This window comes from Acinetobacter sp. ANC_7635 (genome assembly GCF_056779945.1).
In genome coordinates, this window is sequence record NZ_JBWYIS010000007.1 from 1 (window position 1) to 115,343 (window position 115,343).

The 115,343-nt window shown below is 38.6% G+C and carries 112 protein-coding genes, 1 tRNA gene and 1 riboswitch (1 of these 114 running past the window's edge); of the genes, 49 read left to right on the forward strand and 64 right to left on the reverse strand.

Annotated elements, in window-relative coordinates; translation table 11 throughout:
- The 7 genes from AC1M89_RS08980 to AC1M89_RS09010 form a co-directional block, all read right to left on the reverse strand.
- Positions 1-1,889 (reverse strand): GA-like domain-containing protein (locus tag AC1M89_RS08980; protein WP_481614109.1); only part of this gene is annotated, 1,889 nt, incomplete at its 3' end.
- A 653-nt stretch (positions 1,890-2,542) separates the two neighbouring features.
- The gene (lysM, locus tag AC1M89_RS08985) at positions 2,543-3,016 is read right to left on the reverse strand and encodes a peptidoglycan-binding protein LysM (protein WP_481587233.1); all 474 of its coding nucleotides are present in this window, start codon (positions 3,014-3,016) and stop codon (positions 2,543-2,545) included.
- A gap of 197 nt (positions 3,017-3,213) precedes the next feature.
- Positions 3,214-3,450 carry an acyl carrier protein gene (acpP, locus tag AC1M89_RS08990; protein WP_035269198.1) on the reverse strand — a complete coding sequence of 79 codons (237 nt, stop codon included), beginning with the start codon at positions 3,448-3,450 and terminating at the stop codon, positions 3,214-3,216.
- Positions 3,451-3,534: 84 nt separating this feature from the next.
- The gene (gene fabG, locus AC1M89_RS08995; protein WP_481587232.1) at positions 3,535-4,269 is read right to left on the reverse strand and encodes a 3-oxoacyl-ACP reductase FabG; all 735 of its coding nucleotides are present in this window, start codon (positions 4,267-4,269) and stop codon (positions 3,535-3,537) included.
- Entirely contained in the window at positions 4,266-5,252 is a 987-nt protein-coding gene (fabD, locus tag AC1M89_RS09000) for an ACP S-malonyltransferase (protein ID WP_481587231.1), read from the reverse strand. The genes fabG and fabD overlap by 4 nt, the downstream gene beginning before the upstream one ends.
- 213 nt (positions 5,253-5,465) lie before the next feature.
- Complete coding sequence (rpmF, locus tag AC1M89_RS09005; protein ID WP_035269206.1) at positions 5,466-5,651, reverse strand: 50S ribosomal protein L32; 186 nt, start codon at positions 5,649-5,651, stop codon at positions 5,466-5,468.
- Positions 5,652-5,728: 77 nt separating this feature from the next.
- Positions 5,729-6,286 carry a YceD family protein gene (locus AC1M89_RS09010; RefSeq protein WP_481587230.1) on the reverse strand — a complete coding sequence of 186 codons (558 nt, stop codon included), beginning with the start codon at positions 6,284-6,286 and terminating at the stop codon, positions 5,729-5,731.
- Positions 6,287-6,383: 97 nt separating this feature from the next.
- Between AC1M89_RS09010 and AC1M89_RS09015 the strand changes: the two genes are divergently transcribed.
- The gene (locus AC1M89_RS09015; protein ID WP_180028321.1) at positions 6,384-7,046 is read left to right on the forward strand and encodes an elongation factor P hydroxylase; all 663 of its coding nucleotides are present in this window, start codon (positions 6,384-6,386) and stop codon (positions 7,044-7,046) included.
- A gap of 81 nt (positions 7,047-7,127) precedes the next feature.
- Positions 7,128-7,745 (forward strand): L-threonylcarbamoyladenylate synthase, encoded by a 618-nt coding sequence (locus tag AC1M89_RS09020; protein ID WP_035269212.1) that lies wholly within the window; start codon positions 7,128-7,130, stop codon positions 7,743-7,745.
- A gap of 104 nt (positions 7,746-7,849) precedes the next feature.
- On the opposite strand, the gene AC1M89_RS09025 is transcribed toward AC1M89_RS09020, so the two are convergent.
- Positions 7,850-8,188, reverse strand: a complete 339-nt coding sequence (locus AC1M89_RS09025; protein ID WP_481587229.1) for a GNAT family N-acetyltransferase — start codon at positions 8,186-8,188, stop codon at positions 7,850-7,852.
- The gene (locus AC1M89_RS09030) at positions 8,170-8,508 is read right to left on the reverse strand and encodes a hypothetical protein (protein WP_481587228.1); all 339 of its coding nucleotides are present in this window, start codon (positions 8,506-8,508) and stop codon (positions 8,170-8,172) included. The genes AC1M89_RS09025 and AC1M89_RS09030 overlap by 19 nt, the downstream gene beginning before the upstream one ends.
- A gap of 281 nt (positions 8,509-8,789) precedes the next feature.
- On the opposite strand from AC1M89_RS09030, the gene AC1M89_RS09035 reads away from it, so the two are divergent.
- The 3 genes from AC1M89_RS09035 to rluB are packed head-to-tail and all read left to right on the forward strand — an operon-like array spanning position 8,790 to position 11,376.
- Positions 8,790-9,581, forward strand: coding sequence for a segregation and condensation protein A (locus AC1M89_RS09035; protein WP_035269217.1), 792 nt, complete (start codon positions 8,790-8,792; stop codon positions 9,579-9,581).
- The gene (gene scpB / locus AC1M89_RS09040; RefSeq protein WP_035269219.1) at positions 9,578-10,168 is read left to right on the forward strand and encodes an SMC-Scp complex subunit ScpB; all 591 of its coding nucleotides are present in this window, start codon (positions 9,578-9,580) and stop codon (positions 10,166-10,168) included. The genes AC1M89_RS09035 and scpB overlap by 4 nt, the downstream gene beginning before the upstream one ends.
- A gap of 41 nt (positions 10,169-10,209) precedes the next feature.
- Complete coding sequence (rluB, locus tag AC1M89_RS09045; protein WP_081403293.1) at positions 10,210-11,376, forward strand: 23S rRNA pseudouridine(2605) synthase RluB; 1,167 nt, start codon at positions 10,210-10,212, stop codon at positions 11,374-11,376.
- 47 nt (positions 11,377-11,423) lie between these two features.
- Here the strand turns inward: rluB and bioD are convergent, their stop codons facing one another.
- The 6 genes from bioD to ftn all read right to left on the reverse strand — a co-directional run bounded on the left by bioD (position 11,424) and on the right by ftn (position 16,726).
- On the reverse strand, positions 11,424-12,068 hold the full coding sequence (bioD, locus tag AC1M89_RS09050) for a dethiobiotin synthase (RefSeq protein WP_092767451.1): 645 nt from the start codon (positions 12,066-12,068) through the stop codon (positions 11,424-11,426).
- Positions 12,065-12,856 (reverse strand): malonyl-ACP O-methyltransferase BioC, encoded by a 792-nt coding sequence (bioC, locus tag AC1M89_RS09055; RefSeq protein ID WP_481597908.1) that lies wholly within the window; start codon positions 12,854-12,856, stop codon positions 12,065-12,067. Before bioC ends, bioD begins: the two co-directional genes overlap by 4 nt.
- Positions 12,853-14,010, reverse strand: a complete 1,158-nt coding sequence (locus AC1M89_RS09060) for an 8-amino-7-oxononanoate synthase (RefSeq protein WP_481614110.1) — start codon at positions 14,008-14,010, stop codon at positions 12,853-12,855. Before AC1M89_RS09060 ends, bioC begins: the two co-directional genes overlap by 4 nt.
- A complete protein-coding gene (gene bioA, locus AC1M89_RS09065; protein ID WP_481609095.1) occupies positions 14,007-15,290 on the reverse strand; it encodes an adenosylmethionine--8-amino-7-oxononanoate transaminase in 1,284 nt (427 codons plus the stop codon). The genes AC1M89_RS09060 and bioA overlap by 4 nt, the downstream gene beginning before the upstream one ends.
- Before the next feature lie 82 nt (positions 15,291-15,372).
- Positions 15,373-16,098: an alpha/beta hydrolase family protein gene (locus tag AC1M89_RS09070; protein ID WP_481597917.1), complete on the reverse strand. Its 726-nt coding sequence runs from the start codon at positions 16,096-16,098 to the stop codon at positions 15,373-15,375.
- Positions 16,099-16,261: 163 nt separating this feature from the next.
- Entirely contained in the window at positions 16,262-16,726 is a 465-nt protein-coding gene (gene ftn, locus AC1M89_RS09075) for a heteropolymeric bacterioferritin subunit Ftn (protein ID WP_481587223.1), read from the reverse strand.
- Between the two features lie 321 nt (positions 16,727-17,047).
- Between ftn and AC1M89_RS09080 the strand changes: the two genes are divergently transcribed.
- Positions 17,048-18,112: an SDR family oxidoreductase gene (locus AC1M89_RS09080; RefSeq protein ID WP_481587240.1), complete on the forward strand. Its 1,065-nt coding sequence runs from the start codon at positions 17,048-17,050 to the stop codon at positions 18,110-18,112.
- 61 nt (positions 18,113-18,173) lie between these two features.
- Here the strand turns inward: AC1M89_RS09080 and ligA are convergent, their stop codons facing one another.
- The 5 genes from ligA to AC1M89_RS09105 all read right to left on the reverse strand — a co-directional run bounded on the left by ligA (position 18,174) and on the right by AC1M89_RS09105 (position 26,542).
- Positions 18,174-20,219 (reverse strand): NAD-dependent DNA ligase LigA, encoded by a 2,046-nt coding sequence (gene ligA, locus AC1M89_RS09085; RefSeq protein ID WP_035269246.1) that lies wholly within the window; start codon positions 20,217-20,219, stop codon positions 18,174-18,176.
- A gap of 96 nt (positions 20,220-20,315) precedes the next feature.
- Positions 20,316-21,419, reverse strand: coding sequence for a cell division protein ZipA C-terminal FtsZ-binding domain-containing protein (locus AC1M89_RS09090; RefSeq protein ID WP_035269249.1), 1,104 nt, complete (start codon positions 21,417-21,419; stop codon positions 20,316-20,318).
- 1 nt (position 21,420) lies between these two features.
- Positions 21,421-24,873: a chromosome segregation protein SMC gene (smc, locus tag AC1M89_RS09095; protein ID WP_481609094.1), complete on the reverse strand. Its 3,453-nt coding sequence runs from the start codon at positions 24,871-24,873 to the stop codon at positions 21,421-21,423.
- Positions 24,874-24,883: 10 nt separating this feature from the next.
- The gene (locus AC1M89_RS09100) at positions 24,884-25,579 is read right to left on the reverse strand and encodes a GntR family transcriptional regulator (RefSeq protein WP_481587219.1); all 696 of its coding nucleotides are present in this window, start codon (positions 25,577-25,579) and stop codon (positions 24,884-24,886) included.
- A gap of 162 nt (positions 25,580-25,741) precedes the next feature.
- The gene (locus AC1M89_RS09105) at positions 25,742-26,542 is read right to left on the reverse strand and encodes a sulfite exporter TauE/SafE family protein (protein ID WP_481614111.1); all 801 of its coding nucleotides are present in this window, start codon (positions 26,540-26,542) and stop codon (positions 25,742-25,744) included.
- Between the two features lie 27 nt (positions 26,543-26,569).
- Between AC1M89_RS09105 and AC1M89_RS09110 the strand changes: the two genes are divergently transcribed.
- From AC1M89_RS09110 to AC1M89_RS09120, 3 genes are all read left to right on the forward strand, one after another.
- Positions 26,570-27,322: a biotin--[acetyl-CoA-carboxylase] ligase gene (locus AC1M89_RS09110; RefSeq protein WP_481609093.1), complete on the forward strand. Its 753-nt coding sequence runs from the start codon at positions 26,570-26,572 to the stop codon at positions 27,320-27,322.
- 26 nt (positions 27,323-27,348) lie between these two features.
- Positions 27,349-28,089 (forward strand): type III pantothenate kinase, encoded by a 741-nt coding sequence (locus AC1M89_RS09115; RefSeq protein ID WP_481609098.1) that lies wholly within the window; start codon positions 27,349-27,351, stop codon positions 28,087-28,089.
- 101 nt (positions 28,090-28,190) lie between these two features.
- Positions 28,191-28,658: a hotdog fold domain-containing protein gene (locus AC1M89_RS09120; protein ID WP_481614112.1), complete on the forward strand. Its 468-nt coding sequence runs from the start codon at positions 28,191-28,193 to the stop codon at positions 28,656-28,658.
- Between the two features lie 30 nt (positions 28,659-28,688).
- On the opposite strand, the gene AC1M89_RS09125 is transcribed toward AC1M89_RS09120, so the two are convergent.
- Entirely contained in the window at positions 28,689-29,243 is a 555-nt protein-coding gene (locus tag AC1M89_RS09125; RefSeq protein WP_179999002.1) for an RBBP9/YdeN family alpha/beta hydrolase, read from the reverse strand.
- A 123-nt stretch (positions 29,244-29,366) separates the two neighbouring features.
- Entirely contained in the window at positions 29,367-30,773 is a 1,407-nt protein-coding gene (gene ffh, locus AC1M89_RS09130) for a signal recognition particle protein (RefSeq protein WP_035269264.1), read from the reverse strand.
- Positions 30,774-30,916: 143 nt separating this feature from the next.
- Between ffh and AC1M89_RS09135 the strand changes: the two genes are divergently transcribed.
- The 7 genes from AC1M89_RS09135 (at position 30,917) to AC1M89_RS09165 (ending at position 37,966) form a co-directional block, all read left to right on the forward strand.
- On the forward strand, positions 30,917-31,726 hold the full coding sequence (locus AC1M89_RS09135; RefSeq protein WP_179999001.1) for a cytochrome C assembly family protein: 810 nt from the start codon (positions 30,917-30,919) through the stop codon (positions 31,724-31,726).
- Positions 31,727-32,085: 359 nt separating this feature from the next.
- On the forward strand, positions 32,086-32,499 hold the full coding sequence (locus tag AC1M89_RS09140; protein ID WP_143047410.1) for a type IV pilin protein: 414 nt from the start codon (positions 32,086-32,088) through the stop codon (positions 32,497-32,499).
- Between the two features lies 1 nt (position 32,500).
- Positions 32,501-33,028, forward strand: coding sequence for a pilus assembly FimT family protein (locus AC1M89_RS09145; RefSeq protein ID WP_481610129.1), 528 nt, complete (start codon positions 32,501-32,503; stop codon positions 33,026-33,028).
- Positions 33,000-33,446: a PulJ/GspJ family protein gene (locus AC1M89_RS09150; RefSeq protein ID WP_092767481.1), complete on the forward strand. Its 447-nt coding sequence runs from the start codon at positions 33,000-33,002 to the stop codon at positions 33,444-33,446. The genes AC1M89_RS09145 and AC1M89_RS09150 overlap by 29 nt, the downstream gene beginning before the upstream one ends.
- Before the next feature lie 3 nt (positions 33,447-33,449).
- Positions 33,450-34,112, forward strand: coding sequence for a PilW family protein (locus AC1M89_RS09155; protein WP_092767483.1), 663 nt, complete (start codon positions 33,450-33,452; stop codon positions 34,110-34,112).
- Positions 34,113-34,153: 41 nt separating this feature from the next.
- Positions 34,154-36,901 (forward strand): bactofilin family protein, encoded by a 2,748-nt coding sequence (locus tag AC1M89_RS09160; RefSeq protein ID WP_481613323.1) that lies wholly within the window; start codon positions 34,154-34,156, stop codon positions 36,899-36,901.
- Between the two features lie 114 nt (positions 36,902-37,015).
- On the forward strand, positions 37,016-37,966 hold the full coding sequence (locus AC1M89_RS09165) for a tRNA dihydrouridine synthase (protein ID WP_481591737.1): 951 nt from the start codon (positions 37,016-37,018) through the stop codon (positions 37,964-37,966).
- Between the two features lie 10 nt (positions 37,967-37,976).
- On the opposite strand, the gene AC1M89_RS09170 is transcribed toward AC1M89_RS09165, so the two are convergent.
- The 12 genes from AC1M89_RS09170 to acnD all read right to left on the reverse strand — a co-directional run bounded on the left by AC1M89_RS09170 (position 37,977) and on the right by acnD (position 47,390).
- Positions 37,977-38,381, reverse strand: a complete 405-nt coding sequence (locus AC1M89_RS09170; protein WP_481591736.1) for an NUDIX hydrolase — start codon at positions 38,379-38,381, stop codon at positions 37,977-37,979.
- A 72-nt stretch (positions 38,382-38,453) separates the two neighbouring features.
- Entirely contained in the window at positions 38,454-38,918 is a 465-nt protein-coding gene (locus AC1M89_RS09175) for a YybH family protein (RefSeq protein ID WP_179998993.1), read from the reverse strand.
- A gap of 237 nt (positions 38,919-39,155) precedes the next feature.
- Positions 39,156-39,494 (reverse strand): zinc ribbon domain-containing protein YjdM, encoded by a 339-nt coding sequence (locus tag AC1M89_RS09180; protein WP_035269853.1) that lies wholly within the window; start codon positions 39,492-39,494, stop codon positions 39,156-39,158.
- Between the two features lie 142 nt (positions 39,495-39,636).
- Positions 39,637-40,017, reverse strand: coding sequence for a ribonuclease E inhibitor RraB (locus AC1M89_RS09185; protein WP_035269856.1), 381 nt, complete (start codon positions 40,015-40,017; stop codon positions 39,637-39,639).
- A gap of 166 nt (positions 40,018-40,183) precedes the next feature.
- Positions 40,184-40,849, reverse strand: coding sequence for an RluA family pseudouridine synthase (locus AC1M89_RS09190; protein WP_481614113.1), 666 nt, complete (start codon positions 40,847-40,849; stop codon positions 40,184-40,186).
- 505 nt (positions 40,850-41,354) lie between these two features.
- Positions 41,355-41,609 (reverse strand): hypothetical protein, encoded by a 255-nt coding sequence (locus AC1M89_RS09195; RefSeq protein ID WP_481591759.1) that lies wholly within the window; start codon positions 41,607-41,609, stop codon positions 41,355-41,357.
- Positions 41,610-41,687: 78 nt separating this feature from the next.
- Positions 41,688-42,419, reverse strand: coding sequence for a hypothetical protein (locus tag AC1M89_RS09200; protein ID WP_481591734.1), 732 nt, complete (start codon positions 42,417-42,419; stop codon positions 41,688-41,690).
- A gap of 109 nt (positions 42,420-42,528) precedes the next feature.
- Positions 42,529-43,110: a DUF4126 domain-containing protein gene (locus AC1M89_RS09205; RefSeq protein ID WP_481591733.1), complete on the reverse strand. Its 582-nt coding sequence runs from the start codon at positions 43,108-43,110 to the stop codon at positions 42,529-42,531.
- A 118-nt stretch (positions 43,111-43,228) separates the two neighbouring features.
- Positions 43,229-43,456, reverse strand: a complete 228-nt coding sequence (locus tag AC1M89_RS09210; protein ID WP_481614114.1) for a zinc ribbon-containing protein — start codon at positions 43,454-43,456, stop codon at positions 43,229-43,231.
- A gap of 9 nt (positions 43,457-43,465) precedes the next feature.
- Entirely contained in the window at positions 43,466-44,359 is an 894-nt protein-coding gene (locus AC1M89_RS09215) for an AbiTii domain-containing protein (RefSeq protein ID WP_481614115.1), read from the reverse strand.
- 60 nt (positions 44,360-44,419) lie between these two features.
- Complete coding sequence (locus AC1M89_RS09220) at positions 44,420-44,704, reverse strand: hypothetical protein (RefSeq protein ID WP_481591731.1); 285 nt, start codon at positions 44,702-44,704, stop codon at positions 44,420-44,422.
- 67 nt (positions 44,705-44,771) lie between these two features.
- Positions 44,772-47,390 carry a Fe/S-dependent 2-methylisocitrate dehydratase AcnD gene (acnD, locus tag AC1M89_RS09225; protein WP_481614116.1) on the reverse strand — a complete coding sequence of 873 codons (2,619 nt, stop codon included), beginning with the start codon at positions 47,388-47,390 and terminating at the stop codon, positions 44,772-44,774.
- Positions 47,391-47,662: 272 nt separating this feature from the next.
- On the opposite strand from acnD, the gene ygfZ reads away from it, so the two are divergent.
- Positions 47,663-48,385 (forward strand): CAF17-like 4Fe-4S cluster assembly/insertion protein YgfZ, encoded by a 723-nt coding sequence (gene ygfZ, locus AC1M89_RS09230; RefSeq protein WP_481609080.1) that lies wholly within the window; start codon positions 47,663-47,665, stop codon positions 48,383-48,385.
- Between the two features lie 37 nt (positions 48,386-48,422).
- On the opposite strand, the gene AC1M89_RS09235 is transcribed toward ygfZ, so the two are convergent.
- The 3 genes from AC1M89_RS09235 to AC1M89_RS09245 all read right to left on the reverse strand — a co-directional run bounded on the left by AC1M89_RS09235 (position 48,423) and on the right by AC1M89_RS09245 (position 50,609).
- Positions 48,423-49,604, reverse strand: coding sequence for an MFS transporter (locus AC1M89_RS09235; RefSeq protein WP_481614117.1), 1,182 nt, complete (start codon positions 49,602-49,604; stop codon positions 48,423-48,425).
- 6 nt (positions 49,605-49,610) lie between these two features.
- On the reverse strand, positions 49,611-50,195 hold the full coding sequence (locus AC1M89_RS09240) for a TetR/AcrR family transcriptional regulator (protein ID WP_481614118.1): 585 nt from the start codon (positions 50,193-50,195) through the stop codon (positions 49,611-49,613).
- A 168-nt stretch (positions 50,196-50,363) separates the two neighbouring features.
- Entirely contained in the window at positions 50,364-50,609 is a 246-nt protein-coding gene (locus tag AC1M89_RS09245) for a hypothetical protein (RefSeq protein WP_092767507.1), read from the reverse strand.
- Positions 50,610-50,899: 290 nt separating this feature from the next.
- Between AC1M89_RS09245 and AC1M89_RS09250 the strand changes: the two genes are divergently transcribed.
- On the forward strand, positions 50,900-51,700 hold the full coding sequence (locus AC1M89_RS09250; RefSeq protein WP_481614119.1) for a tetratricopeptide repeat protein: 801 nt from the start codon (positions 50,900-50,902) through the stop codon (positions 51,698-51,700).
- Between the two features lie 108 nt (positions 51,701-51,808).
- Here the strand turns inward: AC1M89_RS09250 and AC1M89_RS09255 are convergent, their stop codons facing one another.
- Positions 51,809-52,732 carry an AEC family transporter gene (locus tag AC1M89_RS09255; protein WP_481614120.1) on the reverse strand — a complete coding sequence of 308 codons (924 nt, stop codon included), beginning with the start codon at positions 52,730-52,732 and terminating at the stop codon, positions 51,809-51,811.
- 97 nt (positions 52,733-52,829) lie between these two features.
- Complete coding sequence (locus tag AC1M89_RS09260) at positions 52,830-53,948, reverse strand: NADH:flavin oxidoreductase/NADH oxidase (protein WP_092767514.1); 1,119 nt, start codon at positions 53,946-53,948, stop codon at positions 52,830-52,832.
- A gap of 247 nt (positions 53,949-54,195) precedes the next feature.
- Between AC1M89_RS09260 and mutM the strand changes: the two genes are divergently transcribed.
- Complete coding sequence (gene mutM / locus AC1M89_RS09265; protein ID WP_481609076.1) at positions 54,196-55,050, forward strand: bifunctional DNA-formamidopyrimidine glycosylase/DNA-(apurinic or apyrimidinic site) lyase; 855 nt, start codon at positions 54,196-54,198, stop codon at positions 55,048-55,050.
- Positions 55,047-55,331, forward strand: a complete 285-nt coding sequence (locus AC1M89_RS09270) for a peptidylprolyl isomerase (RefSeq protein ID WP_180028291.1) — start codon at positions 55,047-55,049, stop codon at positions 55,329-55,331. Before mutM ends, AC1M89_RS09270 begins: the two co-directional genes overlap by 4 nt.
- Positions 55,332-55,503: 172 nt before the next feature.
- On the opposite strand, the gene mscL is transcribed toward AC1M89_RS09270, so the two are convergent.
- Both mscL and typA read right to left on the reverse strand, forming a co-directional pair.
- Complete coding sequence (mscL, locus tag AC1M89_RS09275) at positions 55,504-55,938, reverse strand: large conductance mechanosensitive channel protein MscL (protein WP_035270698.1); 435 nt, start codon at positions 55,936-55,938, stop codon at positions 55,504-55,506.
- A gap of 233 nt (positions 55,939-56,171) precedes the next feature.
- Entirely contained in the window at positions 56,172-58,004 is a 1,833-nt protein-coding gene (gene typA / locus AC1M89_RS09280) for a translational GTPase TypA (protein ID WP_035270590.1), read from the reverse strand.
- 178 nt (positions 58,005-58,182) lie between these two features.
- Between typA and AC1M89_RS09285 the strand changes: the two genes are divergently transcribed.
- The 3 genes from AC1M89_RS09285 (at position 58,183) to AC1M89_RS09295 (ending at position 62,099) form a co-directional block, all read left to right on the forward strand.
- Positions 58,183-59,547, forward strand: coding sequence for a uracil-xanthine permease family protein (locus tag AC1M89_RS09285; protein WP_035270592.1), 1,365 nt, complete (start codon positions 58,183-58,185; stop codon positions 59,545-59,547).
- Between the two features lie 61 nt (positions 59,548-59,608).
- Positions 59,609-60,634: a methyltransferase gene (locus AC1M89_RS09290; protein ID WP_481591721.1), complete on the forward strand. Its 1,026-nt coding sequence runs from the start codon at positions 59,609-59,611 to the stop codon at positions 60,632-60,634.
- A gap of 10 nt (positions 60,635-60,644) precedes the next feature.
- Positions 60,645-62,099: an amino acid permease gene (locus AC1M89_RS09295; protein WP_481614121.1), complete on the forward strand. Its 1,455-nt coding sequence runs from the start codon at positions 60,645-60,647 to the stop codon at positions 62,097-62,099.
- A gap of 54 nt (positions 62,100-62,153) precedes the next feature.
- Here the strand turns inward: AC1M89_RS09295 and AC1M89_RS09300 are convergent, their stop codons facing one another.
- Together AC1M89_RS09300 and omp38 are read right to left on the reverse strand one after the other, a co-directional pair.
- Positions 62,154-62,612: an OmpA family protein gene (locus AC1M89_RS09300; RefSeq protein WP_481614122.1), complete on the reverse strand. Its 459-nt coding sequence runs from the start codon at positions 62,610-62,612 to the stop codon at positions 62,154-62,156.
- Positions 62,613-62,721: 109 nt separating this feature from the next.
- Positions 62,722-63,771: an outer membrane protein Omp38 gene (gene omp38 / locus AC1M89_RS09305; protein ID WP_481596050.1), complete on the reverse strand. Its 1,050-nt coding sequence runs from the start codon at positions 63,769-63,771 to the stop codon at positions 62,722-62,724.
- 372 nt (positions 63,772-64,143) lie between these two features.
- Between omp38 and AC1M89_RS09310 the strand changes: the two genes are divergently transcribed.
- Positions 64,144-64,674, forward strand: coding sequence for a GspH/FimT family pseudopilin (locus AC1M89_RS09310; RefSeq protein ID WP_481609075.1), 531 nt, complete (start codon positions 64,144-64,146; stop codon positions 64,672-64,674).
- Between the two features lie 101 nt (positions 64,675-64,775).
- Positions 64,776-65,951 carry a thiolase family protein gene (locus AC1M89_RS09315; RefSeq protein ID WP_481614123.1) on the forward strand — a complete coding sequence of 392 codons (1,176 nt, stop codon included), beginning with the start codon at positions 64,776-64,778 and terminating at the stop codon, positions 65,949-65,951.
- Between the two features lie 164 nt (positions 65,952-66,115).
- Here AC1M89_RS09315 and AC1M89_RS09320 read toward each other — a convergent pair whose 3' ends face one another.
- The 7 genes from AC1M89_RS09320 to AC1M89_RS09350 form a co-directional block, all read right to left on the reverse strand.
- Positions 66,116-67,102 (reverse strand): diaminopimelate dehydrogenase, encoded by a 987-nt coding sequence (locus tag AC1M89_RS09320; RefSeq protein ID WP_481614124.1) that lies wholly within the window; start codon positions 67,100-67,102, stop codon positions 66,116-66,118.
- A gap of 401 nt (positions 67,103-67,503) precedes the next feature.
- Complete coding sequence (locus tag AC1M89_RS09325) at positions 67,504-67,989, reverse strand: DUF934 domain-containing protein (RefSeq protein WP_481587188.1); 486 nt, start codon at positions 67,987-67,989, stop codon at positions 67,504-67,506.
- Positions 67,982-69,625, reverse strand: a complete 1,644-nt coding sequence (locus tag AC1M89_RS09330) for a nitrite/sulfite reductase (protein ID WP_035265542.1) — start codon at positions 69,623-69,625, stop codon at positions 67,982-67,984. Before AC1M89_RS09330 ends, AC1M89_RS09325 begins: the two co-directional genes overlap by 8 nt.
- Positions 69,626-69,855: 230 nt before the next feature.
- On the reverse strand, positions 69,856-70,368 hold the full coding sequence (locus AC1M89_RS09335) for a DUF1543 domain-containing protein (RefSeq protein WP_481614125.1): 513 nt from the start codon (positions 70,366-70,368) through the stop codon (positions 69,856-69,858).
- Between the two features lie 126 nt (positions 70,369-70,494).
- Positions 70,495-70,626, reverse strand: coding sequence for a hypothetical protein (locus AC1M89_RS09340; RefSeq protein ID WP_481614126.1), 132 nt, complete (start codon positions 70,624-70,626; stop codon positions 70,495-70,497).
- Between the two features lie 294 nt (positions 70,627-70,920).
- Entirely contained in the window at positions 70,921-72,165 is a 1,245-nt protein-coding gene (gene trpB, locus AC1M89_RS09345) for a tryptophan synthase subunit beta (RefSeq protein WP_035265544.1), read from the reverse strand.
- The gene (locus AC1M89_RS09350) at positions 72,146-72,790 is read right to left on the reverse strand and encodes a phosphoribosylanthranilate isomerase (RefSeq protein WP_481591711.1); all 645 of its coding nucleotides are present in this window, start codon (positions 72,788-72,790) and stop codon (positions 72,146-72,148) included. Before AC1M89_RS09350 ends, trpB begins: the two co-directional genes overlap by 20 nt.
- 142 nt (positions 72,791-72,932) lie before the next feature.
- Positions 72,933-73,148: riboswitch (cobalamin riboswitch) on the forward strand.
- A 37-nt stretch (positions 73,149-73,185) separates the two neighbouring features.
- On the opposite strand from AC1M89_RS09350, the gene AC1M89_RS09355 reads away from it, so the two are divergent.
- The 8 genes from AC1M89_RS09355 (at position 73,186) to AC1M89_RS09390 (ending at position 80,794) form a co-directional block, all read left to right on the forward strand.
- Positions 73,186-75,024 (forward strand): TonB-dependent receptor plug domain-containing protein, encoded by a 1,839-nt coding sequence (locus AC1M89_RS09355; protein ID WP_481613341.1) that lies wholly within the window; start codon positions 73,186-73,188, stop codon positions 75,022-75,024.
- A 96-nt stretch (positions 75,025-75,120) separates the two neighbouring features.
- Complete coding sequence (locus AC1M89_RS09360; protein ID WP_481591709.1) at positions 75,121-75,705, forward strand: cob(I)yrinic acid a,c-diamide adenosyltransferase; 585 nt, start codon at positions 75,121-75,123, stop codon at positions 75,703-75,705.
- 139 nt (positions 75,706-75,844) lie between these two features.
- Positions 75,845-76,558, forward strand: a complete 714-nt coding sequence (locus AC1M89_RS09365; protein WP_180028285.1) for a glycerophosphodiester phosphodiesterase — start codon at positions 75,845-75,847, stop codon at positions 76,556-76,558.
- Positions 76,559-76,788: 230 nt separating this feature from the next.
- Positions 76,789-77,955: an acyl-CoA desaturase gene (locus AC1M89_RS09370; protein ID WP_035265557.1), complete on the forward strand. Its 1,167-nt coding sequence runs from the start codon at positions 76,789-76,791 to the stop codon at positions 77,953-77,955.
- A gap of 148 nt (positions 77,956-78,103) precedes the next feature.
- Positions 78,104-79,549: a protein adenylyltransferase SelO gene (locus AC1M89_RS09375; protein WP_481614127.1), complete on the forward strand. Its 1,446-nt coding sequence runs from the start codon at positions 78,104-78,106 to the stop codon at positions 79,547-79,549.
- Positions 79,550-79,618: 69 nt separating this feature from the next.
- Entirely contained in the window at positions 79,619-79,987 is a 369-nt protein-coding gene (locus AC1M89_RS09380) for an MmcQ/YjbR family DNA-binding protein (RefSeq protein ID WP_481614128.1), read from the forward strand.
- Positions 79,988-80,205: 218 nt separating this feature from the next.
- Entirely contained in the window at positions 80,206-80,493 is a 288-nt protein-coding gene (locus AC1M89_RS09385; RefSeq protein WP_481614129.1) for a DUF6988 family protein, read from the forward strand.
- A gap of 37 nt (positions 80,494-80,530) precedes the next feature.
- Entirely contained in the window at positions 80,531-80,794 is a 264-nt protein-coding gene (locus tag AC1M89_RS09390; RefSeq protein WP_481587175.1) for a hypothetical protein, read from the forward strand.
- 148 nt (positions 80,795-80,942) lie between these two features.
- Here AC1M89_RS09390 and AC1M89_RS09395 read toward each other — a convergent pair whose 3' ends face one another.
- Both AC1M89_RS09395 and baeS read right to left on the reverse strand, forming a co-directional pair.
- Positions 80,943-81,629 (reverse strand): response regulator, encoded by a 687-nt coding sequence (locus AC1M89_RS09395; protein ID WP_092767563.1) that lies wholly within the window; start codon positions 81,627-81,629, stop codon positions 80,943-80,945.
- 18 nt (positions 81,630-81,647) lie between these two features.
- Positions 81,648-83,309, reverse strand: coding sequence for a sensor histidine kinase efflux regulator BaeS (gene baeS / locus AC1M89_RS09400; RefSeq protein WP_035265564.1), 1,662 nt, complete (start codon positions 83,307-83,309; stop codon positions 81,648-81,650).
- A gap of 133 nt (positions 83,310-83,442) precedes the next feature.
- On the opposite strand from baeS, the gene AC1M89_RS09405 reads away from it, so the two are divergent.
- From AC1M89_RS09405 to AC1M89_RS09420, 4 genes are all read left to right on the forward strand, one after another.
- A complete protein-coding gene (locus tag AC1M89_RS09405) occupies positions 83,443-84,069 on the forward strand; it encodes a hypothetical protein (protein WP_481614130.1) in 627 nt (208 codons plus the stop codon).
- A gap of 310 nt (positions 84,070-84,379) precedes the next feature.
- Positions 84,380-86,182: an acyl-CoA dehydrogenase C-terminal domain-containing protein gene (locus tag AC1M89_RS09410; protein WP_180028280.1), complete on the forward strand. Its 1,803-nt coding sequence runs from the start codon at positions 84,380-84,382 to the stop codon at positions 86,180-86,182.
- A 170-nt stretch (positions 86,183-86,352) separates the two neighbouring features.
- A complete protein-coding gene (locus AC1M89_RS09415) occupies positions 86,353-88,134 on the forward strand; it encodes an acyl-CoA dehydrogenase C-terminal domain-containing protein (RefSeq protein WP_035265567.1) in 1,782 nt (593 codons plus the stop codon).
- Between the two features lie 160 nt (positions 88,135-88,294).
- Positions 88,295-88,792: a phosphate-starvation-inducible protein PsiE gene (locus AC1M89_RS09420; protein WP_035265636.1), complete on the forward strand. Its 498-nt coding sequence runs from the start codon at positions 88,295-88,297 to the stop codon at positions 88,790-88,792.
- 33 nt (positions 88,793-88,825) lie between these two features.
- Here AC1M89_RS09420 and AC1M89_RS09425 read toward each other — a convergent pair whose 3' ends face one another.
- On the reverse strand, positions 88,826-89,293 hold the full coding sequence (locus AC1M89_RS09425) for an RcnB family protein (RefSeq protein ID WP_481590554.1): 468 nt from the start codon (positions 89,291-89,293) through the stop codon (positions 88,826-88,828).
- A 199-nt stretch (positions 89,294-89,492) separates the two neighbouring features.
- On the opposite strand from AC1M89_RS09425, the gene AC1M89_RS09430 reads away from it, so the two are divergent.
- The gene (locus AC1M89_RS09430; RefSeq protein WP_092767573.1) at positions 89,493-89,939 is read left to right on the forward strand and encodes a hypothetical protein; all 447 of its coding nucleotides are present in this window, start codon (positions 89,493-89,495) and stop codon (positions 89,937-89,939) included.
- Between the two features lie 31 nt (positions 89,940-89,970).
- Here the strand turns inward: AC1M89_RS09430 and AC1M89_RS09435 are convergent, their stop codons facing one another.
- Entirely contained in the window at positions 89,971-91,434 is a 1,464-nt protein-coding gene (locus AC1M89_RS09435; RefSeq protein ID WP_481587171.1) for a phospholipase D family protein, read from the reverse strand.
- A gap of 87 nt (positions 91,435-91,521) precedes the next feature.
- A complete protein-coding gene (gene znuD, locus AC1M89_RS09440) occupies positions 91,522-93,669 on the reverse strand; it encodes a zinc piracy TonB-dependent receptor ZnuD (RefSeq protein WP_481610964.1) in 2,148 nt (715 codons plus the stop codon).
- A gap of 180 nt (positions 93,670-93,849) precedes the next feature.
- Here znuD and AC1M89_RS09445 point away from each other — a divergent pair, with 180 nt between their 5' ends.
- The 3 genes from AC1M89_RS09445 to AC1M89_RS09455 all read left to right on the forward strand — a co-directional run bounded on the left by AC1M89_RS09445 (position 93,850) and on the right by AC1M89_RS09455 (position 96,877).
- A complete protein-coding gene (locus AC1M89_RS09445) occupies positions 93,850-94,620 on the forward strand; it encodes a DUF4184 family protein (protein WP_481614131.1) in 771 nt (256 codons plus the stop codon).
- A gap of 147 nt (positions 94,621-94,767) precedes the next feature.
- Positions 94,768-96,552, forward strand: coding sequence for an aspartate--tRNA ligase (aspS, locus tag AC1M89_RS09450; protein ID WP_035265578.1), 1,785 nt, complete (start codon positions 94,768-94,770; stop codon positions 96,550-96,552).
- 106 nt (positions 96,553-96,658) lie between these two features.
- Positions 96,659-96,877, forward strand: a complete 219-nt coding sequence (locus AC1M89_RS09455) for a hypothetical protein (protein ID WP_481593534.1) — start codon at positions 96,659-96,661, stop codon at positions 96,875-96,877.
- 27 nt (positions 96,878-96,904) lie between these two features.
- Here the strand turns inward: AC1M89_RS09455 and AC1M89_RS09460 are convergent, their stop codons facing one another.
- Genes AC1M89_RS09460 through AC1M89_RS09480 form a run of 5 tightly spaced genes read right to left on the reverse strand, consistent with a single transcriptional unit; the run spans position 96,905 to position 101,303 of the window.
- Positions 96,905-97,876, reverse strand: coding sequence for a glycosyltransferase family 2 protein (locus tag AC1M89_RS09460; protein WP_481597947.1), 972 nt, complete (start codon positions 97,874-97,876; stop codon positions 96,905-96,907).
- The gene (locus tag AC1M89_RS09465) at positions 97,863-98,936 is read right to left on the reverse strand and encodes a glycosyltransferase (protein WP_481597946.1); all 1,074 of its coding nucleotides are present in this window, start codon (positions 98,934-98,936) and stop codon (positions 97,863-97,865) included. Before AC1M89_RS09465 ends, AC1M89_RS09460 begins: the two co-directional genes overlap by 14 nt.
- 19 nt (positions 98,937-98,955) lie before the next feature.
- The gene (locus tag AC1M89_RS09470) at positions 98,956-99,759 is read right to left on the reverse strand and encodes a glycosyltransferase family 25 protein (protein ID WP_481597945.1); all 804 of its coding nucleotides are present in this window, start codon (positions 99,757-99,759) and stop codon (positions 98,956-98,958) included.
- A 3-nt stretch (positions 99,760-99,762) separates the two neighbouring features.
- Entirely contained in the window at positions 99,763-100,506 is a 744-nt protein-coding gene (locus AC1M89_RS09475) for a hypothetical protein (protein WP_481597944.1), read from the reverse strand.
- A 26-nt stretch (positions 100,507-100,532) separates the two neighbouring features.
- Positions 100,533-101,303 (reverse strand): hypothetical protein, encoded by a 771-nt coding sequence (locus tag AC1M89_RS09480; protein ID WP_035265587.1) that lies wholly within the window; start codon positions 101,301-101,303, stop codon positions 100,533-100,535.
- 168 nt (positions 101,304-101,471) lie between these two features.
- On the opposite strand from AC1M89_RS09480, the gene AC1M89_RS09485 reads away from it, so the two are divergent.
- The gene (locus AC1M89_RS09485; protein WP_481614132.1) at positions 101,472-102,641 is read left to right on the forward strand and encodes a nucleotide sugar dehydrogenase; all 1,170 of its coding nucleotides are present in this window, start codon (positions 101,472-101,474) and stop codon (positions 102,639-102,641) included.
- Between the two features lie 37 nt (positions 102,642-102,678).
- Here the strand turns inward: AC1M89_RS09485 and AC1M89_RS09490 are convergent, their stop codons facing one another.
- From AC1M89_RS09490 to AC1M89_RS09505, 4 genes are all read right to left on the reverse strand, one after another.
- Positions 102,679-103,605 (reverse strand): branched-chain amino acid transaminase, encoded by a 927-nt coding sequence (locus AC1M89_RS09490; RefSeq protein WP_035265589.1) that lies wholly within the window; start codon positions 103,603-103,605, stop codon positions 102,679-102,681.
- 34 nt (positions 103,606-103,639) lie between these two features.
- Positions 103,640-106,381, reverse strand: a complete 2,742-nt coding sequence (gene glnE, locus AC1M89_RS09495) for a bifunctional [glutamate--ammonia ligase]-adenylyl-L-tyrosine phosphorylase/[glutamate--ammonia-ligase] adenylyltransferase (protein ID WP_481614133.1) — start codon at positions 106,379-106,381, stop codon at positions 103,640-103,642.
- A gap of 65 nt (positions 106,382-106,446) precedes the next feature.
- Positions 106,447-107,727 (reverse strand): sensor histidine kinase, encoded by a 1,281-nt coding sequence (locus tag AC1M89_RS09500; RefSeq protein ID WP_035265593.1) that lies wholly within the window; start codon positions 107,725-107,727, stop codon positions 106,447-106,449.
- A 358-nt stretch (positions 107,728-108,085) separates the two neighbouring features.
- Positions 108,086-108,172, reverse strand: a tRNA-Leu gene (locus AC1M89_RS09505).
- 182 nt (positions 108,173-108,354) lie between these two features.
- On the opposite strand from AC1M89_RS09505, the gene queA reads away from it, so the two are divergent.
- From queA to secF, 7 genes are all read left to right on the forward strand, one after another.
- Positions 108,355-109,392, forward strand: coding sequence for a tRNA preQ1(34) S-adenosylmethionine ribosyltransferase-isomerase QueA (gene queA, locus AC1M89_RS09510; RefSeq protein WP_481593525.1), 1,038 nt, complete (start codon positions 108,355-108,357; stop codon positions 109,390-109,392).
- Positions 109,393-109,402: 10 nt separating this feature from the next.
- Positions 109,403-110,437: a hypothetical protein gene (locus tag AC1M89_RS09515; RefSeq protein ID WP_481614134.1), complete on the forward strand. Its 1,035-nt coding sequence runs from the start codon at positions 109,403-109,405 to the stop codon at positions 110,435-110,437.
- A gap of 24 nt (positions 110,438-110,461) precedes the next feature.
- Positions 110,462-111,031: a LemA family protein gene (locus AC1M89_RS09520; protein ID WP_481614135.1), complete on the forward strand. Its 570-nt coding sequence runs from the start codon at positions 110,462-110,464 to the stop codon at positions 111,029-111,031.
- A gap of 285 nt (positions 111,032-111,316) precedes the next feature.
- Positions 111,317-112,447 carry a tRNA guanosine(34) transglycosylase Tgt gene (gene tgt, locus AC1M89_RS09525; RefSeq protein WP_481614136.1) on the forward strand — a complete coding sequence of 377 codons (1,131 nt, stop codon included), beginning with the start codon at positions 111,317-111,319 and terminating at the stop codon, positions 112,445-112,447.
- Positions 112,448-112,544: 97 nt separating this feature from the next.
- Positions 112,545-112,874, forward strand: a complete 330-nt coding sequence (gene yajC / locus AC1M89_RS09530; RefSeq protein WP_035265599.1) for a preprotein translocase subunit YajC — start codon at positions 112,545-112,547, stop codon at positions 112,872-112,874.
- 53 nt (positions 112,875-112,927) lie between these two features.
- Positions 112,928-114,829: a protein translocase subunit SecD gene (gene secD / locus AC1M89_RS09535; RefSeq protein ID WP_035265600.1), complete on the forward strand. Its 1,902-nt coding sequence runs from the start codon at positions 112,928-112,930 to the stop codon at positions 114,827-114,829.
- 7 nt (positions 114,830-114,836) lie between these two features.
- On the forward strand, positions 114,837-115,343 hold the 5' portion of the coding sequence (gene secF, locus AC1M89_RS09540) for a protein translocase subunit SecF (RefSeq protein WP_481614149.1). 471 nt of this gene lie beyond the right edge of the window; the window shows 507 of its 978 coding nt (coding positions 1-507); the start codon lies at positions 114,837-114,839; the stop codon falls past the right edge of the window.

A 115,343-nucleotide genomic window follows, 5' to 3' on the forward strand; every position in this document is an offset into this window, starting at 1 on the left:
TCTTTGTCTGCTCCTTCTGGAAGTGCATCAACTTTCGCTTGTGCATCTTCTTTAGCAGTAAGCGCATCATCACGTGCTTGAGTCAGCTCAGCAAGTTCTGTTGGCGTGATTAAACCATCTGCTTCTGCATCTGCTAGTGCTTGCTCTGCCTCAGCATATGCTGCTTCAGCCGCCTCTACTGCCTCTGTCGCTTCTTCAAGTGTAATATCTTCGCCGTCTGGTACGCCATCACCATCTGCATCATTGACTTCAGGTAAGTCAATATTTACAAGAGCATCTAGACGATCTTGTAAACCATCTTTAATCGCTCCATTTGGCAATACATTTACCTTATCTTGAGCAACTTCTTTTGCATCAAGTGCAGCCTGTACTTTCTGTTCAAGAATACTGAGTTCAAGCGGGTTAATTAAGCCATCTTTTTGAGCCAAAGCTAAATTATTAAGAGCTTCAGCATATTTAGCTTCAGCTTCTTCTACAGCTGACTGCGCTTCCTGAATCGCTTCTGGTAAGCCATCTACAATGCCATCACCATCTGCGTCATTTACTTCAGGCAAACTTATGTCAGTCAGATCATCTAATCGATTTTGAAAGGCATCTTTCTGCTCCTGAACAGATTCAGGTAGAGCATTTACTTTACTTTGAGCAGTTGACTTAGCAATTTGTGCCTGCTCTAAAGCATTCTGTAAAGCATTAAGCTCTGTTGGATTAATTAATCCATCACGATTTGCAACAGTTAAAGCATTTTCAGCAGCTGCATACTTTGCTTCAGCCTCCGCAACAGCCAACTCTGCTTCAATGAGTGCTTCAGCGATATCATCTACGATACCATCATCATTTTCATCATTAATTTCAGGTAGGATGATATCCACTAAATCTTCAAGACGTTCCTGCAAAGCATCTTTTTGAGATTGAACTGATTCTGGTAATAAATTTGTTTTAGTTTCTGCTAAGGCTTTGGCACTCTCGAAAGCCTCTTTAGCTTGATCTAATTCCGCTCTTTCAGCAGGTGTAATCAGGCCGTTTTCATTCTTCTCTAAAATTAAATCTTTTAATGCTTCGTACGCTTGTTCAGCATTGGCTACAGCTTCTTCAGCATCTAGTAAAGCTTGCTCGAGATCATCTGGTACACCATCACCATTTTGATCATTAATTGCTGGCAACTCTTCATCAACCAAATCATCTAGTCGATCTTGTAAATCAGATTTTGCCTCGCCATCTACCAAGTTATCGACTTTATCTTGAGCAGCATCTTTAGCATCCTTCGCATCTTGTAATGCTTCCTCTAATTCAGCTTTTTCCTCGGGAGTAATTAACCCATCATTTAATTTATCTTCAATCAAATCTTTAAGATCTTGATAAGCTTTCTCTGCATCATTAACGAGCTGTTTTGCTTCTTCTAATTCATCGTTAATTGGTGGTTCTGGTTCCGGCGATACAGAATTAGATTTTTTATCAGAATCACTCATATTATCTGCAATAGCAACTACTCCAGCAGCTAATCCCCCTGCAATTAACCATGGAGTTAACCCTGTCAAAGCTGTACTTGAGTTTCCAGCGATAAGTGCTGAAATATCATCAATTGGATAATATTTAATAGTCGAAGCTATTTCATTGGCAGCATCTGTGAACTCAACCCAATAAAGCTGACCATTGTCATTAAATAAAATATTATGACTATTTAAGGGATCGTCAAAATAACTTTCTACAACTAATTGTTCGCCATTTTTAAAATTAATAACTAAAGAATTTCCTTCTTTCTGAAAATTTAAGACCTCTTCGATTGATGCATCAATTTTCACAATTGAGTTCTGGTTTAATACGATTTTATTAGCAGTAGTCTTTTCTAAAACCGCCCCATCGTTTTTTGATAGTATTTCTAAATTTTTCATGACGTCACCCAGTATTATTAAGATATTCTTTAACCCTCTATTTTTTTATCAGATTGAGAATCAATGTAAACGTCATAAAAAGTCAGTTGAAAATCAACAAAAATTCATAGTTAAAAAAAAATTTTTACACCCCATTCGAGATTCTTAAAGCAATGTTTTTATTGAAAATATTAATTTTTGAAAAAAATCACTATTTATAAATTAATTGTGAAAAAAATATCAATATTTATCTTTTTATATAAATTAGACACAAAATTTTTAAATAGTGCAAAAAAATACCAGAAACAAAATTACACTATTAATTAATTAAAGTTACATAATAAAACCCAATGAAACAATATTTTATCTCTTGAAACAAATTAAATTTTATTTATTTTCAAACACTTATTTTTACTAATTTATTTTTCCTATATAAAACATAAGGTTGGAATTAATAGTTTATTTCAATTTTTTTATTCTTATTACTTCGAAATAACTTAAAAAATGGCCAAAAACACCATTGCAATGTGGAAGTTAAAATATATTTATAGAAATTTTCCAGCCGTTAAAATATTGTTTTATATTGATAATTTAAAAATCAGTTTTAAGTTATTAAGTTACTTTAAAATCAAAAACCGAGATTTAAATCTCGGTCTTTTAGATTCATTGATATTTTAGTTTGGAATTCTTAGAACCTGTCCCGGGAAAATATCATCGGCATTTTTAAGTAATGGTCGGTTTGCTTCAAAAATTTTGTTGTACTGATTTGCATCACCATAAAACTCTTTAGAAATTTTTGAAAGATTATCCCCTGATTTCACTGTATAGAATTTACTTTCAGGCTCTGGAGATGAAACAGTAAGTTGGTCATCGACTTGAGCAACATGATCAATATTTCCCACAGCCAAGATGATCTTTTCACGATCTGCTTGAGTTTGCACTTGTCCTTTTACAGTCGCTAAATCACTGCTTGCATTATAAGTCACAGACAGTCCTGTTACTGGTAAGCCAAGTGATTTAATATGCCCCAATAATTTATTCGCAACTTCTTGAGCAGATGGCTCTACTGGCGTTGCTGGTGTAGCTTGTTGCTCAGCTGGTGCGGTATTCTTTTTCCCAATACCTTTCACAAAATCAAAAAGACCCATTGTTATTCTCCTATTGTTATTTCAGTTTGGTGATCAAATAATTTAGATCCCTTAATTTTTATACAGAAGAACTATACCTAACGCCGTTATCTTTCTTAAACTTAAGGTAACTTAATGTAATATTGCAATTTAATCCTTAATAAAAAAAAGCCACCATAAAGGTAGCTTTTAAGTTCGAAAAGAACTGAATCTGATGATTAAGCTAATTTCTTAGTTACATAATCGATAGCAGATTGAACAGTTGTAATTTCGTTAGAGTCTTCATCAGGAATAGTAATGTCGAAATCATTTTCGAAAGACATTACAAGCTCAACTAGATCTAGAGAGTCAGCACCTAAGTCATCCATGAAAGATGCTTCGTTTTTAATCTCTTCAGCTTTTAAGCCAAGTTGTTCAGCTACTGCTTGTTTGATACGTTGTTCGATATCGCTCACAGGAATTCTCCTCATTGCTTGTGGCGGCGTATAATGCCTATAGTTTAATTGAATCTTGATATATTTGAAAGTTTATACATCGCATTACGCCATGTATAAACCGCCATTCACGTGTAATACCGTACCAGTAATGTAACTTGCTTTATCAGAAGCAAGGAAACTTACTGCATTTGCGATATCTTGAGGCTGACCAAAACGGTTCAATGCCACTTGATCACTCATTTTTTTCTGAATTTCATCACTTAACTGTTCAGTCATCTCAGTTGCAATAAAGCCAGGCGCGATACTATTGACAGTAATTTGACGACTGCCCATTTCTTTAGCCAAACTGCGGCTAAAAGCTTCAATCCCAGCCTTCGCAGCTGAATAATTTGCTTGACCTGGATTTGCAAAATGCGCAACGACAGAACTAATATTGATAATTCGTCCAAATCTCGCTTTCGTCATACCTTTCAATACACGTTTAGAGAGACGGAACACTGCTTTAAGATGAATATTTTGGATATCATCCCAATCATCTTCAGACATACGAAGCAGTAGATTATCTTTTGTGATACCTGCATTATTCACAAGAACAAGTACAGGACCAAAACTTTGTTCAATATCTGTAATGAGTGCATCAATTGCAGCTCCATCACGAACATCGAGTACTTTTCCTGCACCATGTTCAGCAAATTGTGTAGATAATTTTTCAGCACCAGAATCAGATGTAGCCGTACCTACAACAAAAAAGCCATCTTCGATCAGCTGTTGTGCAATCGCAGCACCAATACCACGGCTTGCACCTGTCACTAACGCGACTTTACATTCCTGCGTCATGCAATTTTCCCTTCTGCAACTAATACAGTATTTAAAGCATCTTCTAAACGAGATTTAGTATCTAAAGGCAATGCTTTTTCAACATGTGCTAGACGTTTTGCTAAATTTGTTAATACATTCCCAGGACCACATTCAACAACATAGCTCACATCTTGATCAGCCAATACTTGAAGTGTTTTAGTCCATTGGACAGACTGATAAAGTTGTGATGTCAACGCTGTACGCAATTCATCAACACTGTCAGCCACTTGTGCATTGACATTTTGAATCACTGGAATGCGAGGTAATTGAATATCAACATCTGCTAAAGCTTTGGCAAACTCTGCTGCCGCTGGCTTCATTAATGAACAATGTGATGGTACTGATACTGGTAACGCAATTGCTTTTGCACCTTGCTCTTTTACCAAAGCTATTAACGCTTCAACTCGTGAAGTATCACCTGCCACCACAACTTGACCCTGTGCATTATAGTTTGCAGCCTCCACCGAACCCTCACCTTGAGCGGTGACTTGAGCACACAGTTCTACAACCTTAGCATCATCAAGACCAAGAATCGCAGCCATAGCACCTTGCCCCTGAGGGACAGCATCTTGCATCAACTTACCTCGTAAGTTCACCAATTTAACTGCATCTTTTAAGCTTAAAGATTCTGCAGCAACCAATGCACTGTATTCACCCAGTGAATGTCCCGCTAAATATTTAGGAACGACACCACCAAGCTCTAACCATACACGCCATAAAGCAATGCTTGCTGTGAGCAGTACTGGTTGTGTAAATTCAGTTTGGTTTAACCCTTCACCACTTTGCGCAATGTGCCATAAATCAAAGCCGAGTGCTTCAGAAGCTTCAGCAAACGTTTCTTGCACACTACTAAACTGTTCTGCAAGCTCCGCTAACATTCCTGCTTTTTGAGAACCCTGTCCAGGAAAAACAAATGCAGTTTTGGTCGCAAGAACGGCTTGCTCGAGGCGTTTAGCAGACATATAAAAATCCTTTATTCAGAGCTTGACTATTCAATTTTGATTAATTTCGATCATCTTGAACATCAAACTCAAGTCTTAACTGATTTGATGGAGCGAAATTTATCATTAAAAAAAAGCTTTGGTAATTGCCAAATACAACAAAAAATAGAAATAAAAAAAGGGAGCTTACGCTCCCATTTTTTCTACTAAGCTTGACGCTTAATACATCACCAATTATTCAGCATCAGCTGCTTTAGCGAATAATTGGCGACCACGGTAGACACCATCTTTAGTTACGTGGTGACGACGGTGAGTTTCACCAGTCGTTTGGTCTACTGTTAATGCATTCTCGGTTAAAGCGTCATGTGAACGGCGCATGTCACGGCGAGAGCGACTTTTACGGTTTTGCTGAACGGCCATGATGGCTCCTTACAAAGATCGAAAAAATGGATCAGAACAAATTCGATTGTCTTATACCTAAGAGTATAACACAAAAATTAGTTAAGTTTACCCTTCAAAGCTGCCAAAACACCAAACGGATTATCTCGTTTTTCTTCAACAACTTCTTCTTGGGCAGGTTGATGCTTATGCTCACAAGACTCATGTCTTGGTGACAAAGGAATCAACAATAACAATTCATCTTCTATGAGAGAAAGTAAATCAGCGGTTGCAGGTGCATCAAATGAACCTTTTGTCGTTGCTTCACTCTCACCTAAGACGATGAAATCAGCATCCTCATCCAAGCGCTCTATCAGTGACTCATCATCGACTAAAGCCAGATGAAAGTCCAATTCGAGAGGTAAGTCAACAGTATCCAAACAACGTTGGCATTCCATTGGAACCTTCGTTTCAACACTACCATCAAGCCAAACGATACGATGATACGCATCCATTGATAGCTTACAGTCTATGTTGATCAATTGATTATCAATTGACCCAACAGCTTCACGGGATATACGAACAAAGCGCGACAATGGCAGTGTACCTGACCATGTGAAGCCCTGTTCAGCCCATTTAAACGGCTCAATCTGTGCCGGAAAGGTATTTGCTGACATAATTAAGGCGGCAATTCTACAAATTCATAAGTACTCTGTCAAAGATTAAGATACAATTTTGCACTTATTCAGACAGATCATTTGGGTTAATCAAGTCATGCATCAGTTGCAGCCGCAACCTGAAGTCACAACTTCATTACAGTTACACTATCCTTCGACCTCAAATTTGACCGATCACTTAGACCGCGTGCAACTCGCACCTTGGGTAAATCTGCAAACAGAAGCTCAACAGGTAGACTGGCTTATCTTACACTTTAATCATTGGTTTTCCCACTTAAATGTCACATTAGTCAAAGGCGACTTTGAACCTGAATACTTCCCCGCCTCAGACCAACAACCCGCTCGCATCCAATTCGCACATGGATTTTTCAATAGTGCTTTACATGAAATAAGTCATTGGACAATCGCAGGAGATCATCGTCGCACTCTTCCTGATCTTGGCTACTGGTATGCACCAGATGGTCGAACCGCTGAACAACAAGCCCTATTTGAACAAGTCGAAATTAAACCTCAAGCAATAGAATGGATGTTTGCCACAGCCTTTGGTCGAAAATTCCGTGTTTCTCTGGACAATTTAACGGGTGAAGGTGGTGATGGACAGTCTTTTAAAGACAATGTTTATGCTCAAGTACAGCGCTATTTTTCAGGTGACGCTCAGCTTCCAAGAGATGCTCAACACTTTATTCAGTGCATCTGTAAGTGTCTCAGAAGTGGCAAAACATTACATTTGGATGAATTTTCTCGTGCATCGCTAGATTAAGTCTAGTAAATATATATTCATGACATTGAAGTGAATGTCTATGCACGCAATAATACGAAAAAATAATCAGGAGAAAATAAAATGCTTCATTTAAGAGTACATCCTGACAATCCACAATCTCGACTTATTACTCAAGCAGTAGAAAGAATACGTGCAGGCGATGTCGTGGTTTATCCAACAGATGCGGCCTATGCCATCGGATGCCAAATTGGTAATAAGCAAGCAATGGAACGAATTGCTCAAATCCGTGATCTTGGTGCTAAGCATCAATATGCGATCTTATGTGCGGATCTCTCAGATATTGCAACGTATGCAAAAGTGGATAATGCAACTTATCGTCTGCTTAAAAATAATACACCTGCGATTACCACCTTTATTTTGCAAGCGACAAGTGAAGTCCCTCGTCGCTTGATGCACCCCAAAAAGAAAACCATTGGTTTACGTGTACCGAGCAACCCAGTCTGTCAAATGCTTCTTAAAGAGCTGGGTGAGCCTTTACTCACCAGCACCCTGATTCTTCCAGGTCAAACTGAGCCTTTGGATGATCCATATGAAATAGAACAACAATTAAGTAAAAGAATTGATGTTTTTATTGATAGTGGACTTGGTACATTAACCACAACAAGTATTGTTGATCTCTCAGGAAGTCAACCTGAAATTATCCGCCGTGGCGTGGGTGATGTGAGTGCTTTTGAGTAAAATGCCTCACCATTCATCTCGCTTTATTTAATTTACGCTGATTTTTCGTTATAAAATGCTTGGAGGGTCTTTATTTGTTGACCCTCTTGCGTAAAGTTGCTTGGTTAAAGCCAAGCTAAATAACTTTCTTTTAAAGTCAGCCACTCTTCATCCAACATTGAAAACCAAAGCGTGTTTCGGTTTCTTCCCTTGACCACTTTATGTTGTCTAAACATTCCTTCATATTGAAAACCGAATCGTAGCGCGGCTTTTTTGGAAGCTAAGTTCAACTCATGACACTTCCACTCTATACGCCTAAATCCTAAAGTAAAACACTCATTCAACAGTAAAAATAATACTTCTGTAGCAGCTCTAGACCGTTTTAAATCTGCTGAGAAGTATACATTCCCAATTTCAACCACTGCATCATCCAACCCGATATTCATCAATGCGATCCACCCCACTGGTTTTTCGCTATGCGAATAACATAATAAATATTCCCTTGTGTACCAAATTGCGATGAGAGTTTATATGACAAATCTTCAATCGAAGTTGGCGCATCGTAAGGCAAATAGGTAAAGCTTGAAATAAACTCATCTGTAATCTTGAGTGGGAATAGATCTCTTGCAAGCTCTTCAATATTTTGAATTAAATTTAAGGGATATAAATTTACATACGTTCCACTCAACGCTTTGAATGAGTCTATAGGGTGAGTATTTGAGTGAACTTTTATACCTACACTTTGTTCATATACATTTTGTTCTACTTTTTGAAAATTATTCATACTCTTTTACTTCTCGTCGAATACACGCTAACAATGAATACCAGTTTACATTTATCAGTTAAAACACTAAATACATCTATATAACCTTAAAAAATACTACCTATTTATTTCAAATTTTTTATCGTAAAACTGCGGATAAAGATATATTCAGCACTCGATTTAATTTAGAATACCCATATTGTTTTTATGCTATTCGAATCACTGTCCTTTTACTGATTTCGATATGTGATCTCCTGAATCGCCCAACATGCTTTTGAAAATTCGCGTGGCTAATAATTGTAATGACTCAAGCTATCCATAATCCCATGGACGCACTTCCACACATCCGTGTTTTAGATGAGTGGCAAGATACGATTCCTGAAGATTTATATATACCGCCTGCAGCATTCGAAATTCTATTAGAACATTTCGAAGGACCACTCGACTTTTTAATTTACCTCATCCAAAAAAACGGTTTCGATCTACTTCAGCTCGATATAGCTCCGATTGCAACGCAATATTTGTCATATATTGACAGTATGAAGTCACTCAATATTGAGTTGACCGCAGATTATATGGTGATGGCGGCTTTATTAGCAGATTTAAAATCACGCTTACTGCTGCCTAAACCTAAATCAATTCAAATTGAAAAAGATCCAAAACAAGAATTAATAGATCGTTTAGAGACATATTTAAGGATCAAGCAAGCTGCTGAGCGTCTCGGTCAAATGCCTATTTTGGACCGTGATACTTTTCTACCCAACGTTAGCCTTGGACAAATTAATACAGTAAATGAAGGTTATGAAGCCTCTCTTCTGCGCGATGCTATGTTTTGTATTTTTAATCGCCCAGAGCCTGTTACACACCAGATTACTCAAGAACCTGTTTTGCTTGAAGAACGTATTGCCTATATTGAACAGATGACAAAATCAGGTGAGGTTTTGAAATTTGATCAACTTTTAAAACCAAGTCAAGGTCGCATGGGGTTAGTGGTGACGTTTATGGCAATATTAGAGCTAACACGTCAGCAAAAAGTTCAAATTATTGCATCAGGTATTGAAGCCCCGCTGGCAATTCAAGGGGTAATGATATGACCATTGATCAATCAAACTCCTTTCAAGTTGATGAGTTACACCACGAAGTGCTCATGCAGCTCGAAGCTATTATTTTTGCCAGTGAAGCGCCTGTTTCTATTGCACGCTTAAAAGAGGCATTTCAAAACCAATTTTCCAAACAACAACTGCGCGCCTATTTACAACAGCTTGCAGTGTTACAACACGGTCGTTCAATTGAGCTGACTGAAACAGCTCAAGGTTTTCGCTTTCAAGTTCGTGCTAAGTATCGACAAGTGATTGCACAAACTTGGCCAGAACGTCCAACTAAATTATCACCATCATTGTTAGAAACTCTAGCAGTGATTGCTTATCATCAGCCCGTTACCCGAGCCGATATTGAGCAAATTCGAGGAGTCACGAATAACAGTCAGCAACTCAGAACGTTATTCGATTGGAACTGGATTAAAGAGTCTGGTTTCCGGGAACTTCCAGGAAGACCCGCGTTGTTGGTTACAACGCCACAATTTTTAAATGCTTTTGGTTTAAGTGATTTAAATCAACTGCCTCCCCTACAGGATGCCAAGGAAGCTTTTATGGCATTGGATGCTCACGCACCCAAGTCGTAAATAGGTGAACTGTTGATGATTATTTCTAAGGTTATGCTGTTATGAGTGAAAAATTGCAAAAGGTATTGGCACGTGTAGGTTTGGGCTCTCGCCGCTATATGGAAGAAGTCATTGCTGCCGGTCGTGTTAGTGTCAACGGTCAAGTTGCTCAAGTAGGTGAACGTATCGAACCAACCGATGAGCTTCGTATCGATGGTCGTAAAGTACAGTTCCAAATTGAAGATGAAATCCGTCGTCGTGTATTGATTTACTACAAACCTGAAGGTGAAATCTGTTCACGTAACGACCCTGAAAATCGCCCAACTGTATTTGATCAATTACCATCAATTCCGGGTGATCGTTGGGTCATGGTTGGTCGTTTAGATATCAACTCAACAGGATTATTACTTTTCACAAACGATGGCGAGCTTGCAAACCGCTTAATGCATCCATCTAGTGAAATTGAACGCGAATACGCTGTACGTGTGATGGGTGAAGTGACCCCTCAACTGAAAAAGAACATGACAGATGGTGTCATGCTCGATGATGGTCCAGCAAAATTTGAGTCATTCTCTGAAATTGGTGGTGAAGGGATTAACCGTTGGTATCAAGTGGTTGTAAAAGAAGGACGTAACCGTGAAGTACGCCGCATCTTTGAATCACAAGGCTTGAAAGTCAGCCGTCTATTACGTACACGTTATGGTACAGTCATTCTGCCACGAGAATTACGTACAGGTCGTTGGATTGAACTTGATAAAAATGACATTGATAACTTAACTAAGTCTGTTGAGCTCAAACCACGCCAAGGTACTGGTCTTTACGGTATGGCGAAACGCCGCAATGAACGTATGCAAGAGAAACCACTTGCAGCACGTCGTGGTGGTTATTTACGCCAACAACGCCGTGACGAAGGCGAGCATCAAGAACCACGCCGTGACTTCCGTCAAGGTGGTGCTGATCAAAGCCGCAGTGATAATCGATTTAACAATCGCGCACCGCGTCAAGAAGGCTCAGAAAACCGTTTCAATGCACGTGCGCCACGTCAAGAAGGCTTTGAGAATCGATTCAACAATCGTGCCCCTCGCACTGAAAATCAGGATTTCCGCAATAAGCGTCCTGAAAACAAAGGTGAAGTAAACGGCAATTCTGTTGATTACAAACCACGTAATGAAAATAAATTTGGTCAACGCAAACCTTTTGGTATTAACAAAGGCTTTAAGAAGTTCTAATTTTTTAAATCCCTAAAAAAACCGCTCAATAGAGCGGTTTTTTTCATTTATTCAATAAAAGGAATATCAATCCATTTAGCAGATGGAAAATGTTGCGATAAATACTTTTTTAAGTAGGCAGATGTATCACGTGAAATAAGCTCATCGTCAGATTCAGCATTCAAATTATATGCTAGAGCATATAACTCAAGCCCACGATGCTTCAGTGCCTCTAAGCTCAACAAAGTATGGTTGATGCTTCCCAAACGCCCCGAACTCACCAAAATTATGGGATATTTTTTATCCACTAAATAATCAATGGTTAAATATTGTGTTGTTAGAGGGACCATCAAGCCACCCGCCCCTTCAAGCAAAACAACTTCATATGAAGAGGACAACTGTTGAGTCGCTTGTTCAATTTTAGCGAAATCAATACTTCGCCCATCTATACGTGTCGCTAAGTGAGGCGATGCAGGATAACTGAAAATTTCAGGCATAGTGAGTTTTTGAGTATCTTCCTCTAACCAACCACATCCCATAATTTCACGATGTTTTTCAATATCTTCAGAAACATCCACATTACCCGTTTGAATTAATTTCTGAGTAATGACATTCCGCCCTTGTTCACGCCAAATTTTTGCCAAATAACCAGTGACGTATGTTTTTCCAATTCCAGTATCAATACCGCTCACAAAGTAGATTTGAGCACTCATGACTTACTCCGTGCGATAAAAAATATAGGGTGATACGTTAAAGGATAGACAAGATTCTCTTGCTCATCAGTCGCAATAAATTGTCGGTAACCTAGATAAAACTGATTCAAACTTTGCTTCGTCCAACGAAACCCCTGTGAGGTTGCCGTCACACCTGTGGCCTGTAAATGTTTTAGGACCAATTTTGGGTGCGCGAAGTGTAATTGAGCCAATTGTTGTTCACAGTGCATCACTTCAAATCCGTTCTGCTCTAGTAAGCTTTTAATTTGGCTTTGATCAAAATATTTTAATCCTTGTCCAGTTAAGGATTTAATTTCTTTTAAGTTCTGAGGCCCATAAGTTGAAAAGCAAAAATAACCATTGGGCTTTAAAGCCGAATAAATTTTCTGTATCAATCTTTCAAACTCAGACATCCACTGTAATGCAGAGCTTGAGGCACATAAATCAAGGTCTTTGGGTAACTCAATTTTTTCGACATCACCAATACGCCACTCGACAGGCTGATGATGACTGATGGTATGCTCAACATCAGCATATAAATCATTCAAAATGACTTGATCCATTTTAAAATGATGAAACATCTCTTGAGTTAGATTTCCAGTTCCACATCCAATTTCAAATACTTTAGCAAGCTCAGAAGATGAAACATAAAGACGCATCAGCTCGCTTAAATGCTTCGCTACATTTTGTTGAATACGTGCCTGATCTGCATAAGTCCAATGCGATTTTGCAAATCGAGTAGCAATCATTTCTTTTTGAATAAATTTGTTCAACATAGAGTCATTCATAATTGTTCTTTCAACCGCTCCAATTCATCTTGATTCAGCTGAGAATTCATACAAATTCTCAGGCGTGAACTTCCTTGTGGAACCGTTGGTGGCCGAACCGGCAAAATATAAAAACCAGATTGTTGTAATTGTTGTGCGCGCTCAAGTGCACGCTGAGAATCACCTAAAATTAAAGGAATAATCTGCGAGCTTGAAGGACATTCGTAACCTTGCTCAAGAATATATTGACGCAGTTGCAGACTCAAATCACTTAAATGAGCACGTTGCTCCTGCATTTTTTTCATTTTATTCCAAATAAAATGCGTCCAAGCCATGTTGATGGGTGGTTGTGCGGTACTAAAAATCAAAGAGCGCATTTTGTTGATTAAATAATCTTTTAAGATTGGATGACACACAATGTATCCACCAACAGATGCGAGTGCTTTCCCAAATGTTCCGACCAAGAAATCGATATCATCTATGACAGCATATTGTTCAGCGCAACCGAGTCCTTGCTTCCCCCGAACACCAATAGCATGTGCTTCATCTACATATAACATGATTTTACTGAACTGATATTTCAGACTCACCAACGCAGTTAAATCAGTTTCATCACCATCCATACTAAAAATTGATTCAGTTACCACAATGATTCTTTGATACAAGGGATCATCATGATATTGCTCGATCAATTGCTTTAAATGAAGCAGATCATTATGTCGATAACGTATCAGCTTCGCTTTACTTAAGCGAATCCCATCAATCATGCTGGCGTGAATCAATTTATCCGAAAGAATTAAAGTTTGACTATCAGCAATCGCAGGCAGAATACCAATATTCATGTGATAGCCACTGTTGAATAACAGAACTGCCCTTTGATTGAATGATTGACTCATGTCATATTCAAATTGCTCATATTCAGGATAATTTCCTGTGAGTAACCTTGAAGATGAAGAGCTCATTCTTTTTGAATCTGCTGAACAGTAATCAAAAAATGCTTCTCTTATTTGTAGATCTGACGCAATCCCTAAATAATCATTACTCGAAAGATTCAACATTCTCTGTTGCTGAAACTCAACCCATTTTCCATACTGAACGATGGATTTAAACTGCCGAAAATTTCCAGTTTGTTTTAATGAGTCTAACTGCTCTTCGTAGTGATCCAACAGATTCATCTCATTTCCTCTGCAAGCTCCATCACAACACTCACCAACTGCGTTAGTAATTCAGTGAGTTCGACATCTGAAATCACAAAAGGCGGCATGACATAAACTAATTTTCCAAAAGGACGAATCCACACGCCTCGTTCTACGAAACGCTGTTGCAGCGTTTTCATATCAACATTTTGTTTAAGTTCAACAACACCGATAGCACCGAGCACACGAACATCTTGAATATGCGCTTGATCATCTAATCTATGTAAATAATGTTTTAGAATTTGCTCTATTCTTTGAATATTGGACTGCCAATCTTGTGACAATAAAAGCTCAGTACTCTTTAAGGCGACAGCACAAGCCAAGGGATTCGCCATAAATGTAGGTCCATGCATAAATACGCCAGCTTCACCAGAGCTGATCACTTCAGCGACATGTCGCGTGGTCAGTGTTGCAGATAAAGTCATATACCCACCGGTCAGCGCCTTACCAATACACATGATGTCTGGTTCAACTTGAGCGTGTTCCCAAGCAAATAATTTACCTGTTCGTCCAAACCCCGTGGCAATTTCATCAAATATCATTAACACCTGATATTGATCGCATAGCCTCTTGGCTTCGCGTAAATATTCAGGATGATAGAAACGCATGCCTCCAGCACCTTGCACAATCGGCTCAATAATCATGGCAGCGATAGTGGCATGATGGTTTTTTAAAGTTTCTGCCAATACAAGAGTATCTGCTGGATTCCAATCTTCATCAAATCGAGTCTGCGGTGCAGGAACAAAATAACGAGAAGGCAAGCTAGAACCAAAGACCTGATGCATCCCTGTGACGGGATCACAAACTGACATTGCATTCCATGTATCACCATGATAACCAGAACGCGTCGTGATAAAACTGGTTTTATCTTTCTTATCTTGTGCGGTCCAATATTGAACTGCCATTTTCAATGCGACTTCAACGGCGACAGAACCTGAGTCCGCATAGAATATTTTATCTAATTGAGGTGGGGTAATTTTTAATAACGTTTTCCCTAATTCAATCGCAGGATCATGAGTAAGCCCACCAAACATAATGTGTGACATGTGCTGCAATTGATCCGACACAGCTTGATTAAGTTGAGGATGGTTATACCCGTGAATGGCACACCACCAAGATGACATACCATCAATGAGTTGACGACCATCTTCAAGTTCAATCATCACCCCTGTAGCCTTTTTCACTTTATATGTCGGCAGTGGGTTTAACATCGAAGTATAAGGGTGCCATAAGTGTGATAAATCGAATTCGTCAACCATCCTGGAAGAGTGTCCTTATTAATCTAGACAGAGCATAACGCGAATTATTTTTGTTATGAATTGCCTGATTAGACAATATTCATCAGGATTTCTCATTCTTTCTTAGATATTGAACGATTTTGTCACTTAGTTGTGTAGCTCTAAAAATTGAAAAGCAGTGAGAACCTGGGATAATTTCGAATTTAAAAAACTTTGCATCTATCTTTCGGATATTATCTAGAACTTTGTTACTAACTAATCCATCATCATCAGCAAATACATGTAATTGTTTTCCGACATAATTTTTCAATATCTCGACAGTATTAAGATGATATAGTAAATCCAAGCCCTGCTTTTTTAAATCTAGCTCTTCACTCGTAATTGAATTTTGCAAAGATTGCCAATCTTGTTTAGCAGTTTGGCTGCCCTGTGAGACCAGATAACAAAATCGCTTTAAAGTGGTCATGGGGTCATTTTCAAAAGATTCTCTAAAACTTTGAAAAGTAGAAAGCGGCATACCTGTAGACCAGCGTTCATTGGCAACAAAGCAAGGATTCGATGCTAAAGTAATTAACGTTTTTGCCTGACCTGAAAGCTCGAAAACCTTTTGGGTGAGCAACGTTGCTAATTGCCCGCCTAAAGACCACCCTATAATGACATCGACTTTTTTAGCTAACTCTACATGTTTAGATAATTCCACAGGATCGAGTGCATTAAAGATATTAATCAGATCGATTTGAAATCCTGCCATATCCAAAGTAGTTTTTAAGTTTTCAAGTGGTTTTGTTCCGAGTCCCCAACCGGTAATTAATAAGATTTTACTCATGATTGCCAATCCTTAGCTGATCGTTTTCGGTCAGTATATAAAGCCAAGCACAATAACTCATTGAGCAAATCATTCAATTTCACTTTGATTTTTAGATAATTATTAAAAATGATTCAATTCAGACAAAACTCAGGTATAAAAAAACCCAGCCTTGCTGGGTTTTAACTTACATTTGAGACTGAATATAGTTTTGTAAACCGATCAGTTCAATTAAGCGAAGCTGTTTTTCTAACCAATAGGTATGATCTTCTTCGGTATCCGACATTTGTTGACGCAACATATCACGTGTCACGTAATCGCCTTTTTCCTCGCAAAGCTTTACACCTTGCGCTAATTTTTCACGCACTTCGTACTCAAGCTTTAAATCTGCTTTTAAACATGAAACGACGTCTTCACCTACTTCAATATCATCACGATTCATATTCGGTGTGCCTTCTAGGAATAAGACACGGCGAATAATAGCATCAGCATGTTGTGCTTCTTCTTGCATTTCATGATCGATACGCTCAAAAATCTTAGTGAGACCCCAATCTTCATACATACGTGAATGAATGAGATATTGATCACGAGCAGCCAGTTCACCACCGATCAACATATTTAAGTAATCTACGACTTCTGGATTGCCACGCATTTCAATCACTCCATTCTTTAATAGCAACATTATGAACAATCAGAGCTTATTTTGCAAAAAATATAATGTGTAAGTTTATGATTTTTATATAATTAAAATGAGAAACATACGCATTTGCAGTTTGTATCACTTATTTTTTACTTAAAAAATAACCCCTTGCATACAGTTAAAAAAATTCGAGAGCAGTTTTAAACAAATTTTAGCTCTATTTAATTTTGTAACCAATCGAAGTGACTATCATTACATTTGAGTTGATGTTGAAAATGATCAAGGACAAATCCTTTTTTTAATTTTAGAATGAATCTATTTGACCATCAGGCAATAACAATGATGACGACTACTGCCCCGATTTTGGTGACAGGTGCAACTGGCTATATTGCTGGTTGGGTAATTAAACAATTATTAGAACAAGGATACACCGTTCACGCCACTGTACGAGACTTAACTAAAAGTTCAAGTTTTCAACATTTAGAACAAATCGCATCTCAAACTTCAGGCGCTTTAAAGTTATTTCAAGCAAATCTCTTAGAAGAAGGTTCGTTTGATGAAGCAATGAAAGACTGTGAAATTGTGATCCATATGGCGTCACCTTTTTTAGTGACTAACTTTAAAGATCCAATCACAGACTTGATTGACCCTGCACTAAAAGGTACGACCAATGTACTGAACAGTGTCAATCGTACAGATACAGTAAAACGTGTCGTTGTCACATCTAGTATTGCTTCAACTTATGGCGATGCAGTGGATATTTTGAAAACTGAGCAGAACCAGTTTGAAGAAAGCCATTGGAATACCACCAGTAGTGCCGAACACCAACCTTATTTTTACTCTAAAGTCGCAGCAGAACGCAAAGCATGGGATATGCAAAAGGCACAATCTCGATGGAATTTAGTGTGTATCAATCCCTCATTGGTTGTTGGACCATCACTCACACCTTCTACACAATCTGGAAGTGTTGAAGTCATTCAACAATTTGGAAATGGCATGACATTATTTGGTGTTCCTCCAATGTGGAATGGTTTAGTCGATGTTCGAGATGTCGCTCATGCGCATATCCAAGCAGCACTTCACCCTAAAGCACATGGACGATATATTATTAATGCTAAAACGATGACCCTACTCGAAATGGGTAAAACATTACGACAACATTATGGTGGACGCTATCCTTTCCCACGAATGATTGCTCCCAAGTTTTTATTCAAATTACTCGCTCCTCTGTTTGGCTATACGCGAAAATTCGTTGACTTGAATGTGGGTTACCCCATTTACTTCAATGCTGAGCGTAGTAAGCAAGAATTAGGCATGCAATATCGTGACGTTGAGACAAGTATCGTAGAACATTTTCAACAGCTACTTGACGATGGCATTATCAAAAAACGTGGTTAATATCTAATTACTCGAGAAAAAAGGGCATCTATTGATGCCCTTTGTTATGTGCAAGATACACTTAAGACTCAGGTTCAGTGAGCTGACCATGCTGGATCATAAATGCAATAAACTCAGCTTCATTCATCACCGGAATACCTAATTTTTCTGCTTTTTCAAGTTTGGAACCTGCCTTTTCACCAGCAACCAAGCATTTCGTTTTACTGGATACACTACCACTCACACGTGCACCTAATGCCTGTAAGAGTTGAGTCGCTTCATCTCGCCCCATACTGCTTAAAGTACCAGTCACCACCCAGCTCTCACCATTTAAAGGTTGTCGAGTCGGTGCTATCGGTGCATCCCAATGAATTCCAGCCTCAATTAATCGATTTAATACTTCAATATTATGTTCAGCTTTGAAAAAGTCTAATATCCATTCTGCAGTAATATCACCTACATCAGGGGTTTTCTTTAATGCTTCTAAATCAGCAGATTTCAGCGCATCTAAAGTCTGGAAGGTATTGGCTAACATTCGAGCCGTAGTCTCGCCTACTCCTCGAATGCCTAGTGCGTAAATAAATGCCGCTAATGTTGTTTTTTTACTACTTTCTATTGAGTCTATGAGATTTTGTACAGATTTCTCGCCCATTTTTTCAATAGTCAGCAGCTTTTCACGATGCTCGTGCAAGTGGTAAATGTCTGCAACATCTTTGAGGAGTTCAAGATGTAATAAAGACTCAACCCAACGATCACCCAAACCTTCGATGTCCATTGCTTTACGTGATACAAAATGACGGATCGCCTCTATACGCTGTGCCGCACAATAAAGCCCCCCTGAACATCGTGCTAAAGCTTCGCCTTCGGGCATCACAACTGGAGAAGCACATACAGGACATTGTTCTGGCAATTGAATTTCAGTGGTTTCTAGAGGTCGAAATTCTGGCCAAACCTTTTCAACTTTAGGAATAACATCTCCGCTACGATAGACACTCACCGTATCTCCAACGCGCACGTCCAAGCGATGTATTTCACCAATATTATGTAAAGTCACGTTTGATACTGTGACTCCGCCAACCGATACAGGATTTAATCGCGCTACAGGCGTTAAAGTACCTGTACGCCCTACCTGCCAATCAATATTTTCAACTGTGGTTAGCGCAGCCACTGCAGGGAACTTATATGCTGTTGCCCATCGAGGTTCACGACTTAAAAAGCCTAATTGTTGTTGTTGCTTCAAATCATTGACTTTGATCACCATCCCGTCAATTTCAACTGACAGGTTTGGACGCTCCTGATTTACAGATTCATAAGCCGCTTGAACCTCTTCAATACTGTCACAAACAAAATGTTTTTCCCCAACAGCAAAGCCCAACTGTTCAAGCCAATTTAAGCTCTCTGACATCGTGCTCAGACCATGATGTGGCATGCATTGCGCAATTCCATAAGCATAGAATGCAAGTGGTCGTGATGCTGCTATGGTCGGATCAAGTTGACGCAAACTCCCTGCTGCCGCATTTCTTGGGTTAGCAAAAGTTTTCTCACCTTTGGCCTCATTTTCAGCATTTAACTTTACAAATCCAGCTTTAGGCATTAGTACTTCGCCACGAACTTCTAACAACGCTGGTGGTACACCTTGAGACATCATGAGTACTTTAGGCAAATTACGAATTGTTTTTACATTTTGGGTTATGACTTCTCCTGTTTCACCATCCCCACGTGTAACCGCTCGAATCAACACACCATGTTCATACCATAGCGAGATCGCAAGCCCATCAAATTTAAGTTCGACGTCGTATTGGATTTTCTGGTTAGGTAAACGCTCTTCAATTCTGCGTGCAAAGGCAAAAAGTTCATCCTGATTAAACACATTACCTAAGGACAGCATTGGCACTGTATGTGTAATATTTTCAAACTTAGATAAAGGTTTATCACCGACTTTATTGGTCGGTGTATCCGTCTGTACTAAATCAGGATATTGTTCTTCTAAGTTTTTTAGTTGATAAAACAATTGATCATATTCACTGTCTTCAATTGTCGGCTGATCCATCACATAATAAGCATGGTTATGCCGAGCCAGTAATTGAATGAGTTGGCGCATTTGCGCAACGACAGCGTTCTGATCCATATTTTCACCATATAAAAGGGCGGAAAATTCCGCCCAATAATTTCAACCTAAACAGTATAAATGACTTTACACAAATTCAGTAAGTCACCTAGGTGATTAAACAGCTTGACCTGATCTATAGTCGATCGCTTTATGGCGCCAGTGTTCTTTTAACTGCGGTGTAAATTCAAGATTATTTTCATCATAGACGGTACCATCTGTTTCACGTGCAATAAGCCCTGCAATACTAACCATACTGTCATAGCCTTTTTGAACATTATGATGCGGTAATGCTAAGAAGAATGCTAAACCTTGGACTTGTTCACCAGATAATGTTTCTAAATCAAAACCTGCAGGACCCTGATCTGTGATTCTGAGTACGGAAAACAGCAATGGGCTGACTGCATCAGGAGTTTCATAACGATGGAAACAGTTCATTTCGCCAAAGCGCAATCCATATTTCATTAACACTTTCAAAGCTTTATCACCAGAAAGTGCTTTTCGAGGGTTCGGATACATATTCAAACTAATAATGTATTCGGCATTTGCTAAAGCACTTTCATCATCAAAACGTTGCTGTTCATGTAAATGCACATCCAAGATGCTGCTTTCTTCTTCAAATTCTTTGATTTCAGCAGTTTGAATATTCGGATTTAATACAAAACTTGGCTCAACTTTTTTCGAGTCTTCAATTGTAGTTTCTACGATTGAATCTTTCGAAATAAGATCTGCACTTTGAGTGTCTGTTACACCATCAATCGACTGAGCTTTACTCTCGACTGTTTCTGTATTTTTTTCTAGTGGGTCAGTCTCAGTGCTGTCCGAGTTTTTACTGGAGTCGAGCAGAGATTTACTTTCTTTCTCTGCAAGGTCTACCGAAGTATTCAGTTGCACTGTATCTACCACTTCTACAGTTTTTTGAATATTTTCAGGCGTCTTTGTAGCATGCTGATCAGCTGTTTGATCCACTCGAGCCACATCACTCGCTTCAATGTCTTTCAAACTTGGTTCTACACGCTCAGAAGAAGCCAATGGTGCGGCTTGCGCCTGTAAAAGACTACGAACATGACGAGGAATGACGGGTTGATTACATTGTTCATTTATATGTAATTCAGCATCTAATGACGGTGCTGCATCACTCGGCTTGCGCAGGATCATAAACAACCCTATGCAACAGATCACGATTGCGATCACAATTCCGATAATGGTACTGATTTCCATATTAAGACTCCGCAGCTAAACCGTATTCTTTCGCTTCTTCTAGATCAACAGTGACTAACTTCGATGTTCCTGGCTCAGGCATTGTTACACCAAGTAAGTCAGTAGCCATCGTCATCGCAACTTTATTGTGTGTAATGTAAATGAATTGGACCTGTTCAGAAAGCTCTTTTACTAAATTACAAAAACGTCCAACATTTGCATCATCTAACGGTGCATCAACCTCATCCAATACACAAAATGGTGCTGGATTCAGTCGAAATATAGCAAAAACTAATGCTAGTGCTGTTAGTGCTTTTTCACCGCCTGATAACAATGCTAAAGAACTATTTCGCTTTCCTGGTGGTCGAGCCATTAGCTTTACACCAGATTGCCAATCATCTTCTAAACTTAAACTTGCTTCACCACCATTAAACACCTTTGGGAATAAGTTTTGCAATTCCGCATTTACTTGATCAAAGGTAGTCATGAATAGCTTTTTAGTTTCTTGATCAATGCTTTTCATCGCATCTTTTAATTGTGCGACTGTTTTTTCAAGATCTTCAATTTGATGGCTTAAATCTTCATAGCGCTTTGATACTTCTTCATACTCTTCTGAAGCTGCTAAGTTCACAGCGCCTATTTTGTCAAACTGACGCTGTGCCTGCTCTAACTGCTGTTGGTGCTGACTCAAATCAATTTTCACATTTTCTAATAATTCTGCATTAAGCTCTTTTAATTGTTCAGCATAATGTTGTAAATCAGATTTAGCCACTTGCCATGCTAAACGCTTCTCTTCTAACTGGGTTCTAAAGTGCTCATCACATTGCTGATGATTTAACCGTAGCTCCGTCAATTTTTGTTGCTTAGACTGTATTTCATTAAGCTCGACTTGCCATGAGGACCAAGTCTTTTGTAACTTTTCAGTCTGCTGCTTTTGAGCCTCATATTGGCTTTGCAAAGTGGGTAATTCTAATTGAATCGGATCCACGAAATTTTTAGCTTGTGTAATTTGCGTGATGATCTGCTTATATTGAGTTTTTAGAAAACTTGCATCTTTTTCCAACAGCTCAATTTGTTGCTGATTTTGCGTATGAGTACGGCGGTTTTTTTCTAACTCTTGTTGTTTTTTGTAAACTAAGTCCTGAAGATGCTCAACCTGATTATTCAATTCTTCAACTTGAAACTCTAAAGTTTTGTAGTGTGGAAGATTGTGCTCAATCTTGAGAATCAATGCATGTAAATCGATTTCGAGATCATCTTTTTGCATCGCATCTTCTTCAAGCTGCGCATCAAGTTGAGCAATTTGCGACTCGATGTGTAGATTTTGCGATTCAAAAGCCTGCTGAGCCATTTGCTGTTTTGCAATCTTCACTTCAAATTGGTGAGCAAGAGCTTGATGATTTTTTAACGCTTTTTGTAACTCCGTACATTCACTATTTTTTTGTTCAAGCTTTAATTGCATCTCAGCGAGTTCGAGCGTCATTGACTCATGCGCTTTCACCATTTGTGTCAACTCTGAATCAATTTCATCTAATCGAATTCGGTGGCTAAGTGCTCCTTGAGCATCTTGACTCGACTCATCAAAGTACAGACCAATCATCCAGTCAGGACCAATATGATAGCCATCCAAACTTAAAATAGACTCACCTTGTTTTAATTGAGGCTGTAATTGAAGCGCCTGCTCAAAATCTTGAGCTATCGCAACGTTTAACCATAATGAGTTTTGGGGGAAATCAATCCAGCTCGCTAATGTGGGTAAACCAAGTACAGTCCCAGATACATCTTGCTGAATAACTTTTAATTGACGGGCTGATTCGGTCTGAAATAAATCTTCACTCTTTAACGTATTCGCATGCAGCCACTTTGACAGAAATTTTTCGACCAATGCTGTAAATGGTTTCGCCTGATCTTTTAGCTTCAAAATTTGCATTAAAGGGTCATTGCTCTTCGATGCATGTCGACTGACTTTCACCACAAGCTGTTGTAATTGTTTTTGTTCAGATTTCAAAATCTGGATGTGTGAATTCAAATCTGTGCATTTACTTTTTTGCTCAGTCAATGAGATTTGATCACGTTTCAATTGAGTTTCTAATTGCTCAATTCTTTCTTCTAGACGAACGATTTCAATCTGTACATCATGTTTTTCATGCAGGAGATTGTCAATATCATCCTGTTCATACTGTGCTTGATTTTGAGATTTTTGTTCGACCAAAGTTTGCTTTTGCTGCTCAATTCGAAGCACATTTTTAGCCAATTGATCACTCTGCGCCAACATTTGTGCACGTTGCTGTTGTTGCTTTTCAACCAATGCTTTTATTTCAGAAAATGATTTTTGCGCTTCAAGTTGCTTTGCCTTCAGCTCATTGAATTGTTGTAAATCAAGCTGTGCATTTGATTCAGTATCACTCAATGTTGTTGCTTGATGTTCTTGCTGGAGGATCAAATCTTCCAACTGAATATCAATCAGTTGCATCCGCTCTTTGGTTTGTATTTTTTGCTCTTCAAGCTGCTTTAAAGTTAAAGTATTTTGAGCAAACAATTGCTGTTTTTGATCCAAATTGGCTTGTAATTCAGCCAGTTTTTTTTCAGCTTGTTGCCATTCTTGCTGAAGTGGTGTGGATTGTTGCATTAATCGCTGAAATAACTCATTTGTTGCTGTTAAATCATGCTCAACAGTGGTGAGTTCAGAACGAACAAGCTTAAATTGCTCACCCAATTCAGTCATTTCAGTTGTATATTCTTGTTGAATTCGTTCACTTTGATGGCATTGAAATGAAAGTATCTCAACTTTCAAAGTTCGAATTTCAGTCTCTAAGGCTTTATATTGAAGTGCAGCTTCTGCTTGACGCTTTAGTGTCTTTAATTGGGATTTTAATTCAACAGCAATGTCATTTAGACGACTTAAATTTTGATGAGTATGTTCTAAATGTTGCATCGTCTCACGACGACGTGCTTGATAACGTGATACTCCAGCAGCTTCTTCGATATAAACGCGCATTTCATCTGGTTTTGCATCGACCAAACGGTTAATCATGCCTTGTTCAATAATCGCATACGAACGAGGACCTAAGCCTGTTCCTAAAAAAATATCTGTAATATCACGGCGGCGGCATTTTGTACCATTAAGAAAATATTCAGATTTACCCTCGCGATTGACTTGGCGACGTACCGCCAACTCACTATAAGCGTTATATGCTCCACCTAGTTTTCCATAGGTGTTTTCGAAGCGTAATTCTACACTCGCCATTCCCACTGGTTTACGTTTTGCTGTCCCAGTAAAAATGACATCCTGCATACTTCCACCACGTAACTGGCGTGCGCTTGACTCTCCCATCACCCATCGGATTGCATCGATGACGTTGGATTTACCACAACCATTTGGTCCCACGACTGCGGTACGGTTGGCTTTAAATTGTAAGGTGCTGCTATCCGCAAAAGATTTAAAGCCAGAGAGTTTTAAGCTGCTTAATCGCATAGTGTCCTGATTATCTGCGCGATCTCCGCGCCCAAGCTAGTTCAATTTGTTTCATTCGTGTCAGTGACTCTAACACTAGATTGCGCAAGTGTCGGCAAAAATCTTCCATAAATAAAGTAGCTTGTTGTGATTTTCGGATCAAAATTGCATCGATCACAAGCTTAATTAATTCAAGTGCTTCTTGAAGCTCTCTACGCGAAGTATTTAAGGTTAAAAAATAACTACGACGTATAGATGGCAACAGTTCGCGATAAAACTTCATTAAGTATGGGTTGGCTACCATATCTTGTTGCTTAGCTAAAAATTGAAATACACCATCGTAAAATTTTTCAGTATTACTTTGTTTAACTTGTTCAATTAAATATTGCATAAGTTGCTGAAGCGCCTCAGCTTCATGATTACGCCAAGTTTCACTCATACGCTGGACGATCTGCCCTAACATAAGTGCACTTGTATCAAATAAAGCTCGCACTTGTTGAGCAGACATTTCTGACACAATTGCGCCGCGTCTTGGATAAATTTCAATTAAATGCGTGCGTTCAAGTAATAACAAAGCTTCACGTACCGAACCTCGACTCACGTCTAATTCTTTAGCGATACGCAATTCTTGTATACGTTCACCTTCGACCAATTCGCCACTAATAATCTGTTCACTTATATGTCTGGCTATTTGCTCTGAAAGGCTGTCCACTTCTTCCAATTGCATAATATTCCTATTTATTTTTTTACTCACACTTCATCAAGCATGATGCTATTTTATTGTTTTTATACCAATAGCATCATACTGACTATGTCTTTGTCTGACAATTTATCAAATTTTTAAGTCAATACACATCATTATTTTCGAGAATGATTTGGCATATTTTTCTCAAAATACGCCTTGATAAATAAAATAAATCCCTACAGTTGTAAGCAAAGCTGCAAAACATTTTTTCAACATCGCTGCTGACAGTTTATGTGCAACTTTTGCTCCTACTTTTGCGGTGATAAAACTCATTACACTAATGCCAATGAATGCATAAACATGAACATATCCAATGGCATTTTCGATTTCAGCAGGTGCTTTTTGTCCGTAGAACATAAATCCAAATGCACCTGCTAAAGCAATCGGCAGTCCACATGCAGCAGATGTTGCAACAGCTTTTTGCATCACCACCCCATGATGATTTAAATAAGGTACGGTTAAACTTCCTCCACCGATCCCAAAAATTGCTGAAGCCACCCCAATTCCACTTCCCGCAGCCAATTGAGCAGGTACAGAAGGTAGTTGCTTAGATTGATCGACCACCACATTAGCACCACGGAACATACGGTATGCAACCCAAATTGCGAAACAACCGATAATCAATTGCAGCATTGGTCCAGAGATAATACTGGCCAATCCAGCACCAAAAAATGAACCCAGTACCAAACCTGGCGCTAAATTTTTAAATACTGACCATAGCACTGCACCTTTTTTATGATGTGCCATAACTGAGCTAATCGATGTGACCACAATCGTAGCCAATGATGTTCCAAGCGCCATGTGCATAATGACAGTTGGGTCATAACCCATTTGGGTAAATACAATAAATAAAATGGGTACGATGATTAATCCACCGCCCACGCCAAACGACCCTGCAGTAAAACCAGCGATTGCACCAATAGCTAAATATATGATTAACTCCATAAATCTTTTACTCTTCTCAGATTCAACATGGATTTAGAGACTCGCCACCTCAGTCAGCTTTTAACTGAAGCTCAACAACTTCCAGAAGTTTTACTGTTAAAACAGAGCACCACTTCAACCAATGATGAAGTACGCGCACTCATCAAAAAAGGTGTACAGGGTATTCTTGTATGCAGTGAGACTCAAACTCAGGGACGTGGACAACATCAACGACAATGGGTTTCCCCAGTCGGGAATATTTATTTAAGCACATTGCTAGAAACCAAAACACCCTTAGATGGTCGACTATCCCTTGAGATCGCACTTAATATTTTGCAAATTCCTTCATTTAAGTCATTGGATCATTTACAAATCAAATGGCCAAATGACCTTTATAGTGCGCAAGGCAAATGGGGTGGCATTTTGGTAGAGCCTGTAACCCCACATCAGGCGATTGTTGGTGTTGGTATTAATTTATTGCCTGTTTCTGATGCAGCAATCGAACAGCAAACCACATCAATCATGCAATTGGGTTTAGCTCATCCAAATCGAATTAAGATTATTTCAGAGCTTTATCTCGCAATCATGCAAGCTGGACAATGGTTTGAGCATGGAAGTTATAACCTCTCGGGACGTTTCAATCACTATGCTACTTTTATGAATCAGACTGTAGAGTTTGAGCAAGTGAATAAAACAGTACAAGGTATCTTTAAAGGTATTGGAGATGATGGTCGAATTAATATTTTGACTGAACAAGGTTTAATCGGTTTGTATCAAGGGCGTTTACGCTTAAAAAAATAAAGAAAAGATAGGTCAGCGAATACATGATGAAACGTCTTTGGTTAGATATAGGCAATACGCGTTTAAAATATTGGATCACGGAAGGTGAGCAAATCTTGGAGCATGTGGCGGAGCTTCATCTACAATCTCCTGCGGACTTAATGTTGGGTCTCATCCAACACTTTAAATCTCAAAACCTATCAGAAGTCGGTATCTCATCTGTTCAAGACAAGAAGAATAACGACCGTATACTCAAAATTTTAAAACTGCTGGATATCCCAATTGTCGTTGCTAAAGTTCATCAAGAATATGCAGGACTCCAATGTGGATATACAGAACCGAATCAATTGGGTATCGATCGTTGGCTACAAGTTCTAGCGGTCGTCACCGATCCTCAAGAGAAATATTGCGTGATCAGTTGTGGAACGGCCTTAACAATTGATTTAGCAGATGGATTTACACATTTAGGGGGATATATCGTACCTAATCTCTATCTACAACGAGACTCACTTATTCAAAATACCAAAGGGATCAAAATCCCTGATGCTGCATTTGATGAGTTAAGTCCTGGGCAAAATACAATGGATGCTGTTCATCATGGTATTTTATTGGGATTGGTCAGTATGATCGAAAAAGTTTTAACAACATCTCCAAGAAAATTAATCCTTACAGGTGGAGATGCAGCACTTTTTGCTCAATATTTACAATCTTATGACCCGAAAATTGAAACCGATTTATTATTAAAAGGCTTACAACGCTATCTTGCTGTTGCGCAACAAAAAACATAACTTGGTCATCAGGTCTGCTGAACTGAGTGTCTCTTAAAACAAAAAATTATTCACTCAGTATCAGTACACACACCCAAAATATAAAAAGTAGGCTGAACAACATGAATAACAAGACGTTAAATGCTTGGAATATTGCGAAGAAACTTCCCTTAGGTAAAGTGCTTTTCAATCAAATGATTCAACTCAAAGCACCTTATTTCAAATCGATTCGCACGAAAATTATTGAATTGAGACCAGATTTTTGTCAGGTCCAGATGTCTAAAGAAAAAAGGGTTTTAAATCACCTTAATACTGTACATGCGATTGCATTGTGTAATTTGGCAGAGCTTACTGGTGGCCTAATGACAGAAGTTACTCTTCCACCAAGTCATCGATGGATACCCGACGGTATGCAAGTCAAATATATTAAAAAAGCTACGACCAATTTAATAGCAGTTGCTTATCCTCTGACGCCAATTCAAGCGGGGCAATCCATACCAAATAGATTTATAGCGTGTGTCGAAGTCCATGATCAAAACCAAGCGCTTGTCTTTAGAGCAGAAATCAATATGTGGGTGACATCACGTTAAACACGTCAGTGAGAGCTTATAGCTTCTGAATTAATCTCGAATAATCTCAGCCCAGACCTCAGGCAATGCCGTACAACCTTCTGAATCAATAAAATGGCCTTGATGTTCAGCAGCAACGACATGTGCATCAATACTTTCAGCTTGCTGGAAACTAAATTTAGGCAGAACGCGCTCATCACCTTCAGAATAAATGACCACGCGATCATGAACTTGGTCACGAATGAGTTCAAAATCTATATCAGCAGCATCAATAAATGGATTGACTTGCTCAAGACGCCCTAAACGTCCATTGAAACCAGCAACTAGAATTAATTTTTTGATTTTTTGGTTTAAAAGCACTTGGCTTAAGTAATGTAAAGTTGCAATACACCCGAGACTGTGAGCAACAAAAATTGTTTGATCATCAATTTGAGCTATTTGCTCTTTCATTTGTTGTTCCCACGTTCCTAATTGTGGCGTCTCAGAAGGATCTAATCTCAATACTTTTAATGGAATACCATACTGATCAGCTTGTTGTTGTATCCATGGAAACCAATTTTCTTCAGGGCTTGCCGTATATCCATGCACAACATAAACCTGTGTCATTTTCTTGCACTCTTGACTGTATTCTCAATATCATGAATTGATTATTTTTTAAACTAAATAGTAAGTTTGCAAAATTATGTAGCATGAAAAAAGGCGCCAAAGCGCCTTTTTAAATTATGGGAGTTATTTTGGATCTTTGCCACCAAATAACGGACCAACGCCACCGCCGCCACCAAATTTCTTTTGCATACCGCTTAATGATTTCATCATTTTCGCCATACCCGATGGATTCGCAAATTTTTTCATCATTTTTGCCATTTGGGCATGTTGTTTGATCAGCTTATTGACTTCAGCAACATCCATACCACAACCTGCTGCGATACGTTTTTTACGGCTTGGATTCATCAAGTCAGGATTGCGACGCTCTTTGATGGTCATCGATTGAATAATCGCTTCCATTTTCTTCACTTGCTTTTCAGGATTTGCTTGAGCAATCGCATCCTGAATTCCTGAGTTACTCATGCCAGGCAACTTGTCTAAGAAGCCCATCATACCGCCCATTTTATTCATTTGTTCAAACTGCATCAGCATATCTTCAAAGTTGAAGCTGCCGCCTTTTTGCAGTTTTTTCGCCATTTTTTCAGCTTTTTCTTTGTCGACTTTACGTTCAAGCTCTTCGACCAAAGAAAGCACATCACCCATACCTAAGATACGTTGTGCTACACGCTCAGGATGGAATGGTTCAAGGGCATCGAGTTTCTCCCCCATCCCCAAGAATTTAATAGGCTTACCAGTAATTGCACGAACAGAAAGTGCCGCACCACCACGCGCATCACCATCAGTTTTTGTAAGAATCACACCGGTTAAAGGCAATGCATCATTGAATGCTTTTGCTGTATTTGCAGCATCCTGACCGGTCATTGCATCTACAACGAACAGTGTTTCTGTAGGATTAATCGCTGCATGCAATTCTTTAATTTCGCCCATCATATCGTCATCGATATGTAAACGACCTGCAGTATCGACAATCAATACATCCGCAAATTGAATTTTGGCTTGTTCAATTGCTCGGTTTGCAATCGTAATTGGCTTTTCATCAGCACTTGATTCAAAGAAAATCGCGCCGACTTCACCTGCTACAGTCTGGAGCTGCTTAATCGCTGCAGGACGATAGACGTCGGCAGAAACCATTGCGACTTTTTTCTTTTGTCGCTCTTGTAAAAAACGAGCTAATTTTGCAGCAGTCGTCGTTTTACCTGCACCTTGTAAACCAGCCAATAAAACAACAACGGGAGGCTTTGCAGCAAGATCAAGACTTTCATTTGCCTCACCCATCATTTTGGTGAGTTCATCATGAACAATTTTGACGAATGCTTGGCCTGGAGATAACTGTGACATCACCTCTTGACCTAATGCCTCTTCCTTAACTTTCGCGATAAATTCACGAGTTACAGGAAGTGCAACATCGGCTTCAAGAAGTGCCATACGCACTTCACGTAACGTATCTTTAATATTGTCTTCGGTCAGTTGCCCAGAGCCAGTAACATTTCTTAAACTCTGCGTGAGTCGTTCTGTTAAGGTATCAAACATTGCAAAATCCGCTTAAAATGGTTGTTGCAAAAAAATCTTTCTTAAAATAGAAAATTTATGCATAAGATGCTATAGGATACTGTAGTTCGTTTGGAATTTATATCTTATTAGATGAATATTCAGCATCCATAAAAAGGTTTGACATGATTAGCCTCCCTTTGGTTTACACAATTTTAGCATTGATCGCCTATACCACTGCCTTTTGGTATTTATTTACCCATTTAATGACTAAACGTGTCCCTAATCATTGGTTTATCAGTCTCGTAGCTGGATTAGGCTTGATCTTGCATGCTGTCGTCTTATTGATAGATATGAAAACGCCTTTCGGCATTAACTATAATGTTTTTAATCTCCTTTCATTTACTTCAGCACTCATGCTGTTATTGAGCCTGCTTTATAGCACTTATCGACCTGTACTTGCCCTAAATCTGATTGGAATACCAGTAGCTGCATTGGGTTTAATTTTAGGCTATTCCTTGAGCCAGCCTATACTTACACTTAAACAGAATACGCTTGGACTTGATGTCCATATTATTTTGTCACTCTCAGCTTATGCAGTGCTATTAATGGCAACAATTCACGCAGTTTTGTTGTGGTTACAAGATCGTGAGTTAAAAAATAAACAGAAACATCGTGTTTGGGTAAATCTATTACCCTCCTATCAAGCAATGGAATCTCTGTTATTCGATATGCTTGTTACAGGTTTCATTTTATTAAGTACTGCACTTATCTTCGGCTTTTTTACGATTGATGATTTTTTTGCACAACATTTGGCACATAAAACAGCGTTTAGTATTGTCTCTTGGTTTGTTTACGGCGCACTTTTATTTGGACATTATCGTTTTGGTTGGCGCGGTCAAAAAGCGAGACGCTTTACCATTATTGGTTTTATTTTACTTGCAATAGGCTTTATTGGATCAAAATTTGTATTAGAAATGATTTTAGGAAAATAACCATTGTGTGATTTAAATCACAATAAATAATAATAATTGAATAGATATCACATCATTATTAAATTTTATATACTTTAAATACATTTAAAATATAGGTAAATAAATTTTAAGTATAAATAATTTTTTATATTAAAAATAACAATTAAAATCAATTACTTATAATAAAAACCGCATTAAACCTTTATGATGATTTAATAAATAATAGTTAATATTATTTGAATTATTTAATTAATTAATATTAATAATCTGTTCATCGCTTAATACCCCCCATTAGTCTCCTATAAGTTGTTATTATTTAGGTTAGTAACTAATGTTACAGTTAGTAAATGGATATTTTTGATGATTATTTTGGGGTATGTATGAAATTGCAAAAAGGTTTTACCTTAATCGAATTAATGATCGTCATCATTATTGTTGCAATCTTGGCCGCAATTGCAGTACCTAGTTATCAAAACTACGTCACCAAAGCAAAAATCAAAGAAGCTCAATCGAATTTAATCGCACTTTCATTAGGTGCTGAAAATGCATATCAAAGAACACTAAACTACCCTAAAGAAACCTTATCAAATACCAACGCAGTAAAAACTAAATTTACAACTTGGAATCCAAGTTCTGATTCATTTAATTTTACGTACACTTCATCAGATGGTGTGAATTATGCGGTTCAGGCAATAGGAACTGAAGCAAGAGTTTTAGGTTGTACATTAACACTCAAAAATGATGGAACTCGTACCGTGGCCGGTTGTGGTTCATATACTGACTGGGTGAAATAATATGCAAAATACTGGTTATAGAAAACAACTTGGTTTCACGCTGATCGAACTAATGATTACGATCGTTGTACTGGCTATTTTGTTATTTGTAGGTACTTCTTTAACCAGAGCTTGGGTAGATCAAAGTCATGTTGATGGAGCGCTAGCAGGTATTAAAAATGCGACTTATCAAGCCCGTTCTGCAGCAATTCGAAACACGAATAATCAAGAGTCTTCACTTGCAGCAGCATCTGTTTGTATAGATAAAACCCATCAAGAAATTAGAGTCATTCGTGTTGCTAAGGACAATACTGATGCGTGTTCAACAAGTGACGGCAACTCGTCTGACCAAAACTATATCCTTCAAAAAATCCCCTATGCATCGAATGTATTTTTCAAAGTAAACAATACAGAGTTTTATTGTCTATCTTTTAACTCGAATGGGATGTTGGTTGCTGCAAGTTCAGCATCAGCAACGTGCAATTCAAATTTAAATTTAACCGTTACAGTTGAGAAGAATAATGAATCAGCAAACATTCAAATCAACTAATCAACGTGGTTTCACATTGTTGGAGTCTCTTGTTGGTTTACTTATATTCTCGATTATTGTTTTTGGTAGCGGTTTAGCAATCAGCAAAATGTTGAACACGCAACGATATATGAACATTGACAATATAGTGATAAACGAACTGCAAAATCGCTTACAAACCATCACTATATCAACTGACTCAACTGATGTTTGTGCTTCATTCAATAACCAATCTACCGAAAGTAAATCGTTCACATTAAATGGTAATACCTACTACATTTATTGCAATTTGAATTCTGAAAATATTAGTGAAACGAGCGGTGTCGCAGGTACAAAAATTACATGGCCTGTGTTAGCTGCGAGTACAAATCAATCTAATGCCAAAACCTGCGCTGAAGACAGTATGGAAGGCTTAGATTGTTATCGAGTCGGGAGATAAATCATGAGTCAAAAAGGATTTACGCTCGTTGAGTTGATGGTTGGATTAGTCATTGCAATGTTATGCATGCTAATGATGCTCATGCTTTTTAAACAGACGACTCAAATTGGTATTAGTTCTTCTCGTGATTCGGAATACGATGCTCAAATACGAACAGCATTATCAGTTGCACAGAAGCTCGTTCAAAATGCAGGCTATGGTTCAGGAAAAACATCAGATATTGCTGTAGGAGTGGACACTCAAAATTTACCTGCTGTTTTCTGGCGAATGAATCCAGATCCTGTAACAAGCTTAATGTCTGCAAATACAACGATTAATTACAACTGTGAAGCATTAACTCAAGAAAAAGAAGGTGATACATATCGCTTAATCTTTCTTAAAAAGAATAACTGTGGGTCTGAAGCAGTATTAAATATAGAAACTTTTAGCCAACCTGATGAAAAACAGCATATTGTTTCCTTTAAGACCTTAGAAACAGGCACCGTTTTTAACTTTGTATTAACACCGGGAAATTGTACACCTTTTGGAATTGATAAAAACAACTCCAAAGGTACGCGCCAACTGACGATTACTGCTAATCGTCAATACGCAGATGAAATGCAAAATTCAAACATTGGTCAAACAGTGAGTAATACCGTTTGTCTTAATAACATTGTTAACCTTTAAGAGCGAGATTAAAGATGAATAGTTTAAGAAAGCAGCAAGGCATGGCCACTATTCTTTTGGTCTTGCTCATCGGGCTTACAGTGATGATCATAACATCGACTGTTGCAAAATCACTGATCTCCAACAAAGAAGCAAATGTTGCTGCGCATGCACAAACCAACGTACAACTCATGGGATGGTCAGGTGTTAGCGCCTTTCGTGAATATTTATTAAAAAAATATAAGGATACCGATATTAATGACTTTCGCCAAAGCTTATTAAATACAGGTGAAATTCAGCTTTTAAATGATGATACCAACCAACGTTATGTCACGGTTGAAGTAAAAGATGTAAAAGGTTGCAATGGTTTAACCAATAACCCAGATGGTTCTACTGGAACCAAATGTATTGTCATCGCAAATATTCTGTCGAAAAGTGGGTCAGCTCAATCAGCTACTACGATACAAGCAATCTATGATCTTGCAGCAGACCTGATTAAGTACAAGAGTGTTATTAATTTCACTGGTCAAACATTTATGTCTGGCACTACTATTTCCGGCGAAGATCCAACTAAACCAGATGAATATGTCGAACTGAATGTCGATGGTGGTAGCCTGTCCTTACAAGCTGGTTTCAAAATCCAAAATATCAAAAACTTAACTATTAACGTTAAGAAAGACAAAGATGGTAAAGGTGGAAATGTCTATATTGATTGTTTAATTGATGCCTGTGGTACAAGAAATGGGGCTGTGATTAACATCAATGCTGAGGGCTATGTTCATATTATTAACGGCGGAAATTTTGGCAATATTTCATCTGGTGAGTGGGTTAAACTGTTAACCAATGTCAAAGCAGAAAATATTAAAGCAATTGGTGATGTCACACTTTCTCTTGGTTCTAAGGCTCAAAATATTTCCACTGACGGAAATATTAGTCTTACAGAAGGAGGCTATGCTGCAAACTTACATACCAATAAAGATGTAACACTACGCACGAATGTCGAAGTGTCTTCTATCACCACACACCAAGGGAATGTCAATATTTCCGTTTCTAGTAAAGTCAACGGAAATGTCATGGCAGGTGGCAACGTAACAATGATCGGAACTAGTGTTGTTACGGGTGATATTACCTCAGGCGGGAAAGTTAATATTTCTAGTAGTGACGTTAAAGGCAGTGTAAGAGCTAAAGAGTTTATAGATCTTGATACCCTCTCTAAAATTGAACAATCGGCCTATGCTCACAATCAGTCGCAACAAGGGGTTGGCGCGTACAAGGCGGGAGTCCGCTTAAGTACAAGTTGGATTGGTGGAAATGTGTATTCTAACGGTCCATTACGCTTACTAGATGGTCTTATTACTGAAGATGTAAAAGGTGATGTCTATCTTGCCAACTTTAGTGCTTCAAACCAGAATGGTGTAGTTGAAGGATTTAAGAATGCAATTAGTGGGAAAATTTATGAAAAACTCACAAGCATCCCTCAGCTCAGTACTTTTCCAGATATTCCTAAATACGATGTTTCTGAAACCATAGCCAGTATTCAAGAAGCAATTCAAAATATGACGTTTGAAACCAGAGTCGATGTTCGTCAATATCGAAATGATGCAAACTATATTTTCGTACGTGAATATGGCGCTGCTCGCGTATATTTAAATCATCTTCGCAATGAGAGCTCTAAAATCACTTACATGTATGAGTATGATGCTACTAATAATATTCACAAACAGTTTGCTGTAGATGCTTCAGGAAATAAAACTCAAATCATGAAAATTGACCCTGAGAACTCAAACTCAGGCTCACGAGGTTTCTATTTAGGGAAATACACCTTGAATAGCAAAGATTATGTGGGTGCTATTTGTGAAACTATTCATGAAGAACAGATCATGACCAATAGTTTAGGTCTACGTACTGACCATAAAAGCGGTTATTGTACAAGTCAAATTATTGGATATCTTCCACGTGTCAGTTTAGATTTTAATGGTCTTGATGGTAAAGACCGAACTATATTTGGTTGGCCTAAAGATTACGATTATACATTACCAGACACTTGGTATATTCGTTCAATGGATACATCTACATTCGATAACGCAAGTTTTGCTCCAGGTATTCTGTATTTCGAAGGTAAATTAATTATTTCTGGTAAAGCGAATCTTGCGGCGGATAGTACTGATTCTGTATTCACCAATACATTCCTTGCTGAAGGTGATATTGATGCGATTGCGATGTCTCCTCGCATTTATTCGCCTCGTAATATTACGCGAAATCCAAATGCAACAGATGCCTTAATTTGTTCACGTAACTTAGGCACTACGTCTAATACTAAGTTTAGTGTTAGTCCACCTGCAACAACACCTGCAACTTTATCGAACAAATTCTTGACGCCAGTGAATTTGTGCCAAGATGCGAATACGATGTATAAAAACACCAATAGATTACCTAACGGTACACTTGATACAGTGACTATTGATAATAAAGAAATAACAAAGTTAGAACTTGGTTTAGTTGCCTTGATGTCTAATCAAGTTGTGCGTATTGGTGCATGTGCACAAATTTATGGTGACGTATTAGCAAGAAGTAATGTTGAAGGTAGTGCAGCATGTGGTATCGGTGAAAAAAATGGAATCTTTGGTAATATCAGCTCTCAAGGTGTCCCACCGTATACTAGTGTTCAACAACACAATACAATGGGTGCTGGTACAAATATTTATATTCCCAAAAATGAATATAAAAATTTAAATAAAGTTGACGATGTGAATGCAAATGATTTCATCGCCATTAAAAATGCAGACCTACAATGGGCTAAATATCAATAATTGGAAGCGAATAGCCCAAACATAAGTTTGGGCTTTTTTTTGTGTGAAATTTCTGACTAGACAAGCTATACAAAACACCGTATAACACCGTTTTTCCCATATTCAGGTGACCATGTGAAACTCGTTTTAGCACCCATGGAAGGTTTAACTGATCCCATCATGCGTGATGTTCTCACACATGTCGGCAGCTTCGACTGGTGTGTAACTGAGTTTATCCGTGTCACTGATTCTGTCCTTCCAGATCACATCTATCATTCTTACTGTCCCGAATTATTGAGCGATGGCAAAACAGCAGCAGGAACACCCGTTCATGTTCAATTTTTAGGGAATAATCCAACCATGTTGGCTGCAAATGCCGTTCGAGCGGTGGAGTTAGGTGCACCTGCAATTGATATGAATTTCGGCTGTCCAGCTAAAACAGTTAACCGACATCGAGGTGGTTCTGTATTATTGGATGAACCTGAAACAGTGTATCAACTGGTTAAAGCTGTACGTGATGCAGTGCCTGCTGAAATACCAGTTTCAGCAAAAATGCGTTTAGGTTATATGGATCGTAATTTCACCCTGGAAAATGCACATGCTATAGAAGATGCTGGTGCCGCTTGGGTGACCGTTCATGCACGAACAAAAGCAGATGGCTATACCCCACCCGCCTTTTGGGATCAACTTCAACCCATTCGTCATGCGCTTAGCATTAATGTGATAGCCAATGGTGAAATCTGGAATAACCAAGATGCGCGCCAGTGTTTACTAGAGTCAGGTTGTGAAGATCTAATGATTGGTCGTGCAGCAGTGACAACACCCGATGTCACACAATGCATCCGACAAAATAAAAACGAAGCGATATTACAATGGAGCGATTTAATTACACTCCAAATTCGCTTCTTAAATGGTTCTTATAAAAAAGAAATGAATATGGTCGGACGTTACAAGCAATGGCTAGGTATGATGTCTAAACATTATCCTGAAGCAAAACTGTTATGGGATGAAGTGAAACGTCTGAAACAAGTAGATGAAATCATGGCTAAGCTCAATCATTTTCAAAACATTATGCCAACTGTCTAATTTCTAAATTCTAGAATGAATAACTCCGAACTTCACCTTGAAAATTCAGACAGTCTTGAACGCGAGTGCGTTGAACCTCAGACAGTTGCTCTGGACTAAACCATGCATATTCCGTATGTTCCTCAGAGAGTTGAATTTGGGCATTATTTTCAATCACGCATCTAAAGATAAAGGTATGTGAGTTTACCTGTGCGTGATAGTAAACCGCAGACAAATACTGGATGCTTACATCACAACCTATTTCTTCTTTACACTCTCTGAGCAAAGCTTGATGTATGGTTTCACCTTGATCTAAACCACCACCTGGCAACCCCCAACTGTAATTGGCATAGTTTGCTTTCAGTAATAAGACTTGTCCCTCTGGGTTGGTGATCACCGCATGAGAACTCAAACGATAAAAATCATAAAATCCCATGACACGTCTCCAGAATTTAACTCATTCATGAAAGATAACATTGTTTAAGCCCATCTAAATGCTCAAGATTCGCTAAACCACTAGCCTTAATTTAGATTTATCCTTCAAGATGATAGCCTTTCCCGTTGCTAAGTCTACAGGCATAGAAATATGTTGGTGTACCATCACCCACTGTTCATTGGTTTTTTGTAGACATAGCGTTGTACGACACCAAGGCATTTGCAGCTGACCTTTTAAGGCTTTATGTTCCACTTTAGAGTGACAGTGTAATACAACCAAATGATCACTCGCATGCACTTTTACATCACGGCGAGTGATTTGCATTCCATCGAAGAAATAGGGGCTAAATTTTTGCCATTCTTTTCGATAAGCTTCAGCTCCCTCAAGTTGGGTGCTGACATCAAACATACTTACATTTTGCGCACATTTTTCGATTAACGCATCAACATTATTACCCACTAATGCTGAATCCCATTCTTTTAATTGCGCTAATACTTCATGAGCAGCAACAACATTACCCTCAATCTGAATAGACATGATGTGACCTTATTGTTATTAGTGTGATGAAGTTAACACTTTTAAAGAAAAAGTGTAATGTTATTTTGTGCCAAGCAAAGAAATTTTTATTCTAATTTGTATCTAAAATTCAATTTAAATTGATAAAAAACAACCATTATTTATTAAAACTTATCATTATGATCAAATTAAAACCAACGACGAGTTATTATCACATAAAAAAATTGGCCCCAGTTTCACTGAAGCCATTATAAAAGCTTATGCTTTCTTGACATATTCGGACTTAAGTTTCATTGCGCCAAAACCATCTACTTTACAATCAATATCATGACCATCCGTTGCATCTGGCAACAAACGAATACTTTTTGCTTTAGTACCGACTTTGATTACGGATGATGAACCTTTAATTTTTAAATCTTTGATAACCGTTACGGTATCGCCATCTGCAAGAAGATTGCCATTTGCATCTTTGATCTGAACCACTTCTTCGAGTGTCTCTCCTTCTTTCCATTCATGTGAACATTCTGGGCAGATCAAGAGGTCCCCATCTTCATAAGTATATTCAGAGGAACATTTTGGGCAATTTGGCAAAGACATAAAAAATCCAAAAAAATTAAAAAAATTTTGCTCAATATACCACTTTCATCTAGCGAATAGAAAAAAAACCTTACATTTTATAAGGTTTAAATAAAAAACCTAAGTTCAATCACTTAGGTTCTTTTATTGGCTCTAGCCTTGTTTAGCTTTGAAACTCATCTTCTATATCTTCATCATCATATACATATGCCATACATCCCCATCCATCGTACTCACCGTCATAGTCATTGGCTATTTTGGTAAACCACTCTTCTAAATCCACAATATCTGAGTATTCTGGCTCCATATACACATAAATCGTGATAATCCATTCTGCGGATTCAGACTCTTCATCAATAAATAAACTGATCTTTTGTTCTTCCTGAAGCAAGAACAAGGCACATTTTTCAGCTTTGTCTTTAGAGCTAAAAGCAATTGAGTACTCAATCTCATGCGGCTCGCTTAAATCATCTCCATCCTGGAACATTTGCCACAGTACATCGCCATTATCATCATTAGGAAATTGTTCTAAATCACGGCTCATACATTCATCCTTATTGTGGTTATTGCGTATACAATATCCTAGAGTAGCCTATATTTATTTCATTTTGGAGAAGAATTCATTAGAAATTGTTCTTAAACTTATATGATCGTAATTGTTAAATTTTAGTTAGGCACTCACATTACATATTCTGCTTGAAGCGTTTCATTCAAAATGGAACTTCACTCACAATTTTAATTTCAATACCACTCAACGGTTGTTGAAACTCTAAATAACTTGCATGCAAAGCCATACGCCCTAAATTACTGAGTTTAGAGTTTGGATGATAGAGTTTATCACCTGTGATCGGATGACCTATAGCTTGCATATGTACGCGTAATTGATGAGAACGCCCCGTAATTGGCGTCAACAACACACGACTAACATCTAAATGCGCATCATAAGCGACCAATTCAAACAGTGTTAAGGCTTGTTTTCCCAGTTCAAAATGAACGATTTGTCTCGGTCTGTTTTCCCAATCCGTAATTAAAGGCAAGTCTACTTGTCCCTGTTGTGCAATTTTACCTTGCACCAATGCCACATAATTTTTTCTCATGGTGCGCGCTTGGAACATTTTGCTCACAGCCACTTCAGCATCACGATGTTTTGCAAACATCAAAATTCCAGAGGTTGCCATATCTAAACGATGGGTAATTTTTGCATTTGGATATTGAGCTATCACTCTTAAATACGCACTGTCATGATGCTCAGGCAAGCGTCCTGGCACAGACAATAGTCCTGCTGGTTTATCAATGACCACCAAATCATCATCTTCATAGACGATGTTAAGTGGACCTTGAGGTGGCATATATACAAAATTATCGTCTAAAGGCATGTGAACAAAGCATTTCTTTGGGATGCGGAAAAATAGCAACTGATCAACACAGTGTCAATTTATAAGATGAGCGATTTGAGAATTGAGAATTGAGAATTGAGAATTGAGAATTATAATTTTTTTTAAGAGAATTTTGAGGGTGTCAGGGAAAACATGTTGTTTACTTCAACTATTATAACTTTGTAAGTTATAACCCTATTGCCTATAAACTTCTGATTTATAGCGTCCTAAGCCGAATCAAGACCTTTTGGGTAAGTACTACACGCACGTTGTACACTACTGGTAGCAATCTACTCTTTTCGATCCCGTCACACCCTTGAGAGATATAATAGCGAGACTGCGTCGGGATTAATTTCCTAAGATTAACGAATTTCAGCATCAAATAAAAAAATATTTCATGTCAACTTATAAATATAATATTTTTTCCCAAATAGGCTCATTGATACACTTTTTTTAGCGTTTTTGAGCTAAATATTGCAATTAAAATTCAAGCTGACCTTCCATTTTAGAGAGTTGCTTGAATCCAAGATGCAATGCTCCACCACAACATCATGGCAAACATGCCACACATAAGATTAGCGAGTACTTTCTGTAGTTGAGATAATTCAGATTTGTAAATTTTGAGGTTAATCACATACGCAACGATGCCCAGTACCGCTCCTACTGCGCCACCAATGAGTAACAGTAAAATTGGCCAGCCTGCCATCAAATGAACTTTAACATCTAAAGACGTTTTTTTATTTTCAGCTATGCTGCTCATTTCCATGTGATTCTTCCTCTTGCAATCATTTTTACTTCAAATGTTCATGCAAAGTTCGCACCAACCTTATTAAAAAAACTATTCAAAATTGAGCTCATCAAAGTCCTTGATTTTGGATAGATAGATTGGTGAATAATTCACTTTGGACCAGGTATGCTTAAATTTTTCCTGAAGACCCCGATCCGCCAAATTGATATTTTGTGAATGCTTTTTTTGATGACTGAGAAAATTAATACTTACTCTATAATCAGTATATGGGCCATGATTACTAGAAAGATCATAACCAATCAAACGCATATCCTGCTGCTCTAAACGAAACTTATAACTCCAATAGCCATAACGACCGTGTCCATAATGGATCCCCAGAATATTCTTGCGGATATCAACACTGAGTTCTGGCGGAAAATAAACACCTCCCTCTTCATTTTCCGATGAAAATGCAGTCAGATTCTGCATCAGTTTTTGATATGTGAATTGATTCTGTAATAGCACCAGAATGCCACGTCGGTTACGATCTAGCTTGCCCTGATCAGGATGGTTCACCCACCCTTTGGGATCAATTTTTTTTACAATCAGTACGGCATCCTTTTGACCATCCTGATTCAAATCACCTTCTACAGCATCGAACAGAAAGTATTTATCTGGAATAAAAGCCTTAAATTTTTTTGCCTGCTGTTGAAGTTTGATTTCTTCTGGGCTTAGTGTTTTCTGCTGTGGAGTGTTCGCCCATAACGGTACTGAAGCAATCGAACATGCCATAAGTATCGCGACTGATATACCATGACGCTTTAATATTTTTAGCACAGGCATCAGCTGAGCTCCTTTATGATTTTTATAATGTTTTTAGCCAGTATAATTTTTAGATGAATTGGAATGGTAATCGTGATTCAACATATTTTTATGATGTTCCATTGAGATTTTACAGGGGACTTTCGGCATTCTTTACCATGCGTCTTTTCTGACGAATCCAGCGTACTGCCCAAACCACACCAATTAGTAAAACGATCACCACCAATACGGGTATAAAGAATGACAATACGGAAATCACTAATGCGCTGACCCACTCACCTGTCGATACCACAGGATTTGCTACGCCACCCGTGGTTGCGGTCGATACGCCCCGTGCTGCCACTGTCCCAAGTTGCACTGCTCCTGCTGTTCCACCACCAACGATGATTGCAGCAGCCCAACTTGCAAATTGCGACATTTCACCAGAGCTTACCGCCATGGTCGTCAATGTTCCAGCCACCATCGCGGCAGGTGTTGCAATGGTGTCGAGTAAGTTGTCTACCCATGGGATGTAATAAGCACCTATTTCACACAGTGTGGCAAAGCCGAGTGCAATACAGACCGATGGCATCGCCAACCATTCAAAGCCTTTGATGGGTTCAAAAATGCCCATAATAGCGGCAATACTCATCACCAATAAGGGAACAAATACGCGGAAGCCACATGCAGCACTCAATCCTATACCAAGACATAAACCGAGTATTGTTTCCATAGCAAACCTTTTTATTTATATGTTTTTAATTTTCTTAAGGTAACAAAAAAGCCCTATGGTGTAATAGGGCTTTTGTTTAAAACAGTGGTGTCTGTTTTAGTGTGTTTGCTTGAGCGAATTATTTTTTAAATTGATTGCTTAAGCATTTGGTACACGGTGGTAAACGATCAGTACCAATTTCTAAGTAAGCACGATGCCCACATTGAACGCAAAAATAGAAACCTGTTCCCGGTTTAGAGCCAGCTGTAACCATTTTTGTTCTCCGAATTGTTTTAGAAATGGTGAAATCACTATAACGGAGAATGAATGGCTTTTTATTGTCCATTTCGACAAATGATGATGGCATTTTTGCAAGTTATAAATATCCTGAAAGCATAGGTATGTAAGTTGCTAAAAAAGCTAATACTGTGACATGATTAGATGCAAAAGACATTAGCTCCTTATAATTATCATTATATTTTTCTTTCCCTACAGAATTACCTAAAGATTCAATTCGCTTTTCAAGCTCTGTGACAATTTGATCATCCAGATTAGAACTTTTAACCTTTGTCAAAAGCTCTAAAAATTCTTGAGGGATTTTGTTATAAATATTTTGATTGATCGCACTTTGATGATTACCCGAAGCTAAATTTTGAACATTACCTGCAATGTGAATATTAAAAACTTGAGCAACTTTATCCTGAGGAATTGAATTTGAATTAATTTCTAAATCTCCAGCATCTTTATCTAACATTTCAATCTCTAATACAAAATTTAAAATTTTAGTTTTTATAGTATCTATTATTCCAACTAATGCAGAAGACGAAATGATTTTCCAAGCTTGTATACAATTATACCCTTGGTACATTTGCATACCATATTTTGCGATAATTAGTGGATTCCAAGGTTGAGATAATTCACTTTTACTATTTGCTAAATCTTCTAGTTCTGCTATTGGTCGATTTAAAGTCACAATTGATAAATTATGTTGCAACTTTTTAGGCAAATTGAATATTGGAATATCCGCATTCCTTAGGCCTGAATTAAATGGCCCAACAAAGTGGCCTTTCGAGTTTAATTTTTCTAAAATTCTATAAGCAGGCAACTCTTCTTCTTTTACATTTGAGTAGCCATTTAACTCATTTTCAATCCAAATTTTGAAATCTTCATTACCTAGTCTATAGGCAAGAATCTTACACTTTCTCAACAAATCTGAAACTTTCACATTTGTATTAACTGCATCATTTTGAATTTCTCGCAACAAAGACATAAACGCCTATCCCACTAATATCTTTAGATACTTAAATCATTAATAAAAAATATGCCTTATCTAAAAGAATTCAACTTTAACTTTTTTAAATTCACGCAGTGCTCTATTTCCATTTTTATCCGTCAAATTAATTAAGTGTTCATCTTTACTTAAAAGCTCATATGCTTCACTCAAAGTATTCACTTCAACTTTATTAACAGCCTTATTTGTTGGGTTAATTGAATAAGAGCTGTTTTTGCGATTCAGAACGTATTTATTATTAGTATTCTTCTTAGCTTCAAATACTTTTCCTTTAGCAAGACCACGCGTTCCAATTGCATATAATCTTTTAACTAATCTAGACATGAATCAAATCCAATATAAAAAGAGCCCATAAAATATGGACTCTTTAAATTTAAAAATCAAATAGTTATTAACTTAAATTCCCTTCTAAGAAATCCTGTGCAAAGCGTTGCAATACCCCACCCGCTTCATACACAGACACTTCTTCTTCGGTATCCAAACGACACGTAACAGGCACTTCAATCGTTTGATTTTTACCTTCCGCCGTTGAGCGCTCAATAACTAAAGTCAAAGTCGAACGAGGTGCAATATTACCAATCACGCTATAAAGTTCAGTACCATCCAAACCTAAAGTTTTACGGTCAGTCCCTGCTTTAAACTCAAGTGGTAATACACCCATACCCACCAAGTTGGTGCGGTGGATACGCTCAAAACCTTCCGCCACAATTGCTTCTACACCTGCAAGGCGTACACCTTTCGCAGCCCAGTCACGACTAGAACCTTGACCGTAGTCTTTACCTGCAACAATGATCAAAGGCTGTTTACGGTTCATGTAGGTTTCAATCGCTTCCCACATACGCATCACTTCGCCTTCAGGCTCAACACGCGCTTTAGAACCTTGCTTGATTGTACCGTCCGAACGTACCACCATTTCATTATACAATTTCGGATTGGCAAAGGTCGCACGTTGTGCCGTTAAATGGTCACCACGGTGCGTTGCGTATGAGTTAAAGTCTTCCTCAGGCACGCCCATTTTATGTAGATATTCACCTGCTGCCGAATCCATCATAATCGCATTCGATGGTGATAAATGGTCTGTGGTGATGTTATCGCCTAAAATCGCAAGCGGACGCATATTGGCTAAAGTACGTGGTGCTGCAAGTGCGCCTTCCCAATATGGCGGACGGCGGATATAAGTACTTTGCGGACGCCAGTCATACAATGGGCTTGCAGCTTGAACTTTCTCACCCAAATCAAACATTGGAATATACACTTTCTTAAATTGCTCAGGTTTAACCGCAACTTTCACCAATGCATCAATTTCTTCATCAGATGGCCAAATGTCTTTGAGGTAAATTGGGTTGCCATCTTTATCATGACCTAAAGCATCCGTTTCAATGTCAAAACGAATCGTACCTGCAATGGCATATGCAACTACGAGCGGAGGCGATGCCAAGAATGCTTGTTTTGCATACGGGTGGATACGACCATCGAAGTTACGGTTACCTGATAAAACAGCCGTTGCGTAGAGGTCACGGTCGATAATTTCTTGCTGGATTTTTGGATCTAGTGCACCTGACATCCCGTTACAAGTCGTACATGCATACGCCACGATACCAAAACCAAGTTTTTCTAAATCACCGAGTACACCTGCTTCTTCTAAATACAATGCTGCGGCTTTAGAACCCGGTGCAAAAGATGATTTCACCCACGGCTTACGCACTAAGCCGAGTTCGTTTGCTTTACGAGCAAGCAAGCCTGCTGCAACCGTATTACGTGGATTCGAGGTATTGGTACATGATGTAATTGCCGCAATAATGATTGCACCATCAGGCATTAAGCCTTCTGCTTCTTGCGCACGCGCTGCTTCTAAATTGCCTGCAATACCTTTGGCTTTTAAATCACTTGTTGATACACGCGCATGTGGATTAGATGGCCCTGCAATGTTACGAGTTACGGTTGATAAATCAAAACGGAGTACACGTGGGTACTCGGCTTTAGTCATATCACTTGCCCACAGACCAATTTCTTTGGCATAGGTTTCTACAAGCTTCACTTGCTCAGGCTCACGACCTGTCAGTGTTAGATAATCAATGGTGTTTTGGTCGATATAGAACATCGCAGCCGTTGCACCGTATTCAGGGGTCATATTGGAGATGGTTGCACGGTCACCAATCGACATGGTGTCTGCACCTTCACCAAAGAACTCTAAATATGCGCCAACCACACGCTCTTTACGCAAGAACTCTGTTAAAGCCAATACGATATCAGTTGCCGTAATGCCCGGCTTACGCTGACCAACGAGCTCTACACCAATAATGTCAGGCAGACGCATCCACGATGCACGGCCGAGCATCACGTTTTCAGCTTCTAAGCCACCGACACCAATTGAAATGACACCTAAAGCATCCGTATGCGGTGTATGTGAATCTGTGCCCACACACGTGTCAGGGAAAGCCACGCCACCACGGTTTTGAATCACTGGAGACATTTTCTCCAAGTTGATTTGATGCATGATGCCATTACCCGCAGGAATCACATCAACATTTTCAAAGGCAGTTTTGGTCCACTCAATAAAATGGAAACGGTCTTCATTACGACGATCTTCCACCGCACGGTTTTTCTCAAATGCATCAGGATCAAAACCACCGTACTCGACTGCGAGTGAGTGATCGACAATCAGCTGAGTTGGTACCACGGGATTGACTTTAGATGGGTCTCCACCTTGATCGGCAATCGCATCACGCAAACCTGCAAGGTCCACCAATGCTGTTTGACCTAAAATATCGTGGCAGACCACACGTGCTGGATACCAAGGGAAATCGTGGTCTTGTTTGTTAAAGATTAACTCTTTAAGAGACTGCTCTAAAATTGCAGGATCGCAACGGCGTACCAATTGCTCTGCAAGCACTTTAGAAGTATATGGGAGTTTTGCGTATGCGCCTGGCTGAATATCTTCAACGGCTTGACGCACATCATAATATTCGAGCTGGGTACCTTGCAGTGGTTTACGGTAGTTGTTATTCATCGCGTTCCTGCCTTGCCTTGAGCATCTTTTTTCTAAACTTTCTAAACATTTTGTTGTTGATGAGACTTCATCATTTGTGATGGCATAGTACACTGCTGAAAGTCCATTTCCCAAATCTTATATATTTCATACACTTAGGTGCAAAAAATAGGGTTTTTGAAATATTTTGTTTCAAATAACGCAGTTAAATTAGCAGTTATGTGCTTTTTTTTGAAAAATAGTGGAAAATTGGGATAATTCTTTAGTATTAGATTCAGATTCGAGCATAGAAAATGAACAATTTATCTTTCTCCTCATTTACGCTTAATGGCGTGGATGCTCAAAAATTTTTACAAGGTCAAGTGACGTTGCATGTTGAACGCCTTGAAGAAAATATCACGCGCTACACAGCAATTTGTGATTTAAAAGGTCGAATTCACTTTGGTTTATGGCTAACAAAGCTGAATCCTGAAAGCTTTGTCATTGTAACCACTCAAGATCAAGCTGAAGAATTTTCCAAACACATTAAAAAATTCGGTGCTTTTTCCAAAATGAAACTTGAAGAAGCTAGTCAGGTCTATCCTACGCTTCAAGGTGACACCACAACGTTCTCAGCAGAAGTAACAGATATTGCCGCTTGGCAAGTTCAGGCCATTCAACAGGGTCAAGCTTACATTGATCAAGCCATAGAACACGTGTTCCAACCCCAAGAACTCCGTTTACATCAACGTGAAGGCGTTCACTATGACAAGGGTTGTTACTTGGGTCAGGAAGTCATTGCACGCTTATGGTTTAAAGCCAAACCGAAAGCGTGGTTACATCTGATTCAAGGTACAGGTGCTGTGCCTGCAGAAGCGGAACAACTCGATAAAAGCGTACAAGTGGTCAATAGTGCTGCATTTGAAAATGGTTATATCGCTTTGGTGGTGGCACGCCCTGAAGCATTAGCAGAGTTAGACGTGACTGTTTTAGATTTGCCTGAGTATTTAAATGGTGATGTGGCTAGACCACAGTAAAATAATCTAAAAAAACCTCCATTTAGGAGGTTTTTTATTAACCATTAGGCTGAGGATTTGGAACATATTTCCGGTAAATAATCAGGTTTAATATGACCAATACCGCACAACACCAGTACATAAATTCAAAGCTCCATTGTGCGATAACTAATCCCATCACAACTGAACCAATCGCTAGACCAATATCAAAACAAATAAAGAATGTTGATATTGCATGCCCCATCCGATGTTTATCTACGGTTTGAATGGTGAGCGTTTGCAAACAAGGAAATACTGAACCATATCCAATTCCAATAAAAATTGCAGATAACCACAACATCCATTGATCATTGACCAATGTTACGACCATAAGCCCAATCGCAAAAAATATAAAAGAAGGAACAATAACAGCACTCGGACCTTGACGGTCATAAATTTTACCGACCCAAGGTCTTACAATTAACATCGACGCCGCAAACAATATAAAAAATACACTGGTGTACGCCAGCAGTTGTTTGCTCTCACTATAAACCGTAATAAAACTGGTAATACTCGAGTAAGCAAAAGCTGTAAGTAAAGCAACACCACTTACAGCAAAAACTTTAGGCTCAAGAAAATCGTCTAGCTTAAAACCTTTTTTATTCATTTTATGTTGCTGAGGTATCTGATTCGCTGGAATATTTAATAGCCAGCTAAAAATTAGACCTAAACTGATGAGCACCGCGAGAGCACCGAATAAAATTTGGAAGCTATAAAATTGAATCATGGTAAGCGCAATTAACGGTCCAAATACCACACCTAGGTTAGTGGACATCACATAATAACCCATGCCTTCACCTTTACGATGCTCAGGAATGAAGTCATTCGCGACTGGAACAGCCACAGTGGTCAACACACTAAACCATATCCCATGTAAAAATCGTATAAGCAACAATGACCACATGTTATCAATGAATAAATAAGCAAATGCAAAGACCGCAAAAAACGTGCTCGATCCACGCATAGTGAGTCGCTTACCCATTTTTTGAATGATCATACCTGAAAATGGTCGTACTGCTATTGATGAGGCGAGAAAAAGCGTTAACGCTAATCCTGCTTCTTCAACTGATCCCGCTAAGTCCTTCACAATGTAAATCGGAAGGACAGCCAACATGGCAAAGTAGTAAATAAAAACAAATAAATTATTTAATACACACAAGATAAATGAACGATTCCAAAGTCGCTCGGTGGTTACACTCATGAAAATCTACTCTTGTCGCATTAATGTTTGGGCTTGAGGGCGTAATGGATCTAAACTCAGTTTGACCAATTGACGGATATAGTGCTCATCAGGCAAATGATTAAAGAAAATAATTTGGTAATGAATAGGACCATACAGTCGATCAAGTACCAAATCATAGTGATCATGTTCTATCAGCTCCCCCACCTCAATCGCCTGTTGGATCAGTTGATGCAGTTGAACTCGTTTAGGTAACAAATATTGCTTGAAGAATGTTGCAGCCAATTCACGATGATTCGCCATAACCACCAACATCGCACGTCCCACTGGATGATCTAAAGCCTTAGCCAAACGAAGCAATTGTTGATTAAGATTTTGTTCAAGGTCGAGCTCTGGCTCAAACTCAAAAATTGAGAGTGTGAGCTCTTTAAAGGTGTCCAGAACCAATTCAGATTTATGTGACCACCATCGATAAATAGTCGACTTTCCCACCCCAGCACGTGAAGCAATGTCTTCTACTGTCAGTTGGTGATATTCCACTTCATTCAAAGCCTGTTTGACTGAAGCTAAAATACATGATCGGCGTCGTGCACTTTTGTCATCGACTGTCATGAAATCCTCACAAATAAAACGATACGTTTCGTATCGTTTTATAATAGAGTTTTTTTATTGATAAAGATATGAAAATAAGACCAAGGCGTTAGATGGAATAGATTTTAACTGTCAATCGATTGAGAGATGACTCATAAAAAACCTCCTATATCGCTAGGAGGTTTTTTTCTAAAAGCCATGAAATAATTTATTCATATCCTTCACCACATAATCTTTAAAATGAAATGCTCTCGCGTGTTTAGCATCAAACTTTACGGTTAAATCACCTTTTTGGAATACATACACTCGATTCTCCTGACTCACCAAATACTGCTCGCCAAGTTTCAATAAGAGCGCATCTATCTTTTGTTCATCTGGGATTGAATCATCTTGAAAAACTTTATCGTAATTACGTTTAATGCCTTTTATAAACATCGTTGAACACCTCATTGCACAATGCGTATTTAAGCAAAACCATCGAAGAACTACTAGTGGATTAAAATTTTGGTTAAATCCATATATTCAAGGCTGAACAACGTAAATCCAGTGTCGTTTATATGCTTATACTGCAATACACACACTTTATTCACAAAGCGAAGCTAAATTTGAAGGATGTATACATATTCTATATTTACATTCACATAATTCGGACTATGATGAAATGGTGTAAAACTCTATTTACATCAAATAAATAGGGTTGCTTTTAAGATAGGTATAAAACAATTATGAAAAAAATATTATGTGGTGCTTTACTCGCTGTTGCCACCTCATTTAGCTTCGCTGCCGCACCAGTCGATCCTGCATTCAGCAAAGTACAGGAACTGATTCAAGCAAAGAATTACAATGCGGCCTACCAAGAACTTGAACGCTTATCAAAAGCAGGGAATCCTCAAGCGACTTATAACTTGGCATATCTCACTCAAGCTGGTCAAGGAACCAAACAAGACAACAAAAAAGCAGTACAACTTTATGAACAAGCTGGCACTGCAGGCTATCCTTTAGCCAATTATGTATTGGCGCAAAACTATGCCACTGGCGGCTTGGGTCTGACCAAAAATGAAAAAAAATCTCGTGAATACTTAGATAAAGCTGCAGTTCAAGGTTTTGAAGATGCGATTGTTGAATCTGCTGTTCTACTGTTCTCTGAAGGCAAAGAACAATCTGATAAGCTCGCGTTACAAAAACTTGATCCTTTAATTAAGAAAGGAAGTTATCCAGCCATTCATGCTCGTGCTTTATACGATATTTCATTAGGCTTTAAGACCAAAACTGAAGCGCCTGTGAAAAAAGGTTTAGCGAGCATTCAAGATTTAGGTAAAAAAGGATACATCCCTGCGCTTATGGCCATTGGTAACATGTTCGTAAACGGAAATATCGTTCCGCAAAACTTACCTGAGGCAAAAAAAATATTTAGTGCTTTAGCAGATGAAAATATTCCTCAAGCCAAGGAAAATCTAGCGATCGTGAACAAACTGATTGCTGAGAATGCAAAAAAACCTGCAGCAAATACGAAAGCTAAATCTTAAGCATTAATTTAAATTTTAAACCGATGCTCAAATACAAAAACCCTATCGCAAGATAGGGTTTTCTTATATGAAAAGGAGATTTATGATTACATTCTAAGTTTTATTCAATTACCACCATAAAATAATTAATCCAGCAGTCACAATAAATCCAATCACCGTACTCATCAATAAAGGTGTAATTGCACGATCATTGAGCCCATACGCTTGTCCCAACATTCCAAATAATGCAGGTGTAGGTAAAGCTGCAATCAATGTCCCTACATACACGATATCCATCGGTGCTTGAGCAATAAATCGTAGAGTCAAATACATGAGTATTGGAAAAATAAAGTTGGACGATAGAACAATATAAAGACTCTGCTGATTGACATATTTTAGGGTTAAACCTGCGATGCTTCCGCCAATCACAAATAACGCCAAAGGAGATGCCGTCTGACCAATCATTAAGAAAACTTGATCTATATAATGCGGCAGTTTAACCTGAAAAATAGCGCACACAATTCCGATTACCACACCAATAAACAATGGATTTTTACATAGGTTTATAAAGTTATTTTTTAATGTATTGAGTACAGCTTGCTGATTTTGAGCTTGCAAGCCCGCAATAAATAAAGCTGCTGGAACAAGAAAAACACTTTCGATAATTACGATTAAAGAAGTAAAGGCAAGCGCAATATGACCAATCAATAGACTTAAAATGGCCGTACCAAGTAGTCCAGTATTAGACATTGACGCTCCAATTGAGAGAATGGCAGCATCACTTAAATTGTTTTTAAAATGCTTTACCAAAATCCATAAAGCGATTGCAAATACAAAGGCAGTCACCACAATATAACTGTAGAAAAGTTCAGGTTGCCATATCGCATCAAGATCTTTTGATGAAAGCGCTTGTAAAAATAGAGCAGGTAAAGCGACTCGAATGACGAATGTACCAACAATAGAGACTTGTTCCTTGCTAAGTAAATTCAGTTTAACCGAGGCATATCCCGAAAAAAGCAGTAAAAAAATCGGAATAATGACCGATAAAACCATGACTTAGCATCCCTAGCTATTGTATGAGTTAGTCAAATTATCATACAACAGCCGTAATTACCCAGGATGACTTTTTAAGTATACCTTTATGCCTATTTTATCTATCAGCATATGGCTTAAATAATGATTTCACATCATGCGGTTGGCATCGTAAATATTGCGGACTAATTTCAACCTCTGCTTTTAATTGAGCAGCAGCATGCCATGGCCATCTTGGATTAAATAGTATTGCCCTTGCGAGCCCGATTGCATCAGCTTTGCCTTGTTGTAAGACATCTTCCGCCTGTTGAGGTTCAGTGATCAGCCCAACAGCAATCACTGGAATGTCTACGTGTTTCTTGATTGCTTCCGCAAATGGAACTTGGTAATTAGGACCAATCTGAATATTTTGATCGATATGTAATCCCCCTGATGATGCATGGATATAAACTGCACCAAGTTTTTCTAATGCCTTTGATAACCCGATTGAGTCATCAATATTCCATGCCTTTTCTTGCTCCATCCAGTCTGTTGCAGACAAACGAACACCGATTGGATAGTTGTCTGGAACAGCATTTTTGATCGCCTGAAAAACCTCTAAAGTTAGACGAATGCGATTCTCAAAACTTCCACCATATTCATCTGTTCTTCGATTAGATAAAGGGGACATAAATTGATGTAATAGATAACCATGAGCCGCGTGGACTTCGATGAGATCAAAACCTGCATCTACAGATCTGACTGCTGCAGTTGCAAAGTCATCGATAATTTTTTTGATTTCCTCGATACTTAATTCATGAGGAGCCTGATCATCTGGATTAAATGGTAAATCACTTGCAGATACCGTTTGCCAGCCATGTTCATGATTCGATGAGAATTGACCACGTCCCAACCATGGTTTATCAGTTGAAGCTTTACGTCCCGCGTGCGCTAACTGAATGGCGATTGGCGTTGGAGCAATCGATTTTACCTTATCAATCAATGCTTTTAATTGTGCACGTTGTAAATCATTCCACAACCCTAAATCTGCAAAACTGATACGACCTACAGCTTGTACCGCAGTTGCTTCAATAATATATAATCCAGCACCCGACAATGCATAACTCGCCCATTGTTGTTCATGCCAAAAACTATGCTCCCCTGCTTCATTCGCAGAATACTGACACATGGGAGCAATAATAATTCTATTTTTGAGTGATAAATTTCCGAATTGAATTGGCTCAAATAATTTTGCCACACTGAATCTCCCTGATTTTAAATTGATTTATTTGTAGCAGTGTACAACGCATTTACGTGATAAATCATCTAAGTTCATTTCATCATTGAATGCTTTAAAAAACATTTTAAAACTTAACCATGAAGGCACTAGATGGATTGTGTATCATATTCTGTTCAAGCGTAATATCTTGTAGTTCACTCGATGCTGCTTGCAATATCCTCATTTAACCCAATATTTTTCTACTCGCCCATTTAACAGAGTTTCCATGCCTGAATTACCTGAAGTTGAAACCACGAAAACCAGCTTGCTCCCTTTGCTGAATCAAAAAGTACTTTCTGTTCAAGTCAATAATTCAAGTCTGAGATGGCCTATACCAAATGATGTAAATCAATTGGTCGGTCAACGACTGATAGGGCTAACACGTCGATCCAAATATATTTTGGCACAATTTGAAAATGCGACCATGTTATGGCACTTGGGAATGTCAGGCAGCTTTCGTTTGAGTGATTCACGTGATGCATTGAGAAAGCATGATCATTTCATCATTCAATTCGATGATATCCAATTACGCTACCACGATCCTCGTCGTTTTGGTTGCATTTTATGGCTAGATGATCATGCTCAATCCAAACTTTTAGATACGCTTGGACCTGAACCTTTAAGTGAATCTTTCAATGCTGACTATCTAGAGCAGAAATTTAAAAATAAGAGTGTTGCAGTCAAAGTTGCAATTATGGATAACCACATTGTTGTGGGTGTTGGAAATATTTACGCAACTGAAAGTCTGTTTAATTTGGGCATTCATCCTGCACAACCCGCCTCTAGTCTTACACGGTCACAAATTGAAAAATTTGTCATTGAAATCAAACGAATCCTTAAACAAGCAATTGATTTAGGCGGATCTACTTTACGTGATTACACCAATGCCATGGGCGAAAATGGCTACTTTCAACAAACGCTATTGGCTTATGGGCGCGCTGGTGAAATGTGCATCAACTGTGAAACAACTTTAGAAAATATTAAGCTCGGGCAACGTGCTTCTGTTTTTTGCCCTGAGTGTCAACCGCTTAAGCGACCTCAAGCCTCAAATAATCCTGTATCAAAGGTAAAATCCAAATGAAATCAGCAATTGTTCGGCATATTTTAGTCAAAGATAAAGACCTGTGTATCCAACTTAAACAAAAGCTTAAAGACGGTGCTGATTTTGCTAAAATTGCTAAGCAACACTCAACTTGTCCCTCAGGAAAAAAAGGAGGGGAATTAGGTGAGGTAAAGAAAGGACAATTGGTTGGTCCTATCGATAAGGCAGTTTTTAGTTTGGCTGAACGTGAATTACATGGACCAATTAAGAGTCAATTCGGCTGGCATTTACTCGAAATTAAATTTCGTATGGATTTTTAAACTTCCTGGATTCCCCTCTCCTTTTAGGAGATGAGAAGCATCGCTTCGCAAGGGAGAGCTAAGAATCAATACCTCCCAGCCTCCCTTTGACAAAGGGGGATTTCGGGCGATTTTAAAAAAATGATGAGATATAAAAAACGGCGCATTTAGCGCCGTTTTCATTGTATAAGCATTAACCTTTACGTTTTAATTCGTCACGAATTTCACGAAGTAATTCGATATCTTCTGGAGTAGCTTCAGGTGCTGGAGCTTCCTCCTCTTGCTTACGACGCATTTTATTCATCAATTTCACTAACCAGAATACCACCCATGCAAGCAGGATGAAGTTGATGAGAATCGTCAAGAAATTACCGTAAGCCAAAACATTTAAACCCGCTTCTTGAGCGGCAGCAAGCGTTGTAAGGTTATTTGGATTATCTCCTAATACAACAAACCAGTTTGAATAATCAACATCACCGCCTAAGATCCAACTGATAATTGGCATGATGACATCTTTCACCATTGAATCGATGATTTTACCAAACGCCCCACCAATGATCACACCGACCGCCAGATCCATTACATTGCCTTTCACGGCAAATTCTTTAAACTCTTTAATAATGCTCATTTTTTCTCCAAAATTTTTCTATGCATTAATGTGACATAATATACATTATTCTTAATGATATTTCCGTCTAAACTCGTTGGTTTTCCACCAAAATCATAAGTATCTCTGTTTAAATAAACAAGATCTTGTCCAAATCAACTACAACAATTCAACAACTTTTATTTCATATCTTAAATGATGTAGTCAAGATATAAAAAAACCGCTCTTTTGAGCGGTTTTTTTATTTAAATCAATTAAGATTTATTACGTTTACGTTCGTTTTCAGTCAACCAACGCTTACGAATACGAATTGATTTAGGTGTAACTTCAACAAGCTCATCATCTTGAATAAATTCAAGTGCTTGTTCTAACGTATATTCAATCGCAGGAACAAGTGTTAATGCATCATCAGTACCTGATGCACGAACGTTTGTTAATTGTTTCGCTTTAGTTGGGTTTACAACCATATCGTCAGAACGAGAGTTAATACCAATAATCATACCTTCGTAAACTTCTAACTGAGGTTTAGCAAATAGACGACCACGGTCTTGTAAACTGAACAATGCATAGCCCAAGCATGTACCTTGAACCATAGAAATCAACACACCGTTTTGACGTTTTGCAACAGAACCTTGTTTCATTGGTCCATAGTGCGAGAAACTTGAGGTCATGATACCAGTACCTGAAGTCATGGTCATGAATTCTGAACGGAAACCAATCAAGCCACGTGAAGGTACAGTTGCTTCAATACGAATACGACCTTTACCGTCGACTTCCATATTGGTCATTTCACCTTTACGGTTACCCATTTGTTCCATTACAGCACCTTGATGCTGTTCTTCTACGTCAAATGTTACGTTTTCGTATGGCTCTTGCATTTCGCCGTCAATCTCTTTCAAGATTACTTGCGGACGAGATACACCCATCTCGAAGCCTTCACGACGCATGTTTTCGATCAATACCGAAAGGTGAAGTTCACCACGGCCCGACACTTTAAAACGGTCAGGACTGTCAGTATCTTCTACACGAAGTGCTACGTTGTGAATTAATTCGCGATCAAGACGTTCACGGATGTTACGTGAGGTCACAAACTTACCTTCTTTACCGGCGAATGGTGAGTTGTTAACTTGGAATGTCATCGATACTGTAGGCTCATCTACAGAAAGCGGTGGCAATGCTTCAACATGTTTAGGATCACAAATCGTGTCAGAGATATGAAGTTCGTCCATACCTGTTACACATACGATGTCACCTGCAGAAGCAGATTCAACGTCAATACGCTCCAAACCATGGTAACCCATGATTTTTAAGATACGACCGTTACGTGTTTTACCATCTTTGTCGATTACCGTTACAGGTGTGTTCAATTTCACTGAACCACGTTGGATACGACCAACACCAATAACACCAACGAAGCTGTTATAGTCAAGTGAAGACACTTGCATTTGGAATGGACCATCAACATCCACTGCTGGCGGCTCAACGATGTCTACGATTGTTTGGAACAACGGAGTCATGTCTTCAGCCAATTCTTCTGGTGAAGGACCTGCTACACCACGAAGACCAGAAGCATAAACCACAGGGAAGTCTAACTGTTCGTCAGTACCACCAAGGTTATCAAATAAATCGAATACTTGATCGATTACCCAGTCAGGACGCGCATTAGGCTTGTCAACTTTGTTGATAATTACGATTGGTTTCAAACCACGTGCGAACGCTTTTTGCGTTACGAAACGAGTTTGTGGCATTGGACCTTCTTGTGAGTCTACCAAAAGAAGTACACAGTCAACCATCGACATTACACGTTCAACTTCACCACCGAAGTCGGCGTGTCCCGGGGTATCCACGATGTTGATACGGTATTCAGTATCAGTACGTTTATCTAACCATTTGATTGCAGTATTTTTTGCAAGAATGGTAATACCACGTTCACTTTCAATAGCGCCTGAATCCATGACACGCTCGATCTCACCCGCGCGTTCACCCAAAGCACCTGATTGTTGTAAAAGTTTGTCGACAAGAGTCGTTTTACCATGGTCGACGTGTGCGATGATGGCAATATTACGGAGAGTTTTAATATCTGACATGTAAATTCGATACGCTTTAAATTTGAGGGCAAATTATACAGAAAAATCCTAAACTTTTATAGTGACTGTTTCTTTACAATTTCATTTTTTTTTGACGAATGGTTATGTTTCGGTTTTGTAAACCCATGTAACTCGATTAGAATGTCGGCACTTTCGCTTAATCTAGATGGTATAGACCATGTCTGCTCCCGACCAATCTCAAGAACCGAAACTCGATCTTGTTTATGGTTTAGACGATAAACCAAAACCGTTCATCGCTTTTCTCGCTGCCATTCAGCATTTACTTGCCATTATTGTTCCGATTGTTACTCCTGGTCTATTGATCTGTTTGGCTTTAGGTGTTTCTAAAGAAGATACAAACATGATCCTCTCCATGTCATTGGTGATTTCAGGTATTGCGACATTCTTACAAAGTAAAAAGGTTGGTCCTTTCGGTGCAGGCTTACTGATTGTTCAAGGTACAAGTTTTAACTTTATCGGTCCTATTATTGGGATTGGCTCAGCAATGGTTGCCGCGGGAACTCCAGTTGAAACTGTTATGGGTTCAATTTTTGGTGTCGTGATTGCAGGCTCATTCATTGAAATGGGAGTTTCACGCATATTACCATGGGTGAAAAAACTCATTACTCCACTTGTGACTGGTATTGTTGTACTTCTCATTGGCTTAACCTTGATTAAAGAAGGTTTAATCTCAATGGGTGGTGGTTACCAAGCGATGGGGAATAACACTTTTGCCAATACAGACAATCTCATTATGTCTTGTACTGTTTTGGCATTAATCATTCTCTTAAACCGCTTAAATGTTACATGGGTTAAGAGTAGTGCGATATTAATTGCACTGATCGTAGGTTATGCGCTAGCAGGCTTCATGGGCCATTTAGATTTTTCTGGCTTAGAAAATGCACCTTTGGTTCAAATCCCTACACCAATGCACTTTGGCTTAGACTTCTCTTGGAGTTTATTTATACCAATGGCATTTATTTATCTGGTTACTTCATTAGAAGCGATTGGTGATATCACCGCGACTTCTAAGTTATCTAATCAACCTGTTGATGGTCCGAAATGGATGGAGCGCATTAAAGGTGGTGTACTCGTCAACGGTGCAAACTCCTTACTCGCTGGTTTATTTAATACTTTCCCGAGTTCTGTTTTTGCTCAAAACAACGGAGTAATCCAATTAACTGGTGTAGCTAGTCGCCACGTGGGTATATGGATCGCCGCTCTATTAGTTATTTTGGGTTTACTACCAGCAGTGGCTGCCATCATCCAAGCTGTTCCTCAAGCTGTACTGGGGGGCGCTGTCATGGTGATGTTTGGGGCTGTTGCAGCATCAGGGATTAATATCCTTTCTGGTATTCAGCTTGACCGCCGTGCATTGCTTATTATTGCAATTTCACTTGCTCTTGGTTTAGGTGTTGCTCAAGTTCCACAGATTCTTGAACATATGCCTGAACTCATTCGTAATATATTTAGCTCTGGTGTAGCAACTGGCGGCATTGCAGCCTTGATCTTGAACTTCGTTCTACCTGAAGCAAAGAAATAATTTAGATTGAATAAAAGACTGCCCAGCATTGTCTGGGCTCTTTTATTCTGTGGAGAAATATATGGTTCCTCAAAGTGAAGTTGTTATTCGTCAACATAACTTTCTGAAAGGTCGAATATTATTAGTCAATGCACCAACTGATGACTTAAGCACTCAGCTCGATAAAAACATTCAGGCTTCAGTATGGACATGGAATTATAACGACTTTCTATTTTTCCAAAATCAAAATATTCCTGTTCATTTTGGGACGGATATCCCTGAAGCAGAATATGATCAAGTTATTGTTTTTGTGCCTAAAGCCAAAGAGCTTTTGAATTACTTACTACACAGTGTGGTATTAAAACTCGGTCTTGGTGCATCAATTTTTCTTGTCGGTGAAAAGAAAGGTGGCGTTGAACGAGCAGCAAAACAACTCGTTCCATTTGGCAAATGTGTCAAACTTGATAGCGCTCGTCATTGTCAAATGTGGCAATTAATTATCGATCAGACTCCTACGCCTCGAACTTTAGAAAATTGGGCTCAACAATATACAATTCCAACACCGAATGGCGAATTACAGATTTATGCTTTACCTGGTGTATTTAGTCAAAATAAACTTGATATTGGTACAGCTGTATTTCTCCCCTACCTCAATCGAGTGAGTTCAGGTAAAATCGCTGACTTCGGTTGTGGTGCTGGCATTATCAGTGCATATTTAGCCAAATTGAATCCCAAAAATCGTATTTTTGCGCTTGATGTGGATGCTTTTGCGCTCGCCTCCACCCGCCTAACATTTGAAAAAAATAATTTGTCACCAGAACAGCTCGAAATCAAAGCTGTGACTGGCATTGAAGATGCGCCACTATTTTTACATGCCATCGTCAGTAACCCTCCTTTCCACCAGGGTATATACACTGATTACAATGCGAGTGAGAATCTTTGTAAGACATCACGTCGCCATCTAAAATCTGGTGGTGAACTTTGGATCGTGGCAAATCGTTTTTTAAACTACCCAACTCTCATTGAGCAAAATTTTGGTCAATGTGAAACTTTGACTGATCAACAAGGCTTTAAAGTACTGTTTGCAAGTACTCAAAAGAAATCATAAGGAACTTTCGATGAGCGAAACCGGTCAACTTAAGCGAAAGCTTGGAGCACGCCATCTTAATATGATCGCCATTGGTGGTTCTATCGGTACAGGACTATTCCTAGCTTCGGGTGCAACAATTGCCAATGCGGGCCCTGGTGGTGCATTACTTGCCTATTGTTTAATTGGCGTAATGATTTACTTCCTCATGACCAGCTTAGGCGAACTCGCAACACACAATCCAACATCAGGTGCTTTCTTCACCTATGGCACCAAATATGTCGAAGGTGGGTTTGGATTCGCACTAGGCTGGAACTATTGGTACAACTGGGCGATAACCGTCGCATTTGAACTTGTTGCAGTTCAATTCATCATGAAATTTTGGTTTCCTGATATCCCAGGTTTCTATTGGAGTGCCATTTTCCTTGCTATCGTTTTTGGTATTAACGCCTTAACAGTCAAAGGTTTTGGTGAGTCTGAGTTCTTTTTCTCACTCATTAAAGTTCTTGCCATCATTGCATTTATCATCATTGGTATTTTCATGATTGCCAAAATCATGATGACACCCAATGTTGCAACTTTCGCAAATTGGTCAAAGGGTGAAGCGCCATTTGTAGGTGGTTTGTCAGCATTAATTGGTGTCGCGATGATCGCAGGATTCTCATTTCAAGGTACTGAAATGGTTGGTGTTGCCGCTGGTGAGTCGAAAGATCCGAAGAAAACCATTCCTATTGCGATTAAACAGATCTTCTGGCGGATTCTCTTATTCTATATCGTTTGTATTTTTATTATCGGTACATTGATTGCGTATGATGATCCTCGTCTAATGCAAGCTGCTTCAGATGAGAATATTGCATTATCACCTTTTACTTTACTCTATGAACAAGCAGGCTTTGCTTTCGCTGCAAGTGTCATGAATGCAGTCATTCTTACGGCTATCCTTTCTGCCGGAAATTCAGGAATGTACTCTTCCACACGAATGCTGTTTGATATGGCAAAAAATGGAAGTGCACCCAAAGTTTTCTCCAAACTTGATGGCCGCGGTGTACCAATGAATGCACTTTATGCCACGACAGCAATCGCAGCACTATGCTTCTTGACGACATTTATTGGTGAAGAGGAAGTATTTAATTGGCTTCTGAATATGTCTGGTATGTGTGGCTTTATCGTATGGCTCGGTATCGCAATCTCTCATTACCGATTCAGGAAAGGCTATTTGGCTCAAGGATATAAGTTAGAAGATTTAGCATATCGTGCAAAATTTTTCCCTTTTGCACCGTGGTTCGCTTTTATTTTGTGTGCAATCGTGGTGTTAGGTCAAAATTATCAAGCCGTACTTGATGGGGAGTTGATCGCAGTAGTCTCCACATATATTGGGATCTTCTTATTCTTAGCAATATGGCTAGTGTATAAGTTCAAGTACAAAACCAAGTTGATTCAATATCAAGATATGGATGTAAAACCAATTCAAGTCGATCAAGACTAATAAAATAAAAAAACAGCTCAAATTGAGCTGTTTTTTTATTGTTAGATTATGATCTTATTCTATTTTTAAGGTTAAATTCACTCGACGATTCAATGCTCGACCCTCTTCTGTCGTGTTATCCGCAATTGGCTGATTTGGGCCATAGCCTTGTGTCGAAATCTGTTTAGGATCAACATTATATTGCATCACCAATTCATTACGCACAGCATTTGCTCGCTCAAGAGATACTTTTTGATTCGCTGATACTGACCCTCGATTATCTGTATGTCCATCCACTTGAAGTATAAAACTTTTATTCTGCGCCAAAACTTTTGAAGCTACTGTTAAATAAGGTTGATACCGAACATCAATTTGACGGGAATTGTGATTAAAGTAGAGCGGTAAACCTTGTTTTAATTCATTTAATATCTTTTGATCCAAGTCTTGTACACCAGTAGTTGATTGCATCTTTGTCGTTGTGCAAGCCGTCAAAGTTAAAGCAATGCATAAGCTTGCTATTAAACTATATTTCATCTTTATTCTCATTGTGTTGTTCATTATATTTTGTGAAATATATCACATTATTTAAAAAAGAGTTAAAAAAAACAGCTCCGAAGAGCTGTTCTTAATAATCAATTAAAGATTATTGTGCTGCTTGAGGTTGAGCAACTACTGTACGGCTACCAGAAATCGTAGCGAATACACGACGGTTCATCGCACGACCTTCTTTAGTTGCGTTGTCAGCAATTGGTTGATCCCAAGCAAAACCTTGAGTCGCTAAACGAGAAGCGTCAATGTTGTATTCGCTTACAAGAGCAGATTTCACAGAGTTAGCACGAGCTAAAGATAAACGTTCGTTCAACGCACGTGGACCAGTATTATCAGTGTGACCTTCAATACGAGCAGTTGCATTTGGATATTCGTTTAATTTTTCAGCTACTTTAGCAATTTCAGGCTTGTACTGATCTTTGATGTTAGACTTGTTCGTATCGAAGAATACGCGAAGTTCCATGTTAAGATCTTCAGTCAACTCTTGTGGAGCTGGTTGAACTGGAGCTGGAGCTGGTTGAACTGGAGCAACTTCTACTACTTCAGCAGCAGGCTTCAAGTGACCGCCTAAAACTACGTTAAGACCAGCAAGTGCTGTGTAGTTCCAGAAATCTTCGTCGATGTTATAAGTTGCACGAGCTTCTGTACGAAGAGATAGAGCATCATTTAAGCGCCAGAAAGCACCTACACCTGCATTACCTAAAGTACCTTCGTCATCTTTAAGATTTACACCATCGTATTCATATTTGTAGTGACCAGCACCCAAAAGAACGTATGGCTTAATTTTGCTGTCATAGTTCTTAGTGATTAAATCAGAAGTAACATAGAAGTTACCATTGATTTGAGTTTGCTTGTACTCGCCAACATCATTACCAGTAATTGTGCCTTCGATATCACCTTTTACTTGGTTATATTCAGCTTCAAAACCCAACCATGGAGTAAGTTCAATACCTAACGCAGCACCAACGAATAAATCGTCTTGTAATTCGATAATGCTGTCAGATAAGTGATCAGCAGCACCGTTGTTGTGTTGAGTGTCTTGGAATGTGTAACCCACTAATAGTGGAGTAACAGTTACACCAGCATTAGCAGCAGCGAATGGAGCAGCAACAAGCATAGCAAGTGCGATACGACTCAATTTCATGGATATCCTCCAGAGATAACAATTGTTTTTCAAGCTCAGCCTAAAATAATTATGGCTTCCTGAGATAGGCTTTTTTATACCCCAGTATTTTTTTTAAGCTACTCATGTTGAATCATACAAACACTTAAAGTGAATTCCAAGTGTTTGATTACTTTAATCAAGTAAATTATTGACAAAATTACTTACAATTTCCGTTGTAATTCGGTAATTTTTTACTCAATTTATCCGCATGAATAACTTATCTTTTCATTTTTGGTATATTAACAGCATTCAAAGGTGATAGTAATCATTTTTTAGCACTTCAGCTTATAATATAACTTCACCAAGATTATCTATAAATTCAAATAATTAACAAATACTAGAAGCTTTAAAATGTATTCCTATTGTAAATCTCTTGCTTTTACCCTTTTAGAACTCATTTTCACGATCGTCATTATTAGTATTCTTGTGATGATAGCACTCCCTCATTATCATGAATTTCGTGAAAATCAAGAAAGGGCGCAAATTCTTAGCACGGTACGGCAAGCCATCAGCCAAGCTAAAGCCAATGCTGTAAGTTACCGAAGCCCTGTGATTATCTGTGCTTCTCAAGATTTAAAATCGTGTAAGAACAGTCAATGGCATAAAGGGTTTATCATCTTTCTAGATCAGAATCACAATCAACAATTCGATCCTCACGAAAAGCTTATTCAAGCAACTTCGACAGATTACCAATATGGTGATTTCAGTTGGAAAGGTGGTGTTACCAGCAAGAATACGATCACCTTCCAACCAGACTCTGGTTTACCACGTGGATCAATAGGACATTTTAAATACTGTGCACATTCAAATAAATCAAATCTAATCGTTAGACTTTCAATGATGGGACAGACTCGTCTTGAAGAAACTAAGACATGTGAATGACAACTTATCAGTCACATTTTACACACTATAGCCAATATTAATTGGCCTGATATTACATATACTCAAGCTGTAAAACAAAGCTAAATAAATTGGAGAGAATAATGACTGATATCGTCATCCTTAATGGTGCACGTACGGCAATGGGCGGCTTTCAGGGAAGTTTATCAAGTGTGACTGCACCAGAACTGGGTGCAGTGACCATTAAAGAGGCTATCTCACGCTCGGGTTTGCAGCCAGCAGACATTGAAGAAGTCATTATGGGTTGCGTTTTGCCTGCAGGTTTAAAACAAGGCCCTGCTCGCCAAGCCATGCGCAAAGCTGGACTACCTGACTCGACAGGTGCAGTGACAATCAATAAATTATGTGGGTCAGGCATGAAAGCTGTGATGCAAGCAGCTGATATGATTAAAGCTGGTTCAGCAAATTTTGTGGTTGCAGGCGGTATGGAGTCTATGACCAACGCTCCTTACGTCTTACCTAAAGCACGTGGTGGTTACCGCATGGGTCATGGTGAAATCAAAGATCATATGTTCTTCGATGGTTTAGAAGATGCTGAAACTGGTCGTTTGATGGGCTCATTTGCTCAAGATATGGCCAACACTAAAGGCTATACCCGTGAGCAAATGGATGACTTTGCAATACGTTCATTAAAGCGTGCTCAAACTGCGATTACTGAAGGCTACTTCAACGATGAAATCGTCCCTGTTACTGTGTCAACTCGTAAAGGAGATGTCGTTGTAGATAAAGATGAGCAACCTTTTAACGCAAACATCGATAAAATCCCAACTCTACGTCCTGCTTTTGCTAAAGATGGTACGATCACTGCTGCCAATGCCAGTTCGATTTCTGATGGTGCTTCAGCCTTGGTTATCAGCTCATCTGAGCAAGCACATGCAAAGGGTTTAAATCCTTTAGCAAAAATTGTGGCATATGCCTCTAATTCACAACATCCGTCTGAGTTTACGATTGCACCAGTCGGTGCAATCCAAAAGGTTCTCGATAAAACAGGTTGGAATGTTGAAGAAGTCGACCTTTGGGAAATCAACGAAGCTTTTGCAATGGTCACGATGTGTCCTATTGACGAGTTCAAACTTGACCCTGAAAAAGTAAATATCAACGGCGGAGCATGTGCTTTAGGACATCCAGTAGGATCTACAGGTTCACGGATTATTTTAACGCTAATCCATGCACTTAAACGCACAGGTGGTCAACGTGGTATTGCTGCGCTTTGTATCGGTGGTGGTGAAGCAACTGCAGTGGCGATTGAGTTAATCTAAAGCGTCTAAAGCCCCTATTTTTCAAAGAGGGGCTTGAGGGAGATTTAAATCATCAATCCTCCCCTAAACCCTCCTTGTCTAAAGGAGGGTAAATAAAAAAGCCTCTACTTAGCTAGAGGCTTTTTTATAATCTCAATTCAAAGCATAACTTTGAATTATTAGACTTAAAGAATTTCTTTACGTAGTTGCTCTGGAGATTTCATTGACAATAAGCCTGGTGCAACGTCAAATGCAGTTTTCGCGCCATATTGACCCATTTGATTCATGCGGTAGCATGCACGTGCATAAGCCACAAGTACACTTGCAGTAAACTCAGGATTGCTATCTAATTTCAACGAAAACTCCATTACTTGAGTCTGCTCTGCACTACTATTACCACTGCGAATGACAAATCCACCATGGGGCATACGATTATGCTCATTACGAAGCGTTTCTTCATCAATGAAGTTCACAGTCGTGTTGTACTCTGTAAAATAGTCTGGCATGGTCACAATCGCCTGCTTTACGGCTTCAGCGTCAGCACCATTTTCAAGCACAACATAACATTCACGAGTATGCTTTTCTTTAGTGGTTAATACAGGACGTGAACCACTACGAACTTTATCAATCGCATCTTGTGATGGAATAGTATATTGCACACCTGCTTTAACACCCGCCACACGGCGAATCGCATCTGAGTGACCTTGACTCAAACCCTTACCCCAGAAAGTATAGGTTTCACCATCTGGTAATAATGCCTCACCAAATAAACGATTAATTGAGAACATGCCTGGATCCCATCCAATCGAAATCATTGCCGTTTTTTTGTTAGCAAGTGCAGGCTCATTCACTGCTTCAAAAAACTCAGGAATACGTGCATGCGTATCAAAACTATCTACTGTGTTGAATTTACTTGCCAATTCTGGTGTTTGTTTTGGAAGATCATCTTTAGATCCACCACACAAGATCAACACATCAATTTTGTCTTGGAGGTCATTTAAGTCATCCATATGAAAAACTTTCGTGTCACTAAAGCAAGGAGACACTGATTCAGGTGCACGGCGTGTAAAAATTCCCACAAGCTCTAAATCTGGGTTCTTTTGAATTGACGTTTCAACGCCACGACCGAGGTTGCCATAACCGACAATACCAATACGAATCAAATTTTGCATAACAACTGCTTCACTATTTAAATGATGGCAAGATCACTAGACTGAATACTAAACATATACCGCAAAACAGTCTGATTGAATGGAGAAAAACCCGCACCAAAAATGATCAAATGAATACTAACATACTACAATAAACTGCACTTTTTTGGAGCAAATTTATCATTTAAATCAGTGTTAATCGATCAATTGAATCATATAAAAAACCGCTACACTAAAGGCTTTGTCGCTATATATTTCTGAATGAATTAAAAATTCTGCTCTAAATAGGCTTATGATTAAAATTTGACCTTCTATGTGTCATTTTGAATAGCGCTTAGGCTGAACTATGAATACCTAAATCTTGTTTCCATCAAATAAAAAAAAGCTGAACCTAAGTTCAGCTTTCTTATCACTTAATAAAATTAAGCACCCGTTTGATAATTTGGTTTTGGTACAGCAGTCGACGCTTGATAAGGTTGAGTAAAGTCGTTTAAACCTGCCGCTGCTTCTGCAATGTCTTTACCTTCTTTAATCACGAAAGTATCGAAACCAGCACGCTTCATGTAGTTCAACACGTCTTTGAATACATCACCTGTTGCACGAAGTTCGCCTTGGAAGCCTTGGCGACGTAACAATGCGGCAAATGAATACCCACGACCATCATTAAAACCTGCAAACTCAATAAAAATTGCATCAAGCTGATCAAGTGGGAATTCATTGTTTTCAGGTGAGGCATCTACGGTTAGGTAAAGTGCTTTTTTACCTGAAACATTGGCAAGCTGGTCTAACTGCTCCACCGTTAAAACCACATCACCTTGTGGCAATACGCCATCTTCACCAATCAGTTGATAAGTATTGTCTGCAATCGTGCCATCCTTAGAGAGCACTTGTAGTGCGGTATTAAGCATATGCACGCTCCTTAAATGGTTGAATTCCTACACGACGGTAAGTATCAATGAACTCTTCACCTTCTTGACGTAAATCAAGATAAGTGTTCAAAATTTCTTCCACTACATCTGGTACTTTTTCAGCAGCAAATGATGGTCCTAAGATGTCACCGATTGAGGCATCATGGTCTGCATTACCACCCAATGTAATTTGGTAGAATTCTGCGCCTTTCTTGTCGACACCTAAAATACCAATATTACCCACATGGTGATGACCACAGGCATTCATACAACCTGAGATGTTCAAGTCCAATTTACCTAAGTTGTAAATTGTATCTAGATCATCAAAACGGCGTGAAATAGCTTCAGAAATCGGAATAGATTTCGCATTTGCCAACGAACAGAAATCACCACCTGGACAGCAGATAATGTCAGTTAAGAAACCAATGTGCGCGCGAGCTAAGTTATTCTTTTCAAGAATCGTCCAAAGCTCAAATAAGTCTTTTTGCGGTACATCAACAAGGGCAATATTTTGCTCATGCGTGGTACGCAATTCACCAAAAGTGTACTTATCTGCAAGATCAGCAATCAAGTTCATTTCTTCAGTGGTCACGTCACCCGGTGCAACGCCTGCACGTTTCAATGAAATTGTTACGATGCGGTAACCTTTCACTTTGTGTGCATTGGTATTGATGTTAAACCATTGTTTGAATTTCGGATGTGTAGCAAACAGTTCTGAGAAGTCTTCATCTGCATAATCTTGGTACGCAAATGGTGTAAAGTTCTGGTCCATTTTCGCCAGAGTATCTACATCAACTTTTAAAGTTTTAATTGTATGCGCAAATTCAGCTTCAACTTTTTCAGCAAAAACTTCAGGTGTTAAAGCTTTTACCAAGATTTTGATACGAGCTTTATATTTGTTATCACGACGACCATGTAAGTTATACACACGAAGTACTGCTTCTAAGTAAGCAATAAGGTCTTCACGTGGTAACCACTCTTTGATCACAGCACCAATGATCGGTGTACGACCTAAACCACCGCCAACCATGATTTTATAGCCCATTTCACCCGCTTCATTGCGAACGATATACACTCCGATATCATGAAATGCTGTTGCAGCACGGTCGATTTCAGCAAGTGCAGAAACTGCGATCTTGAACTTACGTGGCAAGAATGCAAATTCTGGATGGAAAGTTGACCACTGACGAATCAATTCGCATGTCGGTCTTGGATCTTCAATTTCACCAGCAACGACACCTGCATATTGGTCTGTTGTTGTATTACGAATACAGTTACCAGATGTTTGAATCGCATGCATTTGAACTGATGCCAACTCTTGCAACATGTCTGGCACATTTTCTAATGCTGGCCAGTTAAATTGAAAGTTTTGACGAGTAGAAACGTGTGCATAACCACGGTCATACGCTTTAGCGAGTTCAGCAATTTTACGAAGCTGTTTAGAGTTCATCAAACCATAAGGTACAGCGACGCGAAGCATCGGCGCATAACGCTGAACATATAATCCATTTTGTAAACGTAATGGACGATATTCATCTTCAGTAAGCTTTCCAGCTAAATAACGTTCCGTTTGATCACGGAATTGTGCAACACGTTCATTGATCAGTTGCTGATCGAAATCAGTATATAAATACATGGCGTACAGCTAGTAGTTTAATTTTAACGAAGCACAGCATAGCTTTTATTCATCTATCAATAAAATGCGTTTTTTACATATTTAATAGCGGTTTTATTGATATGTAATCACTCGAATCACTGATATATAGACAAACTCTGGATTCCAGTACTTATTCCACATAAAGATTTTATTTAACTATTCTTAGCACATAAATTCATATAGATTGTAAATTTGTTCTTTATTAAAAATTATCCGATCGTGATGTATGTATTTTCCCAGTACCCTTCTTTAAATTGACCCTCAATCAATTGCACATAACGACCATGAACTTGATCAATGGCAATACAATCATCTACATCCAAAACTCGATCTGTGTGCTGTTTTTGCCAATCTTTTCCAAAGAATGATTTACCACGTTCTTTAGCCGATGCACTATTTAAAGCGGGTACTAATACATAACGATGTAGCTCTCCGAACTCTTTAACGTGGTACCCACCTAAATTAATCAACCAGAGTTTCATTTCGTTTTCATTAGGAGCTGCATCTGTAAAATGGATTTGGAATTGCTGCTCATTATATTCCACTCCATTTACCTTCGCCCAAGCATCAATATGTAAGCCTTTCTGCTCACCAAACCAAGCATTTTTGAGTTGAGGATAGACTTCTTCTAGTGAATCCCCAACAGCCAAAACCACATCATGCACTTCAGTATTGGCACGTACATGACGACCACCGAGCATTACAAGAAATAGGCTTGGCATGGTTGATTTCCTTTGGTTTTGACAAGACCATTAATCATACCTGAATTTGGATTTGCCACTACTGAAAAGAATGGATTGGCTGTGTTACTGATTTTTATACAGGGTTTAAAGATTAAGCTGACCAATTCAACGATATTGGATACGTGGTGGCGACATGGATGTCCCCCGTTGAGCAGATATTACAAGAATGTAATATCTGCTCAACAGAAAGCCTTCGGTTACTTGGGCTTTTCCAAAGTAACGTAAAAGTAAGTCCATGAAATAGCTCTTCAAATCTGAATCTCAAATAGATTCACACTCCAAACTGCCTTACTTTTTTTCGGTAAAAGTAACAAAATCATTTTGTATTTCTGATGATACTTGCCTGTATCACAGAAATACAGACGACATCCATGTCGCCGATCCAAAAATCAAATTTTAGGAAAATATTTTAGCTTTTCTAGAGCGCATAAAAAAATCGCATCCAATGGCTTAAATGCGATTTTCTAAATAGCACCTCTCCCCTTACGAAGCAGTGCTTCCCATTCCAAAAGGAGAGGCTTAAAGGGTGAATTACATCTCTACCATTTCCACGCCATCAATGCGTGCAACTGTCATTAAGTCTTTATCACCACGACCTGAAACCGTCGCAATAATAATTTGATCTTTAGACATCGTTGGAGCCAACTTAGTCACATATGCCATCGCATGCGAACTTTCAAGTGCAGGAATAATACCTTCAATCTTAGTTAAGTCGCGGAAGCCTTGTAATGCTTCATTGTCATTAATTGGAACATACTCAACACGCTTCATATCTTTTAAGAAGCTATGCTCTGGGCCTACACCAGGATAATCCAAACCTGCTGAAATTGAGTGTGTTTCAATAATCTGACCTTGTGCATCCGACATAAGATAAGTGCGGTTACCATGCAGCACACCAACATGACCAGCATTTAATGGAGCAGAGTGTTTACCAGTTTCAATACCGTAACCAGCAGCTTCGACACCGTACATTTTCACATCTTGATCATTCAGGAATGGATAGAACAAGCCCATCGCATTTGAACCACCGCCGACACAAGCAACCAGTGCATCTGGTAGACGACCTGCTTGCTCTTGAATTTGACGGCGAGCTTCACGACCAATGATCGATTGGAAATCACGTACCAATTGAGGATATGGATGTGGACCTGCAACTGTACCAATCACGTAATAAGTAGAATCGACATTTGTTACCCAATCACGCATGGCTTCGTTCATGGCATCTTTTAATGTTTTAGAACCACTTTCGACAGGAACAACAGTCGCGCCCAATAAACGCATACGATATACATTCATCGCTTGGCGTTTCACATCATCTGCACCCATGTATACAACACATTCAAGCCCTAAACGCGCTGCGATGGTCGCTGTTGCCACACCATGTTGACCTGCACCAGTCTCAGCAATAATACGTTTTTTGCCTGATAACTTTGCCAGCAAAGCCTGACCAATCGTGTTATTTACTTTATGGGAGCCAGTATGGTTCAAGTCTTCTCGTTTTAGATAGATTTGTGCACCACCCAACTCCTTTGACCATCGCTCAGCATAATAAAGCGGACTTGGACGACCTACATAAAAAGCGAGGTCACGGTCGAATTCTGCCAAAAACTGTTCGTCATTTTTCATTCGGAAATACAGTTGCTCTAGATCTTCTAGTGCAGCCATTAGAGTTTCTGACACAAAACGTCCGCCATGGATACCGAAATGCCCTTTTGCATCAGGGTATTGGGTATAGTCAATCACTTGATCTTGTTGATTAACGGTTTGCTGATCCACGTTGGACTCCTTGCATAAAGCGTTCTACGAGTTGTTGGTCTTTTATACCTTTTGCGGACTCTACACCGCCGCTCACATCCACAGCATATGCTTGTGTTGTAAGAATTGCTTGCTCGATATTGTCAGGGTTTAATCCTCCTGCCAAGATCAATGGAATATTTAATTTTGGAAATGTTGTCCAATCAAAGCTGTGGCCTGTTCCGCCCTTTAAATCTGGATGCCATGCATCCAACAACACAGCACTCGCACCAAACTTTTGATATTTATTGATTTCTTCAACGATATCTAGTTCTGGTTTTACTTGAATTGCTTTATACCAGCGGCGACCCACTGCTTGAGCAATTTGTTTGCACTGTTCTGGACTTTCATCGCCATGAAACTGCAAAATATCTAAAGGGACTTTTTTAAGTATGTTTTGGATCTCTTCGGCTGAACTATTAACAAATAATCCAACTGATTGCACATAAGCAGGAATCGCTTGAACCAACAGTGATGCTTGCTCAACATCTACGTGTCTTGGACTTGGTGGAAAAAACACAAATCCTATGGCATCCGCACCAGCTTGCACAACAGCTTGGACATCTTCTAATCGGGTAATTCCGCATATTTTTGCACGAGTTCGCATCTATTCTAGCTCTAATCCACCCTCATCATAGCCGATCTATCATTTTTGGGCGCTTCATTGTAAAGCAATTTTTTCATCTTGCGTAAAGTTCACTCAGAATATTCGGTGTGAAGATTGTTTAAATGAGAAGCGCTCTTTATACTGCGCTCAAATTGCAACAAGTCAAAGCAATCGCTTTAGGGAAGTTGGTGAAAATCCAACACTGCCCCCGCAACGGTAAAAAATGAAAAGCATTTCTCAATAGATTTCTGATTTTTAGAGATCTACACCACTGCATGTCATATGTGGGAAGGTGGAAATGTAAGTAATCCAGTTACTACATTTGAGTCCGGATACCTGCTTGTTGTGTTCTTCCACTCAATCATTCACGGGGAAGTGAATGTATGGAGCACGTTATGTCTATTCAATGTCAACCAACAGCTTTGGTTGGTGCAATCGCTATTGCGATGGGTTTTACTACATCAGTTTTTGCTCAAGAACAAACAACTTCTAATGCAACTTTAGAAACTATTGTAATCACAGCTACTCGCTCAGAAGAAAAGCTTGAAAACGTACCTGCACGTATTTCAATTATCCAGCCACAGATTCTCGAACAGTCACCAATTAAAGCTCTGCCAGACCTACTTAAAACAGATCCTAGCATTAACGTGGTTCAATCTGGCGGTTACGGTCAACAAACTTCAATTTTTTTACGAGGCACGAATTCAAATCAAACTCTAGTGCTACGTGACGGCGTCCGCTTAAATACAGCGACAACTGGTGCTGCCTCGATTCCATTTTTAGACACCACCGATCTTAAACAAATTGAAGTTCTAAAAGGTCCAGCATCTGTACTTTATGGAACTGATGCAATTGGAGGGGTGGTTCAATTTGTCACGCGCACACCAGAAAAAACTACAGCTTTTATTACAGGTGAAATTGGTGAAAATAACACCTATAAATCGATTGTTGGCGCAGATTTAGCTGAAAATGGCATCTATGCACAAGTTCGAGGTCAAATATTAGAAACTGACGGTACGCCAGTATTTAATATGAATGATAAACGTAACTATAGCTTTGATCAAAAAGGTTATAGTGCCAAGTTTGGTATAGATCAAAAACGTTATGCTGCATCTTTAGATTTCAGTCAGAACTCAGGAAATGGGGAATACAACAACTGGGGTACATTCTCAAGTCAAGATTTTGAAAATGAAATCATAAATGCAAAGGGACGCATTAACCCAACTGATCAGCTTGAAGTTCATGCACGTTTATCCCAATTTAAAGATGATTTGGAGCAAGTAACTTCTAATAGTTTTGTACACAGTACGACTCAAGAGGCTGAGCTTTATAGCAAATGGAATTTTGTACCAGCCCAAAATATTCTAGTTGGTGTGACCCAACGTAATACTGAAGCTAAAACCGATGCATTAAACGAAGATATTAATTCAACAGGTTACTATATTCAGCATCAATATCAAGCCGATGGCTTGAGTACGCAAGCTGGCATCCGCTTAGAAGACAATGAAAAGTTTGGTTCACACACAGTCATGCAGGGTGCACTCAGATACCAATTGCTTCCTACAACAAGTATTTACACCAATATTGGCACTGCATTTAAAGCACCTACATTAAATGATCTATATGCCTATGGTGGTAATGAACAACTTAAGCCAGAAGAAAGCATTTCTTATGAAATTGGTATTGATCAAAAACTCCCACTTAATATTTCATTGGGTGCTTCTGCTTTCTATACCAAAGTTGATAATCTAATTAATTCAATCTGCGTCAGTACTTGTGATGGCGATTGGGTGAATACGTTCCCAACTTACCAAAACCAAAACGTTGATAAAGCACAAATGACAGGCGGTGAATTGACAGCACAGTGGACAAATGATCAGTACTTTATCAATGCAGGCTATACATATATCAAAACTGAAGATACTGAAAAAAATACTGAGTTATTACGTCGTCCTCGTCAATCAGTTACTGTTTCAGCAGGTTTACAAAATGCAAATTATGGTTTAAGTGCTTCGCTCGTTGCCAAATCAAAAGCAAAGGATTTTAGCCAAGATATTCCAGGATATGCTCGAGTAGACTTAAATGCATTCTGGAACCTTAACCCGCATGTAAAACTGTTTACCAATATTGAAAACGTTGGTGATGTGAACTATAAAACTGTTCACAGTGCTGGTGAGCAATATTATGTCAATGGTGGACGTTTAGCTTCTGCTGGTGTGACATTCAGATACTAAGCATTCTTTGACTCATAAATACTTTTGAGAATCATGTCATGCCTATGGCATGATTCTTTTCATATCTAGCACTTAAAAAAATTTAAAGGAAACCTCATGGGTCACCGTTTAAGTAAAATTTATACCCGCACGGGAGATACGGGCACTACCGGACTAGGCGATGGTTCACGTGTACCTAAAGATGATTTACGTATCGATGCGTTAGGTGATGTCGATGAACTCAATGCGACCATTGGTGTATTACGTTCGTACATTGCTTTAAGTAGCATTGAAGACAAAGCTCAATGGGATAAATCACTCAGTCTGATTCAACATTGGTTATTTGATTTAGGCGGCGAAGTCTGCATTCCTGGATTTAACTTGGTTCAACCAGTATGTATTGAATTTTTAGAAAATGATATTGATCGTATGAACGAAGCATTACCCATGCTAAAAGACTTTATTTTGCCAGCTGGTACATTAGTCTGCAGTTTTGCTCATCAAGCACGTGCTGTCTGCCGTAGAGCTGAACGTAGCGTGATGTCTGTTCATCAACGTGATCAAAATATCCAAGCCACATCATTACAACTTTTGAACCGCTTATCTGATTGGTTATTCGTCGCATCTCGTACCTTACAACGTGCTGAAGGTGGCTCAGAAGTGCTTTGGCAAAAGAATATCAATGAGACAATTGAGCCCTGACCTTAAAAGTGTAAAAAAGGTCTTCATGTTGATTGCCCCATCCACTTAAAATGCTTTTTTGATCAAAATTTTGATTTAAAATCGTCATATTTCATTCATGATTTAGCACTAAAATCACCCTGAAATTTCAGGGTGTTTTATGAAAATAATTGGTCATCGTGGTGCGCGTGGGGAAGCACCTGAAAACACCCTCGGTGGATTTCAATATATTCAAGATATTGGTATCCGCGCTGTAGAATTTGACGTTCGTCAACTCAAAGATAATGCGCTGATCGTGATGCATGATGATGACTTTATTCGTACTACAGGCCAAGCTAAACATTTATACGAATGTGATGAGCAAGATTTAGCGCAGTATAATCATGCCGTAACGTGGTCTGAATGGAATAAAGTCGAAGCTACACCGCTACTCGACCAAACCCTCAAAATTATTCATAATTTTAATCATATTGAAGTTGAGGTCAAAGCTGTTGAATCGATGAAGGCCGCAGAAAAGATTGTCGAAGCCTTAGATCAACAATTAATAGGCTTTGAAGATTCCGCCATTATCACCAGTTTCGATCCTAAAATTCATCAAGCCCTTCAACAGCAAAAATCAAGGTTTAAGCGTGGATTACTGGTTGAAACCGATATAAAGCATGCAGCCATTGATCAAGCTTTGAAATTTGAATGTTGTCAAATTGGTTGGATGAACGAACTTGCTACAAATGAGATCATTGCCTCCACACTTTCCGCAAATTTAAATATTAGTATTTGGACAGTCAATCATATAGATCGTGCTAAACAGCTTAAGGATTTAGGAGTTCAAGGCTTAATTACTGATTATCCCAAGTTAATGATGTCTCACCTATAATACTTTCAAATTCAAAAACTTATTTGATTATTTTTTCTAATTTATTTTTTGGAATTCTTCCAAAGTCGAATTTATACAATGATGTATTCTGTTACGGTTTAAACAATACAACTGTACAATAATGCTAGTGAACACATGTTCGCCCATGTTAGTATTAACGAGTCTAACCTCACAAATTTGTGAGTGGATTTAGTTTTAACCTATTAAAGGTTCTAGGAGTGCTGTTGGAGATGAATGCTCCCCTACCCAAAGCCCCAATCAACTGGATTGCAGTATTTGCATTGGTGTTTTTACCTATTGTCGCCGTTATTGCGATTCCACTTTATGCTTATCATCATGATTTCTCGCTTGCTGCGTGGATCAGTATGTTTGCGCTGTTGGGTCTGAGCAGTCTTGGCATTACCGCAGGTTATCACCGCTTATGGGCACATCGTGCTTATGAAGCGACTGTACCACTCAAAATCATTTTAATGATTATGGGAACCTTTGCTGTACAAAACAGCATTTTGTATTGGGCCTCAGGTCACCGTACCCATCATCGTCATGTTGATGATGTAGAAAAAGATCCCTACTCAATTAACAATGGCTTCTGGTACGCGCACATCGGTTGGATGCTACGCAACTATCCAGCAGCTGAAGCAAATTACAAAAACGCCCCTGATTTATTGGCTGACAAAATTGTCATGTTCCAAGATAAATATTACATCCCTCTCGTGATTGTCGTTCATGCCGCTATTCTTCTTCCTATTGGATGGGCAGTTGGTGATGTCTGGGGAGTATTATTGTTGGGTGGTTTAATGCGCTTAATTTTAAGCCATCATGTGACTTTCTTTATCAACTCGCTATGCCATATGTGGGGCAAACGTCCGTACACAGATGAAAATACTGCACGTGACAACTTTGTTCTTGCTATTGCGACTTGGGGTGAGGGTTATCATAACTACCATCATATCTTCCAATACGACTATCGCAATGGCGTAAAATGGTGGCAGTACGACCCAACTAAATGGTTGATCTGGACGTGTTCAAAACTAGGGCTCGCAAAAAACTTACGACGTATTCCAAGTTTTAATATTAAAAAAGCTGAGCTTGCAATGAAGTTTAAATATGCCCAACAAGATCTCGCTGTTTACGGCCATAACGTGAATGATGATATCGTGACAGTTAAAACAAAAATTGCTCAAGAATATGAAGCATTTACGCAAACTTTAAATGATTGGGCGAAGCTTAAAGAGCAAGAAATTAATGCCAAAAAAGCAGCTGTTGCTGAAAAAATTCACTTAATGGATAGCAAACTGAAAGTTGAATTCCAATTGGTTGAACAACGTTTATCTCATCATAGAGAGACATTGAACTTATTGGTTCGTAATTTAAAGAAATCACCAGTATCTGAATAACTCATTCAAGAGACTCTTCAGTTACTCCAAAGCTCCGTTGATCGGGGCTTTTTTTATTTTTTCGATACCATTTCCAATGTAGCAGTCACAGTTTTATGTATCGAATTTTGCTATAGTCAAAGTTGTTCATCACATTTTGAAAAATTATATGCAGTTCAATTCTCGCTATAACACACTACCCGCTCGACTGTATCATCATCAACAACCTCTTCCGCTAAAAGGGGCTAAACCTGGTCATTTTAATGAAGCACTTGCAGATGAGTTACTGTGGACTCAAGAAGATAAGATGAACTGGGTAGAAATCTGTAGCGGGCAAAAAACTTTTGCTGAGTTTGAACCTTTGGCGATGGTATACGCGGGTCACCAATTTGGACAATGGGCTGGACAGCTTGGTGACGGTCGCGGTTTACTCATTGCTCAAATCCTGGATCAAAATAACAACACGGTCGATCTACATCTTAAAGGTGCTGGCTCTACCCCCTATTCTCGGAGAGGCGATGGTCGTGCAGTGTTACGTTCCGTTATTCGTGAATATTTGGCTGGACACGCCCTCAATGCCCTAGGTGTTCAATCCAGTAATGCGATTGGTTTTGTATCATCAGATCAAGGTGTACAACGAGAAAAACTTGAACGTGGCGCGATGATGTTGCGTACGTGTGATACACATATTCGCTTAGGTCACTTTGAGTGGATTAATCAATTTCAGCCAGATCTACTGCAAGAATTTACACAAAAGTGCATTGAATGGCACTACCCTGAATGTTTGGAGACAGAACAACCTGTTCTTTCTTTTGCAACTCAAGTCATTCAACGTACTGCGATCATGATCGCCAAGTGGCAACTGATTGGTTTTGCGCACGGGGTCATGAATACTGACAACCTGAATATTACCGGCTCAACTTTAGATTTCGGACCTTATGGTTTTATGGAGCGTTTCCGTCCTAATTGGATCAACAATCATTCTGATTACCAAGGACGCTATACGTATCAGAACCAACCGAGTATCGGGCACTGGAATTTATGGACTTGGTTAAATAGTCTCATTCATCTTTGTCCAGAAAATTATGATCGAGAGCAATGGAAACAAGACTTGTCTTACTGTTTAGAGCACTATGAACCAACGTTCCTGGAACACTATAAACTTGGTTTAAGTCAAAAAATGGGATTACCAAGTTTTCATAAAGATAGCTTTGATTGTGGTATGGCTTTTCTACATATTTTACAAACAGAACAACTTGATTACACCCAAAGTTTTATTCGTTTACAGAATAAAGCGTATGAACAAATCAAAGATGATTGCCTTGATCGTATCGCATTTGAGCGGTTTCTTCACCAATATCTCTCAATACGGGAAAATCAAGACACTGACGATCTCGATCAAGCGATGTTAACAGCCAATCCACACTACGTTCTACGAAACCATATGGCACAGAAAGCAATTGAACTTGCTGAACGTGATGATTTCTCTGAAGTTGATCGCTTGTTCAAACTTCTTCAAACACCATACACCAAACAAGAACGTCTTGAACAACCAGAAGACTTAGGCCCTTTAGCTAGTGATGTCCCTGAAATTCAAGTCAGTTGTTCATCATAAGTTATTCACAAACCTCTCTCATTCTGTGGATAATTTAATCATTATCCACAATACCCATTCGTTTTTAATATGCATTTACATCAATTGGCAGCATCACAAGCTTTAAAACTTCATGAAGTCACTGTCAGTCAACCGTTTGGTGAGGGATGTGATGTTTATAAAATTATGGATAAAGTCTTTTTGCTCGCATTTCACTTACAAGGCAAAGCTGCGATTAATTTAAAAGTCGAACCAGATCATGGACATATGTTAAAAGATATTTATCCTTATATTCGATCTGGATGGCACATGAATAAACGACACTGGGTTTCAATCTATGATGAATCTGAATTGGATGAAGAGCTTATCAAAGATTTGATCTCCAATTCCTATAATCTTGTGGTATCGAAGCTTAAAAAAGCCGAACAAAAGCATATCGCTTTACTCAGAGTCATTTAAATAAAGTTAAAAATTGCTTTTCTATAACAATAATTACGCTAAATTAATAAATAGTAGTAATACGAAAAACTTATTCTATATTTGGGTTATATCATTACAACTCTATGAGTACGATATTCATTATGGATATAGAACAACTTTTTGGATTATCAACTCAGATGATCTTAGAGCTAAAACAATAAATTATTAATAGTGACATTATCGATTGTGGGCCGCGTTTGGACTTAGTTGAACAATGTATTTACATCTCATTTGAGCATGGGCTTGGAGTAAGTGGTTTATTATCTTCAAATCTACCAACACAAGCTATGATTTTACTTAGATCACAATTTGAAGCTGTAGTCAGAGCATATTGGTTATTATTTCTTGCAAGTAATCATCAAATATCAAAATTGCAATTTAGTTACACATTTGAAGAGCAATTTGAATCCGACACATGTCCAATGATTTCTGAAATGCTTGATAAGCTTAGTGCTGCAAACTTACCTGCTCAGCCAATAATTTAGGTGGCTATTCACCCTTTGTGATTTCAAAAAATATCATTTGAAGCAACTTAACTCCATAGTACATACTGTAAAACAGTCATTTACTAGAGATGTTATGGGATATAAAGATGAGATGCTGATCACCTTGATGCGCCAATCAAATAACTTAATAACCGTAGCTGCACAGATAATCTTAAAGCACACAGTTCCTGATAAACAAAAATATATTAGTGTTTTGATCGAAAAATATAGATATTGTTTTTATATGGTTGATGATGTTGATCCTATAGTAAAAGCTAGAGTCGAAGCTTACTTTAAATAAAAATACGATAGCCACCTTTAATAAGCTCATATCCTAACAAAGTTACATGAAAGTTGCATATGAAATGGCCAATTGTAGAGACCCTAACCAAAACCAACGCACCAAAAAAAAGCGAACTTCTAGATTCGCTTTTTTTTATCACAAAGAATCAATCTTCAGGATATTCGAAACGATATCCCACCCCATAAACAGCTTGAACCCATTCATGACGATTACCTGTTTCCGCGGCATCCGAGATTTTACGGCGCAAGTTTTTGATATGGCTATCAATCACACGATCTGCCACTTCAAAACTGTCTGGGTTGATATGATCCAATAATTGCGCACGAGAGTACACCTGACCTACGTGTTCTAAGAATAATTCAAGAAGTCGAAATTCTGTAGGTGTCAAATTTAAAGATTTGTTTTGATACCAAATTCGTTGTTGACCTTTGTCCATACGGAATAAATTATTTTCTTCAGGTTCTGCTTTACGATCTAAACGTCGCAACACTGCTTGAACACGAGCAACTAACTCTTTAGGGCTAAATGGTTTACAAACATAATCATCCGCCCCCATATTCAAACCAAGTACACGATCAATCTCTTCCGTTCGTGCTGTCACCATGATAATAGGCAAATCAGACTGCTCACGGACTTTACGGGTGATCGTGAGACCATCCATACGAGGTACCATCAAATCTAAAACCATTAGACTTGGTTTACGTTGTAAAAAGCTATCATAAGCCTCTTGACCATCGTGAAACATACTGACTTCAAAGCCAGCTGCTTCAAGATAATCTCGCACCAATTGAGCAAGTTCTACTTCATCTTCAACCAGCATCACATGTTTCATATGTCACCCTTCTTCAATTTAAAACGATTTCTTTGGAAATGTAAGGATGCAGCGCAATCCACCCAATGGTGAGTGGTCAAACTTCAAGGAGCCCTTCATGCCTTGTGCAATTTTGCACGATAATGCTAGACCTAATCCAGTTCCGCCAGTACTACGTGTTCTAGAATCATCCGCTCGATAGAAACGCTCACCTAAATGAGCCAATTGCTCATCAGTAAGACCTAATGGGCTATCGTCAACAATCACCGACCAAGTCTTATCGTTTTCGATCGTATGCACATGAATTCTTCCACCGGCTTCCGTATAGCGAATAGTATTACCGAGTAAGTTGACCATAATTTGTTTAAAACGATCTACATCTAATTGTAATTTCGTTCCATGCCCCTCTGCGCTAATCGTGAGATCGGCTTGTTCAAATTTAGGTTTGAAATTTTCAATCTCATTTAACACGACACTCCAAGGGTCAATTTCATTGAAATCAAAATTGAGTTGTTGTGCTTCAGCTTGTGCTAACGCAGCCAAATCTTGTGTTAATTTTTTCAGACTCGAAACTTGTGCCAACATTGAAGCAAAATGTTCAGGCGTTGGTTTACGTATTCCATCTTGCATTGCTTCAATTTGTGCTTGCAAAACAGCCAGCGGCGTTTTTAACTCATGCGAAGTGTCTGCAACCCACTGCTTTCTAGAATTTTCATGCTGATCTAGAATCACAGCTAACTGATTAATTTCAGTCGAAAGATCGCCAAGCTCATCGTTACGATTTACTTTCACCTGATGCTGAAAATTCCCTTTGGTTAATTCTCGTGTTGCATTTAATAAGCGTTGAATTGGCTTTCTAAAATAAGTTGCTAATAATAAGGCAGCAACCAAACTCGAAATAAATGTCAGAATATATATTAAAAATAAATAACGCTTTTGATTGCTAAAGAAATTAATACTTAAAGCATCATCTTGATCTAAAACAGGTCTTAGCCCGAGATACCCCACAATATTTCCATCAACTGTGATCGGTCGATACGACACCATATTCTCTGATGGTTCACCCAAGATAAACTGTTGTTTTGCATCATATAAGGAAAGTCTAGAACTTAAACCCAAGTGATCAGACATAGATATAAATAGTTTCTTGCCCTGCTGGTATTCAGAAGTTCTCAAACTAGAAAGCTTATTTTCATGTGATTTATCAGAACTGTTCGTGGTTCTTGTCTGATTCTGATTTGAACTTAATGGGAAACGCAATCCTTCAAATGGCTGAAATGCAGAAGGTAAATTTTCTTCTAAGACTTTCAGCTCTTCTGGACTAATAGTTTGCGTTCTTTGTGACTCAATTTCGCTAATTAATGTATGCTCTTTGAAATAACGCTGTTGCAATGCAATATCATATTGGCGACGTAACCACCAACGTGATAGTCGATCATAATCATCGGGTGCAGCTTCACCTTCAATTTGTAAAATCTGAGCTTGAACGGCATTTCCCCAATCCTGATAAACAGAGAATACGCCCGCTAAATTATCGATTAGATGATCAAGCTTTTGCATTTCTACATCAGCTACATATTTGGTGAAGTTTTTTTGCATCGTCCAATGCAGCACACTTAAGCTAACCGTCGTAATGAGCAATGTCGTTAACAGTACTGTAAAAAATAAGCGTAGTGCGATTGGTACGCGACGTATATTCAAATTTAACTCACATTATTTCTTCGTTTTTCAGTATTGTATCTAACACTGATTCAAAAAACTCTCCATTGTTTCTTCATCTTTATTATTTAATCTTTACCTATACCGAATCCAAACAACTTTGGGGATAAACATAATGAAAGCGATGAACAAAATTGTATTGGTGACCACTGGTTTAATCAGTATGGGCGCACTTACTGCATGTCAAACAACAACTCAAGCACCTCAAGAAGTTAAAAAGGGTCACTTTGATAAAAAACATCATCATAAAGAACGTTTAACACCTGAACAACGCGAGCAATTCAAACAAGCGCGTGCTGACCGTAAAGCGATGATGCAGCAAATTCGTCAAGCATGCGACGGCAAAGCTGTAGGTCAAACTGTTCAAATCAAAACTGATAAACAAAATATTGATGGTACTTGTCATATCCGTTTCATAGCGGATCGTGCTGATATGAAAAAAATGCATGAGCAAGCACGTGCCCAATTTAAAGCTGAAAAGCCAGCTTCGGTCCAAGCTAACCGTTCACAAAAAGGTGAACCGCTCACAGATGCCAAACGTGCTGAGCTTGTTCAAAAATTTGATCAACGTTTGATGCAACAGCAAGTTAGTCAAAATGCAAAACTTCAAGCATGCAATGGACAAACTGACGGTAAAAAAGTTCAAATCAAAGTGGGTAAACAGACTATCAACGGTGTATGTAAAGTTTATTTCAAACCAAATCAACCACTCGTTAAACCAGACTTAAAAAAATCCGCATAATTCAATTCAACTCACTACTAAGTGATTGAATATTAAAAAGGCGCATGTTGCGCCTTTTTTTATGTCATAACTTATTACGTTTTTGACTATTCTGTTCACATATAATTCACGAAAAAACTTTATACTCTAAACACTTAGCCAAAATTAATATTTTTTCTTTGACTTTACAGTCACACAGAATATGGCTATAAAACTTGTACCAAGCAATAACTTATTGCACGATGTAATAGAACAAAATAGGTGTCGTAGATGACACGACATTTTTTATTAGGATTATAAATCTGGTTTAACCAGTATTGAGGAACCCGATATGCCACAATACAAAGCGCCCTTACGTGATATGCAATTCGTTTTGCATGAATTATTAAATGCTGAAGAACACTTTTCAAAACTCCCTGCATTCCAAGAAAACGTAAGCCGTGAGTTGGTTGATCAATATTTAGAAGCTGCTGCAGATTTCTGTGAAAACGAATTATCTCCACTCAACCAAGTAGGTGACCGCGAAGGTTGTACTTGGAATGATGGTGTAGTTACTACTCCAACAGGCTTCAAAGAAGCATATAAAAAATATGTAGAATTAGGATTCCCATCTTTAGCTGCTGAAGAACAATATGGTGGTCAAGGTTTACCAAACTCTTTAGGCATTATCATTTCTGAAATGATCGGCTCTTCGAACTGGGCATGGGGTATGTACCCAGGTCTATCTCATGGTGCAGTTCGTACAATTGAGCACCATGGTACGGAAGAGCAAAAAAATACTTACTTACCAAAACTGATTTCAGGTGAGTGGACAGGTACCATGTGTTTAACAGAATCTCATGCGGGTTCTGACCTTGGTATTATCCGCACAAAAGCTGAACCTAATGCAGATGGTAGTTTTGCGATTTCAGGTGAGAAAATCTTTATTTCCGCTGGTGAGCATGACATGGCGGACAACATTGTTCACATCGTTCTTGCGCGTTTACCAGGTGCTCCTAAGGGAACAAAAGGGATCTCATTATTCATCGTACCTAAGTTTAACTTAACTGCTGATGGTGAAGTTGGCGAGCGCAACGCTGTTCGTTGTGGTTCGATTGAACATAAAATGGGTATCCATGGTAACGCAACATGTGTGATCAATTTTGATCGTGCAACAGGTTACTTGATTGGCCCTGAAAACCGCGGTCTGAATGCAATGTTCACCTTCATGAACACTGCACGTATTGGTACAGCTGTACAAGGTTTGTCTGCTGCTGAATCATCTTTCCAAGGTGCTTTGGCATATGCGAAAGATCGTTTAGCAATGCGTTCACTTTCTGGTCCTAAAGCACCTGAAAAAGAAGCAGATCCAATTATTGTGCATCCAGCAGTTCGCAACTTAATCTTAACGCAAAAAGCATTTGCTGAAGGTGGTCGAGCTCTAGTGTACTACCTTGCTCACTATGCTGATATCGTTGAGAAAGGCGCGACTGAAGAAGAACGTAAATTTGCAGATAACATTCTGTCATTATTAACGCCAATTGCTAAAGCATTCTTAACTGAAGTTGGTTATGAAGCTGCAAACAAAGGCGTACAAGTATTTGGTGGTCACGGCTTCATTTCAGAGCATGGTATGGAGCAAATTGTTCGTGATACACGTATTGCTTGCTTATATGAAGGTACCACTGAAATTCAGGCACTTGATTTGTTAGGTCGTAAAGTACTGCAAACTCAAGGTGCGATGTTGAAAGATTTCACCAAAATCATTCACAAATTCGCTGAAGCAAACAAAGATAATGCAGACTTGAAAGAGTTTGTTGAACCTTTGGCTGCACTCAACAAAGAATGGGGCGATTTAACTATGCAGATCGGTATGCGCGCGATGCAAAACCCTGATGAAGTCGGTGCTGCTGCAGTAGATTACCTATACTTCTCTGGTTATGTAACGCTAGCATTCTTATGGGCTCGCATGGCTCAAGTTGCTCAACAACAACTTGCAGCAGGTTCAACTGAAGTTGACTTCTACAATGCGAAAATCACAACAGCTCGCTTCTACTTCAAGAAGATCCTTCCACGCGTTCGCTCACATGTTGACGTAATTGCAGGTGGATTAGAACCATTAATGACTTTAGATGCTGAACATTTTGCATTCTAATGATCCATATTAAATATGTGTAAAAGAAAAAGGACAGTCATAGATTTGGCCGTCCTTTTTCTTTATAAATAAATTCGAGATATTAACCTTTAGTCGTCTAACAAGTCCTAATATGCTTCGATAGACTGCTAAGAACTAAAGATATTTAAACAAAAAAAAGGTGAACGAAAATGCCAATCTATAATGCGCCTCTTACAGATATGAAGTTCATTTTGAATGATGTATTTCAAGCTGAACAATTTTGGCAATCAAATGAGAATTTAGCTCATATTGATGCTGCGACAGCTGAAGCTATTTTAGAAGAGATGGCTAAATTCGCTCAAAACGTAACCCTTCCCCTAAATCGCACAGGTGATGAAGAAGGCGCAACTTATAATAATGGATCTGTTACCACACCAGCGGGCTTTAAAGAAGCGTTCCAACAATATGCAGAAGGTGGTTGGATTGGCTTAGGTGCTGACGAAGAATGGGGCGGTCAAGGCATGCCAAAAATGCTGACTGTGCTTGCAGATGAAATGCTTTTTGCAACCAACCCATCATTTATGCTTTACCCACTTCTTTCTGTGGGTGCGGGTATGGCATTAAATAGCTATGCTTCTCAAGAACAAAAAGAAACCTATCTTCCTAAAATCTATTCAGGTGAATGGTCAGGTACGATGTGTCTCACAGAGCCTCACGCAGGTACTGATTTAGGCATTATTAAAACTAAGGCTGAACGTAATGAAGATGGTACTTACAACATCACGGGTACGAAAATCTTTATTACTGGTGGTGACCATGACTTAGCTGAAAATATTATTCACCTTGTATTAGCAAAAACGCCTGATGCTCCTGCTGGTTCACGCGGTATTTCTCTGTTCATTGTACCTAAATTCTTAGTGAATGAAGATGGTACCTTGGGTGATCGTAACCCTGTAGGCCCTGGTTCTATTGAACACAAAATGGGGATCAAAGCCTCTGCAACATGTGTGATGAACTTTGACGGTGCAAAAGGCTATTTAGTCGGTAAAGAAAACGAAGGTCTTGCTGCAATGTTCGTGATGATGAACTATGAACGTTTGTCCATGGGTATCCAAGGTTTAGGCGCTTCAGAATTTGCTTATCAAAATGCTGCTCAATATGCCACTGATCGTTTACAAGGTCGTAGTGCAACAGGTGTGAAATCTCCGAATAAACCTGCTGATAGTATTCTTGTACACGGTGATGTACGTCGTATGCTCTTAAATGCTCGTGCGAACAATGAAGCTTCACGTGCATTTGCAGTATACGTAGGTCAACAACTGGATATTACAAAGTTCTCGACGGATCCAGAAGCAGTTGCAAAAGCAAATAATCGTGTTGCTTTGCTCACACCAATCGCAAAAGCATATTTAACAGACACTGCTTTCAATGCGACTCTAGATGCCCAAATGGTCTTTGGTGGTCACGGCTATATTCGTGAATGGGGTATGGAACAATGTATCCGTGATCTTCGTATCTCACAAATTTACGAAGGCACGAACGGCGTTCAATCACAAGATTTGATTGGTCGTAAAACGATTAAATGTAATGGTCAATTCATCGCAGAATATATCGAAGAAATTCGTGACTTTGCAAATGCATTAGATGCGGACTTAAATTACATCAAAGATGCCACTCTTGATGCTGCAACTGAACTTGAATTGATTACTCAAGTTGTTCTTGAACGTGCTGCGGAAAATCCTGATTATGCGAATGCTGCTGCGGTGGATTATTTACATGCGGTAGGCTTACTCAGCTTTACCTATATGTTTGCTAAAATTGCTAAAGCTGCGAGTGAAAAATCAGGTGAGTTCTATGAGAACAAATTATCTTTGGTGAACTACTACATCCAACGTGTTTTACCTGAATTAAATACACGTTTAGCTCGCATCAAAGCTAGCTCTGAAATCGTGATGGGATTTAGCGAAGATTACTTCACAAATCAATCATAAGTTTTATCTTAAAAAAGCCTGATTTTTCAGGCTTTTTTTATCTGAAATTTGCTTATTTTCAAAGCAACTCATAATAGTCTTCCCTGCTTAGGCATAAGATGAGCATGAATTTTGCATCACTCCAATGAAACCATCAGGTTTTTTCAAAGGAGGAGATGTCATGAGTAAAAAAGATATTAGCGTAGAAAAAATCGAATCCTTATTAGATCGTTTTGGAAATCTAGCAGTTGAGAGCTTCCACTATATTGCGCTCTTTATTATTGGCTGCATGGTAATTTGGTCTGCAGGACATACCGTGATAGATATTCTTACGGTAAAACAATATGCAACGATTGATGACATTCTGTTGTTATTTATCTATTTAGAACTAGGTGCGATGGTAGGTATTTATTTTAAGACCAATCATATGCCCGTCAGATTTCTGATCTATATCGCCATCACTGCCCTGACACGTCTGTTAATTTCTGATATTCAACATGACCATAAAGCTGATATTGATTTAGTCATTATTACAGGATCAATTTTAATCCTAGCATTCGCTATATTGGTCGTGCGTTTTGCTTCTTGGAATTTTCCATCAGTGATCCGAGATAAACACCAAGATAAACCTTTACCACTTGGAAAAACACCACGCCCTGAAGATGATGAGTTGGCTTAGATAAAGATGGCTTAGACAAATTGGATTAAGCATCTAACGATCATTTGGCATCTGGATATATCGACCATTTTGGTATATCCAATGCATTCCAACTTGTGGTGCAGGAAGACCATAACGACGCCAATCTGAAATCAGCATATACTGACTCATTTCAATAGTACCACCCTGCCCATTTACGAAACTTGACTGCTTGCTAGAATATGTCGTCGTGGTCGGTAAAGACTGTTGATAGATCACTGTAATCCCATTCTGCTGCGGATACGCTGGATAAGGAGGATATGGTCGCTGTAATTGAGGTCTATTCTGAGCAAAACGTGGTTGTTGCAATGGGACTGGCTTACTTAGACGATCTGCATTACCAGTATATATTGGAGTCTGTGTTGGTTTTACAGGTCGAACCTTTGAACCTTGGTAATTAGCCCAACTATCTGCAAAAGTATGACTCGTTATTAAAAGAATCACTGAACCGAATAGAGTCTTAACCAATAATGTATTGTTCATCTCTATTACCTCATTCCAAATGTAAGATTACTTTTGTTTTCAACACTCATTCTAAAACTTAAATATAGATCAATCATGTAGAAATCTTGAACATTATTTAAAATTTTAAATTTAATACTTTAGACCTTTTATTTATCTGCATGAGTCTGTTTGTAAATCTGCTAGACTAACCATTTTTAACTTTGCGAGATTATCCACCGTGCCTGAAATGAGTTTTGATCGCCTGCACCAATTTTTTTGTAAAGTTCCGAGTGTCCAAGAAAACTATATCGATTCTTATGGCACTGATGGTGAACATGCATGGTGGTTTAAATTTCAAATCAATATCGACCATGCCTTAGCTTGGCAAACGGTTCAAGAACTTGGTCATGTATTAAATTACATTTCTAAAAATGAACGCCTACCCACTCAGTTTTTACCAGTGTCTCCTCCACCCTATATGAATGGTGAGGCGAAACAATTCTTATCTTGGGTGATTCAGTGTAATCATCCTGATTTTACGCCAGATGTGGTTTGTGATTGGTTAGAAGCACGTTTACCTCAACCTGTTGAGGATGAGTCTAAGTGGAAAATTAAAACCGACATTAAAGAGCTCGATCAGATTGATGATAAGGAACTCGATAAATTAGTTCCACCGAATCCATAAATGAAAAAATCCCTCTTTAGAGGGATTTTTTTTAGAAGGTTGAGAGACCACTCCATTCCATGAATCGATAAATGGCATATTTCATTTTTGAATCTTCTGCATATTCTGAGTAATCAACACTCATTTGCTTACCCTCTAAATTCATCCAAGCAGTATCAAAATACTGTACTGCATCTTTAAAAACTTGCTGATTTGAAGAGCCAATAACACGTAAATCAGTTTCTAAATTATAATTTTTCAAATTACGAGCAGTAAAATTAGCCGACCCCAAAATCAGTTCAACCTGATCTGAACTACGCTTAATAATCATTTTTGAATGGCACTGCTCACCTTGTGTATTACACCAGCGTACGTCTATTCCAGCTTTATAGAGCTCTGTCGCGACAGGACGATTTGGAATACCATTTTTAGTACGTCCAAATGCATCTTTGTTCGGGTCTAGTAATACACGAACTTCAACACCGCGTTGGTGAGCTTCAATTAAGGCTTCAATAATTTTTCGCTCTGATAAATAGAACATTGCCAAATCTATTTTTGCATCAGCACCTTGAGCAGATTCAATCAGTTTCAGCAGTTCATCATATATTGCCTTTTCTGTCAGTACTTGAACTTGCGGCAACTGTTTATCTTCTGGTACATCTCCCACAATAACCATTGGAATATTTGCTTTAGAAAATAAAGCCACTGATTGTTCAGTTTTTAAAATATCGACAGCTGTATGCCCTTCGACCACAAGTGCTACATTAGAATGGCGTGAGCTTCCATCATGCGGATTCATCGAAGTCACTAGTGTTTTCCATCCCTCGGATGTATCCACTATGATGGTTTTACGATGGTTCGCTTTAAAATTAAAAAGATTTAAATAACTTCGAATGGTAATTTTTTCTTCCCCGAAAGGATTACTTAACCAACCTTTCTCAGCATTATTTCCTAAACTCTGACAACAAAAATACCAAATGCCCGACCACAGTGGATTCGATGCGCGTAATGGTGATAAATCTGTTTCTATGACATCAATTCCTGCTTGTCTGAGTTGTCGATAGTGCTCTGGGATTATTCCACCATAAACTGAATTTATAGGATCAGTGATTAATTTAATTTCAATATTCGGTGTTAGACGCTTTTTTTTAATAAGTGCTTGAGTCAGTTCTTGTGTTAATGCGCGATGTTGATTTTGAGACTGACCAGTTTCAGGATTGAACAGAAACATATCTAACACAATTGTGGTTTGCGCTTGCTCAATAAGATTGAGAATTTCATCAAAAATCTGATGCTGCTGTCGCTGACCCGCCGTATCTATATAAGTTTGGTCTGCTAGGAATTTCACATTTGCATGCCGTAATTTACCGGAGTAATTAAGCCCTTCTGGTAATGGTTTATAAATATGATAAAGCGCTGAAGCTAAATAGCCAATGGTCAGCATACCAAGAATCAGACCAACATAACGTCGGTTTGACCAATTTAATTTTTGGTGAATTCGTTTAAATAGACGCATAACAAAAAACCTAGTCCGATACTTTCAGACTAGGTTTTAATTTACCTTTTTTCAAGCATTAAACTGTTTTTAACACGTTGGAGAAAATTAGAATCCGTATTCAACACCAACGGTGAAATTACGTCCAATTTGTGGAATATTCGATAAAAATGAATTGTGCGAATAAACCTGATCATCCAACAAGTTATTTGCTTTTAAATAAACCCGATAATCGTTGCGATTGTTTAACTGCCCAGCATAAGACACACCAACATTGACCATGTTATAACCTTGGGTTTCTTTTTCAAAGTCAGCAAATTTATCTTGCTTGAATACATGATAATACTCAGCTAAACCAGACCAACCATCAGCAAAATTGGTTTCCACCTTTGTACCAAGTCGTCCAGCAGGAACACGTGGAGCATTTTCCCCCTCTATCTTGCCTCTTACATAATCACCAAACACACTCACCTTGTAAGTATCATTAATTTGATAGCCTAGCTGAGCCTCAGTTCCATAAAAACGTGCCTTATCCTGCGTATATTTAAGTCCACGTAAATTGCCTTGTTGAGCTACAGTTGCACCATAAATATAGTCATCAAACCAATTGTGATAAACATGAACATGATAATCGAGCTGATCACCTTCATAATGGAGACCTAACTCTAGATTATTTGATGTTTCCTTATCAATATCTGGATTACCTAGCTCATATGTGTTTGTTGCAAAATGAAGACCATCTGCATATAACTCTTGAGCTAGCGGTAAACGTTGTTGATGAGACCCCACTAGAGACAACTTATAATTTGGCGCGAACTCCCAATTAGCTGCAGCTGATCCTGAAACAGCAGTCCCTGAGTAGTTCTTTTGATTGGAATCGACATCGATTTTTTGATGGTCTACACGAGCGCCCAATTCGACATGCACAGGACCAAGCTGTTTATGTTCTAGTGCAAATAAACTGTACTTATTGGTTTTTGTATCCGCCATCAGAACATCATGACTATGACCATGATGTTCATGATCGTGATCACTATGATCATGGTCACCATGATCAACTTCATCATGGTCATGTCCCTCAGGCGCATTAAGTTTTATTTTTTGCTGAGATGCTTGTACACCTACAACACCCTCCCAACCTAACAACGGTATATGAACCAACTCTAAACGACCATCATAACCCTTACTTTTAAAGTTACTAATAACTTCATTTTCTTCTAGTTCATCATGCTCGTAATCTGTAAAACTTAAATGAGCTCGCAGCTTTTCAAATCCTTTTAATGGATCATTTAATTCAGTTCGCAAATCATAGCGTTCAGACTTTAAGTCAACCCATGGACCTGCAGCATTTTCGTGTTCATGGTCGTGCGCTGAATTAGGTGGTGGACAATGGAAATGATCTCCATGCAATTCACATCCATGATATTCATGACTATGACCTGGTAATCCATATTTATCTTGTCGATTACTATATGACAGCCCCACAAAACCTCGATCATGGATCCATGAGCCACCGACATTAACTGTTTGACCTTCTGAGAAGGTATTTTCTACACGTTTAGCACTTTCACGATGAGGCTCTGTCTCACCCTCATGATGATGTTCAGTGAAGTAACCTTTGAAAGGGATATAATCATTGGCTTTATGCTTCGTGCCTTCAACACGAAGTGCAAAATTTTCACCTATAGCTGCTGTTACACCTGCACTTGCAAGTTTTTCATCACTCCCAGAGTTATAGCGGACGCCCACTTGCCCCTCTAGACCATTAGCTGGCATTTGTGTCGGTATTTTTTGATCAGTCACATTGACTAAACCACCCACAGTTCCAGCTGCGTACAGTAATGTTGAAGGTCCTCGGATAACTTCCACTTGCTTCGCCAAAATAGGATCAACCGTTACGGCATGGTCAGGAGAAAGTGTTGATACATCTGCAGTTTCAGAAGCATGCTGTAAAACTTTTACACGCGGTCCATCTTGGCCACGAATCACAGGACGACTTGCACCTGTTCCATACTGATTAGAATAAACACCCAACTCATCGGCTAACGCATCACCTATGGTTGTTGGTCTTTCGGATAATTTTTTTTGATCAATCACATGATCTGCTACAGCGAAGTCAGCAGCTGTTTGAACCAATGGATGTGCGGTAGAAGAAATTGTATCTAATTGAACATTTTTTTGTTTTTGATCAGCATGTGCTGCGGATGCTATCACTGCCAAGACGGAGGCAGTAATGATATTTTTATGAAAGTTCATACGACAAGCTCAAAATTCGAGAATTTACAATTGTTGTTATAATATAACATTTCAACCAAACTTCAATCATATTTCATTCATTTACCCCAAATTAATTAGCTTCATATAATTAAACCAATGGGTTACATATCAATGTTAATCTATAAAATTCGGATAGCATTTTTTTGATATATTTCAGCAATGCCCTTTACAATTTCACATGCTGTACTCGCACCAATTTTGCATAAAGCATCGAAAGGAACACTTCCTATTTCTGCTCTAGCAATTGGTTGCATGGTCCCTGACTTATTTCGTCTTTTTACAGACGAACATATCCAAATCTCACATCAATGGAGCGCATTGCTATATCCCAATTTATTGGTGGGAATGGCATTCTGTCTATTGTGGTATGCACTATTACGACCTACTTTTTTTAGATGGGTTGGTATTTACAATCCCTTAAAACTCTCGAACTTTAGATCTGTCTTTCAATTCTTGGTGCTGATCAATATTTCATTAATCTTGGGTATCAGCAGTCATATCCTTTGGGATGGTTTAACTCATGTTGATTACAGAACCTTTGCTTTTCATGACCTATTAGCTAAACAAATCAATCTTTTCGGACAACACTACCCCCTCCATCGAATTTTACAGGTCGGTACCTCTATTATTGTTTTGCCCTTTATTTTATGGTTTGCAAAACAGTATTTTTGTACTTACCGTCAATCATTCAGAGTAACCCGTTCTATCACTATTTTTGCTGTGGTATCCGTGCTAATTTCAATATTAGGTGGATTATTTGGATTTATTCATTTCCACTCTAATTACAATACAGCCATTTTAAATGACCTATATGGTTACATTGGCTTCTCAATTAATTATTTCTTTAGAGGCTTTCTATTGACGTTTGCGATTTGTGCGCTTGTTTTTCAAATCCTAGATCAATTGGAATTATTCGAAGGATCGTCTTAATTTTAAATTTGCATTAAATAATAGGGCTTTCATAATCTTCTCCTTGTGACTGTAGTCTCAAAGAGGCATAATTCACCCTTTGTATAAAGGCGTTACGCTGTTTACGTATACGCTTTCATTAACCCATATAGTTGGATTTTTAACGCTATGATGCGAACTCATTACTGCGGTTCATTAACCGAAGCTCAAATTGATCAAACCGTTACACTTTGCGGATGGGTACACCGTCGCCGTGACCACGGTGGTGTAATTTTCCTTGATATGCGTGACCGTGATGGTCTAGTTCAAGTGGTTATTGATCCTGATACACCAGAAGCTTTCGAAACAGCTGATAAAGCTCGTTCTGAATTTGTATTAAAAATAACTGGTCGCGTTCGCCGTCGTTATGCTGGTACTGAAAATGCCAACATGGTGAGTGGTCAAATCGAAGTATTAGGTAAAGAAATTGAAGTTCTAGCAGCGTCTGAAACTCCACCATTCCCATTAAATGATGATAATACTAATATTTCAGAAGAAATTCGTTTGAAATATCGTTTCTTGGACATTCGTCGTCCAGAAATGTTAGAGCGTTTACGTTTCCGTTCTAAATTAACAAACCTTATTCGTAACTATTTCGAAGAAAACGGATTCTTAGACGTTGAAACACCTATTTTGACACGTGCGACTCCTGAGGGTGCGCGTGACTATTTAGTACCAAGCCGTGTATCAAATGGTAGTTTCTACGCTCTTCCTCAATCACCACAGTTATTTAAACAATTGTTAATGGTGGGTGGTATTGATCGTTATTACCAAATTGCTAAATGTTTCCGTGACGAAGACTTACGTGCTGACCGTCAGCCTGAATTCACACAAATCGACGTTGAAACATCGTTCATGAGCGACGATGACATCATGGATTTAATGGAACGTTTAACAGTTAAGATGTTTAAAGAACTTCTTAATGTTCAATTTGATAAGTTCCCACGTATGACCTATGCAGATGCAATGCGCGACTATGCGTCTGACAAGCCTGACTTACGTATTCCACTTAAACTCGTTGACGTTGCAGATTTAATGCAAGACGTAGAGTTCAAAGTATTCGCAGGTCCTGCTAAAGACCCTAAAGGTCGTATTGTTGCGCTTCGCGTACCGGGTGCAGGCTCTCTTCCACGTAGCCAAATCGACGAGTACACTAAGTTTGTAGGTATCTACGGTGCAAAAGGTTTGGCGTATATCAAAGTTAACGAACTTGAAAAAGGTATCGAAGGCTTACAATCTCCTATCGTGAAATTCATCGAGCCAATCGTGCTTGATCTATTAAAACGTGTGGGTGCTGAAAATGGCGATATCGTATTCTTCGGTGCAGATAAAGCGAAAGTTGTAAACGATGCAATGGGTGCTTTACGTATCAAAGTCGGTCATGACATGAAGATGGCAACTTGCGAGTGGGCACCACTTTGGGTTGTTGATTTCCCAATGTTTGAAGAAACTGATGATGGTAAATGGACCTCTGTTCACCACCCATTCACATTGCCAAAATCTAGCGTTGAAGAAGTGAAGAATAACCCAGGTGCTGCATTGTCTGTTGCTTACGATATGGTACTTAACGGTACTGAAATCGGTGGTGGTTCGCTTCGTATTCATAACTTAGAAATGCAAAAAGCAATTTTTGAAGCATTAGGTATTGGTGAAGAAGAGGCAGAAGAGAAATTCAGCTTCTTATTGAACGCTTTACGTTATGGTGCACCTCCACACGGTGGTTTAGCATTCGGTTTAGATCGTCTTGTGATGTTAATGACAGGTGGTTCTTCTATTCGTGATGTGATTGCATTCCCGAAAACGAAAACTGCGGAATGTCCTTTAACACAAGCTCCTGCACCAGTTGAATCAACTCAACTTCGTGATCTTGGTATTCGCTTACGTGAAAAACCAAAAGCTGAATCACAAGAATAACGTTTGTTGATCTAAATAAAAACCCTGCAACTGCAGGGTTTTTATTTCATTGAGATAAACGCTCAAAAATGGCATAATCTCAGAAAATATTTAAGAGTTCATTCATATGGCTATGCGTCCTGATGTTCGTCGTCATACAATCATTATTATTGTATTTTGCATCGTGCAATGGGCATTTATGCGTTATATCTTGAATGAACAATTATTTAACCTCACCACTTATCAGCGTATCGTGTTCTTTAGTACGAGTAGTTTTATTGCAGCTTTTGGTTCAATCGCCGCACTTATTTATATGGTGATTAAAGGAAATGCGGATAATAAATAATAGAACACTGTAAATACCCTATTATATTTATTTATGTTTTCTAAGACCTAGCCAATTTTTGTATAGGTAAAAAAATTTAGGGGTTTTCAACATCCACCTTACTTTCCAATGCAACTCATTTGAATTATTTTTAATATAATTCAAATCTTTAGACTTAATTGAGTTGATAAAACGACAATACTTTTTAAAATTCATTTTTATATAATTATTAAATAATCCTAATATTAAATGAATATACACTTGTTTAAAATGACACTTATCACGATTGTCTCTAAACAAATCCACCCCATAAAATAAACTCTCTAAGTGTTTTTCATTAACACTACAATTACTTATACTAGATGGTCTATACCTATAAAAAATTAGTGTTTTATTTAATTCATAAATTTTTATATTTTCATTATATAAAAACGGCACAGCAAGCATATCTTCAAAATAATAACCTTTAGGAAATCTAATGTTTTTTAATAAGTCTTTTTTATAAACCCTCAACCATGCATACCACTTGTTTTTTTTAAAAATTCTCTTTAAGTACTCTTCATTTACATTATTAACTAACTGTATTTGATCAGCTAATACAAGTGGTTTTTGAGTTAAAAATTTGTTTTCCTCGATCGCATTAAAATGTATAAGATCAACATTCTTGTTATGATCAATCACATTAATTATTTCTTCTATATAATCATTTAGGACATAATCATCAGAATCAATAAAAGATACATAATCTCCTTCAGCTAAATCAACACCATTATTACGTGCCATACTTAGCCCTTGATTATCCTGATCAATAATCCTAATATTTTTTTTAAAGGATTGTTTATTTAAAAAATTCTTTAAAATATCAATAGATCTATCTTTTGAACCATCATTAATAAAAATACATTCCACCTCCTTAGTTAATTGACTATAAAGTGATGATATACAGTCTTCAATATAGTCTTCTACACCATAAACAGGAATAATGACAGATAACTTGATTTTTTCTTCAACTTTGTACACTACAATCACCAAGGCTTAAATATTCATCAACAGCCGTTTGAACTTTAAATTTTCGAGATAAACTAGGATTATAGATTTTATCGCATGATGAAATTTCAGACATCTTACTAGCTAACTTATCAATATTACCAACTGGAACTAAAAAATTTTTATCTAAAATTTCACTAGGACCAGATGGACAATCCGTACTTAAAACCGGCGTATTTAAAGCTAATGCTTCTAAAATTGCAATACTAAATCCCTCAAAGTCTGAGGATACGACCATCGCTTGTGCACGTTGAATAAACGGATACGGATTATTTTGAAAGCCGATAAAGTGAACTTTATCCGATACCCCTAGTTCTTGACATAAACGCTGATTGTCAGCCATCAGCTCGCCTGTACCCACCAAGACCAAAGGCAGATCCAGCTGTGCTTGTGCATACGCACGAATCAACACATCATGACGTTTTTGCTGCTTAAATTTACCAACATTGACCAAATAAGGCTGAGGTAGATCAGGAATAAATTCTGATGCAGCGTGTCGAACAGCATCGACATCAATTGGATTGTAGATTGTCTGAACCCTGCTATCAGCACCAAAAATATCTTTAAAATCAGCTTCCACCCCTTTGCTAACCGCTACACAAGGCTTGGCTAAATACACTTTGGCCAACTGCTTTTTAAAGGCCTTAGTCAGACGTTGTCCATACTCCAAACTAGTGGTGTTATGAATTACCAAATGTACATTAGGCAACTGACTACGACTTAAAATAAAATCGACTGGATATAAGTTGGACAGTACCAAATTTGGCTCACCAATCTGTTGACGCACAAAGCGATCAAAGGCTTTGGCAGCGATACTTTGGCGCATAAATTTAGGTATGCCACGAAATTTTTGATAATTAAAGAAGTGTGTCTCTACTCCATCAGGAATAGGTAAATCTATAATATCTTTGAAATAAACAATATGTGCTTCATGTCCTGCATTATTTATACCTTTGGCTAAAGTTAATGCGAAACGTTCAGCACCGTTACCTTGTAAAGTAAAAATAGCAAGTACAACCTTTTTTTTCTTCATAATTCGATATTCAATATTGTTAAAAATGTGCCTTATCAAGACGAATAAATCGCTTTTGCGCTTTAAATATGACTTGCATATAGCGACATCCCATAGCCAACTGACCGATGATCCGTCTCTTTCTAAATACTCTTTTTTCCATAGCAGAAGAATAAATTGGCTTGTGATGTTCTGAACGTCCGATCACTGATTCAAACTGCTCAGCAGGTACAAGACCATAAGCTACCATTTGATCTTCTTGAATAATTGCGGCAGGCTCAGCTTGTAAACTCTTCAATCCATAATGGCTAAAAATAAAACCATCAGCAATTGCAGGTGAGGTTTCTGCTAAACGTTGTAATAACTTCTTTGCGCCCGATGGATAGAGTAAATATCCTGCTGCACCTGTTCGGTCTTGATATAGAGTATATAGCGCAGTTTGTCCAGCGACTAATTGATATTCTGGTTTTTTAGAAATAATTTTTTTACGACTACGTACTTCAAAATTAATTAAATCTATATCTTTAAAATTATAATTTTGTATTTCTTCAAGTAACTGAGGAATATGACATGATAAGACTGCATCATCCTCTAATATCAATGCTGGTTCATTAGTTTTAATAACAGTTTCCCAAGCTTTCTGATGACTCAAAAAACATGCTACCTCCACCTTACGCAAAGGTCTTTGCCAACCAAACCCTAATAATTGATATTGTGAATCATCGATATCATCAACTGATACAGCAGCTAAACGCTGAAAAGATAAACCCAAATCATCAAACTGTTGAGTCTGAAAAGCCAAACGCTCTTTTGAACGCTCAAGATTTATAATCAAGATCTGCATGGATTACCACCAACGTGTTTTTTCACGCGTATGTCTTTTTTTAAAACGCACATAGACAGTATCATTAACGTCTTGATTAATCCGCTCAAAAATTTCAATAACCAATTGACCTAATGGATGATCAGTACATATCTGGTCTAAACGCCAACGCATATTTCTCAATGTATCATCAGTACCCACTGCAAAAGCAGATGTACCATCAAATAGAGCATAACGTTGTGACTGTAAATGATTTAGACACTCTAGATTTTCTTCCATCTGATGATCACATAAATAGCGTTCCGTTTCCTGAAGCTTTAAAGTATTAATAAGAACCACAGCATTCATCAAAATTGCTTTCAGAAGAGAATCTTCATCATGATCAATGAAAGTATCACACGCTGAAATTAACCATCGTATATTTAAGGATTTCAGTAAAAAATCTCGCTCTTTAAGCCATAAAGATTTAAATTTTAGATAGTTATCTGTCGTATCAACATCTCGGCGCATCAATACAATTAGACTAGCATGATAATGATTCAACGCAGGTTGACCTACGAACTCATCTTTGAGCTGCTCTATATGCTGCTTCAAATCTTTCGCTGATCCATGGGTATAGCGTGTTTCATCACCTTCAATCAAGTTTTCTTTCAACGCATTAATATCTATACCTTCAAATTGCGCATAGACCTCATCTGCACCAAAACGACGTTGATGCCGACTAAAGGAGAACCATTGTTCGAATTTACTTTTTTTTCTAACAGGCATTATAAACCACCATTAAAAGGCAACTATTATTGCCAAGCATCCTTAATCCATTGACTTGGCAACACATAGCGGTACCATTTACCACCGCCACCATTCACAGCATCAGGTGGATTAATCTCACCATGGAAAATAATAATTTTAGCACCTTCAGGTTTTACTGGTGGCTTAAAAAACGCCATTGGGATTTTTTGTAAACAGTGATATTTATAACTTTTACACCAGCTATCTGGCCAATAGGTTTGCTTCGCATGTTTATCTACATACCATGACAAATAGGCTTGTTCATTACGGAATTTTTTTCGGATCTCATCAAAGTTCTCACGAAAATATGGTAATAATCCAGGGAAAGCGCCCAATTTAAAACGATATACTGAGCTATTACCTGTGATTCGCCATGGTCGTTTCCAGTCGTGAATAATTAAAAAATCACCTGGATAAGTGAAAAAATCATCCATGTTATCAACGATAACAACATCCAAATCTAAAAATAGCGCGTTTCCCTTTAAGCCATATAAGTCAGGCTCAAAAGTTGAAAGTTTGTTCCAACCACGCTCAGGCGCGCCTTCAGGCAATGCTAACGGTGGAATAGGAAAGCATTTAACATTTGGATCAATTCCTTCTGTACGGTCAGTGAGACAAACCATCTGGAAATCAACAGTCGTGTGTCGTTTCACCATATTGTAAAGACGATTCACATACTCAGAACCATATTTGGTTCCCCACTTCATACACAAAACAATGTTCTGTTCTTGTGCAATCTCTTCTTCTAATAAGACATTGTTTTCATGTATTGACATGCCGTTTTATTCCACCTAATCAATAGCTGCATCATACCACAGAGTTAAAATATTCTTGAACGATAAGAATTCAAACTCGTCAAAATTGAAATCAAATCTTCATTAAATTGTCACGTCTTAGAAACCCTATTTTGTCAAATTAAATTTAATCTGGCTTGAACTAAAATAATGAAAATTACTATTGTCGGCACTGGGTACGTCGGTCTCTCAAATGCGATGATTTTAGCGCAACATCATGAAGTCACCGCCTTAGACATTGATCAAAATAAAGTAAATTTATTGAACAAGAAAATCTCACCTATACAAGACACAGAAATCTCTGATTTTCTAAGTAATAAACTATTAAACTTTAAAGCAACAACTAATGCTGTGGATGCATATTTTCAGGCAGACTATATTCTTATTGCGACACCAACTGATTATGACCCTACAACCAATTATTTTGACACTTCAAGTGTTGAATCTGTGATCACTGAGATTTTAAGTATCAATCCATTAGCGACGATCATTATCAAATCGACAGTTCCTGTAGGTTACACCCAACAACTAAAAAGTAAATTTGAAACACAGAATATTATATTTTCACCTGAGTTTCTCAGAGAAGGAAAAGCATTGCTGGATAACTTATATCCTTCAAGAATTATAATGGGTGAAAATTCTGAACGAGCACATCAATTTGCAAACATGCTCATAGAGGGTGCTTATAAAAAAGATTGTCCAGTCTTGTTCACTGACTCCACCGAGGCAGAAGCAATCAAACTTTTTGCAAACACCTATTTAGCTATGCGCGTTGCATTCTTCAATGAACTAGATACTTACGCTCAAATATACCGATTGGACACTCGCCAAATGATCGAGGGTGTTTGTTTGGATCCTCGAATTGGTAAATTTTATAACAATCCATCATTCGGTTACGGCGGATATTGTCTTCCTAAAGATACTAAACAATTACTCGCCAACTACGACCAAGTTCCAAGCAATTTAATTCAAGCCATTGTAGATGCGAATATTACTCGCAAAGATTTTATTGCACAGTCTATTTTGGAGAGATGCCCTAGCGTTGTTGGGATATATCGTTTGGTCATGAAAAGTGGTTCAGACAATTTTCGATCGTCAGCAATACAAGGTGTTATGCGTCGTCTCAAAGCACAAGGAATCAAGATCATTATTTACGAACCCACACTTTCAGAGAAAAAATTTCAAAACTCAAAAATCATCAAAACACTGGAAGAATTTAAAAAAAGAGCAGATTTAATTATTAGTAATCGTCATTGCGATAAACTAAATGATGTTGCAGATAAAGTGTATACCAGAGATATTTTTGGTAAAGATGATTAAAAAAGGACTCAATTGAGTCCTTTTTTCAAAGCATTAATTACTTCACATATGTTAACCAGTGAGCATATTTAGGGTCTTTACCTTGTACGGCATCGAAGTATGCTTTTTGGATTTGTGTTGTGATTGGACCACGAACACCTTCACCGATTTGACGATCATCATATTCACGGATTGGCGTTACTTCTGCCGCTGTACCTGTAAAAAATGCCTCATCAGCGATATAGAATTCATCACGTGTGATACGGCGCTCTACAACGTCATATCCAAGGTCTTTCGCAATCGTAATAATGGTTTGACGAGTAATACCATCAAGAGCACCACCAGCGATATCAGGGGTATGAATCACGCCATCACGCACTAAGAATACGTTTTCACCTGAACCTTGACACACATAACCTTGTGGATCAAGTAACATTGCTTCGTCATAACCTGAGTGCGCAACTTCTTGGTGTGCCAAAATAGACAGCGTATAGTTTCCTGATGCTTTCGCCTTACACATCGTCACGTTAGGGTGATGGTGTGTAAAAGAAGAAGTTTTTACACGAATACCCTTCGCCATTGCTTCTTCACCAAGGTAAGCGCCCCAGCTCCACGCAGCAACCACTGCATGAATTGTATTATCCGTCGCTGCAATACCTAGCTTTTCCGAACCAATAAAGATAATTGGACGTAAATAGCAAGAAGCTAATTTATTTTCACGCACCACATCAATTTGAGCTTGTTCTAATGCCGCCTGATCAAACGGAACTTTCATTTGATAAATTTTGGCAGAGTTTAAAAGACGTTTAGTGTGTTCTTTTAAACGGAAAATTGCCGTTCCATTCGGAGTTTCGTAGGCACGGACACCCTCAAACACACCCATACTGTAGTGTAAAGTGTGTGTTAAGACGTGAGTTTTTGCTTCACGCCAATCAACTAATTGTCCATCTTGCCAAATAAAACCATCACGATCAGCCAAATTCATGACCTAAACTCCAAATTTTTATACACAGTCATTTCTATCCAACTACTGATGCAGTTGGATCTATTAATCTTTGCCATAGCTTGCAAACGACCTTACGGGTATCGAGCCAATTCGCAGCACTCACTTGCATGGATTGATTTGCAAGGGCTAAACGATGACTCTCGGCACGTTCACGGAGATAAGCTTGAATCAATGCTGTCGCATCGGCGCTGGATAAGCAGCCAGTTTTTGCGGCATCCTCAAGGATTCGTACATTGTCGGAGTAATGGGCGAGATCAGGATTCGTCCCACTCCATGCTAATACTGCATACTGTGCCATAAATTCGATATCAACGATACCACCTGCATCCTGTTTTAAATGAAAAATTCCATCTTTTTTTTGCTCATTTGATGAGCCTAAATGGTCTTTCATTTTTTGACGCATTTTTAGCACTTCTGCTCTTACCGTCTCTTCATTTCGAGGCAAAGTTAAAATACGACAGCGTAATTCCTCAAACTTTTCTCTTAAGCTTTTTTCACCCGCTATACTACGCGCACGAACAATCGCTTGATGCTCCCAAAGCCATGCATTTTTAAGTTGGTATTGCTCAAAAGCCTTAAGGCTTGTAACGAGAAGCCCTGCTTCTCCTGAAGGACGCAATCGTGTATCAATCTCATACACTCGACCATCTAAAGTTTGGGTTGTCATCAGCGACATAAGCTTTTGCCCAACACGCATCGCAAATTCAAAACCACTAATTGGTTTCAAGCCATCTGTATCTGCCTGCTCATCCATATAGTGGATAAAGACTAAATCAAGGTCTGAACCATACCCAAGTTCAATACCGCCTAATTTCCCATACCCAATGACACTGAATGCCATATGATTTTTTGAACAACGTTGACCATCTGCATCTACTGGGTAACCATGTTTTTTTGCTGTAATTTGATATGCTAAATTCAAAGTTGCTTGAACTGAAACCTCAGCAATATCGGTGAGCGCATCAGACACACGCATCAGTGGACTTTCAGCCAATACATCACTTGCTGCTACAGTCAAAACATTCGATTTTTTAAATAAGCGCAATACGCGCATTTGATCTTCCACTTGATCAATTTCAATACGCAGCAGCTGCTGTCTAAGTGAATCCTCCAAATCTTGGCGTTTAGGTAGCTCAAAATCCATTGATAAAAACTCATCGAGTAAAACTGGATAATGGGTTAACTCTTCACAAATCCATGGGCTTACAGTCGCCATTTTAACGAGTCGCTGTAATGCTCCTTTGCTTTCAATTAACATCACTAGATAGACTGTTCGCCGCATCACAGATTCAACCAGTGGCATCAGCCTTACCAAAGCGACTTGTGGATTATCCGATTCGAGAACAGCTTGAATCAGATGAGGCCAAAACTCTTTTAAACGATTAACTGCTTTAGCGGGTAATTTTTTTATGGCATGTCCATACCAAAATTCACGAACCAAATTTTTAGCAGACTCATCTAAAACTTCATTCAATTGCTGCTCTATTTGGCTAAAGCTTTCAACCAATGGATCTACTTCTTTTTCTTTAATTAAATGCTCAAACTGATAAGTTACTATAGCGCGCTTCTCATTGAGAACATTTAAGAACGCATCCCAACTCTCAAATCCAAGTGTCTCTACGATGCGATTTCTTTGGTCAGGTTCAGTAGGCAGTGATTGCGTTTGTTGGTCGTTCAACGCTTGAATAGCATGTTCCACACGACGCAAGAATAAATAAGCATTTTCAAGCTCATCCACCACTTCAGGTTCAAGTAATCCAACAACCCCCAAATGATGTAGACTCACTAAACATTGACGGTCTTGTAGCTCAAGTTTTGAACCACCATAAATCAACTGGAAAACTTGAACGATAAACTCGACTTCACGAATACCACCTGCACCAAGTTTAATATCATCTTCAATATTTCTACGTTGAACTTCACGCTCAATCATCGCTTTCATTTCACGCATCGCTGCAAAAGCAGTGTAGTCCACATAACGGCGGAATACAAAAGGTCGAGTCATTTCCAGAAGCTCATCCCCTTCCTTTCCTCCTGTAACAATACGCGCCTTTATCCATGCATAACGCTCCCACTCACGCCCATGTTGACTGAGATACTTTTCGAGTGCCGCATGACTGATTGCAAGTGCTGAACCATCACCCCATGGTCGTAATCGCATATCCACTCGGAATACAAATCCATCTGCGGTGATATGTTCCAACAAATAAATAATTTTTTGCCCCCAAAGGATGCAAAATTGCTGAACATCAATACATTTACGACCATTGGTTTCACCTTGCTCATCGAAGGCAAATATAAGATCAATATCACTGGATAAATTAAGTTCCTGAGCCCCCAATTTACCCATTGCAATCACGATAAGGTCTTGAAGCTTACCGTTATAGCCGATCGGCTCTCCATGTTTGGCTTGCAATGGACGATAAGCGAAGCTTTTGGCTGCATCAATACTGGCATCGGCAAAGTCTGAAAGCTCACGAGTCAATGTAATAACTGAAATGAGGCGGTTCGCATCCTGCCAAATCCACCGAAACATTAAACGTGCTCGCAAAATTCGAATTTTTTGCATCCATTCTTTTTCATCCTGAATGTCAGCAAGTTCTTTTTGTACAATGTGATAGATTTGTTCAGTACTTAAAAATTTATTAAATTGATCAGATGAATAATCTTGTTCTAATAATGTTTGATGTAAATTATAAACTTGTTCCGCGTATTGACTGGCTCTAAGAGTTTTTTGCAACTGATCAGCATTCATTTGAAAAAAAGCCTGAATAAATCTAAAACTCTTTTATATCAGTCCTTACGCAATTTGTGGACTATTTAGTTCACTTTTTCCAAAGATGTTTGATTACTCGTATTTGGGGTGGCAGGTAACGCTGCATGAGTGTCTGCTTCAGGTAATATGACTTTAAAAGTCGTACCTTGACCTTGTTGAGAACTGACACAAATTTCACCATGATTCAAATCAACAAATCTTTTACATAACACCAAACCTAAACCAGCACCTTTTTCACCAGATGTACCACGAATAGATACCTTCAAATCCGGTTGAAAAAGCTTCTCAATTTGCTGTGGTGTCATACCTAAACCTGTATCTCGAATGGCAATTTCGACACCTTGATCGCATTTTGATGCTTCGATATAAACTTTTCCAGTTCCATCCACATGAGTAAACTTCAAAGCATTGGATACCAAGTTTTGAATCACTGATGTGATCATATTAATGTCGGCAAAGACTTTTAACTCTTGCGGCACACTTTCAATTAATTGAATATTTTTTTTCACAGCCAACGTGTTTAAAACATCAAAAACGATTTTTGTCACCTGTTTAAGCTCAAACTGAATAGGATGATAGACAAATCTCCCGCCTTCAGCCATTGCCCAATTTAATAGGCTTTCCAATAAGTTATAAGTCGATTGAGCGGTATCATGTAGATACTCAGCGATATTCTGTACACTGTCCTCATCCAAACTTTCACGTTCATTGGCCAATACATCAGAAAAACCTAATAAGCCATGAAATGGTGCGCGTAAATCGTGTGCAATGATTTGAAAGAATTTTGTTTTACTGAAATTAAGCGCCGATTGTTGTTCATATAATTCTTTGAGTTCCGCATAATCCGAATGAAGCTCTAATATACGAATTAAGCTCATTGAAAAATCATAAACCAGTTCTAAATTTTGATCATCAAAAGGTTGGTGCTGATTATCAAATAAAATCACTTGACCAATTGAAAAATCATCATTCACTTTTAAATCAATGGCTATAATTCGCTCGTGATCAACTCCGAGTTGATGAATATGTGCTGAAAAAGATGAATAATTAGGATGATCACGACTGATCGAAGTTTGACCCGCGAAATATGGTAATAATTTTGCTTTTTTATTGGCATTAAAAGCTTTAAATCCATTTGGAGAAGAATGCCACACATATGGTTCATCATGAAAAGCTAAGATTGCTGACTCCGCATTTAAAATGCCACGCGCAAATCTTAAAAAACTCTCAAGTTGATTTTTTGGCGTTGATACACCGAGTAAAAGAGACATTTTGCAGGCACTGAGCTGATCAGCTTGATCGACATCTATAAATTCTATTTTCATGTCTACATCCTGCCATGGAGTAAAGGGGGATAATGATCGATTACATTTTATTTTTTCATTTCAAAGTAAAGAAATGAAACCTTATTTCATCAAGACTAATACATTCTCAAATATTAAGAAAGTGCATTTTTGAGGACTGAATATCTAGCTAAAGCATGAGTCGTACTTTATAAAACGTAAGCGTCTAGTGAAGATCGATTGAATAAACCATAACTATTTATTATTAAAATAAAATTTACTCAATCCTTATCTTATATTATTCATCAAATCTTCATTTGAAATTTTAAAATTCCTTTATTTATTTAAAACAAATAAAAAGGCCCTCAAGTCTGAATATGCTTGAAGGCCTTTAAGTATTTGGTCCCGAGGGTCGGACTCGAACCGACACGTCATCTCTGACAGCGGATTTTGAGTCCGCCGCGTCTACCAATTTCACCACCTCGGGAAAGGTTGTGTTCGGTATAATATCGTTTTTCTTTTCTTTGTCAATGCATAACCTGACTCAAGCGCCTATTTTTAAATCAATAGCATGCATTATGCTTTTTTAACCACCAAACTCAGCTCGAACTGGGCAAAAAAAGCATATACTAATGCCAAAATTTTTGCTGATTCCATTTTTATATTCTTATGCAACTATCTGATTTTAGCTTTGAACTCCCAGACGAACTTATTGCCCGTTACCCTCTTGAAGAACGAAGTGCTTCTCGCCTGCTTCATCTTAAGGCGGATGGTCAGTATGATGATCACCAATTTACCGATATTTTAGACCTGTTTAATGAAGGTGATTTATTAGTTCTCAATGATACCAAGGTAATGAAAGCTCGCTTGAAAGGTAAGCGTGCTTCGGGTGGTGCGATTGAGGTTCTGGTTGAAAGAATGCTTGATCAATTTATTGCTCATTGCCATATCAAAGCAAGTAACTCACCAAAACCAGGTGCTGAGCTTTTTGTCGGATCAGATGAGGTTAAAGTTACGGTTCAAGGGCGCCATGAAAATCTCTATGTGGTGGAATTTTCCAAACCAATCTTAGATGTATTGGATCAGTATGGTGCATTGCCTATTCCACCTTACTTCAACCGAGAAGCAGAAGATATTGATACTGTTCGTTATCAAACCGTATTTAATGATCCTACAAAAATTGCTAGCGTTGCGGCTCCAACGGCGTCTCTACATTTTGATGAACAACTATTAAAAAAACTTGAAGATAAAGGTGTAAACAAGACATTTGTCACCTTACATGTGGGTGCAGGTACCTTCTTACCAGTACGCACCACTGATATCGAAAATCACATCATGCACAGTGAATGGTGCCAAGTCAGCGATGAAGCTATGGCGTTGATTAAGGCGACTAAAGATCGAGGCAATAAAGTGATTGCCGTCGGAACGACTGCAACACGGGCAACTGAAAGTGCGGCTCAAGCCAATGATGGCCAACTGAAGGGCTGGACTGGTGATACTCAGATTTTTATTTATCCTGGTTATGAATTTAAAGTGGTAGATCGTTTGATTACTAACTTCCACCTTCCAGAATCAACATTATTAATGCTTGTTTCAGCCCTGTCCAATCGTGATTATATTTTGAATGCGTATCAACATGCTGTAAAAGAGCGCTATCGTTTCTTTAGTTATGGTGACGCAATGTTGATTGACCAAGCAAAAGATTAGGATCTGATCTATGCCGATTGATTCTGTTCAGCAACTGCTTCACCTTCGCACCCGAAAGAACAAGCAAATTATGGCCAGTGTTGATCGGCTTTGGGCTCTTGGACGTTCTGCTCAACATTATGATGACATCCTGCAAGGATTACATCCATGGGGTTCGAATACCCAACTTTTTTTTCACAATGGCATACCTAAATTTTTAGTTACGCTTGCCATCATATTCATTGTTTTTTCGCTCTTTCCTATTTTTGACACATTAAAATGGATGGCATATAGCTCAGCGGCGATACTTATCCTGATTGCATATATCATTTATGAACCAAATAAACCTATTCATGAAGTGATTTCATTTCTTGAAGAGCGAATGATTGGTTTTAAATTCGGTATAGAAGCTTATTCAACGCCATCACACCTTGGAACAAATAGACATAACACCTTGATCATAAGTCAGCTAAGGCAAAAATTTCCTTTGTTTAACCAAGGTAACCATGCCAATGATATTTTAAAGTTTGCCTCCACCACGTGGAAAAACGCGCAAAATCAAGATTTTCCTGTTATGCTTTTTCATTACCGATTTATTGATGAAATCAATCTGCCTGAGCAAAACAAAACACCACAAAAATTAAAAAAAATTGAACGTCATCGTTGGGGCGTATTTGTATTTGATATATCACCACTAGGATTAGCGACGACCAGTAGAAAGAAAGGGTTCACCACACCATATACAGAGCGCTGGGAGAGCAGTGATTTAGAGCTACGTAAAAAAGTTCAGATTTACGGTACAGATCGTTTACAACTCGCAAAGATCATGACGCCATCAACCACACTCAAACTGATTAAATTTTATCGAATTCACCAGGGCGACTTAATTTTCCACCCTCATGACCAAATCATGTGTTATTTGGGAGATCGCGATTTATTTGACGTCACACACAAACTTGAAATCAAAGAGATCAAAAATATATCCGCTTTGCGCGGTTACTTAAGAACATTAACCATGCCAAATTATCAACAACTCAAACAGAGCATGCTAAACTTAGTTGCATAATAACGATCATATTAGGTAATGCGTGTGGGCTTATTCATTTTTCTTTCTATCTTTGTTTTGATTATTGTTTGGGGAATATGGGTTCGAAATAATATCGTTCGATATTTGAATGCTTCTCAGCGTGCTTGGTCAGATGTCGCAAATTTTGAACGTCAGAAAATTAAAACATTAGAGCATCTTGAGCAAAATTTATCTCAATACACTGAGTTTGAAAAATCAACACTAGAAAATATCACAGCCTTACGCCAACAAATCCTAAATCTCAATACACAATCAACTGATGTAGCTCAGCTTCAGCATATTGAAGCACTAAGTCAGTCGTTAATGAAAAGTTTAAATGTGGTTATTGAGAATTATCCAGATCTCAAAGCTGATCAGCTTTACAACCAAATGATGCATGACATTCAAGAGCAAAATGAAAATGTCAGTGCTGCAATTTCAATATTCAATCGAAATGTCGAAGAGTTTAATAACTTGATTCAAATTTTTCCAAATAACTTAATCAACAGTATCAGCCTCGCAAAGAAACCTATTCGCCCATTTACAGATCATCAAGCTCAACAAAATTTTGATTATCGCCCTAATTTCAAATAAGGATTCCACCTTAAAAAGTGGCAATATCTTAGAGAATCACGTTGTTTATCCATTACGATTTATTCATATTAAGATATGCTAAAAACTGTATAGCTGGGCGAAAAATAAGCAGATATCTTCATTGTTTAGCAAGATCATGAATCTCTTGTAATTTTTCATAAACAAAAATCCAAGTCGTTAAGAATAATGTAATTTTTCTAGCATAAACTGCGCGAATCTAGGAAAATAGAGCGCTTTATCGCTATCAATCAGCGAACTGTTTTTTCGCCTCGATTTGGACAATTTATGAAGTTTGAAAAATTAGGTCAGTCTGGTCGCGCTCGACGCGGACGCTTAACCTTGGAACATGGTGTCGTTGAAACACCGATGTTTATGCCTGTCGGAACTTACGGTACTGTTAAAGGCATGCTCCCACGTGATATTGAAGAAATTAAATCACAGGTCATTTTAGGAAATACCTTTCATTTATATCTACGCCCTGGTCTAGATGTCATTCGTGAGCACGGTGGTCTACATGGTTTTATGAAATGGAATAAACCAATTTTGACTGACTCTGGTGGCTTCCAAGTATTTAGCTTAGGCGCAATGCGTAGTATCAAAGAAGACGGCGTAACATTCCGCTCTCCAATTGATGGCTCTAAAGTCTTTCTTTCTCCTGAAATTTCGATGGATATTCAACATACATTGAATTCAGATATCGTGATGATTTTTGATGAATGTACACCCTATCCAGCGACTCACGAAGAAGCTCAGAAATCTCTACAACTTTCATTGCGTTGGGCAAAGCGTTGTAAGACTCAACATCATGATGTGTTAAAAAACCGCAATGCTCTGTTTGGTATTATTCAAGGCGGCATGTATGAAGACCTCCGCCAAGAATCACTAAATGGATTAAAAGAAATCGGTTTTGATGGTTATGCGATTGGCGGTCTTTCTGTAGGCGAGCCAAAAGAAGAGATGATCAAGGTCCTTGATTATCTTCCAGAGCAAATGCCTGCGGATAAACCACGTTATTTAATGGGTGTTGGCAAACCAGAAGACATCGTTGAAGCTGTTCGTCGTGGTGTAGACATGTTTGATTGTGTAATGCCAACTCGTAACGCACGTAATGGACATTATTTTGTTACGGACGGTTTAGTGCGTATACGAAATGCGAAATACCGCCATGATCAAAGCCCACTTGATCCGCATTGCGATTGTTACACCTGTAGCAACTTTACCCGTTCGTATCTATACCATTTAGAAAAATGTGGTGAGATGCTTGCATCAATGCTTGGCACAATCCATAACCTTCGTTATTACTTGCGTTTAGCAGAAATGATGCGTGATGCATTAGATAACGGAACATTTGATGATTTTGTTCACGATTTTTATGCACGCCGTGGGCTTGAAGTACCTCCTTGTCCGCAAGATTAATACATCAGTATTTGCGCTGAGCAAAAAGACAATGTAAATTGCTGAACAAGCCGATTTTTTATCATCTTTTTTGATATTTTTAGTTTAGGAAAATGAAATGAGCCTTTTTATTTCGACTGCACACGCAGCTGGTGAAGCTGCACAACAACCAAGCTTAGTTGCTAACTTATTGATGATTGCAGTATTCATTGCAATTTTCTACTTCTTAATTTGGCGCCCTCAAGCAAAACGTGCGAAAGAACATCGCACTTTGGTTGAGAGCTTAGGCGTTGGCAGCGAAATCGTTTTTGCAGGCGGTTTAATGGGCCGTATTACTAAACTCGAAGGTGATTTCGCTGTGGTTGAATTAAACCGTGGCAACGAAGTTAAAATTCAGCGTGCAAGTGTGATTTCAGTATTACCTGAAGGCACTCTAAATAACCTTTAATTATAAAATAGTCGTGCAGCTGCACGACTTTTTTCATTTTAAGAAGAAAGCGAATGCGTTACCCAGCATGGAAATATTTACTCATTCTAGTTGTACTAGTCGTGAGTACATTATATGCCCTGCCAAGTTTGTATCCTGATGAACCAGCTGTCCAAATTTCTGGTGCAAAAGCTGGTTCTGTCATTGATGACACAGTGATTCAAAAAGCAGAGCAACTATTAAAAAGCAACAATATCCAATCCCACAATAACAGCTTTACTCAAAATGCTGCCCTTCTACGTTTAGACAGTTCTGAAGCCCAATTAAAAGCAAAAGATATCCTACGTGAAGGTCTGGGTGAAAACTATGTTGTTGCATTAAACCTCGCGCCAACAACACCTGAATGGTTACAGAAAATCGGTGCACGACCAATGAAACTTGGTCTTGATTTGCGTGGTGGTGTCCACTTCCTCCTTGAGGTGGATATGGACAAAGCGATTGCGCAGCGCATGGAAACATCGGCTGCTGATTTGCGACGCGAATTCCGTGAGAACAAGATCAAATTCAATAGTCTTTCATTGAATAACAATGCGATCACTGTTCAATTTGCTAACAATGAAGATCGTGCAGCAGCGATGGATCAACTTCGTCGTAACGGCAATAAATATACTCAACAAGCACTTGCAACTGAAAATGGTGCCAGTCTTCGTTTAACCTATACAGATACCACAAAGCAAGAAATTCAGTCGTATGCGTTAGATCAAAACTTAACAACACTTCGTAATCGTATTAATGAACTTGGTGTTGCAGAAGCATTGGTTCAAACCCAAGGTAGCAACCGTATTGTGGTTGAATTACCAGGTGTCCAAGACACAGCTGAAGCAAAACGTATCTTAGGTCGTACGGCAAACTTAGAATTCCGTTTGGTGTCTGATCTAAATGATCAATATATTGATCCTTATTCAGGGAAATATAATGGTCAACCCTTACCTCCAGGGACAGAAGTATTCGCCTATGAATCTTTAGACAGTGGTCGTGAACTTTTACTTAACCGTAATCGTATTCTGACGGGTGAGCGTGTACAAAATGCTTCTTCAGGCTTTGGACAAGATAGTGGTACAGCAGAAGTTAACATTACCCTTGATAATGCAGGTGGTAAGTTAATGTCAGATGCGACTCGTAGCGCTGTTGGTAAGCGTATGGCGGTACTGTTCATTGAGAATAAACAACGTATCAGTTACGTTGAAGATCCTGAAACAGGTGCACAAACTGAAGTACGCACACCATATACTGAATCTGTCGTCATTAATGCAGCAAATATTCAAGCAGTACTGGGTTCACAGTTCCGTATTACTGGTTTAGATTCACCCCAAGAAGCAGCTGAGCTAGCTTTAATGCTTCGTGCAGGTGCGCTCGCTGCGCCAATGTACTTTGTTGAAGAGCGTGTTATCGGTCCAAGCTTAGGTCAAGAAAACATCGATAAGGGTGTACTATCAACTCAAATTGGATTCATCTTGGTCGCAATTTGGATGGTGGTATTCTTCCGCTTATTCGGTGTCATTGCGAACTTCGCTCTAGTATTCAACTTAGCAATGATCTTGACGGTTATGTCTTGGATCGGTGCTTCATTAACGCTGCCAGGTATTGCAGGTATCGTTATTACCATCGGTATGGCGGTGGATGCAAACGTTCTAATTTGCGAGCGAATACGCGAGGAAATCAAATGGGGAGCATCGCCTAAACAGGCGATTGTTGCAGGTTATGATCGAGCTTATAACACCATCTTTGACTCGAACTTAACCACATTCCTTGTTGCATTTATCCTCTTTGCCATTGGTACTGGTCCGATCAAAGGATTTGCCGTGACACTCATGATTGGTATTGTTTGCTCGATGTTTACTGCGATTACAGTAACCCGTGCAATTGTACAGATCATTTACGGTAAAAAACGTAACTTGAAAAAGTTGAGCATTTAGGAGATCTATCATGACTGAAAATACTCAACTCGAATCAAAACAATACGGCCGTCCAGACAACGAACGCGTAATTCCTTTCATGAAGATTGCAAAGCCAGCAGCTTGGCTTTCAATCATCCTGACTATTGCAAGTATCTTCTTTATCGCGACTAAAGGTCTGAATTTAGGATTAGACTTTACTGGCGGTGTTGCAGCTGAACTGAATTATGCCAATCCTGTAAAACCCTCTGAAGTGACGCAAGCATTAAGTGATGCGGGTTTTAATGATGCGATTGTTCAAACCTTAGGTTCTGAACGAGATTTAATGGTTCGTATGCCCGTACAAGAAGATATTGAAGCGGAAGATCTAACCAAATCAATTACCACCGCAGTTCAATTAGACAATAATACCGTGACTGTACCTAAGGTAGATGTTGTTGGTGGTCAAGTCGGAAACGAACTTTACATTAAATCAGCAGGTGCTGTGGCTTTGGCTCTGATTATCATGCTGATTTATGTGACGATTCGCTTCGAA

Bases quoted from the DNA above. Each gene is read 5' to 3' on its own strand.
- AC1M89_RS09020 (WP_035269212.1), top strand. From the start codon at position 7,128: ATGCTTCATTTAAGAGTACATCCTGACAATCCACAATCTCGACTTATT.
- AC1M89_RS09435 (WP_481587171.1), bottom strand. From the start codon at position 91,434: ATGCGTCTATTTAAACGAATTCACCAAAAATTAAATTGGTCAAACCGA.
- AC1M89_RS09325 (WP_481587188.1), bottom strand. From the start codon at position 67,989: ATGCTTAATACCGCACTACAAGTGCTCTCTAAGGATGGCACGATTGCA.
- AC1M89_RS09060 (WP_481614110.1), bottom strand. From the start codon at position 14,010: ATGAATCTGTTGGATCACTACGAAGAGCAGTTAGACTCATTAAAACAA.
- ffh (WP_035269264.1), bottom strand. From the start codon at position 30,773: ATGTTTGATACCTTAACAGAACGACTCACGCAGAGTTTAAGAAATGTT.
- AC1M89_RS09030 (WP_481587228.1), bottom strand. From the start codon at position 8,508: ATGAATAATTTTCAAAAAGTAGAACAAAATGTATATGAACAAAGTGTA.
- AC1M89_RS09245 (WP_092767507.1), bottom strand. From the start codon at position 50,609: ATGTTTATAAAAGGCATTAAACGTAATTACGATAAAGTTTTTCAAGAT.
- bioA (WP_481609095.1), bottom strand. From the start codon at position 15,290: ATGGTTGACGAATTCGATTTATCACACTTATGGCACCCTTATACTTCG.
- AC1M89_RS09355 (WP_481613341.1), top strand. From the start codon at position 73,186: ATGTCTATTCAATGTCAACCAACAGCTTTGGTTGGTGCAATCGCTATT.
- yajC (WP_035265599.1), top strand. From the start codon at position 112,545: ATGAGCCTTTTTATTTCGACTGCACACGCAGCTGGTGAAGCTGCACAA.
- AC1M89_RS09320 (WP_481614124.1), bottom strand. From the start codon at position 67,102: ATGCAAAATTTGATTCGTATTGGTATTGTCGGTTATGGCAACCTCGGT.
- AC1M89_RS09015 (WP_180028321.1), top strand. From the start codon at position 6,384: ATGCATCAGTTGCAGCCGCAACCTGAAGTCACAACTTCATTACAGTTA.
- AC1M89_RS09315 (WP_481614123.1), top strand. From the start codon at position 64,776: ATGACTGATATCGTCATCCTTAATGGTGCACGTACGGCAATGGGCGGC.
- AC1M89_RS09310 (WP_481609075.1), top strand. From the start codon at position 64,144: ATGTATTCCTATTGTAAATCTCTTGCTTTTACCCTTTTAGAACTCATT.
- AC1M89_RS09105 (WP_481614111.1), bottom strand. From the start codon at position 26,542: ATGGAGTTAATCATATATTTAGCTATTGGTGCAATCGCTGGTTTTACT.
- AC1M89_RS09455 (WP_481593534.1), top strand. From the start codon at position 96,659: ATGGCTATGCGTCCTGATGTTCGTCGTCATACAATCATTATTATTGTA.
- AC1M89_RS09190 (WP_481614113.1), bottom strand. From the start codon at position 40,849: ATGCCTTTAGACGATAATTTTGTATATATGCCACCTCAAGGTCCACTT.
- AC1M89_RS09340 (WP_481614126.1), bottom strand. From the start codon at position 70,626: ATGGACTTACTTTTACGTTACTTTGGAAAAGCCCAAGTAACCGAAGGC.
- AC1M89_RS09135 (WP_179999001.1), top strand. From the start codon at position 30,917: ATGATTAGCCTCCCTTTGGTTTACACAATTTTAGCATTGATCGCCTAT.
- AC1M89_RS09365 (WP_180028285.1), top strand. From the start codon at position 75,845: ATGAAAATAATTGGTCATCGTGGTGCGCGTGGGGAAGCACCTGAAAAC.
- AC1M89_RS09360 (WP_481591709.1), top strand. From the start codon at position 75,121: ATGGGTCACCGTTTAAGTAAAATTTATACCCGCACGGGAGATACGGGC.
- AC1M89_RS09465 (WP_481597946.1), bottom strand. From the start codon at position 98,936: ATGAAGAAAAAAAAGGTTGTACTTGCTATTTTTACTTTACAAGGTAAC.
- mutM (WP_481609076.1), top strand. From the start codon at position 54,196: ATGCCTGAATTACCTGAAGTTGAAACCACGAAAACCAGCTTGCTCCCT.
- AC1M89_RS09120 (WP_481614112.1), top strand. From the start codon at position 28,191: ATGAATAACAAGACGTTAAATGCTTGGAATATTGCGAAGAAACTTCCC.
- AC1M89_RS09290 (WP_481591721.1), top strand. From the start codon at position 59,609: ATGGTTCCTCAAAGTGAAGTTGTTATTCGTCAACATAACTTTCTGAAA.
- ygfZ (WP_481609080.1), top strand. From the start codon at position 47,663: ATGAACAATTTATCTTTCTCCTCATTTACGCTTAATGGCGTGGATGCT.
- bioC (WP_481597908.1), bottom strand. From the start codon at position 12,856: ATGAATGACTCTATGTTGAACAAATTTATTCAAAAAGAAATGATTGCT.
- AC1M89_RS09240 (WP_481614118.1), bottom strand. From the start codon at position 50,195: ATGACAGTCGATGACAAAAGTGCACGACGCCGATCATGTATTTTAGCT.
- AC1M89_RS09380 (WP_481614128.1), top strand. From the start codon at position 79,619: ATGCATTTACATCAATTGGCAGCATCACAAGCTTTAAAACTTCATGAA.
- AC1M89_RS09090 (WP_035269249.1), bottom strand. From the start codon at position 21,419: ATGGAAATCAGTACCATTATCGGAATTGTGATCGCAATCGTGATCTGT.
- tgt (WP_481614136.1), top strand. From the start codon at position 111,317: ATGAAGTTTGAAAAATTAGGTCAGTCTGGTCGCGCTCGACGCGGACGC.
- AC1M89_RS09330 (WP_035265542.1), bottom strand. From the start codon at position 69,625: ATGTATTTATATACTGATTTCGATCAGCAACTGATCAATGAACGTGTT.
- AC1M89_RS09415 (WP_035265567.1), top strand. From the start codon at position 86,353: ATGCCAATCTATAATGCGCCTCTTACAGATATGAAGTTCATTTTGAAT.
- AC1M89_RS09205 (WP_481591733.1), bottom strand. From the start codon at position 43,110: ATGGAAACAATACTCGGTTTATGTCTTGGTATAGGATTGAGTGCTGCA.
- AC1M89_RS09500 (WP_035265593.1), bottom strand. From the start codon at position 107,727: ATGAAAATAGAATTTATAGATGTCGATCAAGCTGATCAGCTCAGTGCC.
- glnE (WP_481614133.1), bottom strand. From the start codon at position 106,381: ATGAATGCTGATCAGTTGCAAAAAACTCTTAGAGCCAGTCAATACGCG.
- AC1M89_RS09100 (WP_481587219.1), bottom strand. From the start codon at position 25,579: ATGCAATTGGAAGAAGTGGACAGCCTTTCAGAGCAAATAGCCAGACAT.
- AC1M89_RS09115 (WP_481609098.1), top strand. From the start codon at position 27,349: ATGAAACGTCTTTGGTTAGATATAGGCAATACGCGTTTAAAATATTGG.
- queA (WP_481593525.1), top strand. From the start codon at position 108,355: ATGCAACTATCTGATTTTAGCTTTGAACTCCCAGACGAACTTATTGCC.
- AC1M89_RS09375 (WP_481614127.1), top strand. From the start codon at position 78,104: ATGCAGTTCAATTCTCGCTATAACACACTACCCGCTCGACTGTATCAT.
- ftn (WP_481587223.1), bottom strand. From the start codon at position 16,726: ATGCGTGGCAATCCAGAAGTCGTAGATTACTTAAATATGTTGATCGGT.
- bioD (WP_092767451.1), bottom strand. From the start codon at position 12,068: ATGAGTGCTCAAATCTACTTTGTGAGCGGTATTGATACTGGAATTGGA.
- AC1M89_RS09475 (WP_481597944.1), bottom strand. From the start codon at position 100,506: ATGCCTGTTAGAAAAAAAAGTAAATTCGAACAATGGTTCTCCTTTAGT.
- secD (WP_035265600.1), top strand. From the start codon at position 112,928: ATGCGTTACCCAGCATGGAAATATTTACTCATTCTAGTTGTACTAGTC.
- AC1M89_RS09235 (WP_481614117.1), bottom strand. From the start codon at position 49,604: ATGAGTGTAACCACCGAGCGACTTTGGAATCGTTCATTTATCTTGTGT.
- AC1M89_RS09170 (WP_481591736.1), bottom strand. From the start codon at position 38,381: ATGGGATTTTATGATTTTTATCGTTTGAGTTCTCATGCGGTGATCACC.
- AC1M89_RS09350 (WP_481591711.1), bottom strand. From the start codon at position 72,790: ATGCGAACTCGTGCAAAAATATGCGGAATTACCCGATTAGAAGATGTC.
- AC1M89_RS09195 (WP_481591759.1), bottom strand. From the start codon at position 41,609: ATGAGCAGCATAGCTGAAAATAAAAAAACGTCTTTAGATGTTAAAGTT.
- AC1M89_RS09445 (WP_481614131.1), top strand. From the start codon at position 93,850: ATGCCCTTTACAATTTCACATGCTGTACTCGCACCAATTTTGCATAAA.
- rpmF (WP_035269206.1), bottom strand. From the start codon at position 5,651: ATGGCCGTTCAGCAAAACCGTAAAAGTCGCTCTCGCCGTGACATGCGC.
- AC1M89_RS09405 (WP_481614130.1), top strand. From the start codon at position 83,443: ATGAAAGCGATGAACAAAATTGTATTGGTGACCACTGGTTTAATCAGT.
- AC1M89_RS09035 (WP_035269217.1), top strand. From the start codon at position 8,790: ATGACTCAAGCTATCCATAATCCCATGGACGCACTTCCACACATCCGT.
- AC1M89_RS09300 (WP_481614122.1), bottom strand. From the start codon at position 62,612: ATGAAATATAGTTTAATAGCAAGCTTATGCATTGCTTTAACTTTGACG.
- AC1M89_RS09295 (WP_481614121.1), top strand. From the start codon at position 60,645: ATGAGCGAAACCGGTCAACTTAAGCGAAAGCTTGGAGCACGCCATCTT.
- lysM (WP_481587233.1), bottom strand. From the start codon at position 3,016: ATGGGTCTTTTTGATTTTGTGAAAGGTATTGGGAAAAAGAATACCGCA.
- AC1M89_RS09270 (WP_180028291.1), top strand. From the start codon at position 55,047: ATGAAATCAGCAATTGTTCGGCATATTTTAGTCAAAGATAAAGACCTG.
- AC1M89_RS09220 (WP_481591731.1), bottom strand. From the start codon at position 44,704: ATGTCTAGATTAGTTAAAAGATTATATGCAATTGGAACGCGTGGTCTT.
- fabD (WP_481587231.1), bottom strand. From the start codon at position 5,252: ATGTCTGCTAAACGCCTCGAGCAAGCCGTTCTTGCGACCAAAACTGCA.
- rluB (WP_081403293.1), top strand. From the start codon at position 10,210: ATGAGTGAAAAATTGCAAAAGGTATTGGCACGTGTAGGTTTGGGCTCT.
- AC1M89_RS09155 (WP_092767483.1), top strand. From the start codon at position 33,450: ATGAGTCAAAAAGGATTTACGCTCGTTGAGTTGATGGTTGGATTAGTC.
- AC1M89_RS09335 (WP_481614125.1), bottom strand. From the start codon at position 70,368: ATGCCAAGCCTATTTCTTGTAATGCTCGGTGGTCGTCATGTACGTGCC.
- AC1M89_RS09485 (WP_481614132.1), top strand. From the start codon at position 101,472: ATGAAAATTACTATTGTCGGCACTGGGTACGTCGGTCTCTCAAATGCG.
- aspS (WP_035265578.1), top strand. From the start codon at position 94,768: ATGATGCGAACTCATTACTGCGGTTCATTAACCGAAGCTCAAATTGAT.
- AC1M89_RS09285 (WP_035270592.1), top strand. From the start codon at position 58,183: ATGTCTGCTCCCGACCAATCTCAAGAACCGAAACTCGATCTTGTTTAT.
- AC1M89_RS09010 (WP_481587230.1), bottom strand. From the start codon at position 6,286: ATGTCAGCAAATACCTTTCCGGCACAGATTGAGCCGTTTAAATGGGCT.
- AC1M89_RS09490 (WP_035265589.1), bottom strand. From the start codon at position 103,605: ATGAATTTGGCTGATCGTGATGGTTTTATTTGGCAAGATGGACAATTA.
- AC1M89_RS09160 (WP_481613323.1), top strand. From the start codon at position 34,154: ATGGCCACTATTCTTTTGGTCTTGCTCATCGGGCTTACAGTGATGATC.
- AC1M89_RS09125 (WP_179999002.1), bottom strand. From the start codon at position 29,243: ATGACACAGGTTTATGTTGTGCATGGATATACGGCAAGCCCTGAAGAA.
- AC1M89_RS09470 (WP_481597945.1), bottom strand. From the start codon at position 99,759: ATGCAGATCTTGATTATAAATCTTGAGCGTTCAAAAGAGCGTTTGGCT.
- AC1M89_RS09200 (WP_481591734.1), bottom strand. From the start codon at position 42,419: ATGCCTGTGCTAAAAATATTAAAGCGTCATGGTATATCAGTCGCGATA.
- AC1M89_RS09145 (WP_481610129.1), top strand. From the start codon at position 32,501: ATGCAAAATACTGGTTATAGAAAACAACTTGGTTTCACGCTGATCGAA.
- AC1M89_RS09215 (WP_481614115.1), bottom strand. From the start codon at position 44,359: ATGTCTTTGTTGCGAGAAATTCAAAATGATGCAGTTAATACAAATGTG.
- AC1M89_RS09425 (WP_481590554.1), bottom strand. From the start codon at position 89,293: ATGAACAATACATTATTGGTTAAGACTCTATTCGGTTCAGTGATTCTT.
- omp38 (WP_481596050.1), bottom strand. From the start codon at position 63,771: ATGAAATTGAGTCGTATCGCACTTGCTATGCTTGTTGCTGCTCCATTC.
- AC1M89_RS09420 (WP_035265636.1), top strand. From the start codon at position 88,295: ATGAGTAAAAAAGATATTAGCGTAGAAAAAATCGAATCCTTATTAGAT.
- AC1M89_RS09395 (WP_092767563.1), bottom strand. From the start codon at position 81,629: ATGAAACATGTGATGCTGGTTGAAGATGAAGTAGAACTTGCTCAATTG.
- fabG (WP_481587232.1), bottom strand. From the start codon at position 4,269: ATGACGCAGGAATGTAAAGTCGCGTTAGTGACAGGTGCAAGCCGTGGT.
- ligA (WP_035269246.1), bottom strand. From the start codon at position 20,219: ATGGATCAGAACGCTGTCGTTGCGCAAATGCGCCAACTCATTCAATTA.
- acnD (WP_481614116.1), bottom strand. From the start codon at position 47,390: ATGAATAACAACTACCGTAAACCACTGCAAGGTACCCAGCTCGAATAT.
- AC1M89_RS09410 (WP_180028280.1), top strand. From the start codon at position 84,380: ATGCCACAATACAAAGCGCCCTTACGTGATATGCAATTCGTTTTGCAT.
- AC1M89_RS09180 (WP_035269853.1), bottom strand. From the start codon at position 39,494: ATGTCTTTGCCAAATTGCCCAAAATGTTCCTCTGAATATACTTATGAA.
- AC1M89_RS09175 (WP_179998993.1), bottom strand. From the start codon at position 38,918: ATGTCTATTCAGATTGAGGGTAATGTTGTTGCTGCTCATGAAGTATTA.
- smc (WP_481609094.1), bottom strand. From the start codon at position 24,873: ATGCGATTAAGCAGCTTAAAACTCTCTGGCTTTAAATCTTTTGCGGAT.
- AC1M89_RS09515 (WP_481614134.1), top strand. From the start codon at position 109,403: ATGCCGATTGATTCTGTTCAGCAACTGCTTCACCTTCGCACCCGAAAG.
- typA (WP_035270590.1), bottom strand. From the start codon at position 58,004: ATGTCAGATATTAAAACTCTCCGTAATATTGCCATCATCGCACACGTC.
- scpB (WP_035269219.1), top strand. From the start codon at position 9,578: ATGACCATTGATCAATCAAACTCCTTTCAAGTTGATGAGTTACACCAC.
- AC1M89_RS09140 (WP_143047410.1), top strand. From the start codon at position 32,086: ATGAAATTGCAAAAAGGTTTTACCTTAATCGAATTAATGATCGTCATC.
- AC1M89_RS09480 (WP_035265587.1), bottom strand. From the start codon at position 101,303: ATGTCAATACATGAAAACAATGTCTTATTAGAAGAAGAGATTGCACAA.
- AC1M89_RS09250 (WP_481614119.1), top strand. From the start codon at position 50,900: ATGAAAAAAATATTATGTGGTGCTTTACTCGCTGTTGCCACCTCATTT.
- AC1M89_RS09150 (WP_092767481.1), top strand. From the start codon at position 33,000: ATGAATCAGCAAACATTCAAATCAACTAATCAACGTGGTTTCACATTG.
- mscL (WP_035270698.1), bottom strand. From the start codon at position 55,938: ATGAGCATTATTAAAGAGTTTAAAGAATTTGCCGTGAAAGGCAATGTA.
- AC1M89_RS09185 (WP_035269856.1), bottom strand. From the start codon at position 40,017: ATGAGCCGTGATTTAGAACAATTTCCTAATGATGATAATGGCGATGTA.
- znuD (WP_481610964.1), bottom strand. From the start codon at position 93,669: ATGAACTTTCATAAAAATATCATTACTGCCTCCGTCTTGGCAGTGATA.
- AC1M89_RS09210 (WP_481614114.1), bottom strand. From the start codon at position 43,456: ATGCCATCATCATTTGTCGAAATGGACAATAAAAAGCCATTCATTCTC.
- AC1M89_RS09255 (WP_481614120.1), bottom strand. From the start codon at position 52,732: ATGGTTTTATCGGTCATTATTCCGATTTTTTTACTGCTTTTTTCGGGA.
- AC1M89_RS09110 (WP_481609093.1), top strand. From the start codon at position 26,570: ATGGATTTAGAGACTCGCCACCTCAGTCAGCTTTTAACTGAAGCTCAA.
- AC1M89_RS09370 (WP_035265557.1), top strand. From the start codon at position 76,789: ATGAATGCTCCCCTACCCAAAGCCCCAATCAACTGGATTGCAGTATTT.